Raw genomic sequence first — 115,343 nt, 5'->3', positions numbered from 1 at the left:
TTGAATAAGGATAAGCTGGAAGAGGTGAAGGCTTGAGGCTAGATCCTAAATCCGCCAGTTGATGGACAACTGCAGTTGAAAAAGGGCACGGGGCAAACGCTTGGGAACCGCATATATAATATAGGCTGTTGGGCAGTGCATCCAGCTAATACACCATCCTCCCCTCCTTTTTTCAAGGAGGGGATCAAGGGGTGGTTTCTGACTAGATAGCCATCTGATGACATTGGCACAAGTTCAGTAAAGCGGAAATCGAGTACAGTCATCGGATGACTTACAACCCATCCTCAAAGCGGTTATACAATTAGATGAAAAACCTCAGATATCGGCTGATCTGAATCGATTAAAATCCCAGTTACACCTGCTGCTTGGCCAGCAATCACATCACGTTCACGGTCGCCGATGAAGTAAGACTTCGTTTTGTCGACATTAAAACGCGCAATAGCCTTTTCAAGCATTATTGATCCTGGTTTGCGACAAAGGCAATTACCGTTATATAGCGGATTATGCCGGCAATAATACATTTCCGTGAAAGTTACTCCATGCTGCTGATACGTCTCTCTTAACTTTTCATGCATTTTAGCAAGAGTACTTTCGCTGTACCAGCCCTTTGCCAAACCACCCTGGTTGGTGATGACGATAAGCAGGTATCCCTTGTCTTGTAGTTCTTTCAGAGCCATAAAATTGTGCTCCAGAATATGAAAATCTTCAAGCTTGCACACGTAATCGCCCAACTCTTTATTTAAAACTCCGTCTCGGTCTAAAAAAACTGCTTTGTTCAATCGCATACCACAAATCTACAACTGAAAACGGGAATAACAACTGAAGCGATAGCCTTAAATTAAGAGAACAAGTGCATAAGGTCGCGTGTATGATAAGTTCCCGGGTAAGCAAATTAGTCTCTTATAAAAGGATTGAATTCCCGGGAGGAAATGCCGAAGGTTGCTGCACGTGAAACCGTTTTAGTGCCAAAGCGGCTGTTCAGCTTGTCGAGTGCCTTGTAAAGATTCTCGTTTCTTTCATGATTATCGAACAAGCCCGGCTGATAGGAGCCTTCGGAGAGATTGCTTAAACGTACGCCGATAAGCCGTACAGCTCTGCCCTTTTGGTATGCTTTTTCAAATAACTTCTTAAGTTCTGGTATGATCAAAATATCAGAATGGGTAGGAGGAATTGATATTTGCTGGGTAGCTGTTTCAAAATCAGAGTAGCGAATTTTAACAGCCAGACAAGAAGATACTTTATTTTCGTTGCGTAATTTAAAGGTGAGCTGCTCGAGCATTGAAATCATTAATTGCTCTATTCCGGCCACATCCAGCACATCCTTTTGAAAAGTATTCTCGCTTGAAATTGACTTACGCTCATGATAGGGACTTACAGGTGAATTATCGATGCCATTTGCCTTATTCCACATTACCAGTCCCATTTTTCCAAAGTGTCGCTCGAGATTTTTAACATCCTGCACCTGCAGATCGCCAATTTTATGGATCCCGATGCTGTATAAAACTTCGCAGGACTTTTCTCCAACCATGGGAATCTTAGAAACCGACAAAGGAGCGAGAAACTGCTTTTCCATTCCATGTTCAACAAAAAGCTGGCCGCTGGGCTTTGCTTGTCCGGTTGCAATTTTCGACACCGTTTTATTGGAGGATAGGCCAAATGATATAGGTAAACCTGTTTCTTTTATAACCGCCTGCCGGAGTTCGGACGCGATTTGATAACAGCCGTAAAACTTATCCATGCCGGTAAGATCGATATAGAATTCGTCGATAGAAGTTTTTTCAAAGAGAGGAACACTGTCTTTTATGATTTGCGTAACATGTGCAGATGCCTTACTGTAGGATGAATAATTACCACCTATCACCGTAGCATGAGGACAAAGTTGCAAAGCTTTTTTCATTGGCATTGCCGAATGGACTCCGTATTTCCTTGCCTCGTAGCTGCAAGAGGCAACTACTCCCCGCTGTGAGCTTCCGCCAATCAGTACCGGCTTCCCTTCCAGGGATTTATCGTGCAAACGCTCTACCGAAACGAAAAAGGAATCTAGGTCAATATGAACAATGTGCCGTTTTTCATCCATCAGATCAAAAATAAGAAATTATACTAAAAATATTAGCATAAAATCTATATTTGTTTATGGCTTTATATCTCACTGCGATTTTACCGCCTGCTGAATTATCAGAGCAGATTGACGATATCCGGAAGGAGCTTTCGGAACGGTATAACATATATGCTGCTTTAAAGCCGCCGGTTCATATTACTTTGTACAGGCCTCTCAATATTGAACAGAGTAATGAAAGTACGTTAATTAAGCTATTGAGGCCTGTTGGATTTAATCATCGTCCCTTTACGCAGGAGTTACTCAATTTTGATTGTTTCAATATCCAGACCTTGTTTATTACTGTGGTGAAGAACCCGCTGCTCAGTGCGTTGCAGAAAGACGTCGCGGCGGTTTTTAATAAGAATAAGATCGATCCAAAAGAAGTGAAAGGGAACACCAGTTTTCATCCTCATGTTACTATAGCCTACCGGGATATCCCTCCTGAGATCTTTCCGGAGATATGGGACGAACTTAAAAACCGGAAATTTAAGCGTTCATTTCCGGTAGACCATTACAGTCTCTTAAAGCATGACGGAAAAAAATGGCAGGTTTTTAAAGACTTTGCATTATCAAAACCAAAAACACTTAAGCTTTTTTAAGCCCAAAGCCTGCACTTAATATTCCGGAAAATTATTTAATTACTGACAATTAAGAGCTTAGCAGAATATTTACGAAATATCTTTTTTTGACTTGGAAGCAATATGTTATAACTGTATATTTGCACCACTTTAAAGGAAACGATTAAACGTTCGATTTAAATGATTCCGTAGCTCAGCTGGTAGAGCATTACACTTTTAATGTAGTGGTCCTGGGTTCGAATCCCAGCGGGATCACAAGGAAGGAAAAAACAACCTTCAATTCGTAATTTGGTACAAGCCTCTTTGAAAAAAGAGGCTTTTTTCGTTTAAATTCCTTTTACTTCCGGCCAGGGCATACCGGCCCCGGGATAAAGCACTGGTTGAAGGAGCGGTTCATGTATACCCAGATCTACGCTCAGTTAGGAAAAGTGGTATTCGTTCCTTGATGGAATAAATGCAGCTATCCGCGTAGCGCTGGAAGGAGATTGTAGTTTGAATAAGTGGAACGTCGGTTTCCGGCTACGCTGTACCGCACCGCTTCATTGCCAGAAAAATCAAGCTACTATACCCGGGCCATTAATTAATAGAGGCTTACTGATACTTTGCCTCTTGAATGCAGGGAATATAGGATAACAGCTCCTGATTGCACTCAGGAGCTGTTTAACTTATTTAAGTTTGCTTGAGTCGGGCCCTGCTTTTTTTGTCATCTCCTTTACCGTCTTTTGCTTGAACTCGCTTAAAGCATCAGCCAGTTTCTGCATCTCGGGATCTAATCCTGGCGCAAATTCTTCTGGCCTCTCGGGGGCCATTGGAATAGGGTATGATGTCTTTGGTTCCTTCAAGGTAACAAGTTCGGTTCCATCATTTGTCGGAGCGCTTCCGCTAAATATATTTTCCATCAATGAGCTATCTAACCGAAAGTGATATGCTTCCCTATGTATTCCCGCATCCATTAATTTTTTTACTTCAGGATATTTGGTCGCATCGAACTTCGGAATCGGGAGTGCTTTCGCCCAATCGATACCCAGTGTTTCAAGTGCTTTGGCGAATGCCATTTGGTGCGCCTCGTCTCTGGCAATCAAAAACGATACGGTTGCTCTGAGTGTCTTATTACTTGACATCTGGTAGATTCTGCATTTTTGAGTTCTGCCCGTTGCTTCAAGTACTAAGTTGTCCATTAGATCAAGCACAAGATTTCCGTGATTGTGCACGTAAGAACCACTCCAGGGATTTCCCGCCGCGTCTACTGGTAATGCTCCCTGGGCACCCACGATAAAGTGGTGAGGGTTTTGAGCTTCTTTGCCGACTTCCAAAGGGGCTTCACCACCTTTTCCCGGTGTGTCAAATTTCTTACCCTGATATCTGGGAGAACCATCGAGTAAACGGGAGATGGTCTTGGTAATCAACTCGACGTGGCTGATTTCTTCTACACCTATTCCCTGAATTAAGTCAAGGTATGGAATGCCATCACCTCTAAAATTAAAACTCTGAAAAAGAAATTGCATCATGGTGCGCATTTCACCGAATTGGCCACCAAGCCCTTCCTGCAGTGCATTTGCCGCCGACGGATCTGGTTCATCTTCCACAATGGGATTAATTAGACTTTGAATATGATAAAACATAGATAGATTTTAATAACACTCTGTATGAGTGTCCAAATTGCAACATAGATGAGATAATAATTGTTGCGGATATTTTTAAAGATGTCAAATGATTCATTTGATTTGAGAAGGCTTCAGAATATAACGATCAGATAAATGAGTTCAAACCCGGGATTATCCGTGTGCATCAAAAAGCCCTTGATGGACTGGGTATCGGGCAGGCTCGCACGTGTATGAATGAATATGGTGCTACGGTGAAAACACGAACACAGTATCTTTTCACAAATCTTAAATTTAAATTTGATTTCAGGAAAAATCCTCCTACATTTGCACTCTTGTTTTTAAGAGCTACAATTTATAGTTTTATATAAGTCATGAAAAGAACATTCCAGCCTTCTCAAAGAAAAAGAAGAAATAAGCACGGATTCAGAGAGCGTATGAGTACTGCTAACGGTAGAAGAGTATTAGCGTCTCGTAGAGCAAAAGGCAGAAAAAGATTGAGCGTTTCTGACGAGCGTCGTCATAAATCATAATTTTTGATTGCAGTCCTGTCCGTTACGGCGGAATCTGCAGATCAAATCTGCACATAGGTTATAGCAATCAAAATGAACACATTCAAAAAAGAAGAACGGTTATGTAGTAAGAAGCTTTTAGCTAAGCTCTTCAGTAATGGTTCTTCTTTTTTAGTTTACCCCTTTCGCATTGTTTCGGCTCCCGAAACCTTAACTGTTAAATTTCCCGCCCAGGTTGTAATTGCTGTTTCCAAACGAAACTTCAGGCATGCTGTGGATAGGAATTTGATAAAGCGCAGAATAAGAGAAGCTTACCGATTGAATAAAGCCGAATATTTATATTCTTTTCTGGGTGAAAAGCAATTGAATCTGATCTTTAGTATTCATTATATCGGAAAAGATATAGCCGAATATCCCTTTATAGAGAAGAAGTTAAAGCAGGCGTTAAAAAAACTAACAGATTCGTACTCCAATGAATCCAATTAAGCTGTTTAAGGATCTTCTTTCTGCGATATTCCTGTTTTTAATCAAGCTATATCAGTATTTGCTTTCTCCGCTGTTGGGAGCCTCCTGCAGGTTTACACCTACATGTTCTCAATACGGAATGGAGGCGATAAAAAGGCATGGCCCTTTTAAAGGCTTATGGCTCACTATAAAGCGAATTGGCCGGTGTCATCCATGGGGAGGGCACGGGCATGATCCTGTTCCTTGATGGCTTTTACCGTTTTATTTGCATCTTTGGCTTCTGAAAATGGCACTTATTCTTCAACTAGAAACTTCCACATCTTCCTGCTCGGTGGCCCTTGCTTTTAATGGCCATACGATAGCACTAAGAGAGTTAAACGAGCGAAACGCCCATGCGGGCAATCTCACCCTTTTAATTTCTGAGGTAATGAATGTGGCCGGAAAGAAGATGGAAGATTTGACTGCTGTTGCCGTGAGCATGGGTCCTGGCTCGTACACAGGCTTGCGTATAGGTGTTTCTACAGCCAAGGGTTTGTGTTATGCGCTGGATATTCCGCTGATAGCGATAAATACCCTCCAGGCAATGGCAAATGGCTTTAAAGGCTTGAATGTGAGTGATGCTGCATTTTTTTGCCCTATGATTGATGCCCGCAGAATGGAAGTATACACCGCTATATATAACCAGCAATTGGAAGAGATTTTGCCGGTTGCTGCACGGATTATCGATGCTGAATCTTTTTCCGGTCTGCTGGAAAATCAGGAAATTATATTTTTTGGTGATGGAGCGATGAAATGCAGCGATGTTTTAGCCGGAAGCCCTAATGCACGTTTCTCGGCAGATTTTCTTAACTCCGCAAAAGATTTTACCAGCCTGGCGTACGAAAAATTTAGCGAAGGGAAGTTTGAGGATGTGGCTTATTTTGAACCTTTTTACCTGAAGGATTTTTTAGTTACTCAACCCAAACCCCTCAAATAGCTATTCTCTCTGACCTTCAAATCGCTTTCTTTTAAAGATCCTTTTATATAGTCGTTTAAAGAATCCTTCTTTAAAATCCCTGTCATCCACCGGAATGAAGTTTGTGTTTTGCCTCCTTTGTTTTGGGTCACCATACTTAATAGCAAATCCGAAATAGACCGAAGCTGCTGTTTTTCCCTTTCCGATCTTTTCATCCGAAGTAAGTACTCCTTTAGCCGTATAATAGTTTTCGAAAATCTGATCACTTCCGATAAAGAATTCGGCATTGGGCGACTTTAACATAAACTGTCCGCCAACCTGAAAGTAGTTGTGGAGGTTATATGCTGTAGACAAGCTTAGGTTCAGTGCTCTGTGCCGATAGGTATTAATTAAAGCGATATCGCCTCCTTTTTCGAACAGGTTTTTTGAGATAAGCAAGTTTGGCTGATATGAGCCTAAGTCCTTGTTGACGAGCAATTCAACGCGGCTATTGATAGGCGTTTTAAATTTCGACGAATCGGGATTCTTAAAAAAATCTTTTTTCAATTTGCTATTTATCGACGATTGCTTTTCGCCTTGCGTAAATTGTACGGTCTTGTCGATCGTAAATTTATAGGGAGTTTTGCTCCAATAGATAAATCCCAGGTCTTTAACATTTGCCAGCAAGGTAAAGCCGCGTTTGAGTTTGTAATTGGCACTCAGGCTTAGTGCCGCCCCCGGATTTTTGAAACCCGGAACGATCAAGGTTTTGTCGGGGTCATCCAATAGGAAGTTTGATCGGAGAGTTCCCCTTAGCGCCATTGCGTAAGTTTTGTCGGTTTCATTGAACGCCAGTGAAGATTCTTCCATTTGTAGTTTACTATGTGCAATCCCACTTAAATAGCTGAGTTTTATTCCTAGTCCAAGCCTTTTGTTATAATCTTCACGAAAAGTAAAAGCAAACTGATGATAGGAGGTCGCCGTCCCCGAATTATTGAACCGGTTGTCGGCAGATTGTGAAAGAAGATTGTAATTGTTAAAAAGCGCCAGTGTTTCGTTGCTTACCGCCACGTTCCCATACGAGCGTATTTGCCAGGCGAAGCCAATTTCCTGATTGAACTTCGCTCCCTTAAAAATCTTAAACATGGCCAGGTAAGCATTTTCATTGAAGTAGATCTTGTTCATTTCAGCGTTGCTCCCGAGCTCGAGATCACTGGTGTTAAACTTTCCGCCAAAGAGAAGACTTTTAAAAGTTGTTTGAGCCGGACCCAGGATGGTGGCATTCACCGAAAAATTGGGGATGAAAAAATTGAAGGCGTAGGTGCGACTGGTATCGGCGTAAAAGGCCTTTTGGGCTGGATTTTCAAATGAGTCGTACAAGGTACGGGTGTTGTACAAGCTAAACTGTGAAAAGCCAGTAGTGGTGACTAAAAACAAAAAGCAAAGCGATAGAAAGTAGTTCTTCATCAGACAGGTGAACGGCAATTTAATTGTTTAACGCAATACTGTCGGTAGGGTTGTAGCTTAGATAAAAATTAGTAAAAAAATGTCCCCCGTCAGAGGTCCATTGGTAAGAAAGCCCGTTGAACTGCTTCAGTTCTGAATCCTCCTTATCTAGCAATTCGGCATAGCCAGGTTTTAGATGAGTTCTAACCAATCTGGAGGATCTCTTTACGTTCAGAAAATAAAAAATATTGCTCTGGTTTGCCACCAATTGGTCATGACGTTTAAAATCTTCCGTTTGATGCAAAAAGCGCTCGCTTTCATAAACCGACAAAAAGTTTGTGATAATGCCCGGCATGTTCGCGATGATGAGGTAATTGTCGGCAACTCCGAAATAAGGTCTTGGAAATTTCTTTAGTGGCTCGCCAAAGTAGTAATAAAAGATGTGGCTGTGATTTACCTGGCTTACAAACTCATTTACTTGTCGGCTTATTAATTGTAGTTTAAAGTTTACATCTCTGCCATTAGTAACTTTAATTATTGCAAATGCTTCGCCGTACGAATTCTCAACCGATACAAACTCTTTATCAAGCAGGGGCTTAAGATCTCTGTTAAGGTCGACGCCTGTTGTGGTTTTTATACTTGTAATTTGTTCTTCCAGCTTTTGTAATTCGTTTCGCTTTTTGAAATAGGCTTTTAGGTCGTTATGAAACCGTTTAACATCTGATAAGCCGAAGGCTAAGAAGGTGGACGTATTTTCAGGGAGGATCTTCTTTATGGTGTTCGGAGCAGATTTTTGATGGAGAAAAAGGTTGAGGTAGTTTAGTTCTAAAGAGTCTACTGAGCTTATGCCATTAAACATTACTGCGTCGCTTTTGAAGTTCATACTTAATGCCGACGAGCCTTTCAAGTTAGCGAGAAGCGCAGAGTTGCCTTGTGCTTTCCCAAGAGCGAAATGCTTTAGGAAGGGGGACACAACCGGATGATTGATAAATAGGTTTACGGGGGAATTAAAATTCTTAGTGCTGATTTTGTGAATTTCTTCTACAGCCTCGTTGCTCAAGTGGGCCGCCTGAGGGTCAATGCATTTTTTCACCAGATCTTCTGAAAAGCTGGCAATGGCTATTCCCTGCCTTAAAAGGAGATAAAGCGGCTTTTTGAAGGAGCTGAACTGAAGCGCATAAACGTCGTTATAAAGCGCTTTTATAGTAAGATTCGGTATGTCCGACACCACTTCTTGTATGTTTTCTGTGGAAAGTTCTTTCCCAAGATTCATACTATAAAGAAATTCCAGGGAGTCTTTTCCGTGATGGAAAGAAAGAAAGACTTTGGTGTCGGAAGTATTTTCGGATAGGGTGGGTGTATTAAGTAAATCCTTCAGACGGCTGATTTCGGCTGCCCTGTGTTTGCCGATAATGGCATTGAAAGGTTTATAGTCTTTAAAAATTTCATAAAATGATTGGTCATTGTTGAATTGAAGTACCAGGGCTGCGTCAGCGGGAATATAATTTAGCACCTTTGTGATGTTGTCTCCTCTTCCGGCCAGAACTGAAAAGTATTTCGCTGCAAGGGCTGCAATAGCGAATATCAAAATTGTACACAGTATGATTATATTCCTCATCAGTCAATACAAAATTAACTCTTTTAACAGTAAGAAATCTTAACACTATTATTAAATTAGCAAATCATGTTATGTTATGAATAGGCAAATCATAATTACAGCTTCAATTTTTGGATTAAGTGCGGTAATTTTAGGTGCTTTTGGAGCGCACGCTTTGAAAGAAAGCCTTTCGCCTTCCAGCCTTGAGTCCTGGAAGACAGCGGTTAGTTATCAGTTTTATCATACTCTGGCCTTGCTTTTCTTGTCTAATTTTTCGAAATACAGAAGCCGTTCCATTCGTTTTGCCTATTGGTCGTTTACCTTGGGTATGCTCATCTTTTCCGGGTCTATTTATCTTTTGTCTACCACAGAACTCAGTAAAATAAACTTTTCATTTCTGGGCCCGGTTACCCCGCTTGGTGGGCTCTTGTTGATTTTAGGCTGGTTGTTTCTGCTTTTTGCTGCTCTAAAGAATAAATAAATGCTTGAATTTAATGAGGGCGCAGGCGGCAGGCAAACCTTTTTTGTCGAAGTAATTCTTCCTCTGTCTATCCCTAAAACATATACATACAGAGTCCCTCACACCCTGAATGAAAGCCTTGCGATAGGGAAACGTGTGATTGTTCAATTCGGTAAAAGCCGTATTTATACTGCGATAATCTTAAAAATCACAGAGGAGCCACCTTTGCTTTATGAAGCTAAATATATTATTGAGGTGCTTGATGATGAGGCAATTGTAAATGCCAGGCAATTGCAGGTATGGCAGTGGATCGCTGAGTATTACATGTGCTATATTGGGGAAGTAATGCAGGCTGCTCTGCCGGCTGCATTGAAACTTGCCAGTGAAACCCGGATAATCCTGCTACAAGAGGCTGGATATGATAAATCGTTGTTGAACGACAAGGAGTTTTTGATCATTGAAGCGCTGGAATTGCAGCCGGAGTTAAAGATTAGTGATATCGCTAATTTGCTGGGGCAAAAAACAGTATTCCCTCTCCTGAAAGGCTTGTTCGAAAAGGGAGTTATACATATATCAGAAGAAATATCCGACAGATATAAACCCCGTAAGAAGGCCTATATATTGTTGAATCCACTTTACCTGGAGGCAGAAAATCGCAAAGCTCTTTTTCAGGTGCTTGAAAGGGCTCCAAAACAGCTTGACGCATTACTTGCGTATATTAAATTAAGTAAAGACGGTCGGGAGGTTTTGAAAAGTGTATTGCTGGAGGAATCGGGATGTGGCGCCTCTGCTTTGAAAACGCTCCTGGATAAGGAGATATTTGTTCAGGAAGATAAAGTGGTGAGCCGTTTAACGACCGGCGAACAGGAAGCTGATAACACTTACGAACTGAGTGACCCACAGAAAAAGGCCTTTACGGAAATTGAGAAGCAGTTTGCCAGTAGGGATGTGGTGTTGCTTCATGGCATAACATCGTCGGGAAAAACACAACTATACATTAAACTAATAGAGGAGGCTGTACTTAAAGGAAGGCAGGTTCTGTATCTATTGCCTGAGATTGCTTTAACAGCTCAGATGATTGAGCGGCTCCGGCGCTATTTCGGATCAAAAATCGGAATTTATCACTCGCGTTTCAGCGATAATGAGCGCGCCGAAGTGTGGAACAAGGTGCTGAAGAACGAGTATGATATTGTGCTTGGCGCGCGGTCGTCGGTTTTCCTGCCCTTCTCAAATTTGGGATTAATTATTGTAGACGAAGAACACGAAGCTTCATATAAACAATTCGATCCCGCGCCTCGCTACCATGCCCGGGATACAGCAATTTATCTTGCCCGGGTGCATAAGGCGAAAGTCTTGCTTGGTTCTGCAACTCCTTCGCTAGAGAGCTATTATAACGTGCAAACGGATAAATACGGATTGGCAGAACTGGTTGAACGGTTTGGTGCGTCTAAACTACCACAGATTGAAGTAGTGAGCATTACCGACGAAACGAACAAAAAAACAATCCAGTCTAATTTTACAAGTGTCTTGCTGGCGGAAATAAAGCTCGCCCTTGAGAATAAGGAGCAGGTTATTTTATTTCAGAACAGGAGAGGTTACACGCCCATTTTGCTTTGCCGCACCTGCGGATACCTGCCCAAATGCATTAATTGTGATGTGAGTTTAACCTATCATAAAAGCTCGGGGAAATTGCATTGCCATTATTGCGGATATAAACAGGAGACGATCGCCAGATGTCCGGCATGTGGCTCAACGCATATTGAACAGAAGGGCTTTGGCACCGAGAAGATTGAGGAAGATTTACAGTTTATTATTCCCGAGGCCCGAATAGCCCGTATGGATCTGGACACCACGCGTTCTAAAAACAGCTTTCAAAAATTAATAGCCGACTTTGAAGATGCAAAAATCGATGTGCTGGTTGGCACGCAGATGGTAGCAAAGGGGCTCGACTTTGGTAATGTAACCGTAATAGGTATCATAAGTGCCGATAGTATGCTCAATTACCCTGATTTTAGAGCATACGAGCGAAGCTTTCAGATGCTGTCGCAGGTTGCAGGCCGGGCAGGGAGGCGGGATAAGATCGGAAAGGTGATCATTCAAACTTACAACCCTTCGCATCGTGTAATTGAACAGGTGATAAAAAATGATTTTGAGGGCCTGTTTAATCGTGAGGTTGCCGAGCGGAAGACATTTCTATATCCGCCTCTTTACCGCTTGATCCGTCTGGACATAAAACACAAAGATCCTATGTTGTTGTCGGATATTGCCTATCGTCTTTCTATAGATCTTAAATCGACGTTGGGAAAGCGGGTACTCGGTCCGGAAGAGCCCATGGTTAGCAGAATCAGAAACTATTACATCAAGACTATTTATATTAAAGTGGAGCGCAACGGTATCTCTATCGCGAAAGTAAAGAACTTCCTTGCCGACGTTTTATCTGCCATGGAAACGAACAAGTTAAATAAAGGGGCTTTTGTCCAGGTAGACGTGGATCCGTATTAATAGGTAAAACCAAAATTATACTGCAGCGATAACATGCTGACCGGGCGAAGTAAAAACTCCCATTTGTTAAACTGGCTGAAGGTTCTGGTTCGGCCCGCGTCATTATAAACCCTTTCCTGCTTCTCGTAACTATACAGCAGAGTAATTCCTGTTTCCACTGCTATCGTAATATGGCTTATTGGGCTAACTTTTAAACCAAAGTTGGGTGACATAGAGAATCCGTTTTTGAGCGTAGAAACCTCGTAAGGGTTGGTATAGTCGAGAGAAGATGCGTTTTTAACATCACCTTTAAACGAGTTTCTTCTATAACCAATATCGAAAGCAAGATAGGGTTGTACTGCTCCGTAAATAAAGTTCTTCTCAAATCCTATCCGGGTAGAAAAATCTTTTAACCTTCCGTTTGCTTCTTCGCAGTCTTCGCATTCATTTTTGAACGAAATGTTTTTACGGTAGTAGTTCGCCGACAGGCGGTAGCTGATCTGATTGTCATTCAACTTTACAAATAAACCGTTTAGAACCGTGTTCTGAAGATCGTTAGGATTCGTCTGGTTCAGGATTTTCGGAAACTCTTCAAGACTGTATACCTTAAGGCCGATGGTATACATATATAGCCTTTGAGTCCTAAATTGAGAGGGTTTTAAGTTGACATCGGTAGCAGTGACGGTGTCAATCCTGGTTATTTGAGCTGCTGCAGTAATCGAAAAGAAGAAAGCTATAGCTATAAATATCCCTTTTAAACCTGAATCAATCATACCGTAAAAGTAGCAAATTTTATTATCGATTTAATTTAATAGTCTATCAATAAAGTTCAAATTTATATTTTGGTTTGCCCTCTGATTTGTTTTCAAAGCGTATTTTTGCAAAAGAATGGCGTATAAATTTATAGATAATTACCGGGAGAGGGGAGCTCGCAAAAAGCTGGTTTCATTTCTGAGAGATGAGAGGAAAATCGAATCTGAAGATGTGTTAAAAGCCATAGAAAAAGTGCCGCGCCATTATTTCTTCGACGAAACTTTCTGGAACCAGGCCTATAGGGACATAGCTTTCCCGATAGGAGAAGGGCAAACCATTTCGCAGCCATATACAGTAGCTTATCAAACCCAATTGCTTCATATCTCACCAGGGGAAAAGGTTCTTGAAATCGGAACGGGCTCTGGTTACCAAACCTGCGTGCTTCTTGAGCTAAAGGCACAAGTTTATACCATCGAGCGGCAGGAGAAACTTTATGAAAGAGCGAAACTGTTTCTTAATAAAATGAATTATAAAGCCGAATTTTTTTTAGGAGACGGCTCTCGCGGAATTCCTCAGCATGCGCCTTACGACAAAATATTAGTTACCGCAGGCGCTCCCTTTGTACCTGAAGATTTACTGAAGCAACTAAAAATTGGTGGTATTTGCGTTATCCCGGTAGGGGATGAAAAGTCTCAAAAAATGATCACCGTACTGCGCGTAAATGAACATGATTACGAGAAAATTGAGCTCGACACGTTTCGCTTTGTGCCGCTGGTGGGGGACAAGGCGTGGTGAGGGAGCTATAAAGTCAAAAGTGAAAAGTCAAAACTCAAAAGCGAAACTCAAAATTAAAAACTTAGCTTTTCAATATCCGGCTTAATTCAATTTTACTTTCACGGTCTTTAATAGTGTCTCTTTTATCGAATAACTTCTTACCCTGGGCCAGTCCAATTTCAAGTTTTGCAAAGCCGCGGTCGCTGATGAAAAGGCGCAAAGGGATAATGGTGAAGCCTTTTTCTTCTCCCTTTTCTCTCAGTTTGCGGAGCTCCTTCTTATTGAGCAGCAATGCCCTGTCGCGTTTTTGTTCATGATTATAAAATGAACCGTGCGAATATTCTGCGATGTGCATATTCCTCACGTAAAGCCTGTCGTTTAAAAAGGTGCAGAAAGCATCATTGATATTCACTTTGCCTTCCCGTATCGACTTAATTTCGGTTCCAAGTAGTTGCAGCCCGGCTGTGAAATTTTCTAGTATATGATACTCGAAATAGGCTTTTTTATTTTTAATGTTTAAATCGTTCTTCATTTTTGTAAGGCAAAGAATCAGACAATCAGAATATTCTCTGCAAATTTTTGCGACACCATAATTTTGCTGCCGCTAATTAGTAACTCCATAGAGCCATCATAATCCTGCCGCGACAATACTTGTATAGTGGTGTCAATTCGCAGGTTTAACTTACTAACATATTGTAAAAATGCAGCGGTATTGTCTTTTACTGCCACCATTTTGCAACTCGTACCTGTTTCTACTTCTGAAAGCGTTTTCTTGAAAGATTGTTTTAATTCTCCTTTAGCATTTGGTATGCTATCTCCATGTGGATCAACTTCGGGATACCCTAAAAATTTATCAAGCTTATCCACCAGTTTTGGAGAATGAATGTGCTCCAGTTGTTCGGCTACCTCGTGCACCTCATCCCAGGTGAACTCCAGTTTCTCGTAAAGAAAGGTTTCCCATAACCGGTGTTTCCTTAATATTTCTATCGCTTTCTTCCTCCCGGTTTCCGAAAGTGAAATTTTCCCATATTTCTCGTATTGGATAAGCTTTTTCTCTTTGAGTTTTTTAAGCATGTCCGTGGCGGTGGCGGGCTTTACTCCAAGATAAAAAGCAAGCTCATTTGTTCCAGCCTCCACTTTATCTTCAAACTCCATTGTCAAATGAAGCAGTGCTTTCAAATAATTCTCTTCTGTAAAGGATAACATTCGGATAAAAGTAAATAAAAAAACAAAATTAAAATTGTTAGGTTAATCTAAATAATTAGTTTTGCTATTCTTATTTAGATTGTAAGACATGAAGAACTTTATTGGATTATGGAGCTTAATGTTATGGTCAGGTTCCTTGTTTTCACAAATAATTACAGGTGTGGTATCAGATCAGGGCATACCGGTTCCTTTCGCAACCGTCAAAATCGCCGAGCTGAATGTATCTGCCTCTACCGACAGCGTCGGCATTTACAGGTTCGATCAGATCAAGCCCGGGAAATATATTTTTCGGGTTACAGCTGTTTCTTACAGTCCACTATTTAAATCAATAGAAGTATTCGAAACAGATTCTGTAAAAACGGCCGATTTTGAGCTAAAACAGGAAGTGTCCCGATTAAAGGAAGTAGTGATCACGGGTACGCTCAAGGAAGTGAGCAGGCTCGAAAGCGCGGTTCCCGTCGAAATCTACAATCATACATTTTTTCATAAGAACCCTACGCCCTCTATATTCGACGCTTTACAGAATGTGAATGGTGTAAGGCCACAGCTCAACTGCAACGTCTGTAATACCGGCGATATTCATATTAATGGTCTTGAGGGCCCTTACACCATGGTGCTGATCGACGGGATGCCCATTGTAAGCAGTTTGTCGACGGTTTATGGTTTATCAGGAATTCCGAATTCATTAATTGACCGGGTGGAGATTGTTAAAGGCCCTGCATCATCTTTATATGGATCTGAAGCGGTAGGTGGCCTGATTAATATCATCACTAAATCGCCAGGCAGTGCCCCCGTTTTTACCGCCGACGTGTTTTCTACCAACTGGGGAGAGGTGAATACCGATATTGGCTTTAAGCTTAAAGCGGGTAAGGCCTCGATCCTTACAGGCTTTAACTATTTTAACTATCAGAATCCTGTCGACAAGAACGGCGATAATTTTACTGACGTGACGTTACAGCATCGTGCATCCCTGTTTCAAAAGTGGCAGTTCAGCCGAAAGGAGGACCGTTTGTTCTCTTTGGCAGCACGTTATTTCTATGAAGATCGCTGGGGCGGGGAAATGGACTGGACGAAGAACTTTAGGGGAGGAGATATCAAGTACGGTGAAAGTATATATACCAACCGGCTGGAGTTTTTAGGATCTTACCAGCTTCCGGTAAAAGAAAAAATGATGTTTTCATTTTCATACAACCACCATAAGCAAAACTCTGTGTATGGCACCACACTCTTTAATGCAACTCAGCATATAGCTTTTACCCAGTTAACCTGGGATAAGAAAATAAAACAGCACGATTTATTAGCAGGGATAGCCAACAGGTACACTTATTACAACGACAATACCATTGCAACTGCTAAGCAGCCCGATAATATATGGTTGCCCGGGATTTTCCTTCAGGATGAGATCACTCTCCATGAAAAACATAACGTTTTACTAGGCATGCGATATGATTATAATTCGAACCATGGAAATATACTGACGCCACGATTTGCCTATAAATGGAAGCCGGCAGAAAATTCCGTGCTTCGTCTTAATGCTGGTACCGGGTTCAGGGTAGTCAATCTGTTTACAGAAGATCATGCAGCGCTCACCGGCGCTAGAGATGTGATAGTAGCCGAGGAATTAAAACCTGAGAAAAGTTATAATGTGAACTTAAATTTTTTAACGAAAAGATATACCGCTAATAATACGTCACTTACGTTCGATGCCACCGCCTGGCTAACGCGCTTTAATAACCGCATTATTGCCGACTATGAAACTGACCCTGACGCAATAATATACGATAACCTGAGAGGTTTTGCCATTTCGAAAGGACTAAGCGCCAATATAGATCTGGCATATTCCAACGGATTGAAATTTATGCTTGGCGCTACTCTTATGGATGTATACAGCAAAGAGACCGGGATAAAAGATAAACAGTTATTGACCGAATCCTGGATGGGGACGTGGTCGGTTTCCTTCCCTTTAAAAAAGCTGGATCTGGCGGTAGACTATACCGGAAATGTTTATGGCCCGATGGATCTGCCTTATCTGGGCGACCTGGATCCCCGAGAAAGAAGGTCTCCGGTTTGGAGTATTCAAAACATACAGTTTACCTTTTCGGGACTTAAGGGATTAGAATTATACGGAGGTGTAAAAAACCTCCTTAACTGGACTCCGAATAAAAGGAACCCTTTCTTAATCGCGAGAGCGAATGATCCGTTTGATCGTCAGGTCGAATATGATTCATCCGGTCAGGTGAGGCAGACCTCTTCCAATCCTTATGCTCTGACCTTCGATCCGACTTACATATATGCTCCAAATCAGGGTATAAGAGGCTTTTTCGGGCTTAGGTATACTATTAAGAAGTAACGGCGGTTAGCGGATTATCAACACCGGGATTTTCACCTTATGCCGTACCGAGTCCAGCGTTGTTCCAAAGATCCAGTCGCTTATCCCTTTATGGCCATGAGCTCCCATTACCAGGAGATCAAGATTGTGTTTTTTGGTTATCGAGGCAATAGCTCCCGGAGCGCTTCCGTAGCCGATTAAGATGTTTGCGTGATAGCCGAGCTCTATAAGATTTACCTTGTATTTCTCCAGATTATCGGTGTCGCTTTGGGTTTCATAATCCAGCACTTTGTCGCCGTGATAGCGGGCTCCTGCCGTCTCTACAATATGGATCAGGTAGTATTGAGCATCTTTGCCACCCTGGATTAGGGCATGTCTGATCGTGTTTCTGTCATTGTCTGAAAAATCTACAGGGATGCCAATATTACCGTAAGCTACGTCTCCTACTTCTCCGATCGACAAGGCTTCGCCGTGCGGAAGATTAGAGTGCTTATGTTCGGAGTGTTTAACAAAGGGCGATATCAGAACATAAAGAAGTAGTATTCCTACAGCGAGGATAACCGGAAAAACAAAAACATAAATCCACCAGGCGTTTGAGGTGCTCGATAGCCAGCTGTATACTTCTTCATAAACCAGTTTTACATTCAGTCCCACAATGATTAAGGCGCTGATCCAGGCGAGTATTTTTACCCATGGTTTTATGGCAAATTCGCTCATCAGTTTCTTGTCAGAAGTAAAATGAATAAGGGGTATAATAGCAAAACCCAACTGCAGACTTAACACAACCTGGCTCAATACCAGCAATTCCCCAAGCGCATCTTCACCAAAATAAAGGATGGTAAAGAATGCAGGAGTAATGGCCAGTAAGCGTGTAATTAAACGACGCAACCAGGGTGCAATTCGCAAATTTAGGTGTCCTTCCATTACGATTTGTCCAGCAAGGGTACCCGTAATGGTCGAGCTTTGGCCGGAAGCAATTAACGCGATGGCGAACAGGGTAGGAGCCAGAGAGCCAAAAATGTCTTCTAATAATTTATATGCATCCTGGATCTCCGCTACCTCAAAAAAGCCGTTTTTATAAAAAGCGGTTGCGGCCAGAATAAGAATAGATGCATTGACAAGGAAAGCCAGGTTAAGAGCTATCGTAGTGTCTATCAGGTTAAATTTCAGAGCCTCCAGTATTCCCTTTCGGTTTTTTTCGATCTTGCGGGTTTGAACCAGAGATGAGTGGAGATACAGATTATGGGGCATAACGGTAGCTCCAATGATTCCGATTGCAATATACAGCGCGTTACCACTTAAGGCAGAGGGTTTCAGTCCCCTAACCACCTCATTAAATGCCGGTTGAACAATTAACATTTCTGCCAAAAAAGAAACCCCCACTATAAATACCATCGAAACGATAAACACCTCCATCATCCGCATTCCCTTATTCATAAGAAAGAGAAGCAGGAAGGTATCCAGAACAGTGATCGAAATACCCCAGATCAGGGGCAGGTCAAAAAGTAAGTTAAGCCCGATAGCCATTCCGATGATTTCTGCCAGGTCGCACGCAATGATTGCAATTTGTGCTAAGACGTATAAGGGGTAGTTAACCCAGGAGGGATAGGCATTTCGTGATGCTTGTGCCAGGTCAAGACCCTTCACAATACCCAGTCGTGCGCTTAGCGACTGGAGCAACAAAGCGATGAGGTTTGACATTAACAGAATCCAGAGTAGTCTATAGCCAAACTGGCTTCCGCCGGCAATATCGGTTGCCCAGTTACCCGGATCCATGTACCCAACACTTACCAGATAAGCCGGCCCCACAAAGGCTAAAAGCTTCCTCCATCCCCTTTTTCCTGCGGTTCCAACGGTAGAGTGAACTTCTTCTAAGGACTCGTTATATTTGCTTTCTGCCATCACCTTACTATGTTTTGTAAATCTAATAATTAAATTAGGTTAGTCTAAAAATAATTTTACAAAGAAATTGTTTTAATTTGGAGCAATAAACTCTTATGGCATTCGAACCTGATAAAATAGATCTGCAAATTCTGAAGTTACTCCAGGAAAACGGAAGGGTAACTAATTTACAGCTTTCACATGAAATAGGACTGTCGCCCGCCCCAACCCTGGAGCGTGTGCGCAAGCTGGAGAATGCCGGCCTGATAAAAAGCTATCATGCCATTGTCGATGAAGAGCTTTTGGGGCTTGGCATAAAAACGTTTATACAAATTCAGCTGGACTTTCATCGTGATAATGCCATTGAAACCTTTGTAGAAGAGGTGAAACAAATTAAAGAGGTTACAGAATGTCATCATGTAACCAGCGGATGTGATTTTATCCTTAAGATCTATGTAAAAGACATCAAGGCGTATGAAAGATTGATTATGGAGAAAATTAGTAAGATAAGCGTAATCAAAACTTTCCAAACCATGATGATCCTCTCCACCAGCAAACATGAGCCGGTGCTTCCCCGCGACTATTAAGCGGACGGCTGAGAGGAGGAAATCGGTTCTCCGCAATTGGAACAAAAGCGCGCCTGGGCGGGAGATACCAGGTTATTACATTTCGGGCAAGGCTTTAAAGCTACCTGTGAGGCCTTTGTCATCTCGGCAGATACTATCCCGGTAGGAACTGCAATGATGCCATAACCTATGATCATTAATACTCCGGCCAGGAACTGTCCCAGGGATGTTTCGGGCGAAATATCGCCATATCCTACAGTAGTGATGGTCACTACGGCCCAATAAATTGAAGTAGGAATGCTGGTAAAGCCATTTTTTTCACCTTCAATCACATACATCATCGTGCCAACTATAGTTACCAGTGTAACGACCGTAGCCAGAAATACCACAATCTTGTACATGCTGGCTTTCAAAGCCTGCTTTAACACATCGCCTTCGTTCAGGTAGCGTGTAAGTTTTAAGATCCTGAAAACCCGAAGCAGGCGGAGAGCTCTGATCACCAGAAGATACTGTAAGTTAGGAATTAGAAGCCCAAGGTAGCCCGGTATAATCGCTAAAAGGTCTATTATGCCGTAAAAGCTGAAGAAGTACTTAAATCTGCGCGGATAACTATACAGCCGTAGAATGTATTCGATAGTGAAAACGATGGTAAAGAGCCATTCTGCAGCGGTAATAATTGGATAATATTCTTTCCTCACCGACGCAACACTTTCCAGGAAAACGGAAAGCATGCTCAGAAGAATAAGCCACAACAGGATGACATCAAACCGTCTGCCTCCGGGGGTATCCGAATGAAAGATGATGGTGTAAACCCGCTCTCTAAAAGTTTCCTCTGGCATTGCTGCTTAACATACAGAAATTGACAAAAGTTTAACGCAGCAAAGTAATTATATAAAAACGAGATTGGAAGCAGACTGTTAAACCTAAAAAGCGATCGAGATGACTGAAGTAAAATATCAAACAACATTCCCCCTCGGGGGGGATCTTACCATCAATAGAATGGGATTCGGGGCAATGCGGATCACTGGTCCGGGCATTTGGGGACCGCCGCAAGACAGGGCCGAGGCTATACGTGTTTTGGAACGTGTGGTTGAACTAGGAATCGATTTTATTGATACTGCCGACAGTTATGGCCCCAATGTTTCTGAAGAGCTGATAGCCGAGGTTCTTCATCCGTATCCGGAAGGGTTAGTAATAGGTACCAAGGGCGGCTTGTTAAGAACCGGCCCTAATGAATGGCCTATCAATTCCGATCCGAAACATTTGAAAGAAGCTTTAGAAGGTAGTCTTGAACGATTGAGACTTAGCCGGATCGATCTTTACCAATTGCATCGTGTTGACCCGGAAGTTCCGTTCGAACGGTCTCTGGAGTTTCTGCAGCAGGCGCAGGAGGAAGGCTTAATTAAGCACATTGGCCTTTCGGAAGTTACCGTCGAGCAGATCACCAAAGCAGAGGAGTTTGTAAAAGTAGTATCGGTTCAGAATATGTATAGCGTTGAAAACCGTAAGTACGAGCCAGAACTGGAGTATTGCCGGGAAAACGATATAGCTTTCATCCCATGGTATCCTCTGGGCGGAGGAAATGTAAAGGCGCTGGATACTTTAACTGAGATCGGTGAGAGATACTATGCAACCCCACATCAGATTGCTTTAAGCTGGTTGCTTCATCATGCCCCTAATATTCTGTTAATTCCAGGCACATCTAAAGTCGAGCACCTGGAGGAAAACTTTGCCGCAGGAGCAATTGCTCTGTCTCCGGAAGATATGGAGGAACTGGAGAAACTGAGATCGGCTGAGATCTCGGGGTAAGAAGTAGCCGATTAATCCAACCTCTTCATAACAGCCCAAAAGCCAATGGCGGTTAGAACGCTTAAAATACCGGTGCAGATCCAAAGAGTATGAAAGCCATAAGCTTCGGCAACGGTTGTGCCAAAATAGGGCGCGAAAATGTGCGAAACGGAAAAGGCCAGAGAGCTCATACCCATATAAGCACCTCGCTTAGCGAATGAAGAGCGCTTGATAGCTACTGTAGCCATAAAGGGCATTGCAAGGATTTCAGAAACGCAGAGCACAAACATTGAGGTATACAGGACCAGGTATTTGCCTGGCAGCAGGAGCATCAGGAATGAAAGTCCGCAAAGGAGGGTGCCGAGAATGATAACAGCCGATCCACTGAGCCTTCTTCCCGCCACATGCACTAGCGGCATTTCGAGCGAAAAAACTACGAGTCCGCTGTAGGCGAGGATTAATCCGATCTCCCATTCGCTCATGTGATGTATTTGCCGGTAAAAAACCGGGATAGTACTTAAAAGCTGGAAGAAGCATATCGCATAAAAGGCCGATAAAACGCTGAAAATAATAAAGTAGCCGTCTTTCCAGGGTGATATGTTACCCTTTTCATCAAAACTTTCAGCGTTTTTCTTCTTTACTGCCTCTATCTCGGGAAGCTTATGGAAAAACCAGTAGAAGGCGATTGCTGCCAGTGCTGCAGTGAGAGCATTGCCATAAAAAAGCCAGCTAAATGAGAAAATAGCAAGGAAGCCACCCAATGCAGGGCCGATTGAAAAGCCGAGGTTCATTGCCATCCGGTTTAGTGAAAAGGCCTTTGTGACGTGCTCATGTTTAGTATACGAGGCAATGGCGACAGAATTCGCCGGACGAAAGGTTTCGGTAATCAGGCTTAAAAAGAACACACCTACGGCTAGTAATAAAGGAGTTTTAAGTTCAGGCAATAAACAGAAAACAGGTATAGAGGCTACCAGGGTAAGCAGTTGGATCTTAAAATGTCCGGTTTTATCGCTCAGCCAACCTCCCAGCCACGAACCGCAAACGGCGCCTATTCCAAAGCAGCTAAGTACAATCCCGGTTTCTTTAAGGCTGAACTTAAGCGATTGCGTCATATACACACTCAGAAACGGAATCACCATAGCTCCGCTCCGGTTGATGAGCATGATTAATGCGAGCATCCAGGCCGGCTTCGTCAAACCGCGGTACGAACTTAAGTAGAGTTGAAAAAGCGTTTTCATGAAGATACAAATACAGTTTGTGTATTGGTACGGATGTTTTAATGGTTACTCTAGCTGCCAGTCAATTCTCTTTTTTCCAGCCTTCTCGAGGATGTCATTTGTCTTCGAAAAATGTTTACACCCAATAAAGCCCTGTGCCAGGGGCGAAGGGTGGGGCGCTTTGAGAATATAATGCTTATTATCATCAATAAAAGCTGCTTTTGATTGCGCGTACCTCCCCCAAAGTAAAAACACAATTCCTTCTTTTTTTTCCGCTACAACTTTAATTGCCTGGTCCGTAAATTCTTCCCAGCCCTTTTTCTGATGAGAACCCGCTTCGCCGGCGCGCACGGTTAAAGTGGCGTTGAGCAATAATACACCCTCATCAGCCCATTTGGTGAGCTCGCCGTGCGCAGGTATTTTAAAACCGGGGATATCAGTTTGCAGTTCTTTATAAATGTTTCGCAATGAAGGAGGAATGGCTACTCCTTTCTGAACCGAAAATGCCAGCCCGTGCGCCTGATTGGGTCCGTGGTAAGGGTCCTGGCCGATAATAACCGCTTTAACTTTGTCGAAAGTAGTATGTGTAAAGGCATTGAAAATGCAGTTCCCGGGAGGGTAAATAGTCTTTCCTTCCTGCTTTTCCTTCAGCAGAAAAGCCTTTAATTTCTTCATGTACTCTTTTTCGAACTCATCACCCAAAACCCTGTTCCACGATTCTTCTAATTGAACTGCCATATTTTTCGGTTTTTGTTTGTTAAGCGGTTAAATAAGCGGATATTTGCTGCTCAAATTTAAGATTTAAATAATGCCAAATTTCATACGGTTAATAATAGCTTTTGCATTCTTCGGATCTGCAGTTGCGCTCTTCTTCTTCGGCTATTGGGGCTGGGGGATACTTTTAGTATTGCTTGCGCTTATTGTAGCGGTTACTTTCTTCTTTAACGAAAAAATGCTGATCGCCCAATATTTCCTTCGAAAAGAGAATATGGATAAGGCAGAAGAGTGGCTGAGAAAAATCAAGAATTATGAAAGAGAGCTTATTCAGGCACAGCATGGTTATTACCACTTGCTGATAGGCTTAATTGAGTCGCGCAAAGCGCCGCTTCAGTCAGAGAAGTATTTCAAAAAGGCTCTTGCTATGGGCATGACGATGGATCATAATATTGCCCTTGCAAAACTTAGTCTGGCGGGTATTGCTATGTCAAAGCGCAATAAGCGCGAGGCAACCATGTATTTACAGGAAGCAAAAAAGGCAGATAAAAACAAGCTCCTGGCCGAGCAGATTAAAATGATGCAAGGCCAAATGGGTCAGTTAGATAAAACGGTAATACAAAGAGGTGGCGGAGGAGGCGGCTTCAGAGGAAGATAGGATTCACAGCTCCATCTGTGGAGCCCTTCGAAACATTCAGCGGATGTTCATAAGGCATCTCTGCTGATTTGTTAAGAGCATAATCACTTTCTTGCCCGGAACCTTTTCCGGGCTTTTATTTTTCGTCTAAATGACTGTAATAAGATCCTCTCTCAGCTCCACCATTGCGGCTCTTCAGGTCGTCATCCTGATCAACATGCTTAAAAGAGGAAAACAGCACTTCCGATTGAATTCTTTTTAGCAATTGATTGATAAATGCAAGGTCAAAATTTTCTTTACTTAACTTAATTAAGTACTCGTTCTCAGTAATCTCGATTGTAGACAATTTCATACGTACACGTTTTCTCGATATAAAAATAAATAAGGGTTGTGAAATAATTATTTACAAGGCTTTAAGCTTTTGTTAAGGAAAGTTTTAAAGACAATGTTGAGAGAATTAGTCAAACGAATAACCAAAAGAGTTTTGGCATTGTTTTTCAGGGGGATAAAGATTTTGTGGTTTTTAATTAAATCAGGTAGAAGTACTTGAGCGAAATGGAGGTTTTTACGTATAATTTAAGTTAAATCTCAATTCCCCAAATCATTAAACACCTCCAAAGGAGGCCCTTTGGGACTTATTCGGATACCCAGCCTTCAACTCCTCCACCGAATTAAATCCCATCTTCATCAACATGCATCATATCTAATTGCGATCCTTGTAGTTGTACCTTTTGCCCTCATAGCCGGGCAGGCTTAGTCCTTTTTTCTTGATAAAAAAGTACCAAAAAATCAAGAACAGAAATAAGCTCAGCCGCATTTCTGTTCATCCCATCGCTCGCGCTTCGGTTGCCGTCGGGAAAGATGTTTGGGTTGTCTGTCCTTTGTTAGGGTAGTTGTCCTTCTACCGTAAAAGTAAAGCGCATCAGGTTTTCGGTCAGTTTTTGCATCTAGTCAGTAAAGCGTCGTTTAATCCAGCCCCATCAACCTAAGAGAATGCCCGCGCGTTGGGCTGGCAAGAACGGCGGGCCGGGAGTTTTGCCCTGTGCGGCTGAAGCTTCGTTGTTGCCTTGGGTTTTTGGTCCTTTTGGGCTCAAGCCAAAAGGACTAGCCATTCCCGCGGCAATGAGCGGGTCGAAAGCACCTCCTCGCACAGACCCAACCTATAACAAAAATGCCCGCGGTTCTCGCAGGCATCTGGTAATCATATCGGATAGTTATTTAAACCACTTATCCACATCCTCCTTACTCGGTATCCCAATCTCTAATTTCAATTTCTTCCTCATCCCCCCCAAATCATTAAACACCTTATTCGGATTCCCCGCCTTCAACTCCTCAACACTATTAAATCCCATCTTCATCAACACCGGAACCCACTCCGCCGGAACCCCAATCTCCGTAAAATCCTCCACCGAAGCAACCTTCGCTTTCTTCTCAGGCCTCATCTGCGGAAAGAACAACACCTCCTGAATCGTACTCTGATTCGTCATCAGCATCACCAACCTGTCGATACCAATCCCCAAACCAGCCGTAGGAGGCATACCATATTCCAGCGCACGAAGGAAATCCTCATCCATCGCCATCGCTTCATCATCACCTCTGCCCGCCAACACCAATTGATCCTCCAAACGCGCCCGCTGATCAATCGGATCATTCAGCTCAGAATAGGCGTTACCAATCTCTTTACCCATCACAAACAGCTCGAAACGTTCTACTAGTCCCTCTTTGCTTCGGTGCTTTTTCGCCAGCGGAGTCATCTCTACCGGGTAATCAGTAATATATGTCGGCTGAATCAGGTTTGCTTCCACCTTCTCGCCAAAAATCTCATCAATTAATTTACCCTTGCCCATGCTCGGGTCCGTTTCAATGTTCAGGTTCTTGCAAACCTCACGCAGCTCATCCTCATTCATGGCCGAAACATCAATGTCGGTATATTTCTGTATCGACTCAAACATCGTCAGCTTCTCGTACGGACCGGCAAATTCCAGCACATGCTCGCCGACCGGTACCTTAGAAGAACCATGAATCGCCACAGCCACCTTCTCCAAACACTCCTCCACCATGGCCATCATCCACACATAATCCTTGTAAGCCACGTAGATTTCCATTGCGGTGTACTCCGGGTTATGCGTGCGGTCCATACCCTCGTTGCGGAACATCTTGCCAAACTCATACACCCCGTCAAAACCCGCAACAATTAAGCGTTTCAGGTAAAGTTCATTGGCGATGCGCAAAAACAAAGGCATGTCCAGCGTATTGTGGTGCGTAGCAAACGGACGCGCCGCCGCCCCGCCATGCATAGGCTGAAGAATCGGTGTTTCCACCTCCATCCAGCCCTGGTTATCAAAGTAAGACCGCATGGTGTTAATCACCTTGCTGCGGTTCATAAAAATCTGTTTTAAATCCGGGTTAACCGTCAAATCCACATACCGCTGACGGTAGCGCATCTCCGGATCCGTAAAGCCATCATAAATATTGCCCTCATCATCACGCTTCACAACCGGCAGCGGCTTCAGCGATTTAGCCAGCAGCGTCATCTCGCTCACGTGGATAGAAATTTCGCCCGTCTGCGTAGTAAACACATAGCCCTTCACACCCACATAATCGCCAATATCCATCAGCTTCTTAAACACCGTGTTGTATAAGGTCTTGTCCTCGCCCGGGCAAATATCATCGCGCTTCAAGTACACCTGCATACGACCAGTACTGTCCTGCAACTCGGCAAAACTGGCGCTGCCCATAATCCGGCGCGTCATTATTCTGCCCGCAAAGCTGATGTTCTTATACGATGTCTTATCCCGCTCGTAATTATCGTGTATATCCTTAGCGGTAACATTTACTTCGTACGCCTCGGCAGGGTAGGGCTCAATGCCCAGTTTACGAAGCTCCAGCAATGCCTCACGGCGTAATATTTCTTGTTCGGAAAGGCCGATACTCATGGGGGTGGTGTTTTATTAATGCAAATTAAACATGTGAAATCTGTGCTAATTTTGCACATCATGCACTTTCTGCAAAAGTACAATTTGCAGCGCAAGTATCAATAAGGTTGGTAAGTAATATGGTACGGGATGAGCGCGGGGATACTTTCAACCTTCAACTCATAACTTTCAACTTATTTTATGGAAAACGGAAGGTCTGTCTCTCTTCGGAGGCTGAAGCCCCGCCATTACTCATACTGCGCAGGCATTAGCCACAGGCCGGTATCCGTGCTGTCGGGTTTAGGTTGAGAGGTAGGTGCTTTATGGGAACTGTCAGGAGAGAGTTCATATACCTAATTCATCCTTGTAAACCGAAACGATTAAGATCGATAGTTCCAAGGTAATTCAGTGATTGGAATTTTCGTGCTTTTTACTAATTTTATCATAGTTCATCTTTAATGTTAACCTGTATATGTCGAGTTAACGATGAGTTGCAAGCGCCTATAAAACCGAAACTATTACAATTATATTCCATGTCCATTTACCAAGAAATATTAAATTGGTCACAAAACAGACCTAACTATATTAAAGATGCATTAAGACGAATAATATCCAGTTCCTCAATAACTCAAAATGATATTGATGAATTAGTGCAACTACTAAAAAAAGAAAATGGCCAGAATGGTATAACACTGAATCCAATTCCTTTAAACAGCACCCATATCCCAACTCTTTCAACTGCAGGAGCTGTTTATCCTAAAATAATAAGCATTAGTAATCCCGTAAACATTTGTGCTTTATATAATCAAGGGCATTTAAATTTTTCCAGTGAGGGTTTAACTGTTGTGTATGGCAATAATGGCTCAGGCAAATCGAGTTTTTCTAAGATATTAAAAAAACTATGTTGGAGTAGAAATCCAAGTATTAACTTGAAGAAAAACGTTTTCACTCCCTCAACTAACCAGCAAAAAGTTGATTTTGTAATTGAGGAAAATGGTTCAACCATAAATTTTCAATGGACAGAGAACTCACCTACTCATCCATCGCTCAGTTCTATATTTGTATTCGATACTGATTGTGCCGGGATATATATAAATAGTGAGAATCCTACTGAATATAAGCCTATAGGAATAGATGTATTGGAAACACTTATTTCAGTGTTGAATCTAATTTCTCAAGCTCTTACTTCTGAAATAGCAGTTTATAATACGAGCAAGCCGGCCATAAATCAATCTTTAAATTTAACAACTACTGCTCAATGGTATTCTAGTATTGAAACTTATTCCAAATCTGATATTGACAATTATATTCAATTTGACCAAACCAATATCGACAGGAAACAGGAGCTATTAACGTTGATTAATACTCAAAACCCACAACAAAATATACAAAATCTATCAGGACTTAAATCTCGGATTGAAAATTATGTTCAACAATTTCAAAGGATAGAAGGAAGTTTTAGTGACCCAATTATTGAGGAAATTAAAGGTTTACGAGTTAGATATGAAAGTATTAAGCATGCATACAGCATTGCAGCAAATGATTTAAAGAACTTAAATACTATTGAAGGTTTCGGTACTAATCCTTGGAGAACACTTTGGGAAGCTGCTAAAAATTTCGCGCATACCAGTGAAATGTCTGACGGGCAAAATTTTCCTTCACTAGGCTCCTTAGAAAAGTGTGTGTTGTGTCAACAGGATTTGGACGATATCGCTCAAGAACGATTGAAAGGGTTTAATCAGTTTATTTTGAATGATGTATCAACTCAATTGAGTGCGGTTCAGAGAGAAATTCAACAAAAGAAAAATTTATATGATTCATTGAATGTTCCACCATACGAAAACTTCAAAGAAATAACCCAATATATCCAAGACTTTCCAGATAAATACAAAGAATTTACTAAATCAATATCTGAATTGAAGACTTCCTTAGTGAATTATTTGCAGAATGGCTCAGAAATACCTATCAATCGTAAAATTTTATCTTCAACAATCAATAGTTTAATATTGAACATAGATGCACAAATTCAACAAAATAGGGGCTTACTTCAAAATCGAAATGCCTACATAACGGAACATAACGAATTAACAGTTAAAGAATTTCTATTTAATAACAAAACTATCATTCTACGATATTTTGACGAATACAAATACAAAATTTGGGTTAACAGCTGCCAATCGCAATTAAATACTAGTATTGTTTCAAAGAAAATCGGCGATTTAATGGAAGATCAAGCGGTCAATCTACAACACCAGGAATTTATAAATCACTTAAGTTATTTTAATAGGGAATTAGCGACTAGAGTATTGTTATCAAAAACAAGGACGTCTCACGGAAGCACATACCAAAAATGTAGTTTAAACGGCATAAAAGATTCTATTAACTCTATCTTGAGTGAGGGAGAACAAAAAGTTGTTGCCTTGTCAAACTTTTTTGCTGAATGTACAATAGATGGTCGAAAAAATTCTATAATTTTTGATGATCCTGTGACTTCTTTAGATATGGATTATAGAGATTTAATAGCGACCAAAATTGTAGAGTTATCCCAGGATAGACAAATTGTTGTTCTGACCCACGACTTATCTTTTTTGCGATTATTAATCGACACCCAAAAATCAGTTAATTTAGATGACTGTCATGTTATTGGTATTGATAAGTATAATGGCATTAGTGGGATAGTAACAGATGAAATTCCTTTTTTAGCCAAAAATGTGCAGGAAAGAATAGATTCTATACGCAGAATTTTAAGAGAGCACGACTCATTGCAAATAACAGACTCGCACGGAAGAGAAACAAAATTAGATTCAGCACGAAAAAGATTTAGAATGCTGTTGGAGCGTTCAGTTGAAGAGATTCTTTCCAATAAAACATATGAACGATTTTCAAAAAACATTCATCTAAAGAAGGGGAATTTATCGAGTTATATAGTAACCGAGCAAAACGATGTTGACTTATTGTTGCAATTATTTGGAAAATATTCAATAACGGAACATGATGGAGGAACGTCTACAATTCCACTATTACCGGGAAAAAGTGTAATGGAACAAGATATAACTGACTACTCTAACTGGAAAGATGGCTTTAAAGCGAGATTGAAAGCATTTCAGACGACCTATAATTAAAATCAATCAAAGTAGTGTTATACTACAGTGCTTGTTCGGGTAAGAAATCCCTCGGCGAACACTTAAGAATCTTTGCTAATTCATTAAGATGCTTAAAATTATATTTAGCGCGGTAGTTTGAGTTTTCTACGTTTGCAATAAATCCTTTAGAAACGTTTAGCTCATTGGCCAATTTCTCCTGTGAGATTTTCAAAGCAGTTCTTCTCTGTCTTACAGCATCAATGATATATTGCTCTATCGCTTCTATATTGTTATTGGCTTCCACATAGCTAAATAAGTATAACTAAATATTTTTATCACACATACTTGTATGTGTATTTAATTGTATGTAGTTTAGTGCTATTAAACATCTAAACGCATGGACGCATCTTTAAACCAACATTCCCAACCCTGCCACCTCACCTCCGAGGAAATCCCCAATCCCTTCCCCTTCATCGAAAACTTCTTCCAAACCTGGAGCCTTACAGAATGCCGCAGCCTGTTAAGAGAAGTCCTCCATCAGGCCTTATCCGGCTACAGCCACCGCGAGAGCATCAACCCCGCAGATATGCTTTATTTTTTAGAAGAGCTGGAGAAGGTTACCGAGGCGATGTGGGTTATTGGGGAGAGGGAGAGAGGCAGAGAACAGAACCCATGAAAACGAAACCATCATACCACACGTCATTTCGACGATAGGAGAAATCTCCAACCTATGAAAACGAACAGAACGTCTCTGTCGAGAGGAGATTGTCACGGCTCCAGCACACAAATCTAACCTAGCCTCACAATGACGGGAATTATGTTATTGTCGTTCTTTTATTAAACTAAGTTAAAAAACAGTTAGGCATCTAATATGAACGCTTCGCAGGCAACCGCAGGACCCATGAAAACATACACCAACAATTTAAAGCAAGTATCCGAAGCACGAGCGGTGGGAAGAACAGAACGGCGGCTGAGCATTCGTTGTGTTCTTGATTTATTTATGTGTAGTCTATTGTTGTAAAAAGGCATAAATGAGATCGCTGCGCTAAGTATTTTGGTACTTTTTTATCAAGAAAAAAGGACTAGGCCAATCCGCGGCTATGAGCGGAAAGAAGATCGTGTATTACAAATCACCAATCCTCACTGTCCGTAGAGTTCCGCAGGGCTCTACGGATTCACAAATAAAAAAGAGTCTCTGACTCGCTTACACGAAATCCATCTCAAGCAATCCTTTCTCCTCAGTATAGTAGTCAATAGCAGAAGAATAGACGTAATCCTGCACATTTCTTACTAAACCAGCTCTTACCGGGTTTTCATGAAGGTAATTCACCCTTGAATCCAATGTATCATTCGTATCACATTGTACCGGATGATTATCTTGTTGCCAAAATTGGTATTCATTGTTCCGGTTATTTTTCTCGCCTGCTTTCTTGAAGATCCCCTCAGTTTGGCGCAAGTATGCAGCCACAGCCTAGAGCGCAAAGTACTTGTGCCTTCTATACAATCTACACTGTCCGTAGAGCGAAGCGCAAGATCTCTACGGACAGCAATATTAACTCCAATTACCGGTTAAATCCCCTTTACAATAACTTTACCACGGGTTGTCCGGGTTTCAATTTGACGATGCGCTTCGTCCATCTGCCCAAACTCAACTATTTTAGAAACATGGGTTTTTAGCTTTCCGCTCTCCATCAGGGCTGCTAATGCTTGCATATCCTCGCCATTCGACTGAACCAGAAGCTGATGATAAAATGCATGCTTTTCTGTAAGTGCAGTTTGTAGTTCTTCATAAACAGGTGTTAGCAAGCTTATCAAGCGTCCGCCCTTTTTAAGGCTCTGCACAGACCGCTCCACATGATTTCCATATTGCGAGTCGATAATAATATCGGCATCGGTTACGATTTCTTCGAATTTCTCATTTTGATAGTCGATGAACTCGTCTGCGCCTAAAGACAACACAAAATCTCTGTTTGCGGATGAGGCAGTGCCGATTACATATGCTCCAAAGGCTTTCGCCAGCTGTACCGCGAAATGGCCTACACCGCCTGCGGCCGCGTGAATAAGCACTTTGTCGCCTGCCTTAATTTGGGCATAAATTACCAGCGACTGATATGCCGTGAGCGCCGCTAATGTGGCTCCGGCCGCTTCTTCGAATGACACGGATACAGGCTTTTTGGCTAGTTGAGAAGCCGGTGCGGATGTGTATTCTGCGTAGGCTTTGCCGTGACCGGGAAAATTTACCATTCCGAAAACTTCGTCTCCCTCCTTGAAATTAGTTACTGAGCTGCCCACACTTTTCACCTCCCCGGAAATATCCCATCCAAGAATGATGGGCTTTTCGTCAGGCCCGGTTTGAAGAAAATGGGGATGGGCCGATTCGTTGGCCCGTAAATAAGCATCAACGGGATTTATGCTGATTGCCTTCACACGCACAAGAACATCCTGTGGCTTTAATTCTGGTGCAGGCACTTCGCTGACTATGAGGTTTTCGACACCTCCGGTTTGATTTAGAATTATTGCTTTCATGATTTGCTTTATTTTTTCAACAAACTTATACTTGCAGTATACATCAGTCAAGTATGCACCTTTTGGAAACCTACATACTAAAACTATACTATTGTTGATTATCAGATAGAAAAAATATGGAAAAAGAATCCCTTTCAGCTCAATGTCCCGTAGATTATGCGTTTCAACGGATCGGGGGGAAGTATAAGGGCAGGATACTATGGCTTTTAAGTCGCGGCACCATCAGGTACGGAGAGATGCGAAGGTATCTGGTAAACGTGTCTCCAAAAATGCTGACTCAAGCCTTACGTGAATTGGAACGCGATGAACTAATCTGCCGGAAGGTTTATCAGGAAGTGCCTCCTCGTGTTGAGTATTCCTTATCAGCATCGGGCAGCCTTTTAGTTCCATTCATAACACAACTAAATGACTGGGCTTGTGAGCTAATGGATAAAAACCAAATTCCGGCATTCAGACCCAGGAAGTAGTACAGTAGTGTCGAATTAATATAAGGGAGCCGTCGTCGTAAATCCCCCCGCTAGCGCGAGCATCCAGTAACGGTTTATCGGATCGGTGCTGGTGCGAGCTTGTAGCTCGTACCTTGTTTAGGTAAATCAAGCCAAAAGCACGAGCTACAAGCTCGCGCTAGCAAAGGAGATTGTCACGGCTTCCTGCGCACTGGCCTACCAAGCCTCACAATGACGGAATTATGTTGCGGTCGTTCTTTTATCAAACTGAAGTTAACCCGTTGACATCTAGCATTAACGCTTCGCAGGCAACCGCATGACCCATGAAAACATACAGCAACAATTTAAAGCAAGTAACCGAAGCACGAGCGGTGGGATGAACAAAAATACGGCTGAGTATATTTTTGTTCTTGATTTTTGGTGACTTTTCATCAAGGAAAAGTTACTAGGCCAATCCGCGGCTATGAGCGGAAAAGAGGATCGTGTTATTACAATCACTAACTGTCCGTAGAGTTCCGCAGGGCTCCCCGCCTTGGTTCGTGTCCCCACGAACCACCATAGCCATCCCTAATTACTTTATAATTTCGGTTCATGGATATAAAATCTTCGAATGAAAGCGGAAATCTTACATTGAGCGGGGTGAAATTTATTTCTGGATGCAACCAGGATGAGATTGAGCCTTCAGGTTATTAGTATTCTTCGACGAAGTACTATGACGGTTAGATAATTCATTTCCTTTTTAAAGGCTTACGGGGGAGCTTGAATTGGTTCGTGGGGACACGAACCAAGGCGAGGGTTATCCGCCTTTATTCGTGTCTCAATGAACTAACAAGCTTTCAGTCGTTCTTTGCAATTAAGGTCACGACTGAAAACCGGTTCTTTACTGATGTAGTATCGACCTGAAACTTGATTTGATTCTTATCGAAGTTTGGATTTACCTTAAGTTTTACCAAACTTTCAATCCGTTCTATTTCTTTTTTAAAGGTTTGCTTGTTCAATGATTGGGCTTTTTTAAATGCTGTCTTCTCCTTTTCGTTTTCAAGCACTTCTCTGATTTTGTCATCTGAAATGTTATAAACAACGCGGTCTAGTTTGTATTCAGGATTAAAGTTTGATTGTGCTTTAGCTTGACCTAGAGTTCCGATGCAAGCCACAATAACAGTTGAGAAGAAGATGCGGTTAATTTTCATAACATATGGTTAATAAGAGTTTTGTATTTGCAATATACAGAAATCAAATGGTCCGACAATGACAATTGAGACAGATTAACTCCAGGCATTGGTCCTGTCTTCACAAACATAAACTGTTTTGTTAAAGCCATCTATACCCACGCTGTTGCCATATTTCGTAGGTCATCAAAACCTCTTCCAAACCTGGAGCCTTACAGAATGCCGCAGCCTGTTAAGAGAAGTACTCCATCAGGCCTTAAGCGGTTACAGCCACCGCGAGAGCATCAGCCCCGTAGATATGCTATACTTTTTAGAAGAGCTGGAGAAGGTTACCGAGGCGACGTGTGTTATTGGGGAGTAAGAGGAGAGAGCCCATGAAAACGAAACCATCATGTCGGTCGTCATTCCTGCGCAGGCAGGAATCCTAAGGCTTCATTCGGGTATAGGGCTTTACGATTGCCGATCGAGTCGGCACTGACGTGTTTATATTGGATTGAGCACTCGGCAATCTTGTCTCTTAATCGAAAGAGATCCCAACCCCGAGCCTTGTAAAAGCCTGTTTAAAAATTATTTTAAAAAAGTACTTGACTCTTACCTTACGTCATAGCCTATGTTTGCATTTATAAAAGATGTAGGCATGAAAGGCTATTCGGTAAAGCGACTTGCAAAACTGGCGGGTGTAAGTGTGCGCACACTCCACCTTTACGACCAAAATGGACTTCTTAAGCCGGAAACCCGAACTTCTGCTGGGTACCGGTTATACGGCGAGAAGGAATTATTAAGATTGCAGCAAATTCTCTTTTACAAAGAATTGGATTTCCCTTTGCAGGAAATTAAAAACATTCTTGATAATCCTTCTTTCAATTTGATCAAGGCGCTTGAAAGTCATAAAGAAGCCCTTGCGGCTCGTAGAAGCAGAATTACTACCTTACTTGCGACCATCGATAAAACGATTTTAAATTTAAAAGGAAACACTATGTTAAGTCACGAAGAATTATACAAAGGCTTGCCAAAAGAACAGGCAAAGACTTACAGAAAAGAAGCCATAGAAAAGTATGGGCAAGAACAAATTGAGCACTCTGAAAACAGTTTACGAAGTTTAGGCAAAGATGGCTTCGAAGAGTTAAAGGCAGAAAGCGGAGAAATTTGGCTAACTCTATTTTCTCTCAGAGAACAAAGCCCGGAAAGTGACGAGGTTCAGGAACAAATTGCCAGGCACTACAACAGTATCCGTAAGTTTTGGGGAACTCAATTCTTAGAAGATAAGCAAGCCGATGCTTATGAGGGCCTTGGGAATTTGTACTTACAGGATGAACGGTTTACTACAATTGAAGGTAAATCTCAACCCGAATTCGCTGCTTTTTTAAACAAAGCCATGAGTTTTTATGCCAGAAGCAGTTTAAAATAAGCCAGAGAGGTATTGCACTTAGCAGTACCTCTCTTCCTGCCACTGTTCGACAGTTCCGCAGTGTATGTCGAACGACAGATAGCAATGACGCTAACTATGCGTTTAGGTTTGAGAAGTCACCAATTCCTCCCACGCCTTGGTTCGTGTCCCCACGAACCACCATAGCCGTCCCCTAATTACCTTATTATTTCGGTTCATGGATATAACATCTTCGAATGAAGGCGGAAATCTTACATTGAGCCTTTCAGGTTATTAGTATTCTTCGACGAAGTACTATGACGGTTAGATAATTCATTTTCCTTTTTAAAGGATTTACGGGGGAGCTTGAATTGGTTCGTGTGGACACGAACCAAGGCGAGGAAGGCTACCGAGGCGATGTGGGTTATAGGGGAGAAGGAGAGCGCGCAGAACCTATGAAAACGAAACCATCACACCCTTCGTCATTTCGACGATAGGAGAAATCTCCTGCCGATAGAAACGAAAAGGACGTCTCTGTCGGTAGGAGATTGCCACGGCTTCCTGGGCACGGTCCACTGCTAAAGCCTCGCAATGACGGAATTAGGTTATTGTCGTTCTTTTATCAACTGAGGTAAAGTAGTGGCCCTTCCAGTATTAACGTCTCGCAGGCAACCACAGGACCCATGAAAACTTACAGCAACAAATTGAAGCAAGTAACCGAAGCGCGAGCGGTGGGATGAACAAAACGGCGTAGCCCTCATGAAAGCCTTAGAAAACATTAAACAACCTGAATAAATACCGCTGAGTATATTTTTGTTCTTGATTTTTGGTGACTTTTCATCAAGGAAACCGACCAGAGGAGCTCATGAAAGCCGCTTAAAAACAATAAACCACTTGAATAAAGTTACTAGGCCAATCCGCGGCTATGAGCGGAAAAGAGGATCGTGTTATTACAATCACTAACTGTCCGTAGAGTTCCGCAGGGCTCCACGCCTTGGTTCGTGTCCCCACGAACCAAGGCGTGGAGCCTTTCTCCGGGCTGAAACTGCTCTGTCAAGCTATTTCAGGAATAAGATAATCACTGTCAGGAAAAAACAGTAAATGGGAAAGAATCTGTCTTATAATTCAGGAAAGAGGAGAGCAGGTGACAAGTCAAAACAGGAATAAAAAAAATCTTGTCAAGCCATCACCGTAAAACAAAAATTAATAGTAAAATTGATTCAGGATTGATAAAGGATCCTGTAAACATAATCTAGTTTTTAACCCGAAATCTGTCAGGTTTTTTTAGGAAGGGTCAGGAAGGGTCAATGTAATGGGCATTATGATGTTGTAATCGGACATTATGGCTGTGTAAATGCGCATTATGTTACTGTAACCAGACATTATGGCCGTGTAAGCGAGCATTATGGTAACGTAATTGGACATTATGGCTGTGTAAATGCGCATTATGATAATGTAACCGGACATTATGGCTGTGTAAGCGGTCGTTATGATGATGTAAGCCTAAATCCTCCTCCTATGAAACGATGATTAAGCGAGACCCGCAACTGTTTCGCCCTAACCGGCTAAGCAACCAGGCGGCAAATAATGGGGAGAGGATTCGATTTAATCCAGTGCAGTGATCTTAGTGGCGAGAAAACTCACCAATAGTCCGAAGCAGCCGATAATTGCATAAGAATAACGGAGGTCCGACAGTTCGGAGATATAACCGATTAAGGGTGGCCCCATAAGAAAGCCGAAGTAACTAACACTGGAAACTATAGTAAGCGCCATGCCTGGCGATACTTTATTGTTTTTGCCAGCAACACTGTAAACGGTAGGCACGATACTCGAAACTCCGATACCTACCAGCATGAACCCTATGGTTGCAGGGACGATATAGGGAAAACATACGGAGATAAACATTCCTGTAAACATGATTATGCCGCTATATTGAACGGTGCGTTTTCGTCCTAATTTCAAGATAATGGTGTCGCCAACAAATCTCCCCAAAGCCATCATAATCATAAACGATGCATAACCTAACGCGATTAAAGAAGCAGGTGCCTGCACAATGTCTGCAAAATACACTCCGCTCCAATCGAACATCGCCCCTTCTGTTGCCATGCAGCAGAAACCGATGATCCCCAGCTGCAGCAATGTTCCTTCCGGTTTTATAAAGAAGCCCGATTTAACTTTCGTGTTCGACGTGTTATTTCCCGGTGCCAGATATTTGTAGTTAAACGCCACGTTAAACCAGATAAGGATGGTGATTATCCAGAAATGCAGGTAAGGCTGAATATTCAGATTTATCATTAACAACCCGATTAATGCTCCTGCAAATCCCGCGATGCTCCAGGCGCCATGAAAGGAGGTCATGATAGGCTTGGTAAATAGCTTTTCGGCCTCTACACCTTGTGTGTTAACAGCGATATTGCACATGTTGCCGATCACTCCAAACAGGAACAAGAATACACTTAAATGCCATGCCTGGGTTGATAAAGCTAGGTTGCTGAGTGCCAAAGCGTATAATGGCGCTGCTATGGTAAGTACCCTGCCGCTGCCAAAACGGGTAACCAATCTGCCAGATATGGGCATGGTGCACAACTGTCCTAACGGAAGTGCAAGCAGAATGCTGCCCAACAGGGCATCAGAAAGATTTAAGTGCTGCTTAATATCCGGAATGCGACTTGCCCAGGAAGCAAAGCTGATGCCTTGACCGAAATAAAAGAGCGACACCGCCCAGCGAATGCGGTCAGGGCTTAATCCCGCAACTAGTTTTTTATCTGTATTTAAGTAGGATGTATCTGTGCTTGAACTCAAAATGTATGGCGGCTTCTCGATATTTGTACAAAGGTCTTCAAAATCATCATAAGGTATCGGAGAGAATTAATTTTTGACGGTACGGTGTTATTGCTGTTGCTTTTCTATTAGCGCTTGAACTTCGTATTTTAAAATACACGGCGCCCACGCACACCCTTCGATTCCGCGTGGTGACACCCGGAGCTTCAGCCTCGCAATGACGGCGTTATGTTATTGTCGTCTCTGTTTAGGGTATTATCATCCCTTCCCGGTTATCGAAAGCTTCTTGCAGACCAGGAATGTTCTAGGTGTTATTATCAATAAGCCGATTGAATAATCTTTGCTTTTATAATTAAGAGCATAATATTTGTTAGTGACAGCTTCAAACATATGCTTTATTACCTGGTTCTTACTTTCAGTTATTTAATAAATCTTAGATTACAGAAATTTTAATAGATAAATATGATAATTCAGTTTCACACAGACCACAATATAAATGGCAGCGAAAGACAAAATGTATACTTCAACACCTCAATTACTGAGGCATTGAGTCGTTACAGTACTCACATCACCCGGCTTGAAGTACATTTGGCTGATGAGAACGGGGCAAAAGAAGGCAAGAACGATCAACGCTGTATGATTGAGGCGCGACTTGAAGGCTTACAACCACTTGCCGTCACCAATCACGCTGATACCATAGAACAAGCCGTTAAAGGTGCAACCGATAAATTAAAAGCCGCCCTTGAAACCGTGCTTGGAAAACTGAAATCTCATTAGTTTCCTATTGTTCGTAGAGTTCTCAGGGCTCTACGAACATTTATAGAAAGTGTGTCTGACTCACACCCTCGCCTTGGTTCGTATCCCCACGAACCAGCATATCCAACCATCCCTAATTACTGTATTATTTCAGTTCATGGATATAACGTCTTCGAATGAAAGCGGAAATCTTACATTGAGCGGGGTGAAATTTATTTCTGGACTGCCAACCAGTATGAAATTGAGCCTTCAGGTTATTAGTATTCTTCGACGAAGTACTATGACGGTTAAATAATTCATTTTCCTTTTTAAAGGATTTACGGTGAGCTTGAATTGGTTCGTGGGGGCACGAACCAAGGCGAGAGAGGTTGATGGGGCTGGTGGTAGCTTGAGCTACGACCAGCCAGATCTCAATCGAATAAGCTATCTCTTCATTTTAAGTTTAGCAACAACCATTTGTCCTACTTTTCTGCCAAGGTCTGTACTAACCAGGCAGCTTTGATGAAAGTGTATGCCTCCGTAAAACCTGGCCCAATTATTCTCTTCAGCAGCAGCTCTGAACGACTTAAACGAACGGTCTTTGATGCCGAATTCGCGCTCTGTAGTGTCTGTAAAGGCGAAATTATCGCCATAGATTTCTGTCAATACTTCGCCGGCAGACGACGATATGGTAGAATGACCGCAAGTATATTCAGGGAACGGAGGCGTTTGTAATAACGGAGTCCAGTTTTTGTCGATAAACTTGTTAATCACAGTTTCCGGTCGCGCTGTGGAGTATGTAAACTTTGAATCCCAGCACTGGATAAATGCATCAAATAAGGCGATAGATACCTTAGCGAACGCATACACGGTCTCGGCATAATTAAATTTTGCTTTTTCGGCCGCAATACCGGTGATACTCATCCAATGCGCGGGTGGAGAAAATTTCTTGGAACTAAACTGGGCGTGCCCGTAAACATTCATTTTTAACGGATTGTCGTCCCAAAAGAGTGCCATGTGCTTTTGGTCTTCAGTGAGATTTTCGCTAGCCCTCTTCAACATCATCACTTCCTTATAGTATGCACTTGATGTGTCTTTCATGTTGAATTCCAGGGGCTTTGGCGCCCTGAGCTGATCGGCACTATCCAGAACAAAAGGTCTTATCTGATTCCAGTGAGGTTCCATGGCATCTCCATACATCGGAGGGGTTGGTGCCCAGTACCCATCATTATTGGTTACAATATATTTCTCCGCTGCACGGGTTTTCAGGTAATTATCCCCCTTGCTCCAATTGATTATAGCTTTCGAAATCTGAGAAGCAAAATCTTCTGATTGCGATTTCACGTCTTCAGGCATTTCATGGTCCGCCGCCAGCTGTTTTACGCTATCTACATAAAGCTTCATACTTCCTTCGGGAAACGTAACAGCCTGTCCCACGCTGCAAAAGGCAAGCAATGCGGCGTATTCAATATCCACTTTATGTTTTTCCTTCAGGTTGGGTAATGAGTCCAAATCCTTCAACTGCCCTTGCAGTGTCTGATATTTCTCCGGCAGGCCTGCTGCAATCACCTCGTAGGCCGCGATGGCTGCATAAGCATAGTTACGGGATGCAACCACCGGCGAAAAACTATTGTCCATTACCACGTGATTTAATTCTTTTACAGTCTCGCTGAAAAGTCTGGGATCGTGCAAAACCTTTTTATACTCTTTTTTCTGACAAGAGCATATAAAAAGGAGCGACAGGAGAACTAAGGACTTAGATTTCATAATTATTTAGATATCGATAATACCTTCAGAGGGCTATCATTTATAGCGGCGAGCAAGACTTTTTTATTTTTAACAGTTGTGATTAGTTTTAGGTCCTTCACATCGCCATCTAAGATTAATCCTGATTTAGCCGGCGACAATGCGGTGAAACCTCCTTTACCATCTCCTAACAGCACCAACCCATAGGATGCATCATACCTTCCGGTTATTACTTCGTTTTGATACTCATTTCCACCCATAATGATATCAGGATTTCCGTCGCCGTTGATATCGGCGCAAGCGATAGCATTTACCGGGGCTAATTGTGCTTCAACCGGAAGGAAGTGCGCAGTAAATTTGCCATTTCCTTTGTTTTCAATCCAGGCGCTACGGGTTTCTTCACAAACCAGTGTTGCCAGACCCAGTCTATCTTCATCGGTGAAAATTTCGTCTATGGTCTTGTCGCTATAGTCGGCATACATTAAGAATCTTTTCTTAATGGCCGGAAGCTGTGATGCAAACTGGTCGCGGCTTATAGCCGGATACAATTTTCTTTCGCCCTTCTTATTAGGGATATGGTAGGCGAGAATAGGATCTACAATACCATTATAGTCGAAATCTTTCACAAAGAGTTTAATCGGTGTTTCGGGAGTGGCCCTGTATTTATTATTTGAGCCTATATTTCCGGCCACAAAATCTATATCGCCATCTTTATCCAAATCAGCTGCTGTCAAACTTCTCCATTGGCCGCTTAAATTCTGCAACCCTGTTGAAGAAGTGATTTCATTTAATCTGGCGCCGGAGTTTTTAAAGAAACGTATGGTACTCCACTCACCGGCGATAATAAGGTCCGGGCGGTTGTCACTATCGAGGTCCGTCCAGAAAACGGATGTAATCATACCTGCCTCTTTCAACTCCGGACACACTGCCCCCGTCACATCGACGAATTTACCTTTATCGTTCCGTAGAAGAAAGCTCTGCGGCGATGCAGGGAACTGCCCCGGTTGTACCCGTCCGCCTACGAGAAGATCTATATCCCCGTCTCCATCATAATCGGCTCCGGCAACGGCCTGGGCACTCGTTGATACGTTCGCTGCGATGGCAGTTTTATCCAGTCTGAAGTTAGCCCTCCCGTCATCAAGATATAAGCGAGGCTGATAGTAGGCAGCAGTTGGACCAAACTCGTAACTCCCGTTGGTTACAAAAAGGTCGAGGTCTCCGTCCTGATCTGCGTCGAACAGAAGGCTTCCTAAATCTTCTTCATTCTTTTCACCTTTTACGAGTTCTTTTTTGATAAACGAGCCATTTTTCTGTTGAATAAAAAATGCCCCCGACTGCTTAAATGCTCCCCCGACAAAAAAGTCTTCGAGACCATCGTTGTTGATATCGCCCGTAGAAATAAAGGGCCCGAGCTGCGAATATTTCTGGGTAAGCAATTGCTGAAATTGAAAGTCGTGGAAAAACCTTTCCGTATGTTTGAAATCAACTCCCATAGCCTTGGTCACATCTTCAAAAGTGTAAGAAGGTTTTGGAGATACAACGAAGTTCCTGACAGCATCTTTCTCTTTTAGCTTAATAACAGAATTCAACTTTGGATTTGCAAGAACCTGCTCTTTATCATTGGGCCAGATAACCCTGATAGAATCAATTGAAGTAGCAGCTCCAAGCCCGAAGTGCAGCATCTTATCAACCGTTGAGGCGTAGCCGCGCACCGGATATTGCTCCATGCACTGCATTTTTCCAGGAGAGTACACCATCACCTTTGCCCCGAATCCATTAATGTTCTGTGGACCACCAACCAATTTAACGGCTAAAAAATTACCCGCAGACTTATCCTTGCTAACCGTATTGTTTTCAAGCACAAAGGCTTCTTCGTTAATGTTGTTCACCATCATGTCGAGGTCGCCGTCACTATCAAAATCTGCGTAAGCGCAGCCGTTGGATAGCGATTCGGTTTCGAGTCCTGAAGTTTGCGCCAAATTTTTAAATGTGAGGTCGCCGTTGTTTTTGAACAGGTAGTTTTTAAGCTCAACATTGCCGAACTCACGAAGCTTTTCAGTAAGAGCTTTGTTGTGTTTACTTTCATCAGTGCTGTACTGGCCGATATAATTGCTTGCCTTAAATGCTAAAAAATCATTATTTAACATGTCCCGGCCGTAACCGTTCGTAACGTGCATATCCTTAAATCCATCGTTATCAAAATCGGCCATCAAAACACTCCAGCTCCAGTTTGTTTCATGCACTCCCGCCAGCTGACCAATTTCAGAGAAAAATGGCTCCCGCTTTCCGTTCACCTCCCGCACTCCGTTATTAAGCTGTAACATATTTCGCATAAACTGCGGATCATTACCCATTCGGCGCTCGAGTTCATAGCGTTCGTTATTAAGAAAGCCATACATCATTTTTTTGGTCTCATTCTCTTCAGGGAGCATATCTAACGTTGTGATATCAGAAGTGCCATCGTTGTTAATGTCGGCAGCATCCACTCCCATACTCGAATAGCTATGATGCTTGGTTGCAGAGCTTATGACGTTACTAAAAGTTCCGTCCTGATTGTTTAACCACAAGAAATCGTTTCTAACATAGTCGTTGGCGATGTAAAGATCGGGCCAGTTGTCGTTATTGACATCGGTTACTACCACGCCAAGCCCATATCCATCTTCCTTGATTCCGGCTGCCACAGATATGTCCTTGAAAACGGAGTGGGTTCTACCTACGGGAATACCCTCATTCCTATACAATCTGTCTGCAGAGGGGGATGCACCTGAAAAGTCGCCGGCTACTACCAGGTTTTTATTGTTTCCAAACAGCTGATGATTAAGCAAGTAAACATCCAGGTCGCCGTCTTTATCATAGTCAAAGAACGTTGCCTGTGTGCTGAAATCTTCGCTCGCAAGTCCATATTCACTGGCTTTTTCTGAAAAAGTCAGGTCTTTATTATTTATATAAAGACGATTGCGACGGCGGGCGGGACTTTTACTTCCGGAAACACATACATAAATATCGTCGAAACCATCGTTGTTAATGTCGACCACACTAACTCCCATAGCCCAAAAGTCGGTTTTCAGACCTGCCTTTTCAGTGATGTCATCAAACGAGAAGTCACCTTTGTTTATGTATAGCTTACAGGATTCCTGGTTTGCGGCAAAAAACACGTCAGGGAGATCGTCATTATTGAAATCGCCCACACCAACTCCCGCTCCGGCGTATGAGTATTCGTTAACAATAAGATTTACCGAATCACTTTCCGTAATCTCGTTATTAAAGTCGATGCCTGTTCTACTGGAGGATAGTTCGGTGAATGCAGAGCTTTCCCGATTTTTGCATGCAAACAGACATACAGCAGCTAAAAATAGCGCCAGAAAACGTAAATAAAATCTCATAAAAACTATCTGTTGGGTCTATAACTCCTTCGCCTGGAATGGCATCTCAATGCAATTTACTACTTATCAGGCTATTTTCATAACGATATTCTGATTCACACCCTGGGCCAGCACGCAAAAGGCGAAATTATGTATAAGTCCAGGCCTTGTTCATGTCCTTCGAGCCAATCAATAATTTTGTTGGGCCGGGCTTCTTATCCCCTAAGAATTGAAAACTCAAAAGATTCTCGAAAGTGCAAGCAATATGGCGCAAATCACCTCTCTTTTGACGCTTTTATACCTTGTTTATTGGTGACTAAGCGGTAAGTTTGATTTTCAAAAAAGCAATCAATTATGGCACTTATCAACCCACACATTAACTTCAACGGAAATGCCGAAGAAGCATTTAACTTTTACAAATCAGTATTTGGCGGAGAATTCGCAATGATTGTACGCTTCAAGGACATGTCCGGCGGCGAATTTCCTGTAGCAGAGAGCGAAGCAAATAAGATCATGCACATTGCTTTGCCTATTGGCCAGAACGTTTTAATGGGCAACGATGTTCCGGAATTTATGGGACGGGTAAATGAAAATGAGAACAGATCTAAAATTTCCATTAGTGCCGAAAGTCGCGAAGAGGCCGACAGATTGTTTAGCGGACTTACACAAGGCGGTAGTATCGAAGTACCGATGGCCGACAGCCCCTGGGGTTCATATTTCGGAATGTTCAGAGACAAATACGGGATTGAATGGATGGTAGACTTTGACCCAAAATATAAGGGGAAAGTATAAGGAAAATACTGGAGGCTGGTACTCGACATGTTCTACCCCGGGCATGTCGAGTACCGCAAACAGGAATTTATTATCTTAATCTCGCCCAGAGATCTTTAACTTTCCGCATCTGAATTTCATTTCCAACCAGATCTTTCACCAGCTAAGCTTTTTAAAAGACTCCGCCGTACCTGAATGGCTGTGCCGCGGCATAACTTTAAAATCCCCGGAGCAATGAATTACCAGGGCCTAAGATAAAAAATACTCAAATTCGGGTATTGTAGAGGGATCGGGGTAAATCTATTTTTGTCAAAATTAATATATGAGAAAATTTTACAAATTATTCCTGATCGCATTATCCGTTTCAGCTGTTTTCGCCTGCCAGAAGGGAGATGACGATGATAGCTCTGAGGAAACTACGGGGATTGATAACACCCTTCATCTCGCTTTTAAAACCCCTGACTGGGAGAGAAAGATTGATTGTACCCATCTTAACCTGGACCCAATTTTCCTGGATGATGTAACTTACTATGTGTCGGCAACATCTGCCTCAACGCAGGAAACTTTTTATTTTTCGTTCCCTCGCGACAGTTCCGAAATGGTTAAGCCTTCGAACATCAAAAAGCACGCAATCGTAGTTACCGGCGCAAATTCCAGCGCCTTTGAATTTTCTCAAAAACTTCCTGTTACCGCAGGGGCTCAAAGTAAGTTGATTAGCGAGGCAGGACTTAGCGATAATTCCTATAACGAGGTTGTGGAGATTAAATACGTTGGGGTAAGTAATAACATGGCTTTATTTCAGGTGAAGTGCCGCTACAGCATGGTCATGCATGAGGCTTTGAACGAGACTAACAAGAAAACAGTGACCGGCACCTTTCATTTTAAAGTAAAGACCCAGAGGAAATAAAAGCTCAGTTCTTAACGGTCATATCGAACATTTTTGAATTTTGTTTTCGGCAAGTTCAGAACTCATCAATCAAACCTGCCCTTAAAAACGGTGTTAAGAATACTATGAAACCATACGTTATTTGTCACATGCTGGGCTCTGTAGATGGACGCATCAAGCAGGATATTTGGGGGTTCGACGATCACCATAAATACTTTGAAGAAACGGCTGCAAAAATAGATGCCGATGCCTGGCTGGTTGGCCGGGTAACCATGCAGGAGTTTAGTGGTAAAAAGGTCCTGGATTTTGGAGATAGCAGAAACGACGGGCCGAGAGAAGACTTCGTAGCCGATCAGCCAGCCCGCGTATTTGCTGCAGTGATCGACCCATCTGGCAAGTGTGTTTGGGATACGAACATGGTTTCGACTGAACATGTTATCGAAGTGCTGACCGAGAAAGTGCCCGACGCATACCTTGAGCACCTGAGAGATAGAAACGTATCCTATATTTTCGGCGGTAAAGAAGAGCTGGACCTGCATCTGGTACTTGAAAAGTTGTATCAGCTATTTCATATCAAGACCGTTCGTATAGATGGGGGAGGCCATGTAAACGGTTCCTTTTTGAAGGCTGGGCTAATAGATGAATTCAGCCTGGTTTTAGCCCCTGTGGCCGACGGAACCATCGGAGCACCTACCGTTTTTGAAGCTGAGGAAGGTTATGGCGACCGTAAAGCTACCCGATTCAAGTTAAAGTCATTTGAACCGGTTTTTGATGACTTCTTGTGGATCAGGTATTCTGTGGTGCGATGAACTGCCCGATTACCACCTCAAGTGAGCGCAAGAAAGCCGCTATGCATTGAGTTAAAACATTATTTCCAGAGATATGTCAAGAGTCGACGCAGCTGTGCGTAGAGACGCTGCGCTTAACTCTACAGGACAGAAATCTGGTCGAAAACTAAAGACAACAGACAGACACCTGTTAGGGGACAAGAAGGGAACTGGTTCGGAAAGGCTTCGGAAATTTCCGAACGTGCCCCCTCTTTTTCCGAACGCGCCCCGAACAAAGTCGCCCTCCGTTCGCAACCTGCGGCAAGCTTTCGCAAAATCCGGCAAAATTCGGAATTGGCCTTTTAAACAGTTTCAGTTGCACACATTTGAGTTTATGGTTGTGCTGTGAACAGTAGATTAGTTTTTCCGGGTCTCCTTCAAAATGGGAGATGGTGCGTTGGCTCCAATTCTAAGACATTTGTAAATTCTGTATTAGAGGGTACCTGCGTGACCCTTTTCTGCTATCTTTGCCGCTCATTTTAATATCCTCATTTCGTGATTAATGTAAATAATATCTCCGTTTCTTTTGGCGGAACCACCCTGTTCAGTGACGTAACCTTTCCAATCAACGAGAACGACAAAATAGCCCTGATGGGTAAAAATGGTGCGGGCAAGTCTACCATTTTAAAGATCATTGCCGGTGCTGCGAAACCTACTACCGGTACTGTTACGGGGCCGAAAGATGCCGTGATTGCTTATCTGCCGCAGCACTTGCTTACTCACGACAATGTTACCGTTTTCGAGGAAGCCTCAAAGGCTTTCCAGGAGGCTAACCAGCTACATAAGGAAATGGAAGAGTTGAATGAGCAACTCACCATCAGAACTGACTATGAAAGCGACGATTATATGAAGCTGATTGAGCGTGTATCTGAGCTGAGTGAGAAGATCTATTCGGTAGAGGAAGTTAACTACGATGCTGAAGTAGAAAAAGTTCTAAAAGGCTTGGGTTTTCAACGTACAGATTTCGGTCGTCAGACTTCTGAGTTTTCGGGCGGTTGGCGTATGCGCATAGAATTAGCCAAGATTTTATTAAAGAAACCCGATCTGATTCTGCTGGATGAGCCCACTAACCACATGGATATTGAAAGTATTCAATGGTTGGAAGATTTTCTAATCAATTCAGCAAAGGCTGTGATGGTTATTTCGCACGACCGCGCCTTTGTTGATAATATTACCAATCGTACCATCGAGGTGACCATGGGCCGCATCTACGATTATAAAGCTAAATATAGTCACTATCTGCAGTTGCGTGCCGACCGGCGTGTGCATCAGCTAAAAGCCTATGAGGAACAACAACGCTTCATTGCCGATAATCAGGAATTTATAGACCGCTTTAGAGGTACCTACTCAAAAACCCTGCAGGTGCAGTCGCGGGTAAAAATGCTCGAAAAGCTCGATATCCTTGAGATCGATGAGGTAGATACCTCGGCATTGCGTTTGAAGTTTCCGCCATCGCCACGTTCGGGTCAGTATCCGGTAATGGTAGAGGAGCTCACGAAAAAATACGGCGATCATGTGGTATTCGAAAAGGCTTCGATGGTGATTGAGCGGGGAGAAAAAGTAGCCTTTGTTGGAAAAAATGGTGAAGGTAAGTCGACCATGATAAAAGCCATTATGGGCGAGATTGATTTTGAGGGAAGTTTAAAAGTTGGTCACAATGCCAAAATCGGATATTTTGCTCAGAACCAGGCCGCATTGCTTGACGAAAGTCTAACGGTGTTTGACACGATTGATCAGATTCCTTTAACTGATGGAACCATAAAAATCAAAGACCTTTTAGGTGCTTTTATGTTTAGCGGAGACGATACTACCAAAAAAGTGAAAGTACTTTCCGGCGGTGAGAAAACCCGCTTAGCTATGATCAAATTGCTGTTAGAACCTGTAAACGTGTTGATCCTCGATGAGCCGACGAATCATTTAGATATGAAGACCAAAGACATCATTAAAGAGGCCCTGAAAGACTTTGATGGTACCTTGATCCTGGTATCGCATGACCGCGATTTCTTAGACGGACTGGTACAAAAAGTATTCGAGTTTGGTAATAAGCGTGTTCGCGAGCACTTTGAAGATATTAAAGGTTTCCTGGCCTACAAGAAAATGGCCAGTTTGAAAGAGATTGAACAGAATTAGTAGGTGTGTTTCTCGGGAGTGTTTTCAATATACCTTAACTCTACGGACAGAGAAAAGAATGGAACAAACCAGTGAAAAAATCAAAGAAAGTATAGAAGCATACAACCACCTCAGACCGCACAGCAGTTGTGATTTTTTAACGCCCGAACAGGCTCATTTGAAAACCGGAATACTCAGAAAAAGATGGAAGAGCAAAAACTACAATCGAAATGAAAAAACACTTGTATAGCTCATTTACAATTAACACTTTGCAGTGTATAGCCAATCTACAATTAATTAATAAACCTGTATAGCCATTTCAGGACGAGACACACGTATAGATACTGTATGGATGAAGCATAGATAAAGTATGGATAGAGTATGAAATGCCATACCAGTACAGGATAGTTGTGCCGAACTAATTTACTGAAAAGAATTTAAAATTGCCAGCGATTTGCAGAAAACCGTTTAAGCATTCTCTACCAGCAGCACCGGTTGCTGCTCCATGTAATGCTCCCTGTCTGTAACAAGCATCCTTTCTGTACATCTAAAACGCAGGCAAGAATATCGTTATATTTAAAAATTGGAAATACAAGTCTCACCCCGTCTAACCAACAACAATCAAGCTGACTTATAAGTAAATTACATTATTGATGAAAGAAAATTTCCGATCTTTTTGCGAATCGATAATCTCTTTTAATGACGAGGAGTGGCAGGCGATGGAAAAGTGCCTCTCAATAAAAAGGCTGAGAAAAAATGAACACTTCTTACTGGAAGGGGAGGTGTGTTACCGCATGGGCTTTGTTACCGAAGGCTTTACGCGACTGTATTTTTTGGTAGATGGAGAAGAAGTTACCAAAGATTTTTGTTTCGAGAACAACTTCACGGGCTCAGTTGCTAGTTTTCAAACCCAAAGACCGGCTCAGTTTAACGTAGTGGCGATGGAAGACACTACACTGATTACGTTTGGCTTTTCACCCCTCCAAAGCCTCGTTGAAAAGTATCATTGCTGGAGCAATTTTATCAGAATAGTCCTTGGCTACTTTGCTATAAGAAAGGAAAATAGAGAAATATCTTTTTTATTGAATTCGGCCGAGCAGCGGTATATGGGCCTCGTTGCTGATAATCCGCAAATTTTACAAAGAGTGGCGCTCAAATATATTGCCTCCTATCTGGGCTTGTCGCCCGAAACGGTAAGTAGAATAAGAAACAAAACGGCACATCAGTTTCATGCGAAATTGATATAGATCAATAAATCTGACTGGGTTTCGTTCAATCTTTGTTTCATAAAAATCACTGCATAATACCAGAACTTTATGAAAGTTTTCACCTTAAGAACCGTGTATCTTCTTCTGTATTTGTTCATCGCTTCACAGGGAATGTTTTATTTAATCGGCATTAATAAAGCCCTGCAATCCATTTCAATCCCGGCTTTTATTGAACAGCGAAAGGCAATCGATGCCGTTATTGGCAATCCACTTCGATTTCTCTATCTTTCGTCTATGGGTGTGGCTCTCCTTATTCTCGTACTAGATCACCGGAATCTGAGGTCAATAACTTTTATAACTGTTTTACTCTCCTTTATATGCATTGCAGTCGATTTATTCCTGGCAATTAATAAATCCATTCCGTTGAACGATATTATCAACAACTATCCCGCAAATAATTTCAGTGACATGAATTCAGTAAGAACTGAGTGGCTGTGGTTGATAAACTGCCGTGGCGCAATAGTAATTACGGGATTGCTTATCTTGCTGTCAGGTTATTTAATCGAATCATACCAGTGGCAAATAACTCGGGAGACAACTGTGAGTCGGCCAAAACCGTCCTTTACAGGAGCTGCTTTTAGTAACAAAGAGTAACGATTGACAAACTCGAATGAGCGACTTTGTGAAAATAATCCGATCCATTGGCGTGACAACCGTTTATGCAACTCTTTTTGCGGTCATTCTTTTTGCAGGATGGGTTATTTACTTTATTTTGAGTTTTGATTGACCCGGCTGGCGAGGTGTTTTGCAAAATTATATTGAGCGATAAATAAAAAGGGCGTTCATTCTGAGTCGCCGTAAATCCTCTTATCCCCACTCTATTAGAACTTCCTCTCGCTGCCTCGGTATCAAGACTTGTATTGTTGACATCGAGTGGGTTTTAAGGCGTTTTTGCTCGGTTTTAAAATGTTACTTTCGCCATTGCAATAGAGACTATATCTGTCATGATCGATTGCTTTTATTTATGAAGAGGATACAGTTGTTTGAATTCGAGGATCAGCCGTGGTTTCCAAATTGGATCAGGATCTGTTTAACCCGATTAATAGTTGTTATGCATAAACTATTGAATTCTTCGGATCGTTTAACAGCCTTAACCGCAAAAGCGCTGCAAACAACAGACACGGTCAGAATTATTGACCTTTGTTCAGGAAGCGGGGGGCCTATGATAGAAGTGTATAATCTTTTAAGAAAGAAGCCGGGTTTTGAAAAACTTGAATTAATTCTTACTGATCTTTATCCTAACGCAGAACTTGCCGCAGAAATTAGCAAGTCAAGTATCCCGGGGCTTTCTTATCAAGCCTCACCTGTAAACGCTAAAGATGTTGACGACAAATTAAAAGGAGTGCGGACAATGGTCGGAAGCTTTCATCATATGAAACCAGATACCGCCAAAGCGATTTTAAAGAACGCCAGAGACAGTAATCAACCCATTTGTATTTATGAAATAAGCGATAATAGTCTGCCTTCATTTTTATGGTGGATCTCGCTGCCCATGATTTTTCTGATGGCTTTCTTCATAACGCCTTTAGTGAGACCTTTTTCCCTAAAGCAAATAGTATTCACCTATCTTCTGCCTGTGATTCCTTTTTTCTTTGCCTGGGATGGCGCCGTATCTAATGCCAGAACATACACCTTAAACGATATCGATGTTTTATTAGAGGGATTACATACTAAAGACTATAAATGGGAAAAAGGCTTAATTCCCGGAATGGCAAAGAGATTGTACCTGCTTGGTGTTCCAAGTCGCAAATTATAGATGGCTATACTATCAATGTTAACGGTACAACTATTTGGTCTAGAGGCAAAGTAATCGACGGCAACCCAGAGGGATATTGGGGATGATATCGAATTGACGGAACTATATCATTGTCTGAGGTTAAAGTTTGCGTATTTCTGATCTCAAAAACCAAGTAATCACTCATTCTTTCTTAAGATGATACCTTAATTCAGCATCTACCTCCTTTTGGAAACCTGAAGAATAAGTTTAATTTTGTCGCCTATTCAATCTGGTCAATTTGGCTTTTTTTACGAATAACAGAGTCCGGTTACACTATTTAACATATGGTAATGGCCCCGAGGCTATGCTGGCTTTTCACGGCTTTGGGATGAAAGGTACCCAGTTTTCAGTGCTTGAGAATGCATTTGCCGAGCGCTATACCATTTACAGCTTCGACCTGTTTTTTCACGGGCAAACAGAATTGCTGGACAGCTCGCTTGCGGTAATACGCAAGGGTATGTCTTCTTCAGAATTTGGCGGTTACATGGCCGAGTTTATTCAAGAAATGGGCTTTGAAATGGTTTCTTTGTTATCTTACAGCATGGGAGCGTTAATGGCTCTTTCCATTATAGAATACATGCCATTTAAGGTTCACAATGCCTTTTTTATTGCCCCGGACGGCATAAAGCCAAACAAACTCCTTCAATTCGGCTCCGGTAATCTGATTATAAATAGGATATTTTACAAGCTTGTTTACAGTCCCAAAACGGTCAGGCTGATATTGAACAGCCTTTTAAAATTCCGTTATATAGATGATTCGCTGCATCGGATCTTACAAGGGGAGTTCGGCACCGAAACGACACGACTTACCTGTTATCAGGCAATTACATATCATGCCAATCTACGTTTTAATAAAGCGAAACTTGCAGCGCTTATTAATATGAACCGGATAAACACCTGGTTTTACTTTGGGAAAACAGACCGGTTATTCCCGCCATCAATCGGTCATGAGTTTTCTGCGATGCTGGAAAATACATCGTTACACATACTTAACACCGGACATGAATTGGTGAATGAAGAGTTAGGTGAACTTATTAACCGGCAATTTGCGGTCAATACTATATGATCCGGGATAGGCCAATAAAACAACTTAAATGGTTTTTTACTCATATTGTAGAAAAGGCGGTTCTGCGGCGCTTTGCCAAGATCAGTTTTCTTGACAACCCTGTTATTGATCCTGAACAGGCCTGTCTGGTTCTGATGAATCATTACAGCTTTAATGACGGGGCTATTTTACACCGCCTTAACCGACTGATACTGAGAAAGCAGTTCCGGGTAATGGTAGTAGAGGACCAGCTAAAAGCTTTTATTCCCTTAAGGTATGTTGGTTGCTTCTCTGTTAAAAAAGCATCGCGCGAAGTTATTGAATCGCTGAATTATGCGGCAGAACTTTTGAAGGCCCCCGGGAATATGCTTGGAATTTACCCGCAAGGCGAGGTATACTCTCAGCATCTTGAACGAATACATTTTGAGAACGGTTTGTCGGTCATCCTGAAAAGAACATCCAACATTCCTTTCCAGGTGATTTTCGGAGTTACCCTACTGGATTACCTCGACAGCTTTAAACCACATGCCAGGGTATATCTTCAGCAGTATACCGGTGAGCGGGATCTCGCTAAAATGGAATCCGCTTATAACGAGTTTTATACAACATGTAAAGCTAAACAACGCAATCTGCATAACCCGCCGGGAAGAGTTCTGACAGAAAAACAATAGTTGATCCTCAAAGCACCACTTATATGAACATCAAGTTACCCCTCCCTTGTAAATAGGCCAAAATTTATACTTTTATCCTTACAGTTAAAAAAAACACCTTTTAGATGATTCCAATTAAACAAATTATTTATGAAGCATTTGCTAAAGTAGGTATTACTATAAATGGCGATGAGCCATGGGATATGCAGGTGCATAACCCTAGGTTGTACGATAGGATCTTAAGTAGCGGTTCGATTGGTTTTGGCGAGGCTTATATGGCCGGATGGTGGGACTGTGAAGCCCTGGATGAGTTTTTCTTCAGAGTGCTGTATCATCGTATAGATAAAAAAATGCCAATAGACGCCTCCACTGTATTCTACACATTAAAGGCAAAGTTGAACAATCTGCAAACAAAGAACAGAGCTAAAGAGGTCGCGTACAAGCATTACGATATTGGTAATGAGCTTTTTGAAAAGATGCTTGATAAGCGTATGATGTACTCATGCGGCTATTGGAGAGCAGCGAACAACCTTGACGAGGCCCAGGAAGCCAAACTAGATCTTATTTGCCGCAAGCTGAAATTAGAAAAAGGAATGAGCCTGTTGGAAATCGGTTGTGGTTGGGGAGGATTTGCTAAATATGCCGCTGAAAAATATGGTGTTTCTGTGGTAGGAATTACTATATCTGAGCAGCAGGCTATCCTAGCCCGTGAAATTAATAAGGGTTTACCGGTTGAAATTAGAATACAAGATTATCGTGATGTACAAGGAGAATTTGACAGAGTAGTATCAATAGCGATGCTGGAAGCCGTAGGGCACCGTAATTTCAGGAAGTACATGGAAGTGGCTGAGAAAAATCTTACAAAAGACGGTATATTTCTGATCCACACCATTGGCGGCAATTACGACGCTAAAACCACAGACCCATGGATAGATAAATACATTTTCCCTAATGGCATGCTACCATCGGCAAGCCAGCTTTCTAAAGCCTGGCAAGGACTGTTTGTTTTGGAAGACTGGCATAACTTCGGTCCGGATTACGACCCTACATTACTTGCCTGGCTCAAAAACTTTGACGATAGCTGGGACAGTATCAAAGGTGATTATGATGAAACTTTTTACCGTATGTGGCGCTATTATCTTAACGCAAGCGCGGCATCGTTCCGATCGCGTAAAAACCATCTTTGGCAAATCGTTTTAACAAAACCTTTACATGTAGGTAGTTATGAAGCTGTTCGTTAGGGTGCTTGATACTATTTAACACGTTTGAAAGGCATGGAAGCACCAATAGGGACATTAAGTAAATAACTTTCTGATATCGCCACCGTTCCCTCCACTCATCAAAAGTCTTTTCCAAAGCTGAGTCTTGCATTTCGCAGCCCGTCTCCTGATTCTGGCGTTAAAGCTAATTTTCCTCGGCTGTCGCAATCGCCCCCGCTAATTGCCTCTTTCACCCCCGAAAGATAAAAGCGGTAAAATCCATCTTTACATAAATGTTTAGTCCTTTTCAAGGATGGCTTTAGCTAAAGATGAGATATTATGAATAAATTGCTGCTCACCCAATTTGATTTGCACCATCGGTTATACAATAATGTGCTGGATGGATTTTCAGACGAAGAGACAAATCAACGCCTGAATGGTAATGTTGAGATGAATCACGTTAAATATCTTGCAGGGCATTTGTTAAATTCACAGTACGGCCTTGCTGCAATGGCACGGGTAGACGTAGAAGTGAAATGGAATGATCTGTTTTCGGTGATGGGACTATCAGAAGCGAAAGATAATTTTCCCTATCCAAGAATCGAAGAGATTAAAGCCGAATGGAATCAGTTACATTCCCCTCTGCGGGAAGCGCTGGAAAAACTAAGTCCTGAAATGTTGAACAACACTCCCCCCGAGCCATTTGATGAGGTTGCAGATTCGGCCGGAGAGCTTTGGGCATTTATCAATCATCACATGGCTTATCACATCGGACAGATAGGGATTCTAAGAAGGGGCTTTGGAAAAACGCCGATGCGGTACGACTGATTTGACAGATCATTGAACTTGAGCGGCTTGCGAGCCGATTCCCTTGCTGTCGAGTTGATTTTAAACGTTAGTTTTGTTTGCGAACAGCAGCGACAAAGTCAATAACGAATCTTAACATGAGAACTTTATGAGAAAAATAATTTCATTTATGCACATATCGCTTGACGGTTTTGTTGCGGGACCGAACGGAGAACTCGACTGGGTTAAAGTTGACGAAGAAATTTTTGATCACGTCGGTAAGCGGATAAGCAAAGGCGACACTGCGTTATACGGACGGGTAACCTATCAGATGATGGAAAGTTACTGGCCTACCGCAGCAGACAAGCCAAATGCCACCACGCACGATATTGAACATTCAAAGTGGTATAGCAAAGTTCAAAAAGTTGTTTTATCAAAGACAATGGGTGATGCGGATTTGCCTGACACAAAAGTTATCAGCGAGAATCTTTCCGATAGAATTAATGAAATAAAACAACAGCCAGGTGAAGACATTTTGCTTTTTGGCAGCCCCACAGCAACGCATTCACTTATTCAACAAAACTTAATTGACGGCTACTGGCTGTTTGTTAATCCAATTATTCTTGGACGAGGTATTCCATTGTTTGCAAACATTAAAGACAAAATAAAACTAAAATTATTGACTACCCGGCAATTTGCTTCAGGGGTAACTGAGCTGAATTACACGGTAGACAACGCTTAGACCCTTGCTTCAGGAGCAAGTAATGGCCTGTCCCGAAACCGTATAAATGCCTTACTATTAAGAGAATCATTCTCCGGCCCCTGGAAACTAAGCAACGCCCTGCCGATGAGGGTTGTTTTATTTGAGTTTCTGTCTCAAAAAATCATTCCTTTTGCTCATCGAAATTGTGTCTTGCAGATTACTAGGTCAACCAATAAATAACTAAGGCAATCAGTAATATAAGCAAGAATATTTCCCACCAGGCAAACGCAAACTTTCGTTTTATCTCCTTCTCGGTGTTATTATCAGTTTCGTCAATCATCTTTTTCTTGTTTTAACTGCTTTATAGTAACCAATCAGAAGCATGAGTGTTTTGAATTGATACTGGCTTTGTAATCAACCTTGCTGCCGGTTTGCACTTATCTGCTTAGCGAGTCAAACCGATGCCTTATTCGAAGCTCCGGCTCAAACAATCCGAAATCATTTATCCTCCCGAGTGCTTCTTAAGCCATTCAGGATATTTATTAAGCACTTGCTGTGGTGAGTAAGTATACCATGCATATCCGTCGCGTCTTTCGCGGTCCACTTCAGCAAGAGAATACACCACCTTTCCGTCGCGGTTACAGAATAATGGTTTATGAGTCTTGAGTTCATAGAATCTGGTCCAGATAGGGCGGGCGGCAGAATCTGTTACTACCACTCTGTCGGTTCTGGAAACGCGATAGGGGCTTGCCTGAGGTGTTGCCTGAATGGTTTTAACTACTGTGTTTTTGATGGCTGATTCTTTAAACCACCGCACCGCGTTATGTATCGCATTAATAATTTCTTTTTCAGGATGATCGATCTCCATTAAGAAAAGTACCAGATCTGCACTCTCTTTATTGCAGATACTGGGTGGTTCAAATTTTCGTGCCCAGGCGGGTTGAAGTGTTATCTCATCATGCTGCTGACACCATGCAGTGGGTTTACCTGCATCATTAATTTGGGTTTCGACAATGCAATCGAGCCCCTTTTCATAAGCAGCTTTCAGCCTTTTCCTATAATCAGGCGTTAGAAACCCGTATGCCGGTTTACTGATATAAACATCCCGTAGAAGGGTCATTATACCGGTAAAATTGCCATCATTGAAGGTAATGTGCCTACTATAATTGTTTTCAAGAGGATAATATTGAGGCCAGCCGCCATTTTTGTATTGCGAGTTCAGGATGAAGTCAAATCCTTTTAATGCTGCTGATTTATACTTCTCATCCTTCGTCACGGTATAAACATTAGCCAGAACTACTATCTGATTGTATGTGCTTCCATTATCAAAGGTGGTGTGCAGCTTATTTCTAGCAGCCAGTACGCTGTCTTTTTGGTCACTTGTCAGAATGGCAAACACATCGTAATTCTTTGGCCATCCACCGTTAACATGTTGAAAAAGTAAGATATTGTCTGCGATGTTTACCATTTCGGTCGGTTTATATTTTGGCCTGCCCGGGCGCGCATTAATGACATTGCCTTTGTCGGCTATACCGTACCAGTGGTTTGCATTATCTGCAAATGGCCCCGGATCCACTTGCGTGTATTGATAGGCTGTATCGGTTTTTTGAGCTCGTGCAGGCTGGCTGTGGAGTGCGCAGCCCAATGCAAGTAGAAAGAAGGTTGCTTTAGCAGTAATAAGGTTTTTGCAGTTCATTTAAAAGGCGTTAGTATACACTGGCCAGGTTCTTCAGTCTTAAAAGTAGCGAAAGCAACTTAAAGCCGCTTGTTAAGCGTGTAATATTTTACTTACCTGTAAGCTTTGAACAAAAACTTTGGATGAGGATTGCATTATTATAGAAGGAGTACAAGTAAAACTTTATATTGAGACCCGACTGAGATTATAAATGACACAAACAGGAATCAATCATACTAGTCACCTTAATGACCTGATGGCAGAAATATCAGCTGGGACAATTGAATTGAGAGATGACCGGATAAAGAAAAAGTGGACAACTGAAATTCAACCTTTTTTAATCTCCAGGTTTCCGGTGACACAGGAGTTTTACTTTGAAGTTACCCGGGAGTCGCCAAGCACCTTTACAGGCGAAAATCTACCGGTGGAAACCCTTACCTGGAAAGATGCTGTGATTTTTTGCAATTCCTTATCAACACGGGAGGGGTTGGAGTTGTACTATATAATTCAGGATAACATCGAGGAGATCTCATCCAATGTTGAGGCAGATGGTTTTCGATTGCCAACAGAAGCCGAATGGGAATATGCATGTAAGGCAGGAACAAACGGAATTAGATATGCTGAACTGGATTTGATAGCCTGGTATAAAGACAATTCGGGAAATGCACCTCACCCGGTCGGACAAAAAGAACCTAATGCCTGGGGCCTCTACGATATGCTGGGAAACGTTTGGGAATGGTGTTCTGATATTTATGACGAGACAGTCTACGGCTCATATCGAATAATCAGGGGCGGTGGTTGGTCTGACGAAGAACGCAGTGTCATGGCCACCACGCGAAGGAGAAGTCATCCTTTAAAATTTAAAATTGAAGACCTGGGCTTTAGAATCGCTAAAAACAAATAAGAAGCCTGGCTTCTCGCAGCGTGCCGAACTACAGATAAAGGCAGCTTTCAATGCCTTGGCTGGTAACCTGACGCAAACAACCCTCAATATGACGCAAATAACCTCGGCAAGATGTCATTTGCTGACTACCTTTGAAGTCAAGGGATTTCCAGTATTGAAATATAATCCTAAAACATAAATGTTATGAAAACGAAAAAAATATGGGCAAATCTGGCTGTAAGCGACTTAAAACGGACGACTAAGTTCTATACCGAACTGGGCTTTAAATACAACGGAGCATCTGACGATTTAACCAGTTTTAGTATTGGTGAAGATGAGTTTGTCATAAATTTTTTTATAAGCGATAAACTTAAAGCTGCTTTAAAAGGAGAGTTAGCCAACATGCAGCATGGAAATGAAGTCTTGTTCACGCTTGGCGCACAAAGCAAAGCAGAAGTTGACCAATGGGAAAAGGAAGTTAGGGGAGCAGGCGGCAAAATCATTTCAACGCCTGCAGAATTTGGAGAAGGATACTACGGTTTTGATTTTTCGGACCCCGATGGTCACAGGTTCAATGTCTTTTATATGGACGGGTTTAATTAAGCGTTTTCAGACTACTACAGGCCCGTTAATAAAATCCTCCTTTGGAAACGATTATGTCTTAAAATGTAACTGCCGGCCCGGGGGCACTATCCCAGGTTGGATTAACCACTACAGAGAAACTTGACTCAGGAGTTGCGGTTTGAGGAAACAGGTTACCCGACAAAGAAGTTTTCTTGTTTTTGTAAAACCAAACATCGTTGACTTTCTTAAATGCAATCTGTTGATTTTGGGCATCCTTAGCATAGATCTTAATCTCTGGTATGGGGCTGTGCGTGTTGAGTACATGGAAAAGAAATTTGCGATTTTTTTGCCCTTTATCACTTGCTGTTAATGTAAACCGTGCGCCCGAATGGTACGTGCCACTACTTACGCCCTGGCTAATAGAGTAGCTGTTCGCATCGTTCCAAAGGGCAATATCAATATAAGCAGCATTCGCCGGAATTTCGTCAAGAATAGTGATTTCTAAACCACCAACTACGCGGTCTAACCGTACAGTTTGATTTACATTTTGAGTGCCTATTGTGAGTTGAAAGCTTTTCAGAAAAGCATCACCAAACGGGAAATAAGAATTGTGGCCAAAAGCCACGGTAGAAAAAGACGATTCTTCAACCAGGGCGATCTCTGCGTGTGTAGCCAGCATGAATATCGAATAATTTCCTGTCGGTAAAGAGTCAGTTACTGTTCCAAAGTTTGGCATGCTGGAGGTTTGGGTCATTTTTTTTACGAATACCCCCGACGAATTGTAAACGTAATAGTATAACATGTTCGCATGATTATTTAGCGTATCGCCAGCTGCAGAGATGGTTGAACCAGACTTTGAGAAAAGGTCCGATTCTCCTGCTACCACAAATGATACCTTGTATTTTTGTGCGTCGGAAAGCGGAGCAGAAGCATTATCTTTTTGGCAAGCCGACAGCACAATTCCATAAGTAAGAATCAACAGTAAGATCTTTTTCATAGCGGTAGATTAGAGTAGTAGAAGGGAGACAAGAGGGAATGAAAAAAGGCTTTAAATATCTGTAATATTGATGGTTAATCTGAGAATTGGATGGTGCCCCATAATAAAATGAACCCAATTAGCCTATTAATTCTGGTAGCATGGTCAGACACCGGAGCATTTGTGGAATTATCCACTTTTCGTCATCTACCCACTATGCTGAACGGCTAAACATTATCCCACATGAACTCACGAAACGTCTTCAATTCAATTCTGCTAATGGTTTTACTTTCACTTCCTTCTGTGATTTATCCTCAAAACACGTCGCTCGATTGGATCAATAAGAATGCACATGAATTACCGTCAGATTCAGCTTCCTCTCATCACGATCTGCGGTTTTTATCGAAAATTGTAAAGGATAAAACAATAGTCGGGCTGGGCGAAGCTTCACACGGAACCCACGAATTTTATTTTCATAAGAGGCGAATGATTGAATATCTGGTTAGCCAAGAGGGATACCGTCTAATCGGTCTGGAATTTGCAAATAGTTATATAGAACCAATTAACAATTACATTCAAACGGGCAGAGGGGATTTAAAGAGTATGATTAAGTCGATGGTGCTCTATAACTCGGATCAAATTTACCTGTTATGCCAGTGGCTTCATCGATTTAATCAGTCGAGGTCTTTATACGATAAGGTAACGATACTTGGCTTCGATGATGAGGAATTTTGGCGGGATCCGCTTACGAGGGACGAAGAGATGGCAAAAAAATTCATCAGAACCCAGCAACTGCGAAGTCCTAAAAGTATTCTGTGGTCGCATAACCTGCACCTCGCCAAAGACACCACAATGGCACAGTACAAAGGCATGGGATATCATGTCAAGGAGGAGTTTGGAGACCATTATTATGCTATTGGCTTTGATACCTACAGCGGCAGCGTAAATGTGATAAACTCAGGCGGAATCGAAGTTCGCCAGTTCACTGGTACAGAAGATACTCTTTCGGATTTATTCCGTGAGGCCCGCTTGGAGGCATTCTTTGTTGATTTTGACCAACCTGATAATCCGTTTTTAGGTTCGAAAAACCTGATTACAAATATCTATTCAGACTGGCGGGAACCCAGACTTCTGCCTATAGTCCCGGGTGCTGATTTTGATGGTCTTGTTTTCATTCGAACGACAACCGAGTCAAAGACTTTGAAATAGGGTGGGGTGGTATCAGGTTGAGGCCTCGATCTCAACATTCTCATGCAAGTTTATAATGAGCCAGCTACCAAACATCCGTATTCTTAATACCCAATTCCTGTGCATTGAATACCGGATCTTTCCCTTCTTTCCGTTGTTGGCGGTAATCTTTAAGCGCCTTCAATGCCGGCTTTTGCAAAAGAAGAATAGCGACGATATTTAGCCAGGCCATTATACCTACTCCCATATCGCCTAATGCCCAGGCAGACTCTGCAGTTTTTATCGAGCCATAGAAAGTGGCGGCAAGAATGAGGAGCCGGAGTCCGGTTACTGCCCATTTATTTTCGGTTTTATCTAAATAGCTAAGATTGGTTTCGGCAATATAATAGTAAGCCATGATGGTAGTAAAGGCGAAAAACAGAAGGGCAATTGCCACGAACCCGCTTCCCAGGGCCGGGAAGTGATGACTTATCGCATACTGAGTAAATTCTGCGCCAATTTTTGCACCCGGAAGGTTTTCCACAATGAAGCCCCCGTCAGGGTTTAAAACGTTGTATTGGCCGGTAAATAAAATCATAAAAGCAGTTGCGGTGCATACAAACATGGTGTCGATGTATACAGAGAAGGCCTGCACAAGTCCCTGTTTGGCAGGATGATCTACTTCAGCAGCCGCTGCGGCGTGCGGAGCCGTACCCTGACCCGCTTCATTTGAATAGATTCCACGTTTTACTCCCCATGATACAGCCATGCCGAAAACTCCTGCAAAGGCCGGTTCAAAGTTGAAAGCCGACTTAAATATAAGGCCTATGACTGCTGGAATTTCCTGGATGTTCAGCGCCATGATAACCAGCGCCATCAAAATATAAGCTCCGGCCATAAATGGAACTACCACTTCTGCCACCTTGCCTATGCGCCTTACTCCTCCGAAAATTATTAATGCAAGCAAAATCGCCACACCTGCCCCTGTAAACTCGACAGGCAGATTGAAGGCATTTTGCATACTTAAGGCAATGCTATTGCTTTGTACGCCAGGTAGAAAAAGGGCGGTGCTCAATACGGTGGCTACCGCAAACACCATGGCATACCATTTTATCCCCAAACCTTTTTCGATATAGAAAGCCGGTCCACCCCGATACTGTCCGTTGTTTACCTGTTTATATATTTGCCCCAGGGTAGCTTCTATAAAAGCGGAAGCACTCCCTAAAAATGCAATTGCCCACATCCAGAAAACAGCACCGGGGCCGCCCATCGCAATGGCTGTGGCTACCCCGGCAATATTTCCTGTACCTACCCGCCCGGAAATTGCTATGGAAAAAGCCTGGAAAGAACTTACTCCCTTTGCAGAGCCTTTTGTGCCGAAAAGTAATTTTACCATATCTCTTAAATAGCCCACCTGCAAAAAGCGGGTTACTACCGAGAAATAAATCCCTGTTCCCATACACAGCACAATAAGTGCATTGCTCCAGACTATGTCGTTAATTGATGTAATGATCTTTTCCATTGATTGCTTAAGTGCTGGTGATGCATTTTGCCCAAAAGCCAAAGTAATAGATTTAAATCAAATACTGAAACATTCCTTGCGAGGGGAAAGCAGGAGTCTGATTCGAGGTTACATCCAAACTATCTCCAAAGGGACTGGCTATAACTACTGCGAGAGGATCTCGACGAATACACCCCGTTCTTTTTAGATGAAAGCTCATCTCAAAACTATGAACTTCAACCCCAGGTTACCTTGAGGCGGAGACGGGCAGGAGTATTGTACTGAACACTGCAGATAAGGTTCAGAACGAACTAGAGCAGATGAAGCACTAAAAGGTCGTAGCAAAAACTACGATCTTAAGCATCGACATTCTGGTTGGTTCGGTTTTTTAGCTACTATTTAGGCAGGATAACAGGCTTGTCTGTGCAGTGGCCTTCACCAAAGAATAAATACCTCGTTTTTCCTCCAACATGCGCAACGGTTGTAGCTCCTTTGATAGGAATGAAGAGAGATTGTGCACAGGCATATTTTAAGGTTAATGGAGCCTGAGTCTCAGCTAATGCAAATTTGGTTTCAGCTTTAACAATTGCTAAGGAATAGTCCTGCCCAGTTATTTCGAAAACATCATCGCCGAGATCAGTAGTAGCAGAGCCTTCCATCCACTTGCTTTTGCGACGAGAGGAGAACCTGATTTCTTCTTCATTTGGTATATATAGAGAACTTTGTGCATTAAGGTGGTCTACGATATTGTTAAGTGCATTTTCACGTCGGGCAATATTGCTATAAACCAGAGAACCTTTAAATTTAACCCCCTCTACGGTGTATAGAGATTCTTCTTCATCTGATCTGACATGTAAATGTTTTCCTGATATTTCAACCCCATTTTCGATCGCGTTTTCAAAAACTACGGTTAATTTACCATTGCGCTTTTTGTTGTCGGGGCCAGTGATATTGGCAAAAACGATGTCGTACTTGGTCTTGCCTTCTTCAGTGAGACCACTTGTAATAGTTGCACCTGTTAGAATTCCTGGTTGATTAGGGTACGCAGTTTTAAAACTTCTGGCAATAAATTCACATTCGTTTATAAGCCGTTCCACTCTGATTACAGAGGTGGATAGTTGAATGTCTTCAATGGTTATTTCATCGATTGGGACAGCCGGGTCGTTATCGCTGCAGGAAGAGCTTAATAACATTGAGGCGGTAAATAAAAGTGATAATGTGTGTTTTTTCATTTTTTAATAATTATTACCACAGTACGATGTAACGGGCAAAAATGCTACGAGAACCTGAGGATTTCCTTTTCACCTGGAATACTCCAGGCAAGAAAGCCACAGAATGGCTGTGATAGATTTTCCCCGGCAGCTTATCCTCATGGGAGTGCTAGAAATCGTAAATTACGTCAAAAGCTTCTTCCGTCTGGCACTCTGGCAGATTGTTGAAATCTGTTAAGCGGTGCCGTATTAGTTGCAGGCAACAGACTAGCAAAAAACGGACGATAGACGATCGACAGACAGTCCAAAGTCTCTATAAGGTCTCTATAACTTTGTCGTATGATTGAATTGACGGGGGAGGTACATAAAGATACGACGCAACATTTCTTTATGCACATCTAATTTCAATTTGCTTGCAGCGCACTCATGAATACAGCATACGATACCTTCAGGCCCTAAGCCCCCGATGCTCAGCATAATGACGTTGGCAAACTGTCAAAAGTTCCAAGCTTTTGGCAAGTTATCAAGCAATAGCTACTGGGGGCATTGGTGCTTTCGGTTTTTTTGAAAGCAATCATCTCAGGATGATTTCTACTTAGAAAATGTCTGTTGGTGGATGTACCCATCAGGCCACAATTTTTACAGAACGCTGGAGCCCCGCAGAGTGTCGAACTAATCCCACATTAGTGGATAATTTTTTTTTGTAGGTTAATTATTCTGATTAACTTCATTTGAAGAGCTTCTAATTACGAAATAGTCACATCTAACCAGAGAAAGCCGAAAATCTTTAAGAGTAGGTATAACATTTAATCATTCAAAATGAAAAAGATTCTTTTACTATTCGTTGCAATTGCTGGCCTAATGCTGCAAACGTCTCACGCTCAGTCAGGACAAAGTACATTTGGCACAGCCGGAGCTCTAACCTGGAGCTATAATGCGTCGACCAAGATGTTTTCGTACCAGTTAACCGTATACCCTCCCAGTGCATACACCCCAGACACGTGTTCTGATAACGGAGGGGATAATTCCGCATTTTTAATACTTTGGGATGTATCAACCAATACCCAGGTCAGCGGAAGTTTCGATTATATTTATAATGCCAGCACCTTTCCAAATGGAACTACCGTTTACTCGGGACAGATTTATGTTCCAGGAGATGTAGCAAACATAGATATTAATTCAGGAGCGTGGTTTCTTGATGGAAGTTGTGAAGCGCTGATAGGTGGATCAGATTCATTTGGTATCCAGTAAGTCTACGAGGGGGCTCAAATTCCTAAACCTCTAGTCCCGTAGCGTCAAGCTGGTTAATCGGCTGGTGGGCTTTAAGACTTCTCAGCAACAATCATTCGGTTGGCTTCAGCATGACGCTACGGGCTCGAGTATACTTGAATATAAAAGGATTCTGCGTTATCTCTCTTCAGGCTTATACTGTTACTCCGTGAAAACACGGATGCAAAAACTCCGTGTTCTTACGCAGTCATTTTTTTCTCAGCGATTTTATCTTTTATATCAACAGATGAGGCGTGTGTTTAATAGAAAGTTGGAGAAGTTTACCGGTCGATGAACATAGTTAGCAGCAGGAAGGAACAATCTTAAAAAAATATTTATTAAAATCCTGCTGACATAAGGTTGTCATCCGCCATGCCTTTTTTTGTCTTAAACTAAAAAGCAAATAAATCATGGAAACAAATCAGACAGCCACCGCAAGCTACATCATCAGTCAGGAGCAATTACTGGAGCACTGGCAGGGACATCGCCGGCTTACCCGTAGAGTAATTGAAGTATTTCCGGAAGACAAGTTATTCAGCTACTCGATAGGAGGGATGCGCCCTTTTTCTGTGATGGCTATGGAGCTCATTGATCTGGCGGGTGGAATCTCAGGAATAGTTAACGGCGAATGGAAATCTACGGATGAAATGTCGCATGCAAATGGAAATCTTCCGAAAACAAAGGCTGAATTATTGGTGCTTTGGGACGAAGTAACTGAACAAATTGAAAAGTATTGGCCTCAACTTTCGGCGGAGCGTTTTCAGGAAGTCGTGATGGCTTTTGGGGCCTACGAAGGGCCTGTATACTCAACACTTTTATACTTTATTGATAATGAAATTCACCATAGAGGGCAAGCTTATGTTTATCTGCGCTCGCTGGGAATTACTCCTCCGCCTTTCTGGGAAAGAGGCAATTAGTTTTATTGATTTTTACTTACCGTAGAGCTAGGGGCTCTACGGGTTTTTGGGTTAACGTTCTATTGACGCGATAGCTTAGAGCACTATGTCGCCCTGCGGGACAATCGGTTACAGATTTTCAAACATCTATGCTTTTGTGATGGCCAATACTGCTCCCTGCGGGTCCTGTATTAGCGCATATTGCAATGTTCCATCAGCCAGTCTGGATTCTCTAAGCACAGTTCCTCCTAATTCTGTACATTTATTCATACTGGCAGCTATGTCAGCAACGTTGATATACACAATCCATTGAGGAGGGAGGCCTTTGTTTGATCCTCTGCTATGACAAACTCCTGCAGCCCAATTGCCCTCACTATCCTTCATTACATAATCAGCGTATGTCCCATCTTCATCTTTCATCGGCATCTCTTCTACTCCCCAGCCAATTACTTCACGATAAAAATCCCTGAGAATGTCGGCGTTTTCTATAGTTAAATCTGTCGAAATTATCGAGCCAATTTTCTGTTTATCCATATTGTAAAGCTAAATTCATTGTTCTTCTAATGCAAGAGGGGTGTTATTTATTCCACCTTTTTCAGCCAGGCAACGCTTGCATCTTTTGCAGGGTTATCTATCGTATACAGAGCTCCTGCCAACAACTTTTTCCCTTCTGTAATTTCTCCAGTTTGAGGATTTATCCACTTCAGTATAAACGACCCTTCTTCGCCGGTCAGGTTCATTGTGAGTTGCTTACTTTCGGTATAGATGATATAGCCATTCCCTTTTTTGCCAAGAATATATTGTTCTGGTATCCCCGGTGTTATTGGACCCATGTATGAAGCGTCTGTTAAAAACTGTTTGTCTTTAATTTGTGGAAGAGAAGCCAGTGATCCTCCTCCCATGAAGATCGCCCAGTCGGCCAGCCTTCCTCCACCTCTGGAATATACCATCGCCTTATCAGGGAATTTCGTGCGGAACTCTGCTACTGCACGGTACATCTGAGAAAAGGAATTTTCTCCCACGGTCATTATCCTGGCGTATTGCCGGGCAGCCAGACTTTGTCCCCCTGCTGGTGAATATAGTGTGCTGTCGGCCCGGTATTGCCATTGTAATACATCGATCGCATCAACTCCGCGAGAACGCTTTGGATCGGCGAGGATAGCGTCCTGCACATCTTTTGTACCCGGGAGCATCACCATAACATTCTGTTTGTTTTCCTTCTCCCATTCGGCGATCACATCCATCCAGAACTGAACGAAATGCAGGGGGCCGGTATATTCCATCCCAAGATGATGGATCACATTCGTATTCCCTTTAAAATTGTCGAGACTTTTCCTGATATAATTGCGATGCAGCGCCTTTCGAATTACGTGAGTGGTGTCGTAAAATTCGTCGGCCATGTAAACTCTTTTATCTCCGGCATAGGCTGGGTTTTCGGCAAAGCCGGTATTGTTGATGTTATTTGCCGACCTCCATGGGTAATCAGCCCAATGGGCGCCTTCTTCAATGATATTGTGCTGAAGGTAGTGTTCCTGTATAAATACCAGGCCCTTTTCATCCGCCAGGTCGGCAAATTTCTTAAGCCTTAGCCAATACCATGTATTCCACTTGTTAAGATCATATTTGCTTAATCGGTCAAACGCTTCGCCCTGCCCGCTTCTGCTAAAGGGCTGTTCATAAAACGGCGTCCATACATCAGCATCGGCGCGCCGGGTTCGTGCATGATCGTCGCGCCGGCGCTCGTACCATAGGGCCGGGAAATGTTGCATAGCCACCACATTTCTCCGCAGCATGTCGCTGACTACACTATCCAGGTTATCGGTTAAGCCCTTTCCGCTGCGTCCGGGAACAAAACGGACAAGGTTGGCCGAAGCTCGTTTTATCTCGGCCGGACGTGTTGAACCCCGCCACATCGATGTCCGGCTTTTTCTGCCCGTAAGCACTTGCCCCGAACGAACAATCCAGCCATTTTTTACTGACACGGTCACAGGCCTTCCCTCGGGTTTGACAGAATGTGGAGCCTTAATCTTATCCACATATTTGGCTCCCTTTAGCTCAGAATAGATAGGGTATTTTTCAATCATTTGATCAATCCATGCATCCATAATCAGGTCTGGCGTTTTCGATCGTTCGCTGTATTGTTTCGAAAGTTCCGGCGAAGGCGCTGAAGTTCGTTGGGAAGTATAGGTAAAGATTTTTTCCTGTTCCGGTGATTTCTTTCCTGTTCTGGCTTCAAGCTGAGCGTAAAAAAAGCTTTCAGGGTTAATGAAAGTGTGCGGTAACTCGTGATGTCCGTTTCCGTAGCCCTGTGCCCAGCTGCCGTATGCCCAGTTTTGGGCGGTAGGGGGTGAATCAATATAGATTTTAGCCGCCCGGCCTTGCCAAACCAGCGAGTTTGCTGCCGCCCAGCCGCCGCCCTGCCCATCCACCTCGCGGTTAGTGAAGGCGATATTGCCACCGTCTACAGTCATTTTGTCGAATAATATCCCGGTCGACCAGCCGCCTGTTGCACCGCTGAAGTTAAGAGGAAGGTAGGAGTAGCATTGAACAAAAGCGTTTGGCCCGGGGGTACTAAAGCCTGCCGAGAAAGCGTGGTAGGCATATTCCGCATAACAACGCTGGAAAAGCACTTGCTGCCCGAGGGTATGAAAGGCATAACGCCGGTGGTTTCCAGCTTCTCCAACCGGAGCCAGAGACTTGCAGTCTTCAACGGTTATACGGCTGGCGGTTTCCCAGACTGCAACGGCCGAACTTACAAAATGCTGTGCAACGATACGCCGCACCCAGGAATCGGATACGTTTTCTAAGGTTACCGCCATCCAACGGTGGTTTTCATCTTTTAGATTTGATGGATCGAATGCAGATACACAACGCAAGTTCTCGACCCCAACGTTCCGGATCTGGCCTTTCCATTCGTATTTCGCTACGGTACCACCACCAAATTTTGGGTCTAATGAATTAGTTAAGGGTGCATCGAGCGTCATGGATTCGGGCGTAGCGGAAACAATGTTTCGGTACCAGTTCTGGTCGAAGTCGCCGGCTTCCCAATGTGTTAAATGGTAGTCTACAAGGGTGCCGATCTGATCTGTGCCGATTGCTTTGATCCACTCTTTGGTGGAGGGACGGTTCACCATAACTTTATCTCCAACCTTGAAAGAGTGTTTGTTTTTGAAATGGAGCTTTACCGAGTTAACCGGGAAATAAGTTCCGGCTAATTCAGTAGGTTTTTCAACGCGTCGGTCATTAGTTCCTTCTACCTTGATTAAGGTTTCCCGGTCTACACCGGTTGCCATTAAAACAGTTCCGCTTTCGTCCGGCCCGCTTCCCCGCAACACTACGCCCGAGGCACGAATGCTTAGGCTGCCGGCTATTTCGAATTTACCTTTTTGCAATAATACTGTCCCCCTGAAGCCGTCTTTGTTTAAGGGGAGCGAAGACACATAATTAATTGCTTGTTGAATTTTCAGGGTAGCATCTCCATTCATCGGAGAAACAATCACCTTCACCGGAACATTTGGAATAGATTTTTCCGAGAGCATGTATCCGCAGTACGAGAAATCTGGAACGCGGTCTCCGTTCTCCTGAACTTTATAGCTCAGCTTTCCATCTGTGCCGATTTGTACCGGCGAATCTGAGTTGGTTTTTAGCTGCGCGAAACATGGATTAACGGATGTAAGGCTAAGAAATGCCACAACGGCAAATCCCGTATAATGAAATTTCATGTAAGTTATTTAAGATTACAGCTTTCTGTATTTAAAATTATCGTACACCACACTTCCTTCGCCAAAGGCAAGCAAGCCTGCACGAAGGCTCATAAAGCCGCCAAAAATGTTATGGTTAAATCCGGTAGCGTCTATGCTTCGTTCAAGTCTGCTCCAGGTCTTGCCGTCGCCGCTGTAATAAAAGCTGATTTCGTTTTCATCGTTTTTTATTTTCAGATACCCGTGCTTACCAATGGTGTTGTTCTCGCTAATCTTTCGGTTACCCTGATTGAATATCGAAAACTCCGTTGCATTTACCGTGATTCTCATGTTACCTTGCTGGTTATAAAATAGTGTTAGCCCAGCGGTGGCAGCGCCTTCGAGTGTATATTCAACCTCCACCTCATATTTCCTGTCGGCCGAATTGACCAGCAGGGGTGCACTGTTTTCAAAGGAGTTCCCCTTTGCCTGATAGATGAGTTTGCCGTCTTTTAAATTTACTCTGCTGAACGGAAGCTCTTTGAACGATTGCCATTGAAGACCCAGCCGCTGAGCCGAAAAATCGTCGGATAAGCCCGTTGACGAGACAGAGGGATTGAGGGCCGGTTTTTTGATGCCGCCCTCGCTTGATACACCTGCGGGTACTTTGAACCAATTGTCTTTCGTCCATTCAACAGGCAGCATCAGCGTTTGCCTGCCCAGAGACTGGAAGTGCTTTTCATAGCCATGGTACATGATCCACCAATTGCCATTCACATCATCAACGAGTGTTCCGTGTCCCTGACTCCACCAGCGTTCGGCCCGGCTTCCTGTGTGTACAATCGGGTTATAGGGCGAGTTTTCCCATGGGCCCAAAGGCGACCGTGAACGGGCCGCTACCACCATATGCGAGGTAGCTGGTCCCGCCGTGCCACCTTCTGCCACAATTTGGTGAAAATAGCCATCTTTTATAGTAGATTTTGGTGATTCGAGACAAAAGCATTCTGTGCTCCATTCTTTCGGGAACGCCCATCCCTGATATCCCGGGATGGGCGCACCTAGGGTCGACAAGCCATCGCTGGCAAGCTTTACAATATATCCTTTCGAAAGATACAGATAGCGGGTGCCGTCTTTATCAACCACATGCCCCGGGTCAATAAAGCCGTTTAATTTCAGGTCTACAGGCTCAGACCAGGGCCCTTCGGGTGATTTTGCGGTAACCACCCAGTTGGTTTTATTTGCGGGGAAATAAATATAATAGGTGTCGCCGTGTTTGATAAGATCGGGCGCCCATACCGAGCCCACATTGCGATTTAAAGCAAAGGCTAGCCGCTTCCAGTTAATAAGATCTGTAGAGTGCCAGATTAAAAGACCGGGATAATATTCAAATGATGAATGGGTGAGGTAGTAATCTTTTCCATTCCTTAAGATCGATGGATCGGGGTAGTCGCCTCCCAGAACAGGGTTCTGGAAATAGGCTTCGTTGGCTGATTTGGTGAGATTTTGCGAATGGAGTTTGGTGGTGCCGAACAGGATAACAGATGCGATAGCAACTGCTTTAAAATAGTTTAACTGCATTTAAAATTGATTTAGTCTTTTACTTCTTTCTTTAGAGCGTCAGCACTTAATACTTCCGGATGAAAGCGAATCTCGCTGATGAAGCCCTTGAACCAGGCAACACGGTTTAAACGTACGCCCAGCGAGAGCTCTCCATTGAGCATGGGAGGTAAGCCGACATTTCCTTCAAGCTCTTTAACTCCGTTCACATAACTGGTCATCTTTTGGCCGTCATAAGTCAGGGCAGCCCAGTACCATTTGTCGCTTGGATGGAGTAGTGTAGAGTCGATAAGAGTTAAGCCTTTTCCGGTTTTGCCGTTCCTTAAAAAGGTATCCATATACCATTCTTTTCCCTGGGTTAATCTTACTTCAAAGGTGCCCCGGTTTAAGCTGTCATCAGTAAAGTGAATAAATCTTGGAGCAACAGGCCCATCGCCGGAAGGCTTAAAAAGTACTTCGATACTGAACTTTTTCCATCCCCGCATAGGAATTTGGGAGATCACCAAACCATCGTCTACTCCGTCAAAAAAAATTGATTTTCTGGTCTGATCTTTTATAACCACCGGATGTCCCAGCACTGTTGGCTGATGACCGCCAATCTGATTAATATTGTCAAGTTTCCAGATGATGGTTTTAGGCAGGGTGTTCTGTGCATAAAGAGACCCGGTATGTGACACTGATACACAAACCCATAACAGGACTAGCTGTCGGGCAATCTTATACAATTTCTTCATATTCACTATCGCGCATGATTTAAAGATTTCCATTGAGCTAACTCTTTTATTTAGGGGTACTTGCATTATTGGCTGCTAATTTAACAAATTGAGCAAGAGTTCTCATGTTGCGGATATATAGTGGGGTCGAAATATATTCCGTATCGCTAAGGTCGCGGTAAGGGGATGTGTCTGTTTCATCGCCCACCAGGGTTGATGCGTACTTTTCGGTTACTTCAGAATTCGTGCCATCGCCCACATAAGGATTACTAATGCTTACATGTTTAGTAAGCCAGCGGCCCTGCATGTCTAATTGGGCGATGATATCATTTACCGTCGTTTCATTTGCTTGCAGTTCTGGTCCTTCTTCATCGAGTATTGTAAACAGCTGAGTGTTTTTGCCCCCCTCTTGTTTTAAGGGCGAATTTTTTGTGGCCTCAATTACTGATAAGGCAGAAACTGCAGCATATTCCTCGCGAAGTTTTCTTATATCGATAAATCGCTTGCCCACCATATGCGCAAGCAGGTTTGCGTCGTTGTAATCAGAATAGTAGAATCCAAACTTCACGTTCGAGCCTTTGCGATGTACAAAAACAGGCTTGTTAGTTTCTGGCTCTATATAAAGGGGATGAGAGTAACGTCCACCAGCATTCATACTATCGGGTAATTTTACTTTTTCAAGCCACTCAATAGCCTTAGGTATATGCGTAAGGTATTTCCGGTCGCCTGTGTACTGATAAAACCTCATTAACAGGCGGCAGTTTCCCGCGGTAGTACTGGGCAAAAGAGCCGGGGGTTCGTAGCTGCGGGCGCCTGCAGGCTCCATTTTCATGTTATATTGTTGTCCCCAGGCGCCATTAGCTTGTTGTGCAAGGAGATAGAAATCCATGCCGCGCCGAATAGGGCTAAGAAGACGCTTGTCGCCTAAGGCCTGGTAGCACTGGATCAGGAATTTAATATTCTCGCCAATGACATCGTCGTTAAAGGTATAGTATGACGAGTAGTCCGGGCGGCCCGATTTGCTGAAGTCATACTTTAAGGGGTATCGCTGAGGCCAGCCGCCTGCCGGATATTGGCTCTTTAAGATAAAGTCGACAGCTCTATCCAGCGCGGTTTTATATGCCGGGTCTTTTTTCTGAACATACATCTGCAATAAAAAGCGGGCGGCGCCCGAGGTCACGTCGTCGTCGTAGGTGTCGTTCCCATAATAATGCTGGAATTCTTCAAGTCGCCATCCGTTTTTACCTATGGTATTGTACCAGCGTTTCAGCGAGTTTTCGCCTGCGAAGTCTATCATGTAGTTCCAGCCGCCATTTTTGCTTTGTCCTTTGATTAGTGCTGCGGCAACTTTTTGGGCCGACTGATAAAAGTATTCGTTTTGCGTGCAGCGGTAAGCAATTAATAAAGTGTTTCCAACGGCCACAGTTCCGCCTCCCTGCACCCAGATCATTGATTTATACGCCTCCATTTCACCCCACCTCCTCGAAAGATCGGTAGTATAATGCCAAACAAATCCTCCCCCGGTACTCACTTTGCCGAACATGAAATCTGTAGCACGGCGCATTGCTTTTTCGGCACTTTCGGCTGTTGTGATAGTTTGTGCCGTGGTAATCGACGATAAAAACAGGGCATAGAAGCAAAGGTTCAATAGATACTTAGGGCTGTACATAATTGGTGGTAATGCTAATATCTAATATATACAAAGATTCTGTTGAATTCTTTGAACGGCGAACAGCTTCCTTGCAGGCGGCCAGCATTTAACCCTATATTCGCATATTAGCCCTTAAACCGAGCCACTTTATAATTGTAACAATGTTAATATTAACGCCAAATCATGAACACATCCGATACACATAATCAGCGTATAGCAAAAATGACCTTCGCCTCTGTCTATCCTATGTATGTTGAAAAAGTGGAAAAAAAGGGCAGAACAAGGGAAGAATTGCATCAGGTAATTGAGTGGTTAACGGGATTTGATGACAAGAAACTGCAAAATCTGATAGATAAAAAGGTAACTTTCGAGACATTCTTCGAGCGGGCTTCTCTTAACCCGCGGGCGGATCTCATCACCGGAATGATCTGCGGATACAGGATAGAGGAAATCGACAACAGCCTTACAAAGCAGGTAAGGTATTTGGATAAACTGGTGGATGAGTTAGCTAAGGGGCGGAAGATGGAAAAGATTTTACGCGGCTCGTAGCTGGAAAAGCTGCAAAGCGAAGGCCACTGCGTCAAAAAGCGACCTTCGCTTATTTTGCGTTATCTAATTAAAAAGATACACTATAACTGTTGCATCTAAAGTCCTGGCCTCCATTTGTGTTCGTAATCTCGAAACCATATTGTACATCACCTAAAGTGATATTGCCAAACCAACCCCTGGCCTGTATCCATCTCTGGATGGCCAGAACATCGACGGTCCCGCTGTTTGTTTTGCTTGTTCTCAAGAAAGAGTAAACGTTATTGCCGCCATTATGCCCCCTGAACACGTTCCAGGTGTGGCCACCTATCGAAACGTTGGTATGTGTTGGTATGGGATTTCCGCTCGAATTCCAGTTATAAGAAATTGGTTTTATGTTACCACTCCCGTTAGAGTTGCTGGTATAGTTCATCCAAAGCATTGTTTCATGTTGGTGGCCGGTGTCCCAGATGTCGTATGCAGAAGCCCAGGCGCCGCCCGAAGGTGTGCTTGCATTAAAACTTGATCTGCAACTTCCAAGGCTGCTTAATGATCTGCCCACATATCTGGTAGAATTAGGATATGATTTAATGCCGCCTCCTGTATGATTAGCCCAAACTCCCCAGTTAGAGTATGAGTTGGCCCAAATAGATTGTGGCCCATAGTTCGCGCCCCACACATTGTTGTAAACGGTGTAGCCTCCGTTAGACCAGGTTCCCCATCGGTCGGTTGAACTCCATGCCGCTTTTACGGAAGTTTCGGGTGTTAGAGCATTGTCTTTTTTACAGGCTGCAGCGAATGCAACCAGCATCACAAGTAAAAATCCTTTTGTTTTCATGTTTGGTAATTTTGGTTAATTAGTTAGTTAGTTGTTCGATATGCTCACTTGAGAGGTGAAGCATTTCTGGTGCAAATAACCAGAAAGAAAAAATACTCCCCGTAAATTTGTAGGGGTTCAGATGTTAATTTTTATGCAATTGTCTGTACGTTAATGAATTGTTGCGTTTGTTCCTGGTTTAAGAAACGAGCCTTTTGTCATTCTTTCTGGCCGTTTTTGCTCGTGTAGAGACGGTATATGCTAAGTAATATAATGAGGTGATTTTTTACTTTTCAATCATTACTTTCGAGTCTCAAAAATTGTTGTTGCTTACATATTAATTAAGAATATGGTACAAGTTGAGTTTGCAGGAAGGGCAAAAAGAGAGTTGGAACCAGATATCAATGTAATTGGTTTGGCTGTGGCCGGTTCGTGGCTCACAAATGAAATAGATGAATTCTCTGATCTGGATCTGATACTGGTTACTAAAAACAAAGTTTCGGGTGATTTAGGAAAAATGCTTGGTTACGCCAGACGGCTGGGCGATTTTTTATCCGGATTTACCGGAGAGCACGTGGGAGAGCCACGGGTTTTGATTTGTCTCTACGACAATCCGCTGCTTCATGTGGACATAAAGTTTGTAACGCTTGAAGAATTTCATTCGCGCATCGAAATGCCGGTTATACTGCTTGATAAAGACCAGCAACTGCAAACAGTGTTAAATAGTTCGGAAGCAAAGTTTCCGTACCCCGACTATCAGTGGATCGAAAACCGCTTTTGGATTTGGATACACTATGCTTTGTTAAAGATCGGACGGGGGGAATTACTGGAAGCTTTTGATTTTTTAGGTTTTTTAAGGATGGTTGTTTTTGGTCCTTTGCTTCATATCAAGAACGGAAACTTGCCCAGGGGAGTAAGGAAAGTTGAAACAGAACTGTCAAATGAAGACTTTCAGGATTTGAGGTTAACCATCCCAAACTATAACAGATCCGAATTATTAACGAGTTTGAAAGAAGCCGTTTTGCTTTACAGGCGACTAAGAATTTCTCTCTTTGATGAAACTATAGAATTTCAAAACATTACAGAACAAAAGGTGATGGTGTATTTTGATGAGATAGAAAGACGGCTGGAGTAGGCGGCCTTTGGGGAATATAGCGATTGATAGATTACAACCACTTGAACGGGAAAAATATCTGCGCTCTAGTGGTAATCGTAACCATTTTCCTGTTAATCAGTACAACTGGATTCACTAAACCTACAATTATTCACAATGAAAAAACTTTTCCTGGCAAGTTTATGCCTGCTGTCTTCTACAATCTTTATTCCTGCTTCAGCACAGGTAAAAACCGTAAATTATAAGAACGAATTTTTCAAAGGCAGTACTGCCCTAACTTCGGTTCGGCTAAATGCAGGCGCCGTAGCCTTCGTGTCAAACGATAGCGATAAGGCAGTAGAAATAATTTGCACTGATAACGCCACCCGGCAAAAATGGGCCGCCCGGGTTGACGGCTACATCCACGATGCAAAGATGCTGGGGCATAACCTGTTGGTGGTGGTAAGTACCGATTTTACGATGATGACGCGGGCTAACAGCATTTACAAAGCATATCTTATAAGTTCTGAAAATGGCAAGGTACTAAAGTCAAAAGTGCTTTTTACTGGTAATAACGAATATTATACTATCCCGTACGTCCTGACCTCGAAAGATAAGAAAACGCTAACCCTGGCCACCCGCGAAACTGCGCTCAAGCGTAATGTGAAAGTGGCCCTGGGAACAGTAGGAGCATTGTACACCATAAAAAAGACAATAGACCAGGGAAACCGGATTAAGGCATTTAACGTGTTAATTTTCGACGAGAACCTGGAAGATAAAGGCGCTATCAGTCCCGATCTTCCCGAGGGTGAGTTCATTGGAGTACAAAAGACGGTGAACGATGATCTGTATATTGCCGTTTCACAGAACAGAAAGGGTATTACTATTTCGCAATATCTGCCCGGAAGTGAGAAGTCTGCCAAGTCGGTAACCGAACCGTATTCGTATTATGGCGGATTACTGAGTACGGGCCACCTGAACGACCATGTTACGTTTTTTGCAGACACCATGTCTAATAATGCCGTCTATATCACGGGTTCGTTTAAATCTGGCGATGAATATATCAGCATGTTAAACAAGTACGACTTCGCCGGCAATCAACATAAACGGTTTAAGAAGGTATTTAATAAATCTGAAATTAAAGACATGGAGAAATCTTTCACTCCGGTCGACAAGGAGTTTAAAAAATTACAGCTGGGTTCTGCCAAGAATATGGAGCTTGTTAAGGTGCTGATCCACGATGAGGGATATTTTGTTGTTCTGAGCGACGATAGCTGGACGGCTGGCGGACAGTATTCAGGGCCGATGCCGTACTCTGAGGGGCTGATTGTATATAATCTCGATAAAAATCTGGCAGTAAGAACCGTTTCTACCATTCCCAGATACTTCATCGGTCCGCCGAAGCCTTGTCTCACAGCCTATGCCAAAGGTAACGCCCTGTATATTATGGCGTCACATGAAACGCATGCTAAGTTTGTGATCGGTAAAATCAACGCTCAAACCGGCAAACTGGAAATGATGCAACTAACAGAGCCGGCCAAAGTGGGAAGAACAGATTACGCCGGCTTAGATCAGGCGATAATTTCCGACAACAATATTATTCTCCCGGTTTTGGACCGCAAATTAGCGATCGGTAAAATTAAGTACGATGTACAGTTGTATCAGCTAGCCTGGTAATGACTTCTTGAAGGCTTATTGAGCACGCATCTTTGAAACAGACTGAAAGCGATTTCCTTGCTTTCAGTCTGTTTTTGTATCCGATGGATCTCCTGCACAGCCAATATTACCAATACCGGTGGGTGGCCGCCAGGGCGCATCAAGATCTGAAACACGTATAAGTAGATTAGTGAGCAGATTTGATCCCAGGCCCGCTGGAATTAGCTTCAAGTTCCTTTAACCTTGCTTCTTTCTTAGCCGTCTCCTTATATAAAAGCTTCAATCTATCGTTCGCGTTTTTTAAAGTGAGAGTTGCGTTCTTCGACGCGTGAGCCGCCTGTTTTGCTTCATCAGCCTCATCCTCCGCTTTGTCAATTTGTTTTAACTTCCCTTTAGTAGCTTTTGCCGACTGCTTGCGGCTTTGTTCCAGCTGTTCTTTCGATCTCAAAGAAGCTTGATGAACTTTTGCTTCATACAAGGGGATATTTGTTTCCAGCTCTGCAATTCTCTTTTTTAGTTTAATTAAGTCGCTCGACAAGTCTTTTGTCTCTTTAAGTACACGTAAACTGTCGGATTTAAAAAAACTGCTCGCAGCAAATGCTGTATTAGATAACCCGATGGTCAGAAACAGCGATAATAGAAGATAGATCTTTTTCATAAGAGGAGTAACTCTATAATGATGCCACGTATTGTAAGATGTTGATTTTAAGTGTGATAATATCCGTTTGTTTGCCCGGCGCATACAATCCAAACAATATGCGCCGTGCTATACTTTTATAGTATATCATTAAGCGTTACCTACGAAATGCGAAGTTTATTTTTGATTGTCTTTCTAAATGCAGCGTTTTTATTAAGCGCGATAGCTCAACACGACCACGATCACGACCATGAGCCGGCAAAGAAGCCAGCAAAAGCGGTTAAACCGGCTACAAAAGACACTTCTAAAACCGCAGCAAAACCGTCCCCTGCGAAAGCACCTGTGCAGCAGGGCGGACACAACCACCCGCCGGCAGCCACCAACGGCTCAGAGCATAATCATTCAAGTGGGCATGTAAACACGGCGATGTCACATGCATTCTCCCGAAGCTTGCCGATGACCCGTAACGGTTCGGGAACCTCCTGGCAGCCTGATAACTCGCCCATGTACGGATACATGTTCCATAAAAAAGACTGGATGTATATGCTGCATGGTGAAGCTTATGTTCGTTACAATAAACAGGATCTGACAAATAAAGGAAGCCGCGGCGACAGCAAATTTGATGCTCCAAATATGGTGATGCTGATGGGGCAGAGGAATACCGGAAAAAAAGGATTATTCCACTTCAACATCATGCTTTCGCTCGACCCTATTACTGTTGGCGGCGAAGGCTATCCGCTGTTGTTTCAAACGGGTGAAACTTATAAAGGACAACCGTTGGTAGACCGTCAGCACCCGCATGATTTCATCTCAGAATTATCGGCAAGTTATGCACACTCATTTTCACGCAAGGCAGACGTATTTCTGTATCTAGGCTATCCCGGTGAACCTGCGCTGGGCCCAACGGCCTATGTTCACCGCCCTTCCGGTTTCTTTAATCCCGATGCGCCTTTAACCCATCATTGGGTAGATGCAACGCACATCACTTTCGGAGTTGCTACTCTTGGATTCAGGTATAACAACTGGAAGATCGAGGGTTCTTCTTTTACCGGTAGAGAACCGGGTGAAAACCGGTACGACTTTGACAAACCAAGGTTTGATAGCTGGTCGCTGCGCCTGTCACATAATCCTGGCCCAAAATGGGCAACACAGGTATCGCACGGGTTTATCAAAGAGCCCGAATCACTTCATCCCGGCGAGAATGTAAACCGAACTACCGCCTCAGCAACGTTTAGCACCAGGGGAGCGGGCGAAGAATTTATTAATCTCACAGCACTTTGGGGAATGAACAAAACTGCTCATCACGCTGCCGAACACGGCGCTCTGGTTGAAGGTTCGTATAACGTGAGAAAAACAACGGTATATGGCCGGTACGAGTGGGTGCAGAAGTCGCTTGAAGAGTTAAGCCTTGACGAGGATGTTTTCGGCCACGATGTAATTTTTCCGGTTAATGCTTTTACTGCGGGCGGCTCGTACGATATACTTCTCCTCGGTAAAACTAAAATTGCCCTGGGTACACAGCTTAGTGTCTTCAAGCCGGATGATAGGCTAAGCGCACTTTATGGCAAAACACCCGTGTCGGGGCAGATATACCTGAGAATTTATCCAAGAGCGATGGGGGTGAGTTCGGGGAAATTCTACGCTCCGTATTGATGCTCGCCTTGCACTCAGTGGTCAGGTCCGTCTTTTATTCAGTGCCAGAAATACCTGTCCAAAACAACCCGCCATAAAGTCTATTTTGCACCTCCCATCAATTGACGTTACTGCATTACTTTTGATTTATATCAGAAACTGAGCAATTATGGACAACAAAAGTTACACAGCCACCATCTTGGTCGATCAAGATCCGGCAACTGCATTTAACGCTATAACAAACTTTCGCGCCTGGTGGTCTGAAGAAATTGGAGGCAATACAGATCAGCTCAACGGAGTTTTTTTTTATCACTACAAGGACGTTCATTTATGTAAAATCAAACTCATTGAGATTATTCCTGAAAAAAAATTAGTCTATCAGGTGCTGGAGAACGAATTTAGTTTCACAGAAGATAAAACTGAATGGGTTGATACCCGGCTGGTTTTTGAAATAACCAGCGAGGGTGGCAAAACTAAAGTGCAGTTTACTCACGAAGGTCTGGTGCCGGATTATGAATGTTATGATGTGTGTTTCGAAGCTTGGACAGGTTACATAAAGAAAAGCCTTTACAGTCTTATTACTACCGGTAAAGGTGAACCTAACCCAGCGGAAGGAGACGGATTTAACGCCGCTCTGGCCGAAAAATGGAAATTAGATGATCGGGCGTCAGATGATAGAACTCGGCCTTAGATAAGTAAAGCGTTAAAACCGGATCTATTGCAAGCAGACTTGCTGAAGAGCTGAGCTGCTGGACCCGGTAACAATGGCGGATGCAAAAAAGCTGCCTCAAAATCTCTTGATTTTGAGGCAGCTTCCGTTCACGTTATCTCAAACAGCTCAGGTAAGAAGAATTAATTCCACATAGTACCATCCAGCCCTAAAACTGTACCAAGCCACAGTGCAATTATATATCCGATTAAACTTAACGCAATTGCCAGAGCTCTTTTCCACCCGCCCTGAATACGCAAATAATCCATAAAATAAATAAATACTCCGGCTATTGCGCCGGCTGCCGGAACGACCAGCAAAGGTCTAACCATCCAGAATTTGCCCCAGTCAGGGTTTGGCTCCCCGGCGCCCAGTAGAAAAATTAGGATCAGAACGAATGCAATTGCTGCACCCTGGAGCATCCGCCTACCTAATGAGGCCGGATGAACTTGTTGTGTTGTTAAATCGTTTGTCGGTGTCATGATAGTTTTATTATAATAGCAATTGACGTTAAAAGTACTTTGTGTTTCAAAGTTAAGTAAAACCAGCTTATATATCCAAGTATTTGTTGAAATTAAACACATCTGGTACTATCTTTAGCTTATAAATCATATCCGGAAATGAGACTGGACTTTGGCTTTTTGGCCCTGGCTATTTTTCTTGCAGCTTGCAATGGGACAGAAGGTGCCAAACAAGCAAGTCGGACAAGAAGCCGCTCAGTTTCGAATCCGGGTCAGGCCGGCGGTTTAATGTTGACCGGAATGACCTATTAAAAGACCCGATGAAGTGGTATACCTATACCTATAATAACATCCATCTGGGTCGAAATTTCATTTCTCTTGACGCCGACTCTGTGAACATAGACAAGAATAGTTTTTTAGATCGTTTGGCAACCGGCAAGTTCGTTGCCTTTAAAACAATGCTGATCGATTCTGTGCCCGTGTACCAACTGCATAGGCTAAGTAAGCCGGATGAAGCAATTAGCAGGACGATTTCGCAAATAGCCGGCACAGAAATACGGCACGAAACGCTGCAAGGCGAAAAACTCCCTGTATATAGTTTCACCGATTTGGATGGAAGGTCTTACAATGAGATCAATACGAAAGGGAAATTGCTTGTGGTAAAATGTTGGTTTATCAGTTGCGGAGCCTGTATAGCTGAATTTCCGGAGTTAAACGCCCTTGTTAACAGGTATAAACACAGGAGAGATATACTATTTATCAGCTTAGCGTCTGATGGCAAACAAGAGCTTCAAGATTTTTTGAAAAAGAAAAAGTTTAATTACTTGGTTGTGCCCGATATGGGTAAGTATATGGAAGACCAGCTACAGGTGAATGCATACCCCATGCATTTGTTGATTGACAAAGAGGGTGAAATCCTAAAGTCCACCAATTCGGTACACGATCTAATCCCTTTGCTGGAAGAACACGCGAACCTGTCTTCTTTGTAATAAATTTTGCTTGAATAATTTAAGAGATGATTTATTGTTTCCTCAGCCGGTGCCTGGCATCTCCAAAGCTAGCCCACAGAGATCTTCGCTAATTAAAATATTTTGCTCTGATAATGAGCCAGATGTCTTTTAAATAACAGGTATAAATTTTATATTGCTTAAAATTTATACCTATGAAACCTTTGAAAATTATAACAGCGGGCTACCTCGCCCTTTTCTTGAGTTTATCTGCTTATAGCCAGACCAGCTCTCGCCCGGATTCGATTGCGAAGCTGAACGGCCTTGTAACAAACTTCCTTTACATAAGCAACAGTTACGTAGATAAGCCGGATAAAATGGTCCAAGGTTTCATCCTGGAATCCCTGGATTCCTTGGGAAGAACTATTTGGAAAAGCGGGATTATCGCGCCCTTAGATGCCGACTCCGGCGGCTATTTTGTTAAAGCCGAGATACCTTTACATATCACCAGGTTTCATGCAAATATTAACTGTTCACTTATATATCAAAATGTCGGAAAGGAGGTTTCCAAATCCTCGCGAACCGGAGGGGGTGGATTGTTTGGCTGGGGAAATGCCGGGCGGAAGTCGAACGCTAAAATTATAATAAAGCCTGATACTATGTCAATGCGTTACGGAACTACTGCCGGAAATATTGAGCTGGAGTTAAAATCTAATCCCCGGGGGGCCGAAACATTTCTGGTTCCATACCGGACATGGCTTTCTAAGATTGAACGGCCAGGGGGTATTATTGATTACGACACTGTAGAAAGAAACTGGAGAGTGAACGGAGGCCTAACAGATTTGCCCGTATATGTTGATGAACGGGTCTTTATGGTAGTGTTTAAACTGAACGGCAGGTATAAGACCTTACTTCATCGTACACTGCCCAGAGCTGTCTCGGCAAAGCAGCCTGTTTTTGTGAATTTTTGATATGAAAAGTTTGTCTGTAATCTTATCCACAGCATCGGGAGTTTTTGCAGTAGTTCCGGGAATTACAGTTATGATAAGCGAAGTAGGAGTGCCTCCTGATTCTTCAAAGGCATTGTTTGCGGGCATTATAGAAGCCCTGGGAGTGATCACACTTATGTTGCTATGGTTAAATCGAAAGTTTATTATTCGACAATCGTCAAAGGCGGTAACGAAAAATGCTATATTAGGAGTGGTACTTTTTATAATCTCTCTCTTTTCTTATATCTTTTTGTACGGCATTCTTGTAGAAGAGGTGTTCAGATCTACTCCTGTATTTTTTCCTTTGTGGGAAAATGGCGAACTAAAAGAACTTCTTTCGCAATATGGAAGTCGCTCGGCCTTAATCAAGGAGTTTGGCCGTGATGATATATTTGAATTAATTCAGCAAAGCTCGAAAGTGCCCCTCCTCTTAACCACTATTTTATTTCTCTTTATATATCAACTCATCTTTGTTTCTCTCACCTTTTCTTTTGGCTTACTGGCCGTTAAAAGCAGTGCTGAGCAGAGTTAGAGTTCAAGTTCAATGCGGTTGTTTACGGCACTTAAAATCTGCGTGGGCTCACTGCAGGAAGTGTAGATTCTGCAAACGCCTGCAAACAGGGAGGATGCAGGCGTTTAGCTAACCAATTATAAACCTGCTTGTACTACATTTCAGGTTTAGGTTAGTTTTGGAAAATTTAATTTTCGACCGGTCTGTGATTTAAATCCCGATCAATGAAAATATCGTACAATAGTAGGAAAGGATATTATAGATAATTGCAGCCCTGCTTCACTAAATTTGTTTTGCGGAGCTTCCAAGCGCTTCCTCCATTTAAGGCCAGCTAATCTCTGAACATTAACAAGACGAGGAAAGATAGATGTCGACGACTGCGTTTACGTACACGATAAGTGATGATTGCCGGGCAGAAGATACCACTGTATTAAGCGATGAAAAGGCATTCGAAAGCCTTTTTAAAACCTATTATGCAAAGCTCTCTTTTTTTGCCAACAAATTTGTTAACGATCTTCAAGTGTCAGAGGAGATTGTTTCTGATACGTTTACCGGTCTTTGGGAACAGCGTAAAAGCCTTGAGATTACTACGTCCATGAATGCTTATTTGTACCGTATGGTTCAAAACCGGTGCTTAAATTACCTGAAGCATAAAAAGGTCGAAAGTGAGTACGTAAACTACCTGGCGAAACATAATATGCTTACCGAAATTCCGGCCTCTGCTCAAAATCCTTATTTTCAAAAAGAGTTGGAAGAACAAGTACAAAATGCAATTGCTGCTCTTCCAGAAAAATGCCGCGAGGTTTTTAAGATGAGCCGCTTCGAACAACTTAAAAACAAGGAAATAGCCGAGCAGCTAAATGTGTCTCCAAAAACCGTCGAACGCCATATGACTATCGCTCTCGATAAATTGCGGCATTGCCTCAAACACTTGTTTATCGCCCGGTAGACTTTCTTGCAGATTAAAAAAAAAAATATTTCTTCTTTGGGGGTATAAGCTCCCTTAATTGTCTTATATCCGATCGCATGAGGGAAGATATTAAAATTTCGCTTATAAATTATATCACGGGCCAGGCCGATGAAACCGAATCTGCAGAGGTTAGGGAATGGATTCGAAGCAAGCCAGAGAATGAACAATATTACTTTGAACTCTATGAGGCATGGCACGGCAGTTTATATGCAGAGAGGGATATAGTTGATGTAGAAAGTGCTTATGCTTTGTTTCGCGCGAAAGCGTCAGACAGAACACCAGTGTACAGACGGCTGCGATTCCTGCCAAAACTTGCAGCTGCAGCTCTTGTTGTTTTCGCGTGTGCAATTGCTGTGTACGATTTTATCTCAACTAAACCTCCGGAAACGCTGATCGAACTTAGCATTCCGAAGGGATTAACAAAAAAACTGGTATTGCCTGATGGTAGCACTGTTTGGATTAATGCAGGAAGCCAGATTACTTATTCCAGGGATTTTGGTAAGACGGACCGCGATGTTTTTTTAGTGGGAGAGGCATATTTTTATATCGCTAAAACGGATACGGAAATTCCCTTTCTGGTTAAGACCGACAAATTTACCATCCGGGATGTTGGTACGGTATTCAACGTTAAAGCCTATCCCGAAGATGAGGTGTTTGAAACCACGGTAGTCGAAGGCAAGGTATCTGTAGAGGGAAAATTAACTCAGGGTTCTGATTTAGAAAGCAAGGTTTTTTTAGATGCAAACCAGGTTCTTAAAATCAATACCGACGAAAATAAACCCACTGGGAACAAAGCCGGAATTCGGGCTGCCGAGCCGGTTAAGGTTATGCAGATATCTGATTCACAGATCGAAAAATACAATGGATGGAAGGATGATTTTTTGATTTTTGAGGGCGAGACTTTCGAGGAAATCTGTAAGATATTGGAACGGCGTTACGATGTAGAGATCGTATTTGGCAACCAGGAATTAAAAGCCTATCAATACACAGGAACTTTTAAGAACATCGAAAATATTTCGACTGTTTTCGAAGTTATAAAAGAAAACACTCCGATAAAATATAACACAGATGGTAATCGTATTACTATTTTAAAAGCAAACCGACCAATTAATATTAATCTAAAAGACGACGATGACTTAAGAAAAAACTACTATTAACCAAAAACCGGGATGCTCGAACATCCCGGAGTTCTTGAATTAACAGCTAATACCCGCGCTTGGGGAAGCAACGTATTAACTATAACTAACCCAAATTTATGATTTTTTTGTGTAGAAATTCTCTATTCGCCATTCCTATCGGGCGAAAAATCCTAAGAGCTATGAAGCTTATTACATTTTTGATCTTCGCCGGAGCGATGCAAATACATGCAGCCGGTTATTCTCAACGTTCTTTCAACCTCAGTGAGACGAACACAACGGTCAAAGAAATGCTGAGGAAAATAGAAAAGACCAGCGATTATACCGTGTTTTACAGACATGACCAGATTAATCTGAATCAAAAGGTCACAGTATTTGCGGATAATTCGACAGTAGGAGAGGTGATGAAGCAGGTGCTTCAGAATCAGCCTCTTACGTTTGAAGTGGTTGATAAGATGATTGTTATTAAATCGACTGCTTCGCAGAATGCGCAAGACTACACTATCACCGGTACCGTTACCGACGAAAGTGGCGAGGCGCTGCCAGGGGCCAGTGTTAAGTTAAAGGGAACCAATATTGGTGTCACCACCGATATCAACGGTGCCTTTGCCCTGAACGTTCCGGGTGAAGCCGGTGCAACGCTGGTGATCAGTTACCTTGGTTTCAAACAACAGGAAATTGCGGTAAGCGTCAGTCAGCGGAGTGTTCAGGTTAGATTGGCTACCGACGCCGCTGCTTTGGAAGAGGTGGTTGTTATTGGGTATGGTACTGTAAGAAAGCGGGATTTAACAGGCTCGGTAGCTTCTGTAAAAGCGGAAGATATTGTTCAGGCGCCGACTCATAATGCCATTGAAGCCATTCAGGGACGAGTGGCGGGTGTTGATATCACCAGAGCAACCGGAGCGGCCGGTGGCGGTGCAAATATTACTATACGGGGAAATAAATCGATAGCAACTAAAGACAAGATGGCCGAGAGAAATGCACCATTATACATTATAGATGGATTTCAAGGTGGCGATATCAGTACATTAAATACTAACGATATCGAATCTATAGAGGTGCTTAAAGATGCTTCCTCAACCGCAATTTATGGAGCCCAAGGTGCTAACGGTGTTATCATTGTTACCACCAAAAAAGGATCTGCCGGAAAGGCGAGAGTGTCTTATAGCTCATACTTTGGTGTTAACAAATATACTTTTCCCGAATCCCGCACAGGTGAAGATTACCTGAACCTGAGAAGGGAAGCCTGGAAGAATGCTCCGTCAGGTTCACCCACCTGGACCGGGCCGCAAGACGACCCACTGTTATTTGATATTGCAGGAGAATACGCCGCAGTACAGGCCGGTCAATGGGTTGACTGGGTTGATTTAGTGGTGCAGGACGGAACTCAGCAAAGCCATACTATCTCGGTGAACGGTGGTTCCGAAAAAACGAAGGTGTTTGCCTCTGCAGGTTATTTTAAAGAGGAGGGTATGCTGCGTAACAATGAATATAACCGCTATAATGGCCGGTTTAACGTCGACCAGATAATAAGCAAATGGGCCAAAGCCGGAATTCTTAGTCAGGTTACTTACAACAACCAGAATAACAGACGTGATCCATTATCGGTAGCCTCATCGATCACCCCGCTCGGAGTACCATACGACGAATTTGGTATGATACGTACGTATCCTATAGATTTTGACAGAACCAGGATAAGCCCACTTGCGGATGAAAGAACCGAATTTGTGGCACGCGATAATAACATTCGCACAAATGTTATCGCTAACGGGTACCTGGAACTTACCCCCCTTAAAGGCTTAACTTTCCGCTCTAATTTCGGTAGTAATTTAGACTTTAACAGGAGAGGGGTTTATAACGATGCCACATCGCTGGCTCAAAACAGCTCCAAGACAAGCTTCACGTCGTCGTCGACCCAGTTCAGGCGCTACCTGAATTGGGATAATATACTGACGTATAACAGAACGATCGCGGATGATCACAACCTTACTTTGACAGGAATTACCAGTTATTTACGCGAAGACAACGATAACTTATCTGCTTCAGGAACCAACCAATTGCTGCCTTCCCAGCTTTTTTACAACCTCAACGGTACCAGTGTAACTGGCAGGAACATCAGCTCGCCATATATAAAATGGGAGAATATGGCTTATGCCGGAAGGTTGAACTACAGTTACAAGGGTAAATATCTTTTAACTCTTACGGGCAGATACGACGGTGCGTCGAGACTTGCTGATGGAAATAAGTGGGCTTTTTTCCCCTCGGCGGCTATTGGCTGGAACGTTTCGGAAGAATCATTTATGTCCTCTCTTGAAGAGATCAGTAATCTTAAGTTGCGGGCAAGTTATGGAGTGTCAGGGAATTATGTAATCGATCCGTACGGAACTCAAAGCGGATTAACCTACAGTACCCGAATGAGTTTTGGGGAGATTTCCGCTCCAATGTACGGGTTCAACGCTACAGTTGGTAATCCGGAACTGGGCTGGGAAAGTTCCGCTACCACCAACTTTGGTTTAGATCTTGGCTTGCTAAACGACCGGATAACTTTGACTGCAGACGTTTATTCTACCAAGACTTCAGATATTTTATACAAAAGAAGTTTGCCGCAGTCTACAGGCGTGGTTGACGTTCTTCAAAATATTGCTTCTACATCCAACCGCGGATTTGAACTGGCAATTACCTCGCGTAATGTCCAGGGTCCGGCATTTAAATGGAATTCAACACTCACCTTCAGCAGAAATAAGGAGAAAATCACAGGGTTATTAGATGGTAGGAACATTCTTGCCACCGCAGCCGAGCGCGAATCGCTTCTTTTAGGTCATCCGATCAACTCTTTTTATACCTATAAGAAATTGGGTATCTGGCAAACGCATGAAGCTGAAGAAGCGGCAAAATACAGAGTGAACAGTGCTACCGGTAATCAATTCAAGCCGGGCGATATCAAACTTCAGGATTTGAACGGCGATTTTATTATAGATGCAACTAATGACAGAACCTTCATCGGCTCAACGGTTCCTGATTGGGTGGGTGGTTTGCAGAATAATTTCAGCTATAAAGGTATTGACCTTGGCGTATTTGTTTTCGCGAGATATGGCCAGATGCTCGATGCTGAGTTCCTTGGACGCTACAATCCGGGAGGTTTAGGTAATGGTCCAGCTTTTATTAACTATTGGACACCTGAGAATCCAACAAACGATTTTCCGCGCCCAAGAAAGAACGAGGCTAATCTGACCAATTATCAAGGTTACCAAACCTTGAACTTTACAGACGGGTCGTACTTCAAAATTAAGAATGTGACCTTAGGATACACCTTACCTAAAAAGGTATCACAACGGTTTCTGGTAGATAATTTAAGAATATATGCTACCGGGTATAATTTATTGACAGTTGCCAAGAGTCATTTGGTTCAGGACTACGACCCTGAAAGGGGAGGCTCGGAGTCTTCTCCGCTTAGCCGCCAGTTTGTATTCGGTATAAACTTAGGATTGTAAAAGGGCAGAAATAAAAATTAACGATTATGAGAATTAAAGGACTAAGAGTATTCCCTTTCGCCATTGCACTTGCGGCAGGATTGGGAGCTTGTAATAAACTTGAAGAATATAACCCTTCGAACGCCACTGCAGACGCTGCATGGATCACGCCCGAAGGTTTTATCACGGTGGTGAACGCAGCATACGCTGAACAAAGGGCCTGGTATGGAAAAGAGGATGGCATTTTTATGTCGGAATCCGGCACCGACCTCTGGTACAATCGCGATAAAAACACCTATGGCCGTCAGCTGACACAGTATGATGGCTTGTCGGCGGCCGACGGAAATCCGAATAAGGCTGCCTGGAGAGATTTGTGGAAAACCGTTAATATTACCAATGCAGGTATCAATCGTATAAACAATGCAGGGTTTGTAAATACTCTCGAAAAAAATAGAAGAGAAGGTGAACTTAGATTTATGCGTGCCTTTGCTTATTGGCATATAGTAGAAACCTGGGGCGCGGTAATGTTAAGAACTACCGAAACTAACAGCCCGGAGCTAACAGCTGTACGCAGTTCTGTCGCCGAGTTGTATAACCTCATCATATCCGATTTGGAGTTCGCCGCGCAGCATCTGCCTGTTGAATGGGGAGCGGAGTATAGCAGAGCAAGTAAAAAATCGGCTCTGGGCTTTCTGGCAAGAGCTCTTCTATCAAGAGCTTATTACTCAACCGGGGCAGAAAGAACTCAGTTCTTTACCCGTGCCAGAGATGCGGCTAAAGATGTTATCAACCGTAAAGCAGAGCTGAAGACTGATTTGATGCCCAACTACGCAGACTTATGGAAGCCTTCTAATAATAAGCTTTTGGGTAAAGCAGGAGGAGAAGCTTTATACGTGATCAGCAACTCGGTAGTGCCCGAAATGAACTACGATAACAATGGCAATCGTTTGTTTCATGTTTTTCAAACCCCATACAATGGAAAGCCGGGGTTGGTGCAAAGTCTTGAATATGGTTTTGAAAATAACAGAAGGCTAATGCCTACGCGGTCCCTTCTCGATTTTTATAACGAGGAAATGGATTCCAGGTATTACGGCTCTTTTCAAGAGGAATGGTTAGCCAATACTCCCTATACCTGGACAGCGGCACATGCCAATACCTACCGGAAATCTTCCAATGTAGTTGGTAAGCAATTAAAAGTTGGCGACCTGGCCATGGTTATCACAAAGAAGAGTATTGCAGATGCAATTGAGCGTGAGCTGACCTACGTAGTGTATGATCGTGATGAGGTTTATAATCCAGATGGCACTATTAAAAACGGAAATAATTTCGTTAACCTGATTAAATATCGTGATCCGGACAGAAGTGCAGCTAATGTGCAGCCAGGTACTAAAGACATCATTGTAATGCGACTGGCAGAAATGTACCTTATCGCCGCCGAGGCGGAGTACAATCTGGATAATCCCGGAGAAGCCGCTAAAATGATTAATGTTTTGCGTACCAGGGCAGCAAAGAAAGCTCCTGTTGATTACACCGCCTTGATGCAGGTGGGAGCTTCAGATATCAATATGGATTTTATTCTTGCCGAAAGAGCCAGAGAGCTAGCGGGAGAGCATTTAAGATGGTTTGATGTGAAACGTATCAAAAACGGACAGAATACCACTCCGGGAGCGAATGATAATGAATCGTTCTCTGCTTACATTAAGCGGTTGAACCCTGATATTACCAAGGTACAGGACTTTCACAGATTGAGGCCCATTCCTATTGCCGAAATGCAGTCGTTACAAAACGCAGAAGAATTCGGTCAGAACTTTGGATATAATTAAAGTTTTTTTTGTTGATCGTGGCGGGGAGGGGTTAGCCTTTTCCCGCTTTTTTTTTATCGACGCTTTCTGATTTGGTTTATCACCGGAATTAAAGCCACAAGTATGCTAATGGGAAGGATGTAGCCCAGATAATTTTTTATTTGCGGAAACTGTGACCCGAGAAAATATCCCGTAAGGGTAAAAGCACTTACATATAGCAGCACAGCAATCAATGTTATTGGTATAAATCCGGCTAAGGGAATACGGGTTGTGCCGCTAATCACCGGACTAAACGGCCGGATAATGGGTAGGAACTTCCCAAAAATCAACGCCATTTTCTTGTGCTTCTCGATATATTTTTCGGCCATTTCGAGGTATTTCTTTTTAAAATACCATGTATCTTTTTTTCGGTAAAGGCGGTCTTTGAACTTTCTTCCGATATAAAAGCCTGAAATGTCGCCGGCAATAGCGGCAAGCATAATACAAAAAAGCAACGTTATGATGTTGACCTGCAGGGTATTGGTACTTACAAGTAATCCTGCCGTGAACAGTAAGGACTCACCCCCCGGTACGATAAGACCAAGTAATAAACCAGTTTCTAAAAATACAAAGGCAACAATGAGCAGAAATCCGCCCCATTCTATTAATCCGGAAGTTTCCATTAAGAGCATAATTGCATCGGAGATTATAGGGTCGGATACTTCACCTCTACTATATTTCCTGGCTGTTTACTTCCTTCATTAGAAATAAACAGTCTGCCTTCAGGACTGAAACTAATTCCTTCCGGCTGATTGAATTCTTTTGAGCTTAATATTTTTACCGTTTTTATAGCACCCTGCTGGTCCATAATCAGTAGCTTGGGCTTTGCACCGTCGGTAATGTATAAGTCGCCGGTTTTCGGGTGAATGGCTATTGCTGAAGGCTGCATTTGAGATCCTTGCTTTTTAGATTTAAACGGTTCTAAGACAGCACTGTTCAAATCTATTTTGTAGACAGGTTCCTTTTCCATTTTCATGCTTGATAAGCTAAAGCCATATATGCCCTTATATTGCTTGTTTTGGGGCTCGGTATCTTTAATAGCAATTAAAAGCCTATTGTTTTTACTATCATAACACAATCCCTCAGTATTATGCATGGAGGTCAAATGTGTCTTATGAATGCGGGCAGAGGGCTTTTCGTCCAGATAATTTTTAAGTTCGAAGATTTGACCGTCTGCACGTAGAACATATGCAGTTTGGTCTACAATAGCCAGGCCCTCATAATCTCCTGAAGCAGCGAATGGAATCTCCTTCTCCAGTTTCTGCGTATCACTGTTGTAAATAAAAATTTTGCCCAACTCATCCTGAACACAGGCAAAGCGGTTTTTGTCGAGGTATACAAGCGCTGAAATTTCTTTTAAAACTGAAGGAACGTCATATTTATTCAAAACCTGGATGTCTGGACTTCCTGCGGGCTCTTCCTTATTTTTTTTATCTTTTTTTTCCTTCTTATCGTTTCTGTCAATCACAACTTTCTCAATATCTGTAGAGCGAATAGTAAATGCTATTCCGATTGACAGAATAATAAACACGACGATATAAATTGCTGTGCGCATAACGTTTTTTTTAGATGATCATTAATTGTTAATCCCAAAAGGGCAAAGAGGTGTTTTCGGTCCCATCAGATGATAAAACTAGCTTTTCATCCGGCTTTCCATTTTTTTCAAGTTCGATCTGATAGTAAGATAATCCGTTGGTTTCTACCTGTTCAATATCTTCTGCAAGGTAGTTTCCGAAATTCTTTTTCAGCAGTGACTGGATAGTGATTGGAAGGTGGGAGGCGTCGATTTCCTTTTTTTGCATGGCCATTCTTCCATCGGCAGTAAGCCGAACGGCATGAGCGGTATTTTCGAGCTGAAATTCTGCTTCGTAAAGGGCTTCAGCTTTTTCCCATTCTACTTTAGCTGCAGTAGGGAACTGAGTTTTAAAAGTGTTTAATACCACCGAAGGCACATCAGTTGCCCGAATATTGTCGCTGCAGGCCATCAGCGATGCACCGATTATGCCTGTAATAAATATTAACGTTTTCATAGTTAGATAGTGTATTACCAAAGGTGCAATCCAAATTTGGAAACAATTGGGAATAACACTATTCCTTTTTATTTATTTTAAAAACGTGCTTTCCGTCGTATATATAATCCAGGGTTAACTGGCTTACCGAAGATACAGCCCGTGCAATAGCTAATCCTAAGCCGGTAGATTCTGAGGACGAGCTGCCTTTGTAAAACCGTTGAAAAATAACCTGTTTATCTAAAGGTTTTTCGCCGGAGTTTTCGATCGCGAACTGGCCTTCGCTGATAATGATGTCGATGCTATTCCCTTTCGCAGTATGTTTGATGGCATTTTTTATAAGATTACTGATGAGAATGTCTGCGAGGTCGGGATTCATCATCCAGGTGCATGAGCCTCTGTTGATCAGGTTTAATTTTAGATTGTAAAAGCCTGCCTGTTCGTTAAAATCCTCAATTAGTGTGGTTGTAAGTGCATTAATGTCGACTTCCACCGTTTTGTCAAACTGATCGTTTTCTATTTTTGAAATCAGCAACAGCGATTGGTTTAGTCTTTTTAGCCGCTCCAGATTATTTAATGCCGAATGAAGAAGGTCTGCCTGGGATGGGTTTAAGTGGTTGTTTTCTGCAAGCAGTTCGAGTTTGTTTAAGGCGATTGCCAGTGGCGTTTGAAGTTCGTGAGACGCATTTTCGATAAATTGTTTTTGCTTGTTATAAGCGGCTACATTAGTATTGAGGAAGCGCTGTATAGTGTCCTGCATCAGATTAAATTCATCAATATTCGTTCTAGCGAGTACCAGGGGTTGCGCGTTATTAAGCTTGAAAGCTTTAAGTTGGTTAATCAGGAGATAAAAAGGCTTCCAGATATTTCTAAGTAAAGAGTTGTTGAGAATGATTATGGTTAGTACTAGTCCAAAATACAACCATAAAAGGGCGTTGGTTAGTTCAGTAATTAAATCGTCTTCTTCTACCATAGACGTAATTACGCGCATTTGATAATATCGGTCGTCTTTTTTAATAACGGTTTGCAGCATTCTGACAGGCTCATAATCTTTTTCATTTTGCATGTACATGAGCGTATCGAGGTAAATGTCTTTGTGTTTTCGAGCCTTTGTTTCAGAGGTTGGCGAGATAGAATAGTTGCCCTCTTCAAAGTTTTCCTTATTTAACACTGTACTATCTTTTACTATTTTAGAAATGATCAGCAAGCGCTGGTTATCCAGGCCATCGTCCATGCTATCATAAACCTCATCGAGCATAGCATAATAGAATAAACCAGCCCATATCGGAATAATGATCATAAGGATGAATGAAAAATAGGCCGATGTATAGTTAAGTAATTTCATTCGGCAAAGAGCTTATAGCCTACACCGTAGATCGATTGAATATCGATCGCTGCCCTGGCTTCTTTTAATTTTTTTCGCAGGTTTTTAATCTGTGAATAGATAAAGTCAAAGTTATCGGCACCATCTATGTGGTCGCCCCAAACGTATTCTGCAAGCGCTGATTTGTTTACGAGCCGATTTTTATTGGTAACAAGGTACAGTAAAACCTCAAACTCCTTGCGGTTGGTAGTAAACGGCTGGCCGTCTACTAAAATCTGGCGTTGTTCGGTGTCTATTTGAAGGTTGCCAGCATGGATATAACTGTTTCCGGTAAATTTTCTTCGCCTGATAACAGACTTTACACGGGCAAGCAGTTCGGCAATATGAAAAGGTTTGGGTAAATAATCGTCAGCACCTAAGTTTAGTCCGATTAACTTATCATCGAGCGAGTTCCTGGCTGACACAATAATTACGCCTTCTGCTTTATTTAGTTGTTTAAGTTCTTTGAGGATATCCAGACCGGTTTGCTCATACTGTAAAGAGATGTCGAGTAAAATGCAATCATACACATAGGTTTGGATCTTTTGAATTGCAGAGTAATAAGTGTCTGCAGTTTCAACCAGGTAGTGTTCGCTTTCAAGTGCGTAAACTATATTATCCAGTATGGCTTGTTCATCTTCAATAACTAAAATTTTCATACACCTAGTTAACCGATAAGGGCTTATGTGGTTTGTTGTGCTCAAGATATCTTTGTTTTAGCCCGGCAGATGGGTGTCGGGATTTATGGTTTCTGGTATCCGGATTTTTTTTTCAAGCTAAATTTCGGTCCCTGTGTAATTTTTTTGCTATATTTATTTTACTGTATTAAACCAATCCGCCATAATTTAATTTTTGAAGTGCCTATCCGAAAGAAAGCAAGTGAGGATGATCAATTACTTTGGAATGATTTCAGAGCAGGAAGTGCTATAGCTTATAGTACCCTGATCAAGAAATATTCGAACCTTTTATTTCGATATGGCATTCGCTTCGTACAGGATCGTGATTTTATAAAAGACTGTATTCAGGACGTTTTTTTTGAGTTGTGGAACCGGAGAACTAACATAAATTCCACGCCTTCTGTAAAGTCGTATCTCCTTAAATCTCTCCGCCTGAGAATTTTTCACGAAAAGTCGAAATGGACCAGCTCTGAAGCGTTAGACGACGATTACTGTTTTGAGATCGAGTTCAATATCGAGAGCAAACTTATCGAAAGTCAAACCACAGAGGAGGTCCGCCTGAAAATTGCTGCCGCCCTCAACAAACTTCCCAGGAGGCAAAACGAAATTTTATACCTCCGGTTTTACGAAGGTCTGGATCATACGCGCATTTCACAGATTATGGGGCTAAGTAAGCAATCCTCTTATAACCTGCTCCGCGAATCGATCATGCAGCTTAAACAGGCCTGGTTTGCACAATTGGTCTCCCTTTTGATTGTGATTTCTTTACGGGTTTTTAATTTATTGTCTTGACAGACAGTTGATTAGAAAATATTTTCATTTTTCTTCCATTTTCATCAGTAGATTTTCCTTTTTTCTGAATAATACATTTAGTAACCACAATAAACTAAATGCTAAAAGATTATACTGACTACGACCTGGTAGATTTCCTATCAGACGATTCGTTTGTAGACTGGGCTACAGGTAAGCTCCCCGAAATGGATGATTTTTGGTCGGCCTGGCCCCAGACTTACCCGCATAAAGCCGAAATATATCATCAGGCTATCGAAATAGCTTCTTCTTTAAAAATTAAACCGTCCGGCGACTTGAGTCAGGCTGAGGTGGCCTCACTTGTTCATAAACTGGTAAGTTCGGCGAATATGGTCCAGGAAGAGAAGACAAATATCAGGCAGCTTCGCTGGTATCGCAAAGATTGGCTAAGGGTTGCCGCTGCGGCTTTAATTATTGCAAGTATAGCGGCGATGATATACCAGCGGGATGAGCCGCTACCTGGTTCAAACCCTCAGGTTGCGGTTAAAATTCCGGTGGTGCTGGAAGTTACTACGCCCGGGATCATTCGTTTAGCGGATAACAGTACCGTTGTCTTGAAGAAAGGTAGTAAAATCAGGTATGCGAGCAGTTTTTCTAAGTCTGCAAGGGAAGTTTATCTGGAAGGGGAGGCTTTTTTTGAAGTTACAAAAGATGCCGGCAGACCGTTTATAGTACGCACCAACGAGCTTATTACCAAAGTGCTGGGCACGAGCTTTTCTGTAAGAGCTTACAAAGAAGATAAGGAATTTAATGTAACGGTTAACACCGGAAAAGTTTCTGTATTCGCAGGATCAGGAGTGTCGGAAAATTCGATCTCATCGAAAACCCTGGAACGCGTGGCGAACGGTGGAGTGTTGATCTCTCCTAATCAGCAGGTAACCTTCTACAGAAGCGCTACCAAGTTGATTAAGAAGAAGCTTGCGGTTCCAACGACGCTTTCAATGGAGGTGGCAGAAGTAAAGCTGAATTTTGTAGATACCCCATTTTCTGAAGTAGTTGCAGCACTTAGTGAAGCTTATGATATCAAAATCAATTATGATGAAAAGAGGATGGGTAATTGCCCTTTGACAGCTTCTCTTTCTAAACAGCAGCTATACGAAAAGCTTGATTTAATCTGCCAGGCTGTAGAAGCAAAATACAGAATTGAAGAGGGGCATATTGTGATTGACGGAAAAGGATGTACTAACTAACCAAACCAATAAAATATGAGAAAAATTTAGGAAAAAAAATCCGGCAGTGTTGGAGCACTGCCGGGTTAAAAACGGTCCCCATTTTTACTAGTTCCAGCTTTCGAAATGGGCTTTTGTCGAATTAATTAATCAATTCAAAACCTTTTAAAATTATGAAAAAAAAACCTTTACATGTACTCATCATGCAAATTACTTTTCTCCAGATAGCTATTAGTCTCTCGCTGATGGGGAGTGCTATAGCGAAAGACAGTAAGGCACAGGCGGCGTTGAAAGCCAACGTCAGCATCAATGTAAAGTCGGAGAAGATCAGTAAAGTATTAAGTTCACTTGAACAGCAGTCTGACGTTACGTTTATATACAGTTCAGCAATCATTAATTCAGACCGGCGGGTTTCGTTGTCAATAAGCGACAAAACTCTGGAGAATGTATTAGATGAGATGCTGCCTACTCTTGATTTGTCGTACCAGGTGTCTGGCGATGTTGTTCTGATCAAAAGAAGATCTAAAGACGAGTTAGAAGGCGCTTCAGTTCCTTTAGTCCTTGTAAAAGTTACTGGTAAGGTAACTGATGAGGCCGGTGAAGTATTGCCGGGTGTGAGTGTAAGAGTGGAAGGTACCAACACGGGTACGGTTACTGATGTGAACGGTGTGTATTCGATATCCGCTCCAGACGGAAGTTCTTTGGTATTTAGCTATATCGGGTTTGAAAGCCAGACGATTGCGGCAACAGAAGGGACAATAAATGTAGTATTAAAAATTGATCAGGTAGCTACCAAGTTGAATGAGGTGGTAGTAGTGGGGTATGGAACCTCAAGGAAAAAAGACCTCACCGGCTCTGTAATTTCGATAACTCCCGATAAGATTGCAAATGAAAACCCGGGGACCGTACAAGATATACTTCGTGGAACTCCCGGTGTTAGTGTTGGTATGAATGCTTCGGCAAAAGGAGGAGGCAGTATTCAAATTCGCGGTCAACGATCCGTATATACAGCGGGCGGTCACAACGATCCTATGATTGTTCTTGATAACGTGCCATTTTATGGCGAGCTTTCTGAAATTAACCCGGACGACATCGGACAAATAGATATATTGAAAGACGCGTCAGCTGCAGCTGTATATGGGTCGAGAGCGGCAAATGGAGTAATTATCATTACTACAAAAAAGGGAAAGCAAGGAAAGCCGGTTATCAACTTTACCTCAAATTTTGGCATGGTAACAAAAAGTGCCTATCGTGATTCGTTTAACCCGGACGAATACATGCAATACCGTGAAGACTGGTATAAGACACCTACTTACGGGTTAAATACAACCACTGGGAATTATGAAGCACATCGTACTGGTACTACCGCTACCAAGCCTGGATTTTACGACAGACCTGACAGACTACCACAGGGTATTACACTTGACCAGTGGAAAGCGTATTCTAACAATACAACCGGTGAGTCTGAGTGGAGTATTTATGCCAAACGGCTTACGTTAGAAGATGCTGTGTTGAACAACTACCTTTCTGGTAAAACCTTCGATTGGTATGACCATACATTTCGTGAAGGTTTTAGCCAAGATTATAATACTAGCGTATCAGGTGCTAGCGACAAAATCAATTATTATATGTCTATGGGGTACCTTAATAATGAGGGTGCAGTTAAGGGGAATGTTTACAGATCAGTTCGTTCCAATTTGAAAGTAGATGGAAAAGTGACTGATTGGCTGGAATTTGGTGCAAACATAAACTTTCAGGATCGGAGTGATGGAGATCTGCAGCCAGGATTAGGAACGAATTATTGGGAGGCAAACGAATTACGCAACAGCCCATATGCCAACTACAGAGATGAAGCTGGAAATCTGGTTGTGTTTCCGATGGGTTCTGCAGTAAGACGAGGATATAGCTATGATTTTGATCGTCAATACATGGAACTAGAGAAAGGTTTTACCGTGCTTAATAGTATTTTTAACGCAAAAGTAAAACTGCCTTTCGATATTACATACTCCTTTAACGCTTCCCCACGCTATCAGTATTTCTACGACCGATACTTCGAGTCAACGGAACATCCTGAATGGCAACCTATAGATCGAGGAGCGAACCGTGAACAGTCGAAGCAATTTAACTGGTCAATCAATAATACCTTAAATTGGGAAAGGATATTTGCACAAAAGCATCGTTTTAATGCGACTTTAATGTACGAAGCTGAAAAACTTCAGACTTGGAGAGATAGAATTGAAGCCAGAAATATTCAACCTACAGATGCACTAGGGTTTCACTCTGTGGCTGGTGCGTCAGGAAATGCTCAAAGTTCGATTATTGCGGGCGACGAACGCCACACTGCTAATGGTTTGTTGGGGCGTGTGGTTTATTCTTTTGATGATCGCTATAATCTATCAGCTTCTGTTCGCCGCGATGGTTATTCTGCCTTCGGAAGATCAAACCCCTATGCAACATTCCCAGCCGTCGGGGCCGGCTGGACTTTTACCAATGAAAAATTCTTTAAGTGGGAGCCACTAAGCTACGGTAAATTGCGCTTTTCATGGGGGCGGAACGGAAATCGCCAGCTTAACGACCCGTATATTTCATTCGCCAATCTTGTAAGGGGGGGACTACAAGGATACATTACTACTTCAGGCACATTAACAGACATTCCGTATTTACGAATTGAGCGCTTAGCAAATCCGAATTTAAGGTGGGAGCAAAGCGAGGCGTATAATGCAGGGTTAGATTTTGGATTTATAAACGGTGTTATAACAGGAAGTGTCGAAGCTTACCACACTAGTACCAAAGATATGATCATGAATCAGGCATTGCCAGGCTTCTCTGGATTCAGTCTTATCGGAACCAATCTTGGAGAAGTACTAAATCGGGGTATTGAGTTTAATTTGAGTACACGGAACGTGAGAAAGACAAATTTTTCATGGAATACGGACTTTAATTTTTCCTATAATAGAAATGAAATCAAGCACCTGTATTACCAGAATGAAGATGTTCTTGATGCGAGTGGTAATGTGATTGGTACGAAAGAAATGGATGATCGGGGAAATGGATGGTTCATTGGCCAGCCAATAAGTGCTATATGGAATTATCGCGTAACTGGTATCTGGCAATCCTCAGAGATTGAAGAAGCTAAGAGACACGGGCAGGTTCCAGGCGATCCGAAAGTTGCAAACAATTATACCGCTGATGATATAAAGAATGCTAACGGTACCATCACACCCGTATATAATGATAAGGATCGAGAGTTTCTAGGTCAAACTGCTCCTCCAGTCAATTGGTCGATTCGCAACAGCTTTACCTTTTATAAAAATATTGACTTCTCGTTCAATATCTATTCTTATATGGGCCACAAAAGCCTGAATGGAAACTATTTAAACGAAGACAACGGAGGTTCCTTAATAACCTACGGCTTCAATACGTTTAAGAAAGAATACTGGACGCCGGAAAATCAGACTAATGATTACGCCCGTTTAGATGCTAAAGGCCCTGCGGGCGCTGGTAGCCCACAAAAGCTTTATAACCGTGATTTTATCCGACTTGAAAGTATTGCTTTCGGTTATTCATTACCGACTTCGCTAATTTCTCGCTGGAGGCTTAATAGAGCAAAAGTATTTGGCTCGATCCGAAATGTAGGAGTTTGGAACAGAGACTGGGAGTACGGCGATCCGGAAACCGGCGGCCTTGCTACACGTACGTTTACAATGGGATTAAACTTAACTCTTTAACAAATTGAAAATCATGAATACTGTATATAATAGAGGAAATAAATTGTGTTTAACTAAAAGTCTGTCGGCCGTTTTATTCGGGTGGTTACTCCTAGGAAGTTGTAAGAAGGAATTCCTTGAACCTCAGCCTTTATCGTTCTATGAGCCGGGTACTACATTCACCACCGAGTCTGGATTGCAAGCAGCATTGGCAACTTCAGACCGGCATCTCCGTAACTATTGGACTATAGGTGCGAATATTTCAACTCCTATAATGACAGAGTATACGTTTTCAGAACTAGCTGTGAACGGAAAAACAGATCAAGCCTTTTTAGATGATGTCAATATTAAATTAACACCTACTGGTGGAGCAGCTGATAACGATGATAATCGTATCAGTTATTTTTGGAACGAGGGCTATTCGGGAATAAAATATGCAAACACAGTAATTGCCTATGCGGATAAAGTTCAAGGATTAGCAGAAGGCACAAAAAATGCATATTTAGGTAGAGCATATTTCCATAGATCTTACCGCTATTTATCACTTGTTTTTCAGTTTGGTGATATTCCGTTTGTTACACAATTATTGCAGGTGCCAAAACAGAACTATCGCTCCACCAAAAAGGAAGCAATTCTTAAAAAGATTACGGAGGACATGGAGTTTGCGGTGCAGTGGGTCCCAGACCAGGCGAACACAACGTATGTAGGGCAGGTGAATAAAGGAGCCTGCCGCCAGCTGCTTATTAAATGCTATCTAGCTACTGGCCAGTTTCAAAAAGCAAAAGATCAGGCTGATATTCTCATCAACCAATCGGGATATCAACTAATGCAAAATAACTTCGGAACTTTTAATCCAGGAGGTGAGTCTCAAACATGGACAATTACGCGTAATGTTATTTGGGATTTGCATCGCCCGGAAAATAAACTTATTGCTGCAAATAAGGAAGTTATTATGGGGTTGCCGAACCGAGGGTCCTCGGAATCGTTTACGAACTTTTTATCCATGCGTATTTTTGGTCCTTTCTGGAATAGTGGTGAGGTGAAAACACCGGATGGAAGAACTGCAGTTAATAATTATGCTCGTAATAACGGTAATTACAATAAAAGTTACGACTATGTAAGAGCCATTGGAAGGGGTATTGCAACTATCAGACCCACCTACTTTGCTCAAAATGCTATGTGGGGAATTAACGGTGTTATGGATCAGGGAGATTTGAGACATAACAGTGCTGTGGGTAACTGGGTTACTATGACTTCGCTGAAATACAACGACAAAGCATCGTCTTACTTCGGACAGAACTTAAGATTAAGACATCCTGTTACCAACAATTTGTTGAGTGGTGATACGGTGCGTACATGGTTCGATTTCCCACACTATAAAATCTTCTTGAACGACGTTGTAGCTGAAGCCAATCAAGGTGCCAATCAATTTAATGGTGCAACTCTTGGCAGTAATGCGGACTGGTATCTTTATCGTCTGGCAGAAACTTATTTGCTTCGTGCTGAGGCGAAGTTCTACCTGGGTGATGCTACAGCTGTCGCCGACGTAAATGCGGTAAGAAGCAGGGCACAATGCACTCAACTATATACAACAGTTACGATTGGAGACATTATGGACGAACGGGCGCGTGAATTGTATCTTGAAGAATGGCGACATACCGAGTTGAGTAGGGTTTCGTATTGCCTGGCTTTAAGTGGTAAACCTGATGAATGGGGTAATACATATAACGTTGATACATACGATAAGCAATCAGGCACTGGGTTGACTGGTGGCAGCTATTGGTATCAACGAATTGTAAGGTATAACAACAATGGCTTTTATAACAACGGCAAGGAAATTAAAGTGGGGAGCCGTACGTATAATTTCACGATGGGTAAGCAAAATCTTTATTGGCCTATTCCAAATGGGGCAATAAGAGCCAATAATAAAGGACAGCTTAGTCAAAATTTTGGATATGATGGCTATGATGTGAATACCCCCAAGTGGTCAACATGGGAGGAAGCGGTAGGTGATGAAAGTAAAACGGAATAAAGATTGAAGAATAATCACTAAAGAGGGTGTCTGACATGGACACCCTCTTTTTAGTAGGAGCTCGTATTATCGCTTACTTCCTGAACAAGACTTTGATCTCCTCGTTTCTCTCTACTTGCGTTCACTTCCTATTGAAATTTTAGAATCCTGTAGCCCATCATAATTTGCCTTGACGTTAATCGTGCCCGGTTGGCCCGGTTTTTCCCTTACGATTACAAGATAAAGGCCATTAAAAGCTGCCCGTTTAGTGGATGTGAACGACACTATATTGGCGGCGTCTCCATTGTCGGTTGCAATAATTTCGCTAGGGCCCTCCATCGAAAATTGGATCTCGTTCTTTGCCGTCGGTACGGTACCATCAGTCGTTTTTGTCTCCTATCTTTACGGTGATGAACGACAAATTCTTCCATCAGAAAGTTTTACGCTTTTTTTGAACATAAATTAATTTGCCAAAAAAGGATAGCTCCCCGATCTTGATTAGTGTAATGCGATTTTACCTCATGAAAACCATGTATCCTTTACCTTTTACAAACGCCAGACAGCCTTCATCCATCAGTTGCTTATACGCCCGTTGCGAAGTGGCTACAGATATATTGAGCTCTTCGCTTAGTTTCTTTGCGCTCGGTAAAAAACTCCCACTTTTTAATTGCCCCGTTTCTATGGACAAGTGGATCTTGTTCTTTAATTGTTCATGAAGAGGCATTGAGGCGATGTAATTGGCCTTCCATGTATATATCGGTAAGGGGTTCAAAATCATAATTCGACAACTTGAGGTGATTTTACAGCATTCTTTCTAGCGATCACTTTTTGAACCGCTTTAATAATGTTCTCACTATCCAGTCCGTATTTTGTCATTAACTCAGCCGGTTTTCCGCTTTCACCAAATGAATCATCTACGGCCACATATTCCTGAGGTAATGGATCATTTTTAACAAGCACCTGAGCAACGCTGTCGCCTAAACCACCCAAGCGGTTGTGCTCTTCGCAGGTTACCACACATCTGGTTTTAGCTACCGATTTTAAAATAGCAGCTTCATCCAATGGTTTAATAGTGTGGATATTGATGATTTCGGCATCGATTCCCATCTCTGCTAATTTCTCTCCGGCAAGAATGGCTTCCCAAACCAGGTGTCCGGTAGCGAAAATACTGACGTCTTTACCTTCGTTTACCATCCAGGCTTTTCCTATTTCGAATTTCTGATCAGGATCTGTGAAGATCGGAACCACCGGACGCCCGAAACGCAGGTATACTGGTCCGTGATGATCGGCAATGGCGATGGTTGCAGCTTTGGTCTGGTTGTAATCGCAAGGATTAATAACAGTCATTCCCGGAAGCATTTTCATTAAACCGATATCTTCCAGAATCTGGTGTGTCGCTCCGTCCTCACCTAAAGTAAGACCGGCGTGTGAAGCACAGATCTTTACATTTTTATCAGAATAGGCAATCGACTGGCGGATCTGGTCGTAAACCCGGCCGGTAGAGAAGTTAGCGAAAGTACCGGTGAAAGGGATTTTTCCACCAATGGTCATACCGGCTGCAATGCCCATCATATTCGCCTCGGCAATACCGATCTGGAAGAAACGTTCAGGAAACTCTTTAATAAAAGCTTCCATTTTTAGTGAACCTACTAAGTCGGCACAAAGAGCCACTACATTCTCATTTTTCTTTCCTGCTTCAAGCAATCCGGCTCCAAAGCCAGAACGGGTATCCTTCTTTTCTGTAAAAGAGTATTTTTTCATTTATATCTTACAATAATGCTCCCCCTGAGGAAGCCTTGTTTTTTGCATCATCCATTCCCCTTCAGGGGATAGGGGTTAATAATCCTGCATGTCACAAACAAGCTGATCTAAAGCTTGCTGCAATTGCTCATCATTGGGAGCAACACCATGCCATTTGTGAGAGCCCATCATAAAGTCAACACCATGTCCCATATTGGTGGTCATTAAAATCATGATCGGTTTGCCTTTAAAGGCTCTTGATTTGGCTTCTTCCAGTCCGCGGATCACATCAGCCAGGTCGTTACCATTCATTTCCATCACATCCCAGCCAAAAGCTTCCCATTTCGCTTTAAGATTTCCCAGGGAAAGTACTTTTTCGGTAGGGCCGTCAATCTGCTGACCGTTATAGTCGATAGTAGAGATCAGATTATCCACCTTGTTATGCGGGGCGAACATGGCCGCTTCCCATATCTGGCCTTCCTGTAATTCGCCGTCACCATGCAACGTGAACACCAAAGAAGAATCGTTATTGAGTTTTTTAGTCAGAGCAGCGCCAATAGCAACCGATAAACCTTGTCCGAGAGAACCCGAAGCAATACGAATGCCCGGAAGTCCTTCGTGAGTAGTTGGGTGACCCTGTAACCTTGAATCAAGTTTACGGAAGGTGGCCAGTTCGCTTACATCAAAATATCCTGAGCGGGCGAGGACGCTGTAAAAGACGGGGGAAATATGTCCGTTCGATAGAAAGAACAGGTCTTCATTCGTTCCATCCATATTAAAATCAGTTTTGTGATTCATAATATGGAAGTAGAGGGCAACCAAAAAGTCGGTGCATCCTAAAGAGCCGCCCGGGTGGCCGGACTGGCACTGGTGAACCATTCTCACGATATCGCGTCGGACTTGTTTGGCTACGGTAGTTAGTTTATTTAAATCAACGTGTTCAGTATTCATCATGCTATTTTTTCTGAGGCTTTTGCGTGATCTGCCAAAAATTGGGCTAATCCGTTATCAGTTAAAGGGTGTTTGAGTAATGCGACTATCGCAGATAAAGGAGCAGTAATAACATCAGCGCCCAGTTTTGCGCAATTAACTATATGCATAGGATGGCGAACAGACGCTGCAAGGATTTGTGTAGTATACCCGTAATTGTCGTAAATCAGACGGATGTCCTCAATCAGCGTTAATCCATCAGTAGATACATCATCCAATCGCCCGATAAAGGGTGAAACGTAGGTGGCACCTGCTTTGGCGGCTAATAATGCTTGTCCGGCAGAAAATACAAGCGTACAGTTTGTTTTGATCCCTTTCGATGTGAAATACTTTATGGCCTTCACCCCGTCTTTAATCATCGGTACTTTGACAACTATCTGCGGATGCAACTTTACAAGAGTTTCGCCTTCTGCCACCATCTCATCAAAACTGGTAGAAATTACTTCGGCGCTTACGTCTCCCTCTGTGATTTCACAAATAGACTTATAATGTTTCGCCACATTTTCATGACCGCTGATTCCTTCTTTTGCCATCAAACTCGGGTTAGTTGTAACGCCATCCAGAACACCCATGTTATGGGCTTCTCTTATTTGGTCCAGATTTGCGGTATCGATAAAAAATTTCATGATTATAAGGTTTTTATTTTATTGGGTTTAGTACATCATCTATCAATGTAAAACGCCATTGAGCAATGTTCAAATCTCATCGTTACTTTCCGGTTAATGCGGCTGAATTGTTCAGTAATTAGAAACAGATGTTGAAATTAATCTTCAGGCAGCCGAAACCAATCCTTGTGTTTTCGTTTATGCCAGGGCTGAATTTTAAGATAGAAAAGTCTGACTGATGCTCATTCTTCACATTTGTTCTGTGATTTTTGCAATTAGTGGCATTCGGCGCCAATTTGCCATCGTAGATTTGTTTTGTTATACCGCTGGTCTAATGCTAATATATGCGGTTAAAGCAAAAGAAGATTATAGTTGGTTACTTGGTCTTCTAATCTAGTAAATTGGTTTAAAGGGAAATAGGGCCTCTCCCCGGGGCCCTATTCCTTATTTTTAGAAACTTCTATCACGCCTTTACCAGAAAAATGTGTTTTGAACATTTGATACAGAAACTTCAACAATTATATCATTAAACTGAATCTGATCTGTATACTTTTACCTCAAGTGCATTTTGAGTAAAACTCAATTTAAAAACAGTTATCGGTGTATTTGACAGTGGGGGTGGTTCAGTTCAATAGTTTTGAAATTCCTCTAAGCATGCATTCCGGATGTAAACCTGATTTAAGTAATTATAAACTATATATATATGATAATAAGAGCAATTTTTGCAGTTGCGGTAATCGGATTTTCGTCGTGCTCACAGGGACAGGATCGTGGTGCGAATACAAATGTCAAATCAAAAAGTACCCAGAAGCAGAGCCCTGGGTTCGAAAATTCTATTTCCGAGCCGCTTGTAAGTCAGCGATACAGCGCTGATCCCTCGGCTCATGTATTTGATGGTAAAATTTTTGTCTACCCGTCGCATGATTATGATGCAGGCGTACCTGAGAATGATAACGGTGATCATTTTGCTATGAACGATTATTACATCTATTCTATGGATAGTGTCGGCGGTAAGGTGACCGACCATGGGGTTGCACTTAAAGTAAGTGATATTCCCTGGGCTAGCAAGCAGTTATGGGCTCCGGATGCGGCGTTTAAGAATGGAAAGTATTATCTGTACTTCCCTGTCAGGGATAAAGAAGGTGTATTTCGTATAGGTGCAGCGGTAAGCAATAAGCCACAAGGGCCTTTTCAGCCGCAGCCAGAACCTATGAAAAATAGTTTTAGTATAGATCCCGCAGTATTTACCGATAATGATGGCCAGAGTTATATGTATTTCGGAGGTATCTGGGGCGGCCAATTACAAAAGTGGGCCACCGGTGAGTTTAATCCCAAAGGATCAGCTACCGACCTGGAAAAAGACGACCAGCCGGCATTAAGTGCAAAAGTCGCTAAGCTTGGTGGTAATATGCTTGAATTTGCAGAGAAGCCGAAGGATGTTGTGATTCTGGATGAGGCGGGCAATCCGCTAAAAGGTGGTGATCATGACAGGCGTTTTTTCGAAGCCTCGTGGATGCATAAATATAACGGAAAATACTATTTCTCATATTCTACAGGAGATACTCATAATATTTGCTACGCAATTGGCGACAATCCATACGGCCCTTTCACCTATCAGGGAGTAATATTAAAGCCGGTAATTGGCTGGACCTCGCATCACTCCATCCTGGAGTTTAAAAATAAATGGTATCTGTTTTATCATGATACCGAATTGTCAGAGGGTAAAACACATCTTCGCAACGTTAAGGTTACAGAATTAAACTATGCTCCAGATGGTAAAATCATCACCATCGATCCTTATGGAAAAGCCGCCCTCTAACTAATTTTAATTCAGGATACCTGTTAATATGAAACTTACAACCCTACGTTTTTTATTGGGGGTGATGGCTCAATTGGTTTTTTTTCAGTTGACCTTTGCACAAAACACCCCATTCCCGTTTAATAATCACAGCCTTTCGTTCGAAAAACGTGTTGATGACCTTGTCAGCAGACTTACACTAGAAGAGAAGGTCTCACAAATGCTCAATTCTTCACCTGCGATAAGCCGCCTTGGCATACCCGCATACGACTGGTGGAATGAAACATTGCATGGAGTTGCCAGAACTCCTTTTAAAGTAACCGTATTTCCGCAGGCCATTGGGATGGCGGCGACCTTTGATAAAGGATCGCTTTTTCAGATGGCAGGTTATAGTGCACTCGAAGGACGTGCCATTTACAATAAGGCCGTTGAAACGGGAAGGACGAACGAACGTTATCTGGGATTAACGTACTGGACGCCGAACATTAACATCTTTCGCGATCCGCGATGGGGACGGGGACAGGAAACGTACGGAGAGGATCCTTTTCTCACAGCAATCCTTGGCGATGCTTTCGTTCGCGGTTTGCAGGGCAACGATTCTAAATATCTCCTGGCTGCGGCTTGTGCTAAGCATTATGCAGTACACAGTGGCCCCGAGCCTTTACGGCACGTATTTAATGCCGACGTAAGTGCCTACGATCTTTGGGATACTTATCTTCCAGCCTTTCAGAAACTCGTAGTGGATTCTAAAGTCGCGGGCGTAATGTGTGCTTATAACGCCTTTCGGACTCAGCCTTGCTGTGCCAGCGATATCTTAATGACAGATATCCTGCGGAAGCAATGGAAGTTTGACGGTTATGTTACCTCCGACTGCTGGGCTATTGACGATTTCTACAAGAATCATAAGACCCATCCAGATGCAGCTTCTGCTTCCGCCGATGCCGTACATCACGGAACCGACATTGATTGTGGAACAGATGCGTACAAAGCCCTGGTGCAGGCAGTGAAAGACGGTAAAATCACCGAGAAACAAATCGACGTATCGGTGAAGCGTTTATTCATGATTCGCTTCAGGTTAGGCATGTTCGATCCTCCGTCGATGGTGAAATTTGCTCAAACTCCGTTCTCCGTTCTTGAAAGTCCGGCACACCGTGATCACGCCTTAAAAATGGCCCGCCAGTCTATTGTTTTATTGAGAAACGAAGGAAATGTTCTCCCCTTGAAAAAAGCGTTAAAAAAGATTGTAGTATTAGGCCCCAACGCTGATAATTCAATTTCGGTGCTCGGTAATTACAATGGTATACCTTCCAAAATCACCACTATTCTCCAGGGAATAAAAGATAAAGTAGGTGCCAACACCGAAGTGGTTTACGAAAAAGCGATCAACTTCACTAATGATACTTTACTTGTTTATCAAGACCTCGGTAAGCAGTATTCGTTCAATGGCGCCCCGGGCTTTCAGGCAGAATACTACAGAAACAAGGAACTTCAGGGCAAGCCGGAACTCGTTCGTATTGAACCGCAGCTCAATCACCAATGGCAGGAAGGTGAACAAATTGTTGCCGGTTTTCAGGCCAATGATTTTTCGTCAAGATATACCACGAGTTTTAAAGCTCCGTCTACTGGCTCTGTCACTTTTGAACTGGAGGCCGATGAAGGTTACCGTTTCTTTGTTAACGGAAAGTCCGTTCTGGATGCATGGACCCGTAATCGCTGGGGAAGCAGAGTTTATCGTTTGAAAACACAAAAAGATTCTGTTTATCAATTTGTGCTGGAGTATTGGCAAGGGGGAGGAAAAGGGAATGTCAGACTTAGCGCTGGAGACTATCAGCGCACGGACTTTAAAGCACTCGCCGAAAAACACAGAGATGCAGATGCATTCATTTTTGCCGGAGGTATCTCGCCGCAACTGGAAGGTGAAGAGATGCGTGTAAACTATCCCGGATTTGATGGCGGCGACCGGACTTCTATTTTGCTTCCGGCCATCCAAACGGAATTAATGAAAGAGTTGAAAGCTACAGGCAAGCCGGTTGTTTTTGTGATGATGACGGGAAGCGCAATTGCTACTCCCTGGGAAGCAAAGAACGTTCCGGCTATACTGAATGCCTGGTACGGTGGTCAGGCCGCAGGTACGTCGGTTGCTGATGTGATTTTTGGGGACTATAACCCGGCCGGTCGCCTGCCGGTAACATTTTATGGAAGTGATTCTGACCTTGAAGCCTTCAATAATTACGATATGTCGAACCGGACTTATCGATATTTTAAAGGTAAGCCTCTGTATGGATTTGGTTATGGACTCAGCTATACCACCTTCCGCTACGATCAGTTAAGCGCACCTCAAGCCGTTCAAAAAGGAAAAAATGTGGTTGTTTCTGTTAGGGTTACCAATAGCGGAGCTGTTGCTGGCGAAGAGGTTGTTCAATTATATGTGATGAATCAGGATCGCTCTATTAAAAGTGCAAGCAAGGCATTGAAGGGATTTGAAAGATTGAGTCTGAAAGCTGGTGAAAGCAAATTGGTTAAATTCACCCTTACGGGCGATGACTTATCGTACGTAAATGAAGAAGGCGCCAAAGAGCTATACAAGAATAAGCTAGCTATTAGTGTTGGAGGATGCCAGCCCGATGAAGCAAATCCAAAAACAGGAAATGTATTAGTTCATAATTTCTCTATAAAGTAACATTGCCTGGGTACGAACAGATGTTTTTATCAGTGTAAACTGTTTAAAAACATCTACCCGGTGCACAATCAAATCAACAGAATACGCTCCGAAAGAGAACGGGAAGGATACTCTTCCCATACCGATAAATAATCCTAACCCCTAAGTAAATTAAATAAGCTTGATCTTTAAATGAACAAACAGAAGTTTCTCTCCTTATTCAAAGTTGTAACCGCCTCAGTAATTTCGTTACTGCTTTTCACAGATGCATCTTCACAGAAAGGGCCGGCAGACAAAAAAAATAGTCCGTTATTTAGTCAGTTTACCTACCGCGGCGACGATCAAATCTACAAAGATAATCCCCTGGAGGCTGGTGAATTCTATACCCCGATCTTGCAGGGTTGTTATCCTGACCCGGCCATCACCCGCAAAGGCGACGACTACTACCTGGTGAACTCTTCGTTTGCTATGTTCCCTGGAGTGCCTATATTCCATTCTAAAGATTTGGTAAATTGGAAGCAGATTGGTCACGTGCTCGACAGACCCTCACAACTTAAAGTGGAGAAATCTGGTGTGTCTGCCGGGATCTATGCTCCAGACATTAAATACAATAAAAATAATGACACGTTTTACATGATAACCACTCAGATTTCTGGCGGGATGGGAAACATGGTAGTTAAAACCAAAGACCCGATGACAGGATGGAGTGATCCTGTCAAGTTGCAGTTCGATGGTATCGATCCCTCACTTTTCTTTGATGATAACGGAAAAGCCTATGTGGTTCATAATGATGCTCCTGATAAAGGGAAGGAGTTATACAACGGACATCGGGTCATCAAAATCTGGGAATACGATGTTCAAAACGACAAGGTGATTGCAGGTACGGATAAGATTATCGTTGATGGCGGCGTTGACATCCGGCAAAAGCCGATTTGGATTGAAGGTCCCCATATCTACAAACGAAATAATCGTTACTACCTAATGTGCGCAGAAGGCGGTACCGGCGACTGGCACAGTGAAGTGATTTTCGTGAGTGATAATGTGATGGGCCCTTATAAACCAGCAAAAAATAATCCTATTCTTACTCAGCGTCATTTTCCAAAGATGCGAGCTAATAAAATGGATTGGACAGGCCATGCAGATTTGATTGAGGGTCCCGGCGGTCAGTATTATGCAGTGTTTCTGGGCATTCGTCCAAATGAAAAAGATCGTGTGAATGCAGGTCGGGAGACTTTTATGCTGCCAGTAGACTGGAGCGGTGAATTCCCCGTTTTTGAAAATGGCCTGGTTCCGTTGAAACCAAAGATCCGGATGCCTGAAGGCGTTAAAAACCAGACAGGCCAGAACGGCTTCTTACCGAACGGAAATTTTACTTTTAAAGACGATTTCCTGGCAAAAAAATTGGACTACAAATGGATTGGGATGCGTGGACCGCGAGAGGCATTTATTACACAGACAAAGAAAGGCTTGTTGGTTAACCCATTTTCAACTAATATTAAAGCCGTAGCCCCCGTTTCGAGCTTGTTTCACAGGCAGCAGCATAATACTTTTGATGCTACGGTTAGTATTAACTACGTCCCGAAATCAGAAACAGATCTAGCCGGTTTGGTGCATTATCAGAGTGAGAGGTTCAATTATGTTTTTGGGATTACAAAAAAAGGAAGTGATAATTATCTGGTTTTAGCGAGAACAGAGGCCGGAAAAACAACATTATTGGCCAGCGAAAAGCTGGATGTGCGAAAAGCTGTTCAACTTCAGATAGAAGCTAAGGGTGATGACTATAGATTTAATTATTCCTCCGACGGCAAGAATTTCAAAAACTTAGGTGGAACGGTTTCGGGCGATATTCTTTCAACGAATGTTGCCGGTGGCTTTACCGGAAGTCTGATAGGTTTGTATGCCACAACTGCGAATGATATACGTCCTTAGGCGTGTAGGATTTTTTAATATTGGATGGATTCAAGCCATCCCTTAACCAAATCTCGGTTTCTAAATAAGATTGCCGTTGTTGAGTGCCTGTTATACAGCTTCAGCAACGGCAACTATGCCGGACTTTATTTGACCGTCTTGATTTTCGGCTAATAGTTTCTCATCAGTCCCAGGTCATACGGTATATTGCCATAATCGCCATAGTTTCCGTTTACTACGCCCTGTATTAACATTTCACAGCGATTAATATCATTAACTTCCAGTCGTTCGTTTATCCCCGATCTTAATAGCTCAACATGCGAGACCTGGTCGGTCCACCGCTCTGAAAGGAAACTAAGATTTTCGATGGAGGCCCACTTTTCGGAAAGTTTTGTCCATGTTCCACCAAGCGTGGTTGCCACCCAAAGCTCCTGATGCCGGGCAATATCCTCCACCACCATGTAAAATTTTCCATCGGCTTTGTTTTTGTAAACATGGGGAGCCTCGAACGTACTTGTGGCTACTACTGTTGGCGCTTCCCAGTTATAGGGAAAGTTTGCGATAGTGGTTCTTCGGCGTTTTATGGTGCGTGTTCCGTCCTGTGCCGAATAAAAGCAATAAACGTAGTTTCCATCAGAGAGACACCAGAAATCTATTCCGTCGGAAAATCCCATACCCTTGCCGGGAGTCCACGAATCGGGGTCCGCCACATCCGAAGAGGTTGAGAAAGTAGCACCCTGCCCGCTTTGATAAATAAGGTACCATGTACCCCTGGCGCTGAATTGAAATACTTGAGGCGCACAAAAATACGAACCGCCGACAAGTGCAGTCATAAAAGTACGAGGAGCAGTATCAAGCTCTGAAATTTGAGATGCCGAAGCGTAGGCCATGCGCCAGGTTCCGCCCGGGCCTTTTTCGCGTGCAGTGTAAAACAAATGATGTTTGCCGCCAGAATATACTATGGTAGGGTCTTTTACGGCCAGATCGTCGAACGAACCCGGAGGGCCGTCGAGAAAGCATGGAGAGTCAGCTTTCCATAAAGGACTGGTATTAATAACCACTTCAGCTTCCGGAGGAGAGGGAGTGTTCGTTTTCTTTGGCTTTTTGCAGGCTGAAAACTGTATTAGCAGACCGACAAAGCAGATAATAAGGGATGAGGTTACAAGATTGGTTTTCATGTTTAATTGATATAGTGATGAGCACGGCATCGTGTTTATGCTTTGGGGCGGTTCAGGGAAGTTGACCGCGTTATTCGAATCAGAATTCACATATCAAAACAAGTATTATTTTGTGTTAAAACATGGTTCATTTGTATTAAAGGCAGGGAGAAATGTGAGGTCTGGAAGTTGGTGATTAGTAGTGTTTTTTTAACCTGTGTTGTCGGTAGGTAATTTATCCTGTCAATTAAGTGAAAGGAACAGTCTGGATGTTTCCTGGATTTCTGTCTGCTAAACGGCATTTTCTTTTTGACACGAACTAGGGCCATCTCTGCACATTCCGGCTATTATACTGCACAAATCAGCCAATTAAAAACCGACACCTGGTTTATTTTAGCTTATCTGATTTGAATGTCGCAGGCCTGCTTGCTGCAAAATCACAGATAAATAACTAATCGATAATATGAACTTAAAAACTATCACCATTGCTCTGGCAGCCGCATTATTATGCGGATTCTCTTATGGCCAATCCGACACACAAGGTGTTAAAGAGGACTTCAAACCCTCGCCGCTCAACCAACCCGGTCAGGAATACCCGCAGGTAAATTCGCAAGGATATGCCAGGTTCCGGATTAAAGCGCCGCAAGCCGACAGTATCAGGGTAAGTCTTGGCCTTGGCGGCCAGGGAGGGACCCGGCTGAGCAAAGGCGCCGACGGATTCTTTACAGGTACCACCTCCGGGCCCATGGACGAAGGCTTTCACTATTATCATCTGACTATTGATGGAGGAGTATTCAATGATCCCGGAGCTTTAAATTTTTACGGCTCAACCCGCTGGGAAAGCGGAATTGAAATACCTGCAAAAGACCAGGATTTCTACGCACTTAAAGAAGTGCCCCATGGCAATGTTCAGCAGATTCTATTTCCCTCAAAAAGTACCAATACCTCGCGAAGAGCTTTTGTTTACACACCTCCCGGATACAGAAAAAGCTCAAAACGATACCCTGTTCTGTATCTGCAGCATGGCTGGGGCGAAGATGAAACAGCATGGAGCAACCAGGGTAGGGCAAACCTTATTATTGACAACCTCATCGCAGAAAATAAAATAAAGCCCTTTATTATCGTGATGACTTATGGTATGACCAACGAAACACGCTGGGGACGTATGCGTGATTTCAAGATCGATGGATTTCAAACCGTTCTGACCGAGGAGCTTATCCCTTATGTAGACGCCAATTTTCAAACCGTTGCTAACCGGAATAATCGTGCCATGGCAGGCCTCTCAATGGGCGGTATGGAAACACATACAATCACACTTAATAAGCCTGATCTTTTTGGTTATTACGCTTTGTTAAGCGGAGGGACATTTAATCCCGGCGAACTAAAAGACAAAACCAAACCTCGTTTAATTTTTCT

100 protein-coding genes, 1 tRNA gene and 1 pseudogene (2 of these 102 cut by a window edge) are annotated in these 115,343 nt (G+C 42.8%); 58 read left to right on the top strand and 44 right to left on the bottom strand.

Annotation, left to right across the window (positions count from 1 at the left end):
• On the top strand, positions 1–36 hold the 3' portion of the coding sequence (gene clpB, locus J3P43_RS09900; RefSeq protein ID WP_255901709.1) for an ATP-dependent chaperone ClpB. Its footprint begins 2,583 nt before the window's first position; the window shows 36 of its 2,619 coding nt (coding positions 2,584–2,619); its start codon lies off the left edge, out of view; its stop codon occupies positions 34–36.
• Positions 37–293: 257 nt separating this feature from the next.
• On the opposite strand, the gene J3P43_RS09895 is transcribed toward clpB, so the two are convergent.
• The gene (locus tag J3P43_RS09895; protein ID WP_255901707.1) at positions 294–785 is read right to left on the bottom strand and encodes a D-glycero-alpha-D-manno-heptose-1,7-bisphosphate 7-phosphatase; all 492 of its coding nucleotides are present in this window, start codon (positions 783–785) and stop codon (positions 294–296) included.
• A 107-nt stretch (positions 786–892) separates the two neighbouring features.
• Entirely contained in the window at positions 893–2,077 is a 1,185-nt protein-coding gene (gene dinB, locus J3P43_RS09890) for a DNA polymerase IV (RefSeq protein ID WP_255901705.1), read from the bottom strand.
• Between the two features lie 56 nt (positions 2,078–2,133).
• On the opposite strand from dinB, the gene J3P43_RS09885 reads away from it, so the two are divergent.
• Together J3P43_RS09885 and J3P43_RS09880 are read left to right on the top strand one after the other, a co-directional pair.
• Positions 2,134–2,697 (top strand): 2'-5' RNA ligase family protein, encoded by a 564-nt coding sequence (locus J3P43_RS09885; RefSeq protein WP_255901703.1) that lies wholly within the window; start codon positions 2,134–2,136, stop codon positions 2,695–2,697.
• A gap of 161 nt (positions 2,698–2,858) precedes the next feature.
• Positions 2,859–2,931, top strand: a tRNA-Lys gene (locus tag J3P43_RS09880).
• 410 nt (positions 2,932–3,341) lie between these two features.
• Here the strand turns inward: J3P43_RS09880 and J3P43_RS09875 are convergent.
• Positions 3,342–4,298 carry a manganese catalase family protein gene (locus J3P43_RS09875; protein WP_255901701.1) on the bottom strand — a complete coding sequence of 319 codons (957 nt, stop codon included), beginning with the start codon at positions 4,296–4,298 and terminating at the stop codon, positions 3,342–3,344.
• A 353-nt stretch (positions 4,299–4,651) separates the two neighbouring features.
• Between J3P43_RS09875 and rpmH the strand changes: the two genes are divergently transcribed.
• The 4 genes from rpmH (at position 4,652) to tsaB (ending at position 6,230) form a co-directional block, all read left to right on the top strand.
• Entirely contained in the window at positions 4,652–4,810 is a 159-nt protein-coding gene (gene rpmH / locus J3P43_RS09870; protein ID WP_255901699.1) for a 50S ribosomal protein L34, read from the top strand.
• A 72-nt stretch (positions 4,811–4,882) separates the two neighbouring features.
• Complete coding sequence (locus J3P43_RS09865; protein WP_255901697.1) at positions 4,883–5,275, top strand: ribonuclease P protein component; 393 nt, start codon at positions 4,883–4,885, stop codon at positions 5,273–5,275.
• Positions 5,262–5,501 carry a membrane protein insertion efficiency factor YidD gene (gene yidD, locus J3P43_RS09860; protein WP_255901695.1) on the top strand — a complete coding sequence of 80 codons (240 nt, stop codon included), beginning with the start codon at positions 5,262–5,264 and terminating at the stop codon, positions 5,499–5,501. The genes J3P43_RS09865 and yidD overlap by 14 nt, the downstream gene beginning before the upstream one ends.
• A 39-nt stretch (positions 5,502–5,540) precedes the next feature.
• Positions 5,541–6,230 (top strand): tRNA (adenosine(37)-N6)-threonylcarbamoyltransferase complex dimerization subunit type 1 TsaB, encoded by a 690-nt coding sequence (gene tsaB / locus J3P43_RS09855; protein ID WP_255901691.1) that lies wholly within the window; start codon positions 5,541–5,543, stop codon positions 6,228–6,230.
• On the opposite strand, the gene J3P43_RS09850 is transcribed toward tsaB, so the two are convergent.
• Positions 6,231–7,655 carry a DUF5723 family protein gene (locus J3P43_RS09850; RefSeq protein ID WP_255901688.1) on the bottom strand — a complete coding sequence of 475 codons (1,425 nt, stop codon included), beginning with the start codon at positions 7,653–7,655 and terminating at the stop codon, positions 6,231–6,233.
• Positions 7,656–7,674: 19 nt separating this feature from the next.
• Positions 7,675–9,252: a DUF3352 domain-containing protein gene (locus tag J3P43_RS09845; RefSeq protein WP_255901685.1), complete on the bottom strand. Its 1,578-nt coding sequence runs from the start codon at positions 9,250–9,252 to the stop codon at positions 7,675–7,677.
• Between the two features lie 76 nt (positions 9,253–9,328).
• Between J3P43_RS09845 and J3P43_RS09840 the strand changes: the two genes are divergently transcribed.
• Positions 9,329–9,712: a DUF423 domain-containing protein gene (locus tag J3P43_RS09840; protein WP_255901683.1), complete on the top strand. Its 384-nt coding sequence runs from the start codon at positions 9,329–9,331 to the stop codon at positions 9,710–9,712.
• Positions 9,713–12,193 carry a replication restart helicase PriA gene (gene priA, locus J3P43_RS09835; protein WP_255901681.1) on the top strand — a complete coding sequence of 827 codons (2,481 nt, stop codon included), beginning with the start codon at positions 9,713–9,715 and terminating at the stop codon, positions 12,191–12,193.
• On the opposite strand, the gene J3P43_RS09830 is transcribed toward priA, so the two are convergent.
• On the bottom strand, positions 12,190–12,945 hold the full coding sequence (locus tag J3P43_RS09830) for a hypothetical protein (RefSeq protein ID WP_255901678.1): 756 nt from the start codon (positions 12,943–12,945) through the stop codon (positions 12,190–12,192). The genes priA and J3P43_RS09830 overlap by 4 nt on opposite strands.
• Before the next feature lie 115 nt (positions 12,946–13,060).
• Between J3P43_RS09830 and J3P43_RS09825 the strand changes: the two genes are divergently transcribed.
• Positions 13,061–13,720, top strand: a complete 660-nt coding sequence (locus J3P43_RS09825) for a protein-L-isoaspartate(D-aspartate) O-methyltransferase (RefSeq protein ID WP_255901676.1) — start codon at positions 13,061–13,063, stop codon at positions 13,718–13,720.
• A 61-nt stretch (positions 13,721–13,781) separates the two neighbouring features.
• Here J3P43_RS09825 and smpB read toward each other — a convergent pair whose 3' ends face one another.
• Together smpB and J3P43_RS09815 are read right to left on the bottom strand one after the other, a co-directional pair.
• Positions 13,782–14,231, bottom strand: coding sequence for an SsrA-binding protein SmpB (gene smpB / locus J3P43_RS09820; protein WP_255901674.1), 450 nt, complete (start codon positions 14,229–14,231; stop codon positions 13,782–13,784).
• Between the two features lie 17 nt (positions 14,232–14,248).
• Positions 14,249–14,905, bottom strand: a complete 657-nt coding sequence (locus J3P43_RS09815) for a metal-dependent transcriptional regulator (RefSeq protein WP_255901671.1) — start codon at positions 14,903–14,905, stop codon at positions 14,249–14,251.
• An 88-nt stretch (positions 14,906–14,993) separates the two neighbouring features.
• On the opposite strand from J3P43_RS09815, the gene J3P43_RS09810 reads away from it, so the two are divergent.
• Positions 14,994–17,255 carry a TonB-dependent receptor gene (locus J3P43_RS09810; RefSeq protein WP_255901668.1) on the top strand — a complete coding sequence of 754 codons (2,262 nt, stop codon included), beginning with the start codon at positions 14,994–14,996 and terminating at the stop codon, positions 17,253–17,255.
• A gap of 6 nt (positions 17,256–17,261) precedes the next feature.
• Here J3P43_RS09810 and J3P43_RS09805 read toward each other — a convergent pair whose 3' ends face one another.
• Positions 17,262–19,136, bottom strand: coding sequence for an Nramp family divalent metal transporter (locus J3P43_RS09805; protein WP_255901665.1), 1,875 nt, complete (start codon positions 19,134–19,136; stop codon positions 17,262–17,264).
• Positions 19,137–19,231: 95 nt separating this feature from the next.
• Here J3P43_RS09805 and J3P43_RS09800 point away from each other — a divergent pair, with 95 nt between their 5' ends.
• Positions 19,232–19,702, top strand: coding sequence for an Lrp/AsnC family transcriptional regulator (locus J3P43_RS09800; RefSeq protein WP_255901663.1), 471 nt, complete (start codon positions 19,232–19,234; stop codon positions 19,700–19,702).
• On the opposite strand, the gene J3P43_RS09795 is transcribed toward J3P43_RS09800, so the two are convergent.
• A complete protein-coding gene (locus tag J3P43_RS09795) occupies positions 19,699–20,520 on the bottom strand; it encodes an ion transporter (RefSeq protein WP_255901660.1) in 822 nt (273 codons plus the stop codon). The genes J3P43_RS09800 and J3P43_RS09795 overlap by 4 nt on opposite strands.
• Before the next feature lie 100 nt (positions 20,521–20,620).
• On the opposite strand from J3P43_RS09795, the gene J3P43_RS09790 reads away from it, so the two are divergent.
• Entirely contained in the window at positions 20,621–21,490 is an 870-nt protein-coding gene (locus tag J3P43_RS09790; RefSeq protein ID WP_255901657.1) for an aldo/keto reductase, read from the top strand.
• Between the two features lie 11 nt (positions 21,491–21,501).
• Here the strand turns inward: J3P43_RS09790 and J3P43_RS09785 are convergent, their stop codons facing one another.
• Positions 21,502–22,707, bottom strand: a complete 1,206-nt coding sequence (locus J3P43_RS09785) for an MFS transporter (RefSeq protein WP_255901654.1) — start codon at positions 22,705–22,707, stop codon at positions 21,502–21,504.
• A gap of 45 nt (positions 22,708–22,752) precedes the next feature.
• Entirely contained in the window at positions 22,753–23,424 is a 672-nt protein-coding gene (ung, locus tag J3P43_RS09780; RefSeq protein WP_255901651.1) for a uracil-DNA glycosylase, read from the bottom strand.
• Between the two features lie 70 nt (positions 23,425–23,494).
• Between ung and J3P43_RS09775 the strand changes: the two genes are divergently transcribed.
• Positions 23,495–24,058, top strand: coding sequence for a tetratricopeptide repeat protein (locus J3P43_RS09775; RefSeq protein WP_255901649.1), 564 nt, complete (start codon positions 23,495–23,497; stop codon positions 24,056–24,058).
• Positions 24,059–24,173: 115 nt separating this feature from the next.
• Here the strand turns inward: J3P43_RS09775 and J3P43_RS09770 are convergent, their stop codons facing one another.
• Together J3P43_RS09770 and lysS are read right to left on the bottom strand one after the other, a co-directional pair.
• Positions 24,174–24,389 (bottom strand): hypothetical protein, encoded by a 216-nt coding sequence (locus J3P43_RS09770; protein WP_255901646.1) that lies wholly within the window; start codon positions 24,387–24,389, stop codon positions 24,174–24,176.
• Between the two features lie 862 nt (positions 24,390–25,251).
• Entirely contained in the window at positions 25,252–26,973 is a 1,722-nt protein-coding gene (gene lysS / locus J3P43_RS09765; protein ID WP_255901643.1) for a lysine--tRNA ligase, read from the bottom strand.
• A 512-nt stretch (positions 26,974–27,485) separates the two neighbouring features.
• On the opposite strand from lysS, the gene J3P43_RS09760 reads away from it, so the two are divergent.
• The gene (locus J3P43_RS09760) at positions 27,486–30,074 is read left to right on the top strand and encodes an AAA family ATPase (protein ID WP_255901641.1); all 2,589 of its coding nucleotides are present in this window, start codon (positions 27,486–27,488) and stop codon (positions 30,072–30,074) included.
• 22 nt (positions 30,075–30,096) lie between these two features.
• Here J3P43_RS09760 and J3P43_RS09755 read toward each other — a convergent pair whose 3' ends face one another.
• Positions 30,097–30,339: a helix-turn-helix domain-containing protein gene (locus J3P43_RS09755; protein ID WP_255901639.1), complete on the bottom strand. Its 243-nt coding sequence runs from the start codon at positions 30,337–30,339 to the stop codon at positions 30,097–30,099.
• A gap of 93 nt (positions 30,340–30,432) precedes the next feature.
• On the opposite strand from J3P43_RS09755, the gene J3P43_RS09750 reads away from it, so the two are divergent.
• Positions 30,433–30,711 (top strand): hypothetical protein, encoded by a 279-nt coding sequence (locus J3P43_RS09750; protein ID WP_255901637.1) that lies wholly within the window; start codon positions 30,433–30,435, stop codon positions 30,709–30,711.
• 528 nt (positions 30,712–31,239) lie between these two features.
• Here J3P43_RS09750 and J3P43_RS09745 read toward each other — a convergent pair.
• Both J3P43_RS09745 and J3P43_RS09740 read right to left on the bottom strand, forming a co-directional pair.
• On the bottom strand, positions 31,240–31,503 hold the full coding sequence (locus J3P43_RS09745; protein WP_255901634.1) for a hypothetical protein: 264 nt from the start codon (positions 31,501–31,503) through the stop codon (positions 31,240–31,242).
• Between the two features lie 101 nt (positions 31,504–31,604).
• A complete protein-coding gene (locus tag J3P43_RS09740; RefSeq protein ID WP_255901632.1) occupies positions 31,605–32,561 on the bottom strand; it encodes an NADP-dependent oxidoreductase in 957 nt (318 codons plus the stop codon).
• A gap of 116 nt (positions 32,562–32,677) precedes the next feature.
• Between J3P43_RS09740 and J3P43_RS09735 the strand changes: the two genes are divergently transcribed.
• The gene (locus J3P43_RS09735; RefSeq protein WP_255901630.1) at positions 32,678–33,028 is read left to right on the top strand and encodes a winged helix-turn-helix transcriptional regulator; all 351 of its coding nucleotides are present in this window, start codon (positions 32,678–32,680) and stop codon (positions 33,026–33,028) included.
• 815 nt (positions 33,029–33,843) lie between these two features.
• Here J3P43_RS09735 and J3P43_RS09730 read toward each other — a convergent pair.
• The gene (locus J3P43_RS09730; protein WP_255901627.1) at positions 33,844–34,197 is read right to left on the bottom strand and encodes a hypothetical protein; all 354 of its coding nucleotides are present in this window, start codon (positions 34,195–34,197) and stop codon (positions 33,844–33,846) included.
• A gap of 118 nt (positions 34,198–34,315) precedes the next feature.
• Between J3P43_RS09730 and J3P43_RS09725 the strand changes: the two genes are divergently transcribed.
• The gene (locus J3P43_RS09725) at positions 34,316–34,537 is read left to right on the top strand and encodes a hypothetical protein (RefSeq protein WP_255901625.1); all 222 of its coding nucleotides are present in this window, start codon (positions 34,316–34,318) and stop codon (positions 34,535–34,537) included.
• Positions 34,538–34,786: 249 nt separating this feature from the next.
• Positions 34,787–35,584, top strand: coding sequence for a MerR family transcriptional regulator (locus J3P43_RS09720; protein ID WP_255901623.1), 798 nt, complete (start codon positions 34,787–34,789; stop codon positions 35,582–35,584).
• A gap of 1,563 nt (positions 35,585–37,147) precedes the next feature.
• Here the strand turns inward: J3P43_RS09720 and J3P43_RS09715 are convergent.
• Positions 37,148–38,344, bottom strand: coding sequence for an MFS transporter (locus tag J3P43_RS09715; protein WP_255901620.1), 1,197 nt, complete (start codon positions 38,342–38,344; stop codon positions 37,148–37,150).
• A 441-nt stretch (positions 38,345–38,785) separates the two neighbouring features.
• Between J3P43_RS09715 and J3P43_RS09710 the strand changes: the two genes are divergently transcribed.
• Positions 38,786–39,100: an HPF/RaiA family ribosome-associated protein gene (locus tag J3P43_RS09710; protein ID WP_255901618.1), complete on the top strand. Its 315-nt coding sequence runs from the start codon at positions 38,786–38,788 to the stop codon at positions 39,098–39,100.
• A 402-nt stretch (positions 39,101–39,502) separates the two neighbouring features.
• Here J3P43_RS09710 and J3P43_RS09705 read toward each other — a convergent pair whose 3' ends face one another.
• Positions 39,503–40,825: a vanadium-dependent haloperoxidase gene (locus J3P43_RS09705; protein WP_255901614.1), complete on the bottom strand. Its 1,323-nt coding sequence runs from the start codon at positions 40,823–40,825 to the stop codon at positions 39,503–39,505.
• Positions 40,826–40,827: 2 nt separating this feature from the next.
• Positions 40,828–44,187 carry a VCBS repeat-containing protein gene (locus J3P43_RS09700; protein WP_255901612.1) on the bottom strand — a complete coding sequence of 1,120 codons (3,360 nt, stop codon included), beginning with the start codon at positions 44,185–44,187 and terminating at the stop codon, positions 40,828–40,830.
• Between the two features lie 333 nt (positions 44,188–44,520).
• On the opposite strand from J3P43_RS09700, the gene J3P43_RS09695 reads away from it, so the two are divergent.
• The 13 genes from J3P43_RS09695 (at position 44,521) to J3P43_RS09640 (ending at position 56,226) form a co-directional block, all read left to right on the top strand.
• Entirely contained in the window at positions 44,521–44,958 is a 438-nt protein-coding gene (locus J3P43_RS09695) for a VOC family protein (protein ID WP_255901610.1), read from the top strand.
• Positions 44,959–45,259: 301 nt separating this feature from the next.
• Positions 45,260–45,844, top strand: coding sequence for a hypothetical protein (locus tag J3P43_RS09690; protein WP_255901608.1), 585 nt, complete (start codon positions 45,260–45,262; stop codon positions 45,842–45,844).
• A 104-nt stretch (positions 45,845–45,948) separates the two neighbouring features.
• On the top strand, positions 45,949–46,632 hold the full coding sequence (locus J3P43_RS09685) for a RibD family protein (protein WP_255901606.1): 684 nt from the start codon (positions 45,949–45,951) through the stop codon (positions 46,630–46,632).
• A gap of 513 nt (positions 46,633–47,145) precedes the next feature.
• A complete protein-coding gene (locus J3P43_RS09680) occupies positions 47,146–48,780 on the top strand; it encodes an ABC-F family ATP-binding cassette domain-containing protein (protein ID WP_369414791.1) in 1,635 nt (544 codons plus the stop codon).
• A complete protein-coding gene (locus tag J3P43_RS19695) occupies positions 48,767–49,009 on the top strand; it encodes an integrase core domain-containing protein (RefSeq protein ID WP_369414790.1) in 243 nt (80 codons plus the stop codon). Before J3P43_RS09680 ends, J3P43_RS19695 begins: the two co-directional genes overlap by 14 nt.
• Positions 49,010–49,412: 403 nt before the next feature.
• Positions 49,413–50,006, top strand: coding sequence for a Crp/Fnr family transcriptional regulator (locus tag J3P43_RS09675; RefSeq protein WP_255901604.1), 594 nt, complete (start codon positions 49,413–49,415; stop codon positions 50,004–50,006).
• A 69-nt stretch (positions 50,007–50,075) separates the two neighbouring features.
• Positions 50,076–50,621, top strand: a complete 546-nt coding sequence (locus J3P43_RS09670) for a hypothetical protein (protein WP_255901602.1) — start codon at positions 50,076–50,078, stop codon at positions 50,619–50,621.
• A 457-nt stretch (positions 50,622–51,078) separates the two neighbouring features.
• On the top strand, positions 51,079–51,783 hold the full coding sequence (locus J3P43_RS09665) for a hypothetical protein (RefSeq protein WP_255901600.1): 705 nt from the start codon (positions 51,079–51,081) through the stop codon (positions 51,781–51,783).
• Positions 51,784–52,042: 259 nt separating this feature from the next.
• Positions 52,043–52,870, top strand: coding sequence for an alpha/beta fold hydrolase (locus tag J3P43_RS09660; RefSeq protein WP_255901598.1), 828 nt, complete (start codon positions 52,043–52,045; stop codon positions 52,868–52,870).
• The gene (locus tag J3P43_RS09655; protein WP_255901596.1) at positions 52,867–53,520 is read left to right on the top strand and encodes a lysophospholipid acyltransferase family protein; all 654 of its coding nucleotides are present in this window, start codon (positions 52,867–52,869) and stop codon (positions 53,518–53,520) included. Before J3P43_RS09660 ends, J3P43_RS09655 begins: the two co-directional genes overlap by 4 nt.
• Positions 53,521–53,624: 104 nt before the next feature.
• A complete protein-coding gene (cfa, locus tag J3P43_RS09650; protein WP_255901594.1) occupies positions 53,625–54,740 on the top strand; it encodes a cyclopropane fatty acyl phospholipid synthase in 1,116 nt (371 codons plus the stop codon).
• A gap of 297 nt (positions 54,741–55,037) precedes the next feature.
• Positions 55,038–55,526: a DinB family protein gene (locus J3P43_RS09645; RefSeq protein ID WP_255901592.1), complete on the top strand. Its 489-nt coding sequence runs from the start codon at positions 55,038–55,040 to the stop codon at positions 55,524–55,526.
• Positions 55,527–55,653: 127 nt separating this feature from the next.
• Entirely contained in the window at positions 55,654–56,226 is a 573-nt protein-coding gene (locus J3P43_RS09640) for a dihydrofolate reductase family protein (protein WP_255901589.1), read from the top strand.
• Positions 56,227–56,689: 463 nt separating this feature from the next.
• On the opposite strand, the gene pelA is transcribed toward J3P43_RS09640, so the two are convergent.
• Positions 56,690–57,883, bottom strand: coding sequence for a pectate lyase (pelA, locus tag J3P43_RS09635; RefSeq protein ID WP_255901586.1), 1,194 nt, complete (start codon positions 57,881–57,883; stop codon positions 56,690–56,692).
• Between the two features lie 190 nt (positions 57,884–58,073).
• Between pelA and J3P43_RS09630 the strand changes: the two genes are divergently transcribed.
• Positions 58,074–58,766, top strand: a complete 693-nt coding sequence (locus tag J3P43_RS09630; protein ID WP_255901584.1) for a formylglycine-generating enzyme family protein — start codon at positions 58,074–58,076, stop codon at positions 58,764–58,766.
• A 183-nt stretch (positions 58,767–58,949) separates the two neighbouring features.
• Positions 58,950–59,348, top strand: a complete 399-nt coding sequence (locus J3P43_RS09625; protein ID WP_255901581.1) for a VOC family protein — start codon at positions 58,950–58,952, stop codon at positions 59,346–59,348.
• Positions 59,349–59,406: 58 nt separating this feature from the next.
• Here J3P43_RS09625 and J3P43_RS09620 read toward each other — a convergent pair whose 3' ends face one another.
• Positions 59,407–60,306, bottom strand: coding sequence for a FimB/Mfa2 family fimbrial subunit (locus tag J3P43_RS09620; protein WP_255901579.1), 900 nt, complete (start codon positions 60,304–60,306; stop codon positions 59,407–59,409).
• 222 nt (positions 60,307–60,528) lie between these two features.
• On the opposite strand from J3P43_RS09620, the gene J3P43_RS09615 reads away from it, so the two are divergent.
• Positions 60,529–61,494, top strand: a complete 966-nt coding sequence (locus J3P43_RS09615; RefSeq protein WP_255901577.1) for an erythromycin esterase family protein — start codon at positions 60,529–60,531, stop codon at positions 61,492–61,494.
• A 64-nt stretch (positions 61,495–61,558) separates the two neighbouring features.
• Here J3P43_RS09615 and J3P43_RS09610 read toward each other — a convergent pair whose 3' ends face one another.
• Both J3P43_RS09610 and J3P43_RS09605 read right to left on the bottom strand, forming a co-directional pair.
• A complete protein-coding gene (locus J3P43_RS09610; protein ID WP_255901574.1) occupies positions 61,559–62,974 on the bottom strand; it encodes an alanine/glycine:cation symporter family protein in 1,416 nt (471 codons plus the stop codon).
• 374 nt (positions 62,975–63,348) lie between these two features.
• A complete protein-coding gene (locus tag J3P43_RS09605; protein ID WP_255901572.1) occupies positions 63,349–64,185 on the bottom strand; it encodes a hypothetical protein in 837 nt (278 codons plus the stop codon).
• A 798-nt stretch (positions 64,186–64,983) separates the two neighbouring features.
• Here J3P43_RS09605 and J3P43_RS09600 point away from each other — a divergent pair.
• Both J3P43_RS09600 and J3P43_RS09595 read left to right on the top strand, forming a co-directional pair.
• Complete coding sequence (locus J3P43_RS09600; protein WP_255901570.1) at positions 64,984–65,415, top strand: hypothetical protein; 432 nt, start codon at positions 64,984–64,986, stop codon at positions 65,413–65,415.
• Positions 65,416–65,843: 428 nt separating this feature from the next.
• Complete coding sequence (locus J3P43_RS09595; protein ID WP_255901568.1) at positions 65,844–66,350, top strand: DinB family protein; 507 nt, start codon at positions 65,844–65,846, stop codon at positions 66,348–66,350.
• A 126-nt stretch (positions 66,351–66,476) separates the two neighbouring features.
• Here the strand turns inward: J3P43_RS09595 and J3P43_RS09590 are convergent, their stop codons facing one another.
• The 5 genes from J3P43_RS09590 to J3P43_RS09570 are packed head-to-tail and all read right to left on the bottom strand — an operon-like array spanning position 66,477 to position 73,948.
• Positions 66,477–66,863: a VOC family protein gene (locus J3P43_RS09590; RefSeq protein WP_255901566.1), complete on the bottom strand. Its 387-nt coding sequence runs from the start codon at positions 66,861–66,863 to the stop codon at positions 66,477–66,479.
• 47 nt (positions 66,864–66,910) lie between these two features.
• Positions 66,911–70,051 (bottom strand): DUF6298 domain-containing protein, encoded by a 3,141-nt coding sequence (locus tag J3P43_RS09585; RefSeq protein WP_255901564.1) that lies wholly within the window; start codon positions 70,049–70,051, stop codon positions 66,911–66,913.
• 15 nt (positions 70,052–70,066) lie between these two features.
• Positions 70,067–71,587, bottom strand: a complete 1,521-nt coding sequence (locus J3P43_RS09580) for a family 43 glycosylhydrolase (protein WP_255901562.1) — start codon at positions 71,585–71,587, stop codon at positions 70,067–70,069.
• A gap of 11 nt (positions 71,588–71,598) precedes the next feature.
• Positions 71,599–72,333 (bottom strand): LamG domain-containing protein, encoded by a 735-nt coding sequence (locus tag J3P43_RS09575; protein ID WP_255901560.1) that lies wholly within the window; start codon positions 72,331–72,333, stop codon positions 71,599–71,601.
• Between the two features lie 13 nt (positions 72,334–72,346).
• On the bottom strand, positions 72,347–73,948 hold the full coding sequence (locus J3P43_RS09570) for a pectate lyase (protein ID WP_255901558.1): 1,602 nt from the start codon (positions 73,946–73,948) through the stop codon (positions 72,347–72,349).
• Positions 73,949–74,113: 165 nt separating this feature from the next.
• Between J3P43_RS09570 and J3P43_RS09565 the strand changes: the two genes are divergently transcribed.
• Complete coding sequence (locus J3P43_RS09565) at positions 74,114–74,479, top strand: DUF2200 domain-containing protein (protein ID WP_255901556.1); 366 nt, start codon at positions 74,114–74,116, stop codon at positions 74,477–74,479.
• Between the two features lie 67 nt (positions 74,480–74,546).
• Here the strand turns inward: J3P43_RS09565 and J3P43_RS09560 are convergent, their stop codons facing one another.
• A complete protein-coding gene (locus tag J3P43_RS09560; RefSeq protein WP_255901554.1) occupies positions 74,547–75,293 on the bottom strand; it encodes a GH12 family glycosyl hydrolase domain-containing protein in 747 nt (248 codons plus the stop codon).
• A gap of 328 nt (positions 75,294–75,621) precedes the next feature.
• On the opposite strand from J3P43_RS09560, the gene J3P43_RS09555 reads away from it, so the two are divergent.
• Both J3P43_RS09555 and J3P43_RS09550 read left to right on the top strand, forming a co-directional pair.
• The gene (locus J3P43_RS09555; protein WP_255901552.1) at positions 75,622–76,407 is read left to right on the top strand and encodes an aminoglycoside 6-adenylyltransferase; all 786 of its coding nucleotides are present in this window, start codon (positions 75,622–75,624) and stop codon (positions 76,405–76,407) included.
• Positions 76,408–76,542: 135 nt separating this feature from the next.
• Positions 76,543–78,042, top strand: coding sequence for a hypothetical protein (locus J3P43_RS09550; protein ID WP_255901550.1), 1,500 nt, complete (start codon positions 76,543–76,545; stop codon positions 78,040–78,042).
• Between the two features lie 166 nt (positions 78,043–78,208).
• Here the strand turns inward: J3P43_RS09550 and J3P43_RS09545 are convergent, their stop codons facing one another.
• Positions 78,209–78,679: a hypothetical protein gene (locus tag J3P43_RS09545; protein WP_255901548.1), complete on the bottom strand. Its 471-nt coding sequence runs from the start codon at positions 78,677–78,679 to the stop codon at positions 78,209–78,211.
• 147 nt (positions 78,680–78,826) lie between these two features.
• On the opposite strand from J3P43_RS09545, the gene J3P43_RS09540 reads away from it, so the two are divergent.
• Together J3P43_RS09540 and J3P43_RS09535 are read left to right on the top strand one after the other, a co-directional pair.
• The gene (locus J3P43_RS09540; RefSeq protein ID WP_255901546.1) at positions 78,827–80,311 is read left to right on the top strand and encodes a hypothetical protein; all 1,485 of its coding nucleotides are present in this window, start codon (positions 78,827–78,829) and stop codon (positions 80,309–80,311) included.
• 148 nt (positions 80,312–80,459) lie between these two features.
• Positions 80,460–80,981, top strand: coding sequence for an SRPBCC family protein (locus J3P43_RS09535; protein WP_255901543.1), 522 nt, complete (start codon positions 80,460–80,462; stop codon positions 80,979–80,981).
• Positions 80,982–81,142: 161 nt separating this feature from the next.
• On the opposite strand, the gene J3P43_RS09530 is transcribed toward J3P43_RS09535, so the two are convergent.
• Positions 81,143–81,481, bottom strand: coding sequence for a hypothetical protein (locus J3P43_RS09530; RefSeq protein ID WP_255901541.1), 339 nt, complete (start codon positions 81,479–81,481; stop codon positions 81,143–81,145).
• Between the two features lie 299 nt (positions 81,482–81,780).
• Between J3P43_RS09530 and J3P43_RS09525 the strand changes: the two genes are divergently transcribed.
• The 7 genes from J3P43_RS09525 to J3P43_RS09495 all read left to right on the top strand — a co-directional run bounded on the left by J3P43_RS09525 (position 81,781) and on the right by J3P43_RS09495 (position 91,306).
• The gene (locus tag J3P43_RS09525; protein ID WP_255901539.1) at positions 81,781–82,449 is read left to right on the top strand and encodes a TlpA family protein disulfide reductase; all 669 of its coding nucleotides are present in this window, start codon (positions 81,781–81,783) and stop codon (positions 82,447–82,449) included.
• 173 nt (positions 82,450–82,622) lie between these two features.
• On the top strand, positions 82,623–83,378 hold the full coding sequence (locus J3P43_RS09520) for a hypothetical protein (RefSeq protein ID WP_255901537.1): 756 nt from the start codon (positions 82,623–82,625) through the stop codon (positions 83,376–83,378).
• A gap of 1 nt (position 83,379) precedes the next feature.
• Positions 83,380–83,928 carry a hypothetical protein gene (locus tag J3P43_RS09515; protein ID WP_255901535.1) on the top strand — a complete coding sequence of 183 codons (549 nt, stop codon included), beginning with the start codon at positions 83,380–83,382 and terminating at the stop codon, positions 83,926–83,928.
• A gap of 346 nt (positions 83,929–84,274) precedes the next feature.
• Positions 84,275–84,856: an RNA polymerase sigma-70 factor gene (locus tag J3P43_RS09510; protein ID WP_255901533.1), complete on the top strand. Its 582-nt coding sequence runs from the start codon at positions 84,275–84,277 to the stop codon at positions 84,854–84,856.
• A gap of 77 nt (positions 84,857–84,933) precedes the next feature.
• Positions 84,934–86,034: a FecR family protein gene (locus J3P43_RS09505; RefSeq protein ID WP_255901531.1), complete on the top strand. Its 1,101-nt coding sequence runs from the start codon at positions 84,934–84,936 to the stop codon at positions 86,032–86,034.
• Positions 86,035–86,195: 161 nt separating this feature from the next.
• Positions 86,196–89,504: a TonB-dependent receptor gene (locus J3P43_RS09500; RefSeq protein WP_255901529.1), complete on the top strand. Its 3,309-nt coding sequence runs from the start codon at positions 86,196–86,198 to the stop codon at positions 89,502–89,504.
• A gap of 26 nt (positions 89,505–89,530) precedes the next feature.
• Positions 89,531–91,306 carry a RagB/SusD family nutrient uptake outer membrane protein gene (locus J3P43_RS09495; RefSeq protein ID WP_255901526.1) on the top strand — a complete coding sequence of 592 codons (1,776 nt, stop codon included), beginning with the start codon at positions 89,531–89,533 and terminating at the stop codon, positions 91,304–91,306.
• Positions 91,307–91,359: 53 nt separating this feature from the next.
• Here the strand turns inward: J3P43_RS09495 and J3P43_RS09490 are convergent, their stop codons facing one another.
• Genes J3P43_RS09490 through J3P43_RS09470 form a run of 5 tightly spaced genes read right to left on the bottom strand, consistent with a single transcriptional unit; the run spans position 91,360 to position 95,355 of the window.
• Entirely contained in the window at positions 91,360–91,947 is a 588-nt protein-coding gene (locus tag J3P43_RS09490; protein WP_255901524.1) for a DedA family protein, read from the bottom strand.
• Positions 91,948–91,970: 23 nt separating this feature from the next.
• Positions 91,971–92,879: an SdiA-regulated domain-containing protein gene (locus J3P43_RS09485; protein WP_255901522.1), complete on the bottom strand. Its 909-nt coding sequence runs from the start codon at positions 92,877–92,879 to the stop codon at positions 91,971–91,973.
• A gap of 28 nt (positions 92,880–92,907) precedes the next feature.
• The gene (locus J3P43_RS09480; protein WP_255901520.1) at positions 92,908–93,354 is read right to left on the bottom strand and encodes a PepSY-like domain-containing protein; all 447 of its coding nucleotides are present in this window, start codon (positions 93,352–93,354) and stop codon (positions 92,908–92,910) included.
• A 58-nt stretch (positions 93,355–93,412) separates the two neighbouring features.
• The gene (locus J3P43_RS09475; RefSeq protein ID WP_255901518.1) at positions 93,413–94,678 is read right to left on the bottom strand and encodes a sensor histidine kinase; all 1,266 of its coding nucleotides are present in this window, start codon (positions 94,676–94,678) and stop codon (positions 93,413–93,415) included.
• A complete protein-coding gene (locus J3P43_RS09470; protein ID WP_255901516.1) occupies positions 94,675–95,355 on the bottom strand; it encodes a response regulator transcription factor in 681 nt (226 codons plus the stop codon). The genes J3P43_RS09475 and J3P43_RS09470 overlap by 4 nt, the downstream gene beginning before the upstream one ends.
• Positions 95,356–95,553: 198 nt before the next feature.
• On the opposite strand from J3P43_RS09470, the gene J3P43_RS09465 reads away from it, so the two are divergent.
• The 4 genes from J3P43_RS09465 (at position 95,554) to J3P43_RS09450 (ending at position 103,091) form a co-directional block, all read left to right on the top strand.
• Positions 95,554–96,165 (top strand): RNA polymerase sigma factor, encoded by a 612-nt coding sequence (locus tag J3P43_RS09465; RefSeq protein WP_255901514.1) that lies wholly within the window; start codon positions 95,554–95,556, stop codon positions 96,163–96,165.
• A gap of 98 nt (positions 96,166–96,263) precedes the next feature.
• Positions 96,264–97,373: a FecR family protein gene (locus J3P43_RS09460; RefSeq protein WP_255901512.1), complete on the top strand. Its 1,110-nt coding sequence runs from the start codon at positions 96,264–96,266 to the stop codon at positions 97,371–97,373.
• A 152-nt stretch (positions 97,374–97,525) separates the two neighbouring features.
• Positions 97,526–101,080, top strand: a complete 3,555-nt coding sequence (locus J3P43_RS09455) for a SusC/RagA family TonB-linked outer membrane protein (protein ID WP_255901510.1) — start codon at positions 97,526–97,528, stop codon at positions 101,078–101,080.
• A gap of 13 nt (positions 101,081–101,093) precedes the next feature.
• The gene (locus tag J3P43_RS09450; protein ID WP_255901508.1) at positions 101,094–103,091 is read left to right on the top strand and encodes a RagB/SusD family nutrient uptake outer membrane protein; all 1,998 of its coding nucleotides are present in this window, start codon (positions 101,094–101,096) and stop codon (positions 103,089–103,091) included.
• 111 nt (positions 103,092–103,202) lie between these two features.
• Here the strand turns inward: J3P43_RS09450 and J3P43_RS09445 are convergent.
• The 5 genes and pseudogenes from J3P43_RS09445 to fsa form a co-directional block, all read right to left on the bottom strand.
• Positions 103,203–103,433, bottom strand: a pseudogene (locus J3P43_RS09445) (hypothetical protein); the annotation flags it as partial.
• Between the two features lie 151 nt (positions 103,434–103,584).
• Positions 103,585–103,848: a GntR family transcriptional regulator gene (locus J3P43_RS09440; protein ID WP_255901504.1), complete on the bottom strand. Its 264-nt coding sequence runs from the start codon at positions 103,846–103,848 to the stop codon at positions 103,585–103,587.
• Entirely contained in the window at positions 103,845–104,831 is a 987-nt protein-coding gene (locus J3P43_RS09435) for a transketolase family protein (protein WP_255901502.1), read from the bottom strand. The genes J3P43_RS09440 and J3P43_RS09435 overlap by 4 nt, the downstream gene beginning before the upstream one ends.
• Positions 104,832–104,906: 75 nt before the next feature.
• On the bottom strand, positions 104,907–105,764 hold the full coding sequence (locus tag J3P43_RS09430; protein ID WP_439652057.1) for a transketolase: 858 nt from the start codon (positions 105,762–105,764) through the stop codon (positions 104,907–104,909).
• Complete coding sequence (gene fsa / locus J3P43_RS09425) at positions 105,761–106,426, bottom strand: fructose-6-phosphate aldolase (RefSeq protein ID WP_255901500.1); 666 nt, start codon at positions 106,424–106,426, stop codon at positions 105,761–105,763. Before fsa ends, J3P43_RS09430 begins: the two co-directional genes overlap by 4 nt.
• Before the next feature lie 682 nt (positions 106,427–107,108).
• Here fsa and J3P43_RS09420 point away from each other — a divergent pair.
• From J3P43_RS09420 to J3P43_RS09410, 3 genes are all read left to right on the top strand, one after another.
• The gene (locus J3P43_RS09420) at positions 107,109–108,224 is read left to right on the top strand and encodes a glycoside hydrolase family 43 protein (RefSeq protein ID WP_255901496.1); all 1,116 of its coding nucleotides are present in this window, start codon (positions 107,109–107,111) and stop codon (positions 108,222–108,224) included.
• Between the two features lie 28 nt (positions 108,225–108,252).
• Entirely contained in the window at positions 108,253–110,883 is a 2,631-nt protein-coding gene (locus J3P43_RS09415; RefSeq protein ID WP_255901493.1) for a glycoside hydrolase family 3 protein, read from the top strand.
• 171 nt (positions 110,884–111,054) lie between these two features.
• The gene (locus J3P43_RS09410) at positions 111,055–112,791 is read left to right on the top strand and encodes a glycoside hydrolase family 43 protein (protein ID WP_255901491.1); all 1,737 of its coding nucleotides are present in this window, start codon (positions 111,055–111,057) and stop codon (positions 112,789–112,791) included.
• A gap of 149 nt (positions 112,792–112,940) precedes the next feature.
• Here the strand turns inward: J3P43_RS09410 and J3P43_RS09405 are convergent, their stop codons facing one another.
• A complete protein-coding gene (locus tag J3P43_RS09405; protein ID WP_255901488.1) occupies positions 112,941–113,948 on the bottom strand; it encodes a non-reducing end alpha-L-arabinofuranosidase family hydrolase in 1,008 nt (335 codons plus the stop codon).
• Between the two features lie 442 nt (positions 113,949–114,390).
• On the opposite strand from J3P43_RS09405, the gene J3P43_RS09400 reads away from it, so the two are divergent.
• On the top strand, positions 114,391–115,343 hold the 5' portion of the coding sequence (locus J3P43_RS09400) for an alpha/beta hydrolase-fold protein (RefSeq protein ID WP_255901485.1). The gene runs 163 nt beyond the window's last position; the window shows 953 of its 1,116 coding nt (coding positions 1–953); the start codon lies at positions 114,391–114,393; the stop codon falls past the right edge of the window.

Source organism: Paradesertivirga mongoliensis (assembly GCF_024436395.1).
In the GTDB taxonomy this organism is placed as follows: Bacteria; Bacteroidota; Bacteroidia; order Sphingobacteriales; family Sphingobacteriaceae; genus Paradesertivirga; species Paradesertivirga mongoliensis.
This window is presented reverse-complemented; position numbering and strand designations above follow the sequence as displayed.

What these genes read in the sequence shown, in the direction of transcription:
- J3P43_RS09585 (WP_255901564.1), bottom strand. Translation starts at nt 70,051, where the DNA reads ATGAAATTTCATTATACGGGATTTGCCGTTGTGGCATTTCTTAGCCTT.
- J3P43_RS09700 (WP_255901612.1), bottom strand. Translation starts at nt 44,187, where the DNA reads ATGAGATTTTATTTACGTTTTCTGGCGCTATTTTTAGCTGCTGTATGT.
- smpB (WP_255901674.1), bottom strand. Translation starts at nt 14,231, where the DNA reads ATGAAGAACGATTTAAACATTAAAAATAAAAAAGCCTATTTCGAGTAT.
- J3P43_RS09785 (WP_255901654.1), bottom strand. Translation starts at nt 22,707, where the DNA reads ATGAAAACGCTTTTTCAACTCTACTTAAGTTCGTACCGCGGTTTGACG.
- J3P43_RS09505 (WP_255901531.1), top strand. Translation starts at nt 84,934, where the DNA reads ATGAGGGAAGATATTAAAATTTCGCTTATAAATTATATCACGGGCCAG.
- J3P43_RS09545 (WP_255901548.1), bottom strand. Translation starts at nt 78,679, where the DNA reads ATGAAAAAGATCTATCTTCTATTATCGCTGTTTCTGACCATCGGGTTA.
- J3P43_RS09520 (WP_255901537.1), top strand. Translation starts at nt 82,623, where the DNA reads ATGAAACCTTTGAAAATTATAACAGCGGGCTACCTCGCCCTTTTCTTG.
- rpmH (WP_255901699.1), top strand. Translation starts at nt 4,652, where the DNA reads ATGAAAAGAACATTCCAGCCTTCTCAAAGAAAAAGAAGAAATAAGCAC.
- priA (WP_255901681.1), top strand. Translation starts at nt 9,713, where the DNA reads ATGCTTGAATTTAATGAGGGCGCAGGCGGCAGGCAAACCTTTTTTGTC.
- J3P43_RS09460 (WP_255901512.1), top strand. Translation starts at nt 96,264, where the DNA reads ATGCTAAAAGATTATACTGACTACGACCTGGTAGATTTCCTATCAGAC.
- J3P43_RS09720 (WP_255901623.1), top strand. Translation starts at nt 34,787, where the DNA reads ATGTTTGCATTTATAAAAGATGTAGGCATGAAAGGCTATTCGGTAAAG.
- J3P43_RS09405 (WP_255901488.1), bottom strand. Translation starts at nt 113,948, where the DNA reads ATGAAAACCAATCTTGTAACCTCATCCCTTATTATCTGCTTTGTCGGT.
- J3P43_RS09555 (WP_255901552.1), top strand. Translation starts at nt 75,622, where the DNA reads ATGGTACAAGTTGAGTTTGCAGGAAGGGCAAAAAGAGAGTTGGAACCA.
- J3P43_RS09775 (WP_255901649.1), top strand. Translation starts at nt 23,495, where the DNA reads ATGCCAAATTTCATACGGTTAATAATAGCTTTTGCATTCTTCGGATCT.
- J3P43_RS09490 (WP_255901524.1), bottom strand. Translation starts at nt 91,947, where the DNA reads ATGGAAACTTCCGGATTAATAGAATGGGGCGGATTTCTGCTCATTGTT.
- J3P43_RS09420 (WP_255901496.1), top strand. Translation starts at nt 107,109, where the DNA reads ATGATAATAAGAGCAATTTTTGCAGTTGCGGTAATCGGATTTTCGTCG.
- J3P43_RS09455 (WP_255901510.1), top strand. Translation starts at nt 97,526, where the DNA reads ATGAAAAAAAAACCTTTACATGTACTCATCATGCAAATTACTTTTCTC.
- J3P43_RS09450 (WP_255901508.1), top strand. Translation starts at nt 101,094, where the DNA reads ATGAATACTGTATATAATAGAGGAAATAAATTGTGTTTAACTAAAAGT.
- J3P43_RS09675 (WP_255901604.1), top strand. Translation starts at nt 49,413, where the DNA reads ATGAAAGAAAATTTCCGATCTTTTTGCGAATCGATAATCTCTTTTAAT.
- J3P43_RS09560 (WP_255901554.1), bottom strand. Translation starts at nt 75,293, where the DNA reads ATGAAAACAAAAGGATTTTTACTTGTGATGCTGGTTGCATTCGCTGCA.
- ung (WP_255901651.1), bottom strand. Translation starts at nt 23,424, where the DNA reads ATGGCAGTTCAATTAGAAGAATCGTGGAACAGGGTTTTGGGTGATGAG.
- J3P43_RS09735 (WP_255901630.1), top strand. Translation starts at nt 32,678, where the DNA reads ATGGAAAAAGAATCCCTTTCAGCTCAATGTCCCGTAGATTATGCGTTT.
- J3P43_RS09865 (WP_255901697.1), top strand. Translation starts at nt 4,883, where the DNA reads ATGAACACATTCAAAAAAGAAGAACGGTTATGTAGTAAGAAGCTTTTA.
- J3P43_RS09685 (WP_255901606.1), top strand. Translation starts at nt 45,949, where the DNA reads ATGAAACCATACGTTATTTGTCACATGCTGGGCTCTGTAGATGGACGC.
- J3P43_RS09710 (WP_255901618.1), top strand. Translation starts at nt 38,786, where the DNA reads ATGATAATTCAGTTTCACACAGACCACAATATAAATGGCAGCGAAAGA.
- J3P43_RS09770 (WP_255901646.1), bottom strand. Translation starts at nt 24,389, where the DNA reads ATGAAATTGTCTACAATCGAGATTACTGAGAACGAGTACTTAATTAAG.
- J3P43_RS09605 (WP_255901572.1), bottom strand. Translation starts at nt 64,185, where the DNA reads ATGAAAAAACACACATTATCACTTTTATTTACCGCCTCAATGTTATTA.
- J3P43_RS09485 (WP_255901522.1), bottom strand. Translation starts at nt 92,879, where the DNA reads ATGCGCACAGCAATTTATATCGTCGTGTTTATTATTCTGTCAATCGGA.
- J3P43_RS09810 (WP_255901668.1), top strand. Translation starts at nt 14,994, where the DNA reads ATGAAGAACTTTATTGGATTATGGAGCTTAATGTTATGGTCAGGTTCC.
- J3P43_RS09830 (WP_255901678.1), bottom strand. Translation starts at nt 12,945, where the DNA reads ATGATTGATTCAGGTTTAAAAGGGATATTTATAGCTATAGCTTTCTTC.
- J3P43_RS09595 (WP_255901568.1), top strand. Translation starts at nt 65,844, where the DNA reads ATGGAAACAAATCAGACAGCCACCGCAAGCTACATCATCAGTCAGGAG.
- J3P43_RS09475 (WP_255901518.1), bottom strand. Translation starts at nt 94,678, where the DNA reads ATGAAATTACTTAACTATACATCGGCCTATTTTTCATTCATCCTTATG.
- J3P43_RS09435 (WP_255901502.1), bottom strand. Translation starts at nt 104,831, where the DNA reads ATGAAAAAATACTCTTTTACAGAAAAGAAGGATACCCGTTCTGGCTTT.
- J3P43_RS09640 (WP_255901589.1), top strand. Translation starts at nt 55,654, where the DNA reads ATGAGAAAAATAATTTCATTTATGCACATATCGCTTGACGGTTTTGTT.
- J3P43_RS09565 (WP_255901556.1), top strand. Translation starts at nt 74,114, where the DNA reads ATGAACACATCCGATACACATAATCAGCGTATAGCAAAAATGACCTTC.
- J3P43_RS09805 (WP_255901665.1), bottom strand. Translation starts at nt 19,136, where the DNA reads ATGGCAGAAAGCAAATATAACGAGTCCTTAGAAGAAGTTCACTCTACC.
- J3P43_RS09590 (WP_255901566.1), bottom strand. Translation starts at nt 66,863, where the DNA reads ATGGATAAACAGAAAATTGGCTCGATAATTTCGACAGATTTAACTATA.
- J3P43_RS09540 (WP_255901546.1), top strand. Translation starts at nt 78,827, where the DNA reads ATGCGAAGTTTATTTTTGATTGTCTTTCTAAATGCAGCGTTTTTATTA.
- J3P43_RS09515 (WP_255901535.1), top strand. Translation starts at nt 83,380, where the DNA reads ATGAAAAGTTTGTCTGTAATCTTATCCACAGCATCGGGAGTTTTTGCA.
- J3P43_RS09470 (WP_255901516.1), bottom strand. Translation starts at nt 95,355, where the DNA reads ATGAAAATTTTAGTTATTGAAGATGAACAAGCCATACTGGATAATATA.
- dinB (WP_255901705.1), bottom strand. Translation starts at nt 2,077, where the DNA reads ATGGATGAAAAACGGCACATTGTTCATATTGACCTAGATTCCTTTTTC.
- J3P43_RS09705 (WP_255901614.1), bottom strand. Translation starts at nt 40,825, where the DNA reads ATGAAATCTAAGTCCTTAGTTCTCCTGTCGCTCCTTTTTATATGCTCT.
- J3P43_RS09410 (WP_255901491.1), top strand. Translation starts at nt 111,055, where the DNA reads ATGAACAAACAGAAGTTTCTCTCCTTATTCAAAGTTGTAACCGCCTCA.
- J3P43_RS09815 (WP_255901671.1), bottom strand. Translation starts at nt 14,905, where the DNA reads ATGTTATCCTTTACAGAAGAGAATTATTTGAAAGCACTGCTTCATTTG.
- J3P43_RS09430 (WP_439652057.1), bottom strand. Translation starts at nt 105,764, where the DNA reads ATGATGAATACTGAACACGTTGATTTAAATAAACTAACTACCGTAGCC.
- J3P43_RS09895 (WP_255901707.1), bottom strand. Translation starts at nt 785, where the DNA reads ATGCGATTGAACAAAGCAGTTTTTTTAGACCGAGACGGAGTTTTAAAT.
- J3P43_RS09495 (WP_255901526.1), top strand. Translation starts at nt 89,531, where the DNA reads ATGAGAATTAAAGGACTAAGAGTATTCCCTTTCGCCATTGCACTTGCG.
- J3P43_RS09500 (WP_255901529.1), top strand. Translation starts at nt 86,196, where the DNA reads ATGAAGCTTATTACATTTTTGATCTTCGCCGGAGCGATGCAAATACAT.
- J3P43_RS09630 (WP_255901584.1), top strand. Translation starts at nt 58,074, where the DNA reads ATGACACAAACAGGAATCAATCATACTAGTCACCTTAATGACCTGATG.
- J3P43_RS09440 (WP_255901504.1), bottom strand. Translation starts at nt 103,848, where the DNA reads ATGATTTTGAACCCCTTACCGATATATACATGGAAGGCCAATTACATC.
- J3P43_RS09875 (WP_255901701.1), bottom strand. Translation starts at nt 4,298, where the DNA reads ATGTTTTATCATATTCAAAGTCTAATTAATCCCATTGTGGAAGATGAA.
- J3P43_RS09480 (WP_255901520.1), bottom strand. Translation starts at nt 93,354, where the DNA reads ATGAAAACGTTAATATTTATTACAGGCATAATCGGTGCATCGCTGATG.
- J3P43_RS09625 (WP_255901581.1), top strand. Translation starts at nt 58,950, where the DNA reads ATGAAAACGAAAAAAATATGGGCAAATCTGGCTGTAAGCGACTTAAAA.
- J3P43_RS09750 (WP_255901637.1), top strand. Translation starts at nt 30,433, where the DNA reads ATGGACGCATCTTTAAACCAACATTCCCAACCCTGCCACCTCACCTCC.
- J3P43_RS09840 (WP_255901683.1), top strand. Translation starts at nt 9,329, where the DNA reads ATGAATAGGCAAATCATAATTACAGCTTCAATTTTTGGATTAAGTGCG.
- pelA (WP_255901586.1), bottom strand. Translation starts at nt 57,883, where the DNA reads ATGAACTGCAAAAACCTTATTACTGCTAAAGCAACCTTCTTTCTACTT.
- J3P43_RS09730 (WP_255901627.1), bottom strand. Translation starts at nt 34,197, where the DNA reads ATGAAAATTAACCGCATCTTCTTCTCAACTGTTATTGTGGCTTGCATC.
- J3P43_RS09645 (WP_255901592.1), top strand. Translation starts at nt 55,038, where the DNA reads ATGAATAAATTGCTGCTCACCCAATTTGATTTGCACCATCGGTTATAC.
- J3P43_RS09525 (WP_255901539.1), top strand. Translation starts at nt 81,781, where the DNA reads ATGAAGTGGTATACCTATACCTATAATAACATCCATCTGGGTCGAAAT.
- fsa (WP_255901500.1), bottom strand. Translation starts at nt 106,426, where the DNA reads ATGAAATTTTTTATCGATACCGCAAATCTGGACCAAATAAGAGAAGCC.
- lysS (WP_255901643.1), bottom strand. Translation starts at nt 26,973, where the DNA reads ATGAGTATCGGCCTTTCCGAACAAGAAATATTACGCCGTGAGGCATTG.
- J3P43_RS09885 (WP_255901703.1), top strand. Translation starts at nt 2,134, where the DNA reads ATGGCTTTATATCTCACTGCGATTTTACCGCCTGCTGAATTATCAGAG.
- J3P43_RS09825 (WP_255901676.1), top strand. Translation starts at nt 13,061, where the DNA reads ATGGCGTATAAATTTATAGATAATTACCGGGAGAGGGGAGCTCGCAAA.
- J3P43_RS09620 (WP_255901579.1), bottom strand. Translation starts at nt 60,306, where the DNA reads ATGAAAAAGATCTTACTGTTGATTCTTACTTATGGAATTGTGCTGTCG.
- J3P43_RS09795 (WP_255901660.1), bottom strand. Translation starts at nt 20,520, where the DNA reads ATGCCAGAGGAAACTTTTAGAGAGCGGGTTTACACCATCATCTTTCAT.
- J3P43_RS09665 (WP_255901600.1), top strand. Translation starts at nt 51,079, where the DNA reads ATGCATAAACTATTGAATTCTTCGGATCGTTTAACAGCCTTAACCGCA.
- J3P43_RS09570 (WP_255901558.1), bottom strand. Translation starts at nt 73,948, where the DNA reads ATGTACAGCCCTAAGTATCTATTGAACCTTTGCTTCTATGCCCTGTTT.
- J3P43_RS09535 (WP_255901543.1), top strand. Translation starts at nt 80,460, where the DNA reads ATGGACAACAAAAGTTACACAGCCACCATCTTGGTCGATCAAGATCCG.
- J3P43_RS09790 (WP_255901657.1), top strand. Translation starts at nt 20,621, where the DNA reads ATGACTGAAGTAAAATATCAAACAACATTCCCCCTCGGGGGGGATCTT.
- J3P43_RS09740 (WP_255901632.1), bottom strand. Translation starts at nt 32,561, where the DNA reads ATGAAAGCAATAATTCTAAATCAAACCGGAGGTGTCGAAAACCTCATA.
- J3P43_RS09655 (WP_255901596.1), top strand. Translation starts at nt 52,867, where the DNA reads ATGATCCGGGATAGGCCAATAAAACAACTTAAATGGTTTTTTACTCAT.
- J3P43_RS09580 (WP_255901562.1), bottom strand. Translation starts at nt 71,587, where the DNA reads ATGCAGTTAAACTATTTTAAAGCAGTTGCTATCGCATCTGTTATCCTG.
- J3P43_RS09610 (WP_255901574.1), bottom strand. Translation starts at nt 62,974, where the DNA reads ATGGAAAAGATCATTACATCAATTAACGACATAGTCTGGAGCAATGCA.
- tsaB (WP_255901691.1), top strand. Translation starts at nt 5,541, where the DNA reads ATGGCACTTATTCTTCAACTAGAAACTTCCACATCTTCCTGCTCGGTG.
- J3P43_RS09615 (WP_255901577.1), top strand. Translation starts at nt 60,529, where the DNA reads ATGAACTCACGAAACGTCTTCAATTCAATTCTGCTAATGGTTTTACTT.
- J3P43_RS09510 (WP_255901533.1), top strand. Translation starts at nt 84,275, where the DNA reads ATGTCGACGACTGCGTTTACGTACACGATAAGTGATGATTGCCGGGCA.
- yidD (WP_255901695.1), top strand. Translation starts at nt 5,262, where the DNA reads ATGAATCCAATTAAGCTGTTTAAGGATCTTCTTTCTGCGATATTCCTG.
- J3P43_RS09850 (WP_255901688.1), bottom strand. Translation starts at nt 7,655, where the DNA reads ATGAAGAACTACTTTCTATCGCTTTGCTTTTTGTTTTTAGTCACCACT.
- J3P43_RS09415 (WP_255901493.1), top strand. Translation starts at nt 108,253, where the DNA reads ATGAAACTTACAACCCTACGTTTTTTATTGGGGGTGATGGCTCAATTG.
- J3P43_RS09760 (WP_255901641.1), top strand. Translation starts at nt 27,486, where the DNA reads ATGTCCATTTACCAAGAAATATTAAATTGGTCACAAAACAGACCTAAC.
- J3P43_RS09600 (WP_255901570.1), top strand. Translation starts at nt 64,984, where the DNA reads ATGAAAAAGATTCTTTTACTATTCGTTGCAATTGCTGGCCTAATGCTG.
- cfa (WP_255901594.1), top strand. Translation starts at nt 53,625, where the DNA reads ATGATTCCAATTAAACAAATTATTTATGAAGCATTTGCTAAAGTAGGT.
- J3P43_RS09670 (WP_255901602.1), top strand. Translation starts at nt 50,076, where the DNA reads ATGAAAGTTTTCACCTTAAGAACCGTGTATCTTCTTCTGTATTTGTTC.
- J3P43_RS09530 (WP_255901541.1), bottom strand. Translation starts at nt 81,481, where the DNA reads ATGACACCGACAAACGATTTAACAACACAACAAGTTCATCCGGCCTCA.
- J3P43_RS09575 (WP_255901560.1), bottom strand. Translation starts at nt 72,333, where the DNA reads ATGGAAATCTTTAAATCATGCGCGATAGTGAATATGAAGAAATTGTAT.
- J3P43_RS09550 (WP_255901550.1), top strand. Translation starts at nt 76,543, where the DNA reads ATGAAAAAACTTTTCCTGGCAAGTTTATGCCTGCTGTCTTCTACAATC.
- J3P43_RS09845 (WP_255901685.1), bottom strand. Translation starts at nt 9,252, where the DNA reads ATGAGGAATATAATCATACTGTGTACAATTTTGATATTCGCTATTGCA.
- J3P43_RS09695 (WP_255901610.1), top strand. Translation starts at nt 44,521, where the DNA reads ATGGCACTTATCAACCCACACATTAACTTCAACGGAAATGCCGAAGAA.
- J3P43_RS09690 (WP_255901608.1), top strand. Translation starts at nt 45,260, where the DNA reads ATGAGAAAATTTTACAAATTATTCCTGATCGCATTATCCGTTTCAGCT.
- J3P43_RS09800 (WP_255901663.1), top strand. Translation starts at nt 19,232, where the DNA reads ATGGCATTCGAACCTGATAAAATAGATCTGCAAATTCTGAAGTTACTC.